General features: G+C 38.7%; 76 protein-coding genes, 1 tRNA gene and 1 pseudogene. 30 read left to right on the top strand and 48 right to left on the bottom strand.

The features are described 5' to 3' along the window. Window positions 1–71: 71 nt before the first annotated feature. On the bottom strand, window positions 72–848 hold the full coding sequence (locus H5088_RS00575) for an amino acid ABC transporter substrate-binding protein (protein ID WP_182751959.1): 777 nt from the start codon (window positions 846–848) through the stop codon (window positions 72–74). Window positions 849–980: 132 nt separating this feature from the next. Then, window positions 981–2,270 carry a peptide-methionine (S)-S-oxide reductase MsrA gene (gene msrA / locus H5088_RS00570; protein WP_182751958.1) on the bottom strand — a complete coding sequence of 430 codons (1,290 nt, stop codon included), beginning with the start codon at window positions 2,268–2,270 and terminating at the stop codon, window positions 981–983. A 248-nt stretch (window positions 2,271–2,518) separates the two neighbouring features. Here msrA and pxpB point away from each other — a divergent pair, with 248 nt between their 5' ends. The 6 genes and pseudogenes from pxpB (at window position 2,519) to H5088_RS00540 (ending at window position 7,793) form a co-directional block, all read left to right on the top strand. Next, window positions 2,519–3,184, top strand: a complete 666-nt coding sequence (gene pxpB, locus H5088_RS00565) for a 5-oxoprolinase subunit PxpB (RefSeq protein WP_182751957.1) — start codon at window positions 2,519–2,521, stop codon at window positions 3,182–3,184. After that, window positions 3,177–4,103, top strand: a complete 927-nt coding sequence (locus tag H5088_RS00560; RefSeq protein WP_182751956.1) for a biotin-dependent carboxyltransferase family protein — start codon at window positions 3,177–3,179, stop codon at window positions 4,101–4,103. Before pxpB ends, H5088_RS00560 begins: the two co-directional genes overlap by 8 nt. A 44-nt stretch (window positions 4,104–4,147) precedes the next feature. Beyond that, a pseudogene (locus tag H5088_RS00555) lies at window positions 4,148–4,428 on the top strand (5-oxoproline transporter, DUF979 family subunit); the annotation flags it as partial. Then, the gene (pcp, locus tag H5088_RS00550) at window positions 4,421–5,089 is read left to right on the top strand and encodes a pyroglutamyl-peptidase I (protein ID WP_182751955.1); all 669 of its coding nucleotides are present in this window, start codon (window positions 4,421–4,423) and stop codon (window positions 5,087–5,089) included. The pseudogene H5088_RS00555 and the gene pcp, both read left to right, overlap by 8 nt. 153 nt (window positions 5,090–5,242) lie before the next feature. Beyond that, entirely contained in the window at window positions 5,243–6,916 is a 1,674-nt protein-coding gene (gene asnB, locus H5088_RS00545; RefSeq protein WP_024598933.1) for an asparagine synthase B, read from the top strand. After that, window positions 6,900–7,793: a PhzF family phenazine biosynthesis protein gene (locus H5088_RS00540; protein WP_182751954.1), complete on the top strand. Its 894-nt coding sequence runs from the start codon at window positions 6,900–6,902 to the stop codon at window positions 7,791–7,793. Before asnB ends, H5088_RS00540 begins: the two co-directional genes overlap by 17 nt. Window positions 7,794–8,072: 279 nt before the next feature. Here H5088_RS00540 and egtD read toward each other — a convergent pair whose 3' ends face one another. Then, a complete protein-coding gene (gene egtD, locus H5088_RS00535) occupies window positions 8,073–9,047 on the bottom strand; it encodes an L-histidine N(alpha)-methyltransferase (protein ID WP_182751953.1) in 975 nt (324 codons plus the stop codon). Continuing rightward, window positions 9,044–10,315, bottom strand: coding sequence for an ergothioneine biosynthesis protein EgtB (gene egtB, locus H5088_RS00530; protein ID WP_182751952.1), 1,272 nt, complete (start codon window positions 10,313–10,315; stop codon window positions 9,044–9,046). The genes egtD and egtB overlap by 4 nt, the downstream gene beginning before the upstream one ends. 894 nt (window positions 10,316–11,209) lie before the next feature. Here egtB and H5088_RS00525 point away from each other — a divergent pair. Next, a complete protein-coding gene (locus tag H5088_RS00525) occupies window positions 11,210–12,790 on the top strand; it encodes a BCCT family transporter (protein WP_002961195.1) in 1,581 nt (526 codons plus the stop codon). Between the two features lie 80 nt (window positions 12,791–12,870). On the opposite strand, the gene H5088_RS00520 is transcribed toward H5088_RS00525, so the two are convergent. The 3 genes from H5088_RS00520 to H5088_RS00510 form a co-directional block, all read right to left on the bottom strand. Next, entirely contained in the window at window positions 12,871–13,581 is a 711-nt protein-coding gene (locus H5088_RS00520; protein WP_182751951.1) for a 3'-5' exonuclease, read from the bottom strand. A gap of 3 nt (window positions 13,582–13,584) precedes the next feature. Next, a complete protein-coding gene (locus tag H5088_RS00515; protein WP_182733168.1) occupies window positions 13,585–15,480 on the bottom strand; it encodes a DUF294 nucleotidyltransferase-like domain-containing protein in 1,896 nt (631 codons plus the stop codon). A gap of 148 nt (window positions 15,481–15,628) precedes the next feature. Next, complete coding sequence (locus tag H5088_RS00510) at window positions 15,629–16,636, bottom strand: rhodanese-related sulfurtransferase (protein WP_002961191.1); 1,008 nt, start codon at window positions 16,634–16,636, stop codon at window positions 15,629–15,631. 208 nt (window positions 16,637–16,844) lie between these two features. On the opposite strand from H5088_RS00510, the gene H5088_RS00505 reads away from it, so the two are divergent. Further along, window positions 16,845–18,173: a DEAD/DEAH box helicase gene (locus tag H5088_RS00505; protein ID WP_182715358.1), complete on the top strand. Its 1,329-nt coding sequence runs from the start codon at window positions 16,845–16,847 to the stop codon at window positions 18,171–18,173. Between the two features lie 2 nt (window positions 18,174–18,175). Then, entirely contained in the window at window positions 18,176–19,009 is an 834-nt protein-coding gene (locus H5088_RS00500) for a S1 RNA-binding domain-containing protein (protein ID WP_002961188.1), read from the top strand. Window positions 19,010–19,048: 39 nt separating this feature from the next. Here the strand turns inward: H5088_RS00500 and H5088_RS00495 are convergent, their stop codons facing one another. From H5088_RS00495 to gyrA, 10 genes are all read right to left on the bottom strand, one after another. Beyond that, window positions 19,049–19,423 (bottom strand): hypothetical protein, encoded by a 375-nt coding sequence (locus H5088_RS00495; protein WP_024595713.1) that lies wholly within the window; start codon window positions 19,421–19,423, stop codon window positions 19,049–19,051. Between the two features lie 93 nt (window positions 19,424–19,516). Further along, window positions 19,517–20,221, bottom strand: a complete 705-nt coding sequence (gene pyrF, locus H5088_RS00490; RefSeq protein ID WP_002961184.1) for an orotidine-5'-phosphate decarboxylase — start codon at window positions 20,219–20,221, stop codon at window positions 19,517–19,519. Window positions 20,222–20,265: 44 nt separating this feature from the next. Continuing rightward, window positions 20,266–21,402 carry a lipopolysaccharide assembly protein LapB gene (gene lapB, locus H5088_RS00485; protein ID WP_002961182.1) on the bottom strand — a complete coding sequence of 379 codons (1,137 nt, stop codon included), beginning with the start codon at window positions 21,400–21,402 and terminating at the stop codon, window positions 20,266–20,268. Window positions 21,403–21,404: 2 nt separating this feature from the next. After that, window positions 21,405–21,686 carry a lipopolysaccharide assembly protein LapA domain-containing protein gene (locus H5088_RS00480; RefSeq protein WP_039489780.1) on the bottom strand — a complete coding sequence of 94 codons (282 nt, stop codon included), beginning with the start codon at window positions 21,684–21,686 and terminating at the stop codon, window positions 21,405–21,407. A gap of 21 nt (window positions 21,687–21,707) precedes the next feature. Then, window positions 21,708–21,995 (bottom strand): integration host factor subunit beta, encoded by a 288-nt coding sequence (gene ihfB, locus H5088_RS00475; protein WP_002961178.1) that lies wholly within the window; start codon window positions 21,993–21,995, stop codon window positions 21,708–21,710. 67 nt (window positions 21,996–22,062) lie between these two features. After that, the gene (gene rpsA / locus H5088_RS00470; protein WP_002961176.1) at window positions 22,063–23,730 is read right to left on the bottom strand and encodes a 30S ribosomal protein S1; all 1,668 of its coding nucleotides are present in this window, start codon (window positions 23,728–23,730) and stop codon (window positions 22,063–22,065) included. Between the two features lie 95 nt (window positions 23,731–23,825). Continuing rightward, window positions 23,826–24,536: a (d)CMP kinase gene (cmk, locus tag H5088_RS00465; protein WP_182751950.1), complete on the bottom strand. Its 711-nt coding sequence runs from the start codon at window positions 24,534–24,536 to the stop codon at window positions 23,826–23,828. Between the two features lie 106 nt (window positions 24,537–24,642). Then, window positions 24,643–25,920, bottom strand: a complete 1,278-nt coding sequence (aroA, locus tag H5088_RS00460; RefSeq protein ID WP_182672604.1) for a 3-phosphoshikimate 1-carboxyvinyltransferase — start codon at window positions 25,918–25,920, stop codon at window positions 24,643–24,645. Further along, window positions 25,920–27,002, bottom strand: coding sequence for a 3-phosphoserine/phosphohydroxythreonine transaminase (gene serC, locus H5088_RS00455; RefSeq protein ID WP_024595544.1), 1,083 nt, complete (start codon window positions 27,000–27,002; stop codon window positions 25,920–25,922). The genes aroA and serC overlap by 1 nt, the downstream gene beginning before the upstream one ends. Window positions 27,003–27,160: 158 nt before the next feature. After that, window positions 27,161–29,860, bottom strand: a complete 2,700-nt coding sequence (gyrA, locus tag H5088_RS00450; protein ID WP_002961163.1) for a DNA topoisomerase (ATP-hydrolyzing) subunit A — start codon at window positions 29,858–29,860, stop codon at window positions 27,161–27,163. Window positions 29,861–30,036: 176 nt separating this feature from the next. Here gyrA and ubiG point away from each other — a divergent pair, with 176 nt between their 5' ends. The 5 genes from ubiG (at window position 30,037) to yfaE (ending at window position 35,586) form a co-directional block, all read left to right on the top strand. Next, window positions 30,037–30,747, top strand: coding sequence for a bifunctional 2-polyprenyl-6-hydroxyphenol methylase/3-demethylubiquinol 3-O-methyltransferase UbiG (gene ubiG, locus H5088_RS00445; RefSeq protein ID WP_024597262.1), 711 nt, complete (start codon window positions 30,037–30,039; stop codon window positions 30,745–30,747). After that, complete coding sequence (locus H5088_RS00440; protein WP_182751949.1) at window positions 30,747–31,427, top strand: HAD family hydrolase; 681 nt, start codon at window positions 30,747–30,749, stop codon at window positions 31,425–31,427. Before ubiG ends, H5088_RS00440 begins: the two co-directional genes overlap by 1 nt. Before the next feature lie 408 nt (window positions 31,428–31,835). Beyond that, window positions 31,836–34,118, top strand: coding sequence for a class 1a ribonucleoside-diphosphate reductase subunit alpha (nrdA, locus tag H5088_RS00435; protein ID WP_002961160.1), 2,283 nt, complete (start codon window positions 31,836–31,838; stop codon window positions 34,116–34,118). A 65-nt stretch (window positions 34,119–34,183) separates the two neighbouring features. After that, on the top strand, window positions 34,184–35,314 hold the full coding sequence (gene nrdB / locus H5088_RS00430; protein ID WP_182751948.1) for a class Ia ribonucleoside-diphosphate reductase subunit beta: 1,131 nt from the start codon (window positions 34,184–34,186) through the stop codon (window positions 35,312–35,314). Continuing rightward, window positions 35,314–35,586 (top strand): class I ribonucleotide reductase maintenance protein YfaE, encoded by a 273-nt coding sequence (gene yfaE, locus H5088_RS00425; RefSeq protein WP_182681337.1) that lies wholly within the window; start codon window positions 35,314–35,316, stop codon window positions 35,584–35,586. Before nrdB ends, yfaE begins: the two co-directional genes overlap by 1 nt. A 35-nt stretch (window positions 35,587–35,621) precedes the next feature. Here the strand turns inward: yfaE and H5088_RS00420 are convergent, their stop codons facing one another. Together H5088_RS00420 and H5088_RS00415 are read right to left on the bottom strand one after the other, a co-directional pair. After that, window positions 35,622–36,209 (bottom strand): DUF1287 domain-containing protein, encoded by a 588-nt coding sequence (locus H5088_RS00420; protein WP_182748935.1) that lies wholly within the window; start codon window positions 36,207–36,209, stop codon window positions 35,622–35,624. Between the two features lie 27 nt (window positions 36,210–36,236). Continuing rightward, on the bottom strand, window positions 36,237–36,710 hold the full coding sequence (locus H5088_RS00415; RefSeq protein ID WP_182751947.1) for a hypothetical protein: 474 nt from the start codon (window positions 36,708–36,710) through the stop codon (window positions 36,237–36,239). A gap of 293 nt (window positions 36,711–37,003) precedes the next feature. On the opposite strand from H5088_RS00415, the gene H5088_RS00410 reads away from it, so the two are divergent. The 4 genes from H5088_RS00410 (at window position 37,004) to H5088_RS20215 (ending at window position 38,963) form a co-directional block, all read left to right on the top strand. Beyond that, entirely contained in the window at window positions 37,004–37,414 is a 411-nt protein-coding gene (locus H5088_RS00410) for a hypothetical protein (protein ID WP_182715353.1), read from the top strand. Window positions 37,415–37,467: 53 nt separating this feature from the next. Next, window positions 37,468–37,815, top strand: coding sequence for a hypothetical protein (locus tag H5088_RS00405; protein ID WP_182751946.1), 348 nt, complete (start codon window positions 37,468–37,470; stop codon window positions 37,813–37,815). Between the two features lie 160 nt (window positions 37,816–37,975). Continuing rightward, window positions 37,976–38,335 carry an alpha/beta fold hydrolase gene (locus tag H5088_RS20220; RefSeq protein WP_259398071.1) on the top strand — a complete coding sequence of 120 codons (360 nt, stop codon included), beginning with the start codon at window positions 37,976–37,978 and terminating at the stop codon, window positions 38,333–38,335. Window positions 38,336–38,756: 421 nt separating this feature from the next. After that, complete coding sequence (locus tag H5088_RS20215) at window positions 38,757–38,963, top strand: alpha/beta fold hydrolase (RefSeq protein WP_259398070.1); 207 nt, start codon at window positions 38,757–38,759, stop codon at window positions 38,961–38,963. 137 nt (window positions 38,964–39,100) lie between these two features. Here the strand turns inward: H5088_RS20215 and H5088_RS00395 are convergent, their stop codons facing one another. Both H5088_RS00395 and H5088_RS00390 read right to left on the bottom strand, forming a co-directional pair. Then, complete coding sequence (locus H5088_RS00395) at window positions 39,101–39,529, bottom strand: hypothetical protein (protein WP_002961147.1); 429 nt, start codon at window positions 39,527–39,529, stop codon at window positions 39,101–39,103. A gap of 199 nt (window positions 39,530–39,728) precedes the next feature. Further along, entirely contained in the window at window positions 39,729–39,908 is a 180-nt protein-coding gene (locus H5088_RS00390) for a hypothetical protein (RefSeq protein WP_002961145.1), read from the bottom strand. A 280-nt stretch (window positions 39,909–40,188) separates the two neighbouring features. On the opposite strand from H5088_RS00390, the gene H5088_RS00385 reads away from it, so the two are divergent. Continuing rightward, window positions 40,189–40,578: a YkgJ family cysteine cluster protein gene (locus H5088_RS00385; RefSeq protein ID WP_024597255.1), complete on the top strand. Its 390-nt coding sequence runs from the start codon at window positions 40,189–40,191 to the stop codon at window positions 40,576–40,578. Between the two features lie 215 nt (window positions 40,579–40,793). Then, the gene (locus H5088_RS00380) at window positions 40,794–43,163 is read left to right on the top strand and encodes a TonB-dependent receptor (RefSeq protein ID WP_182751945.1); all 2,370 of its coding nucleotides are present in this window, start codon (window positions 40,794–40,796) and stop codon (window positions 43,161–43,163) included. A gap of 360 nt (window positions 43,164–43,523) precedes the next feature. On the opposite strand, the gene H5088_RS00375 is transcribed toward H5088_RS00380, so the two are convergent. From H5088_RS00375 to H5088_RS00345, 7 genes are all read right to left on the bottom strand, one after another. Further along, complete coding sequence (locus H5088_RS00375; protein ID WP_182751944.1) at window positions 43,524–44,144, bottom strand: FKBP-type peptidyl-prolyl cis-trans isomerase; 621 nt, start codon at window positions 44,142–44,144, stop codon at window positions 43,524–43,526. A gap of 69 nt (window positions 44,145–44,213) precedes the next feature. Next, entirely contained in the window at window positions 44,214–44,600 is a 387-nt protein-coding gene (locus tag H5088_RS00370) for a hypothetical protein (RefSeq protein ID WP_024597253.1), read from the bottom strand. A 53-nt stretch (window positions 44,601–44,653) separates the two neighbouring features. Then, window positions 44,654–44,744 (bottom strand) — tRNA-Ser (locus H5088_RS00365). Between the two features lie 144 nt (window positions 44,745–44,888). Beyond that, window positions 44,889–45,266, bottom strand: a complete 378-nt coding sequence (locus tag H5088_RS00360) for a hypothetical protein (RefSeq protein WP_024596649.1) — start codon at window positions 45,264–45,266, stop codon at window positions 44,889–44,891. 203 nt (window positions 45,267–45,469) lie between these two features. After that, window positions 45,470–46,018: an NAD(P)H nitroreductase gene (locus tag H5088_RS00355; protein WP_138489000.1), complete on the bottom strand. Its 549-nt coding sequence runs from the start codon at window positions 46,016–46,018 to the stop codon at window positions 45,470–45,472. 129 nt (window positions 46,019–46,147) lie between these two features. Then, window positions 46,148–46,831 (bottom strand): DoxX family protein, encoded by a 684-nt coding sequence (locus tag H5088_RS00350; protein ID WP_182693918.1) that lies wholly within the window; start codon window positions 46,829–46,831, stop codon window positions 46,148–46,150. Window positions 46,832–46,924: 93 nt separating this feature from the next. Next, window positions 46,925–48,886 carry an FAD-dependent oxidoreductase gene (locus H5088_RS00345; RefSeq protein WP_182751943.1) on the bottom strand — a complete coding sequence of 654 codons (1,962 nt, stop codon included), beginning with the start codon at window positions 48,884–48,886 and terminating at the stop codon, window positions 46,925–46,927. A gap of 219 nt (window positions 48,887–49,105) precedes the next feature. Here H5088_RS00345 and sppA point away from each other — a divergent pair, with 219 nt between their 5' ends. After that, window positions 49,106–50,971, top strand: a complete 1,866-nt coding sequence (gene sppA, locus H5088_RS00340; protein WP_182751942.1) for a signal peptide peptidase SppA — start codon at window positions 49,106–49,108, stop codon at window positions 50,969–50,971. 82 nt (window positions 50,972–51,053) lie between these two features. After that, window positions 51,054–52,064, top strand: a complete 1,011-nt coding sequence (gene ansA / locus H5088_RS00335; RefSeq protein WP_002962901.1) for an asparaginase — start codon at window positions 51,054–51,056, stop codon at window positions 52,062–52,064. Between the two features lie 68 nt (window positions 52,065–52,132). On the opposite strand, the gene gndA is transcribed toward ansA, so the two are convergent. Continuing rightward, window positions 52,133–53,506: an NADP-dependent phosphogluconate dehydrogenase gene (gene gndA / locus H5088_RS00330; protein ID WP_182751941.1), complete on the bottom strand. Its 1,374-nt coding sequence runs from the start codon at window positions 53,504–53,506 to the stop codon at window positions 52,133–52,135. Between the two features lie 377 nt (window positions 53,507–53,883). Here gndA and pyk point away from each other — a divergent pair, with 377 nt between their 5' ends. Further along, window positions 53,884–55,320 carry a pyruvate kinase gene (pyk, locus tag H5088_RS00325; protein ID WP_024596643.1) on the top strand — a complete coding sequence of 479 codons (1,437 nt, stop codon included), beginning with the start codon at window positions 53,884–53,886 and terminating at the stop codon, window positions 55,318–55,320. Window positions 55,321–55,596: 276 nt separating this feature from the next. Here pyk and H5088_RS00320 read toward each other — a convergent pair whose 3' ends face one another. The 10 genes from H5088_RS00320 to thrS form a co-directional block, all read right to left on the bottom strand. Next, window positions 55,597–56,421, bottom strand: a complete 825-nt coding sequence (locus H5088_RS00320) for a LytTR family DNA-binding domain-containing protein (RefSeq protein ID WP_024596642.1) — start codon at window positions 56,419–56,421, stop codon at window positions 55,597–55,599. Next, window positions 56,414–57,490, bottom strand: coding sequence for a sensor histidine kinase (locus tag H5088_RS00315; protein WP_024596641.1), 1,077 nt, complete (start codon window positions 57,488–57,490; stop codon window positions 56,414–56,416). Before H5088_RS00315 ends, H5088_RS00320 begins: the two co-directional genes overlap by 8 nt. Window positions 57,491–57,739: 249 nt before the next feature. Beyond that, window positions 57,740–59,296, bottom strand: a complete 1,557-nt coding sequence (locus H5088_RS00310; RefSeq protein ID WP_002960702.1) for a SulP family inorganic anion transporter — start codon at window positions 59,294–59,296, stop codon at window positions 57,740–57,742. A gap of 129 nt (window positions 59,297–59,425) precedes the next feature. Next, window positions 59,426–59,884 carry an Lrp/AsnC family transcriptional regulator gene (locus H5088_RS00305; protein WP_002960703.1) on the bottom strand — a complete coding sequence of 153 codons (459 nt, stop codon included), beginning with the start codon at window positions 59,882–59,884 and terminating at the stop codon, window positions 59,426–59,428. Between the two features lie 106 nt (window positions 59,885–59,990). After that, entirely contained in the window at window positions 59,991–60,632 is a 642-nt protein-coding gene (locus tag H5088_RS00300; protein ID WP_182751940.1) for an MBL fold metallo-hydrolase, read from the bottom strand. 1 nt (window position 60,633) lies between these two features. After that, entirely contained in the window at window positions 60,634–62,451 is a 1,818-nt protein-coding gene (locus H5088_RS00295; RefSeq protein ID WP_182751939.1) for a M14 family metallopeptidase, read from the bottom strand. Window positions 62,452–62,892: 441 nt separating this feature from the next. After that, complete coding sequence (rplT, locus tag H5088_RS00290; protein ID WP_002960711.1) at window positions 62,893–63,252, bottom strand: 50S ribosomal protein L20; 360 nt, start codon at window positions 63,250–63,252, stop codon at window positions 62,893–62,895. A 15-nt stretch (window positions 63,253–63,267) separates the two neighbouring features. Then, entirely contained in the window at window positions 63,268–63,468 is a 201-nt protein-coding gene (gene rpmI / locus H5088_RS00285; protein WP_002960713.1) for a 50S ribosomal protein L35, read from the bottom strand. Between the two features lie 211 nt (window positions 63,469–63,679). After that, the gene (gene infC / locus H5088_RS00280; RefSeq protein ID WP_002960714.1) at window positions 63,680–64,240 is read right to left on the bottom strand and encodes a translation initiation factor IF-3; all 561 of its coding nucleotides are present in this window, start codon (window positions 64,238–64,240) and stop codon (window positions 63,680–63,682) included. A gap of 59 nt (window positions 64,241–64,299) precedes the next feature. Continuing rightward, complete coding sequence (gene thrS, locus H5088_RS00275; RefSeq protein ID WP_024595638.1) at window positions 64,300–66,210, bottom strand: threonine--tRNA ligase; 1,911 nt, start codon at window positions 66,208–66,210, stop codon at window positions 64,300–64,302. A 354-nt stretch (window positions 66,211–66,564) separates the two neighbouring features. Between thrS and H5088_RS00270 the strand changes: the two genes are divergently transcribed. Together H5088_RS00270 and H5088_RS00265 are read left to right on the top strand one after the other, a co-directional pair. Then, the gene (locus tag H5088_RS00270) at window positions 66,565–67,011 is read left to right on the top strand and encodes a DUF3010 family protein (protein ID WP_002960715.1); all 447 of its coding nucleotides are present in this window, start codon (window positions 66,565–66,567) and stop codon (window positions 67,009–67,011) included. 185 nt (window positions 67,012–67,196) lie between these two features. Continuing rightward, window positions 67,197–68,930 (top strand): AMP-binding protein, encoded by a 1,734-nt coding sequence (locus tag H5088_RS00265; RefSeq protein WP_182751938.1) that lies wholly within the window; start codon window positions 67,197–67,199, stop codon window positions 68,928–68,930. 142 nt (window positions 68,931–69,072) lie between these two features. On the opposite strand, the gene hflX is transcribed toward H5088_RS00265, so the two are convergent. The 6 genes from hflX to H5088_RS00235 form a co-directional block, all read right to left on the bottom strand. Continuing rightward, a complete protein-coding gene (gene hflX / locus H5088_RS00260) occupies window positions 69,073–70,422 on the bottom strand; it encodes a GTPase HflX (RefSeq protein WP_024595635.1) in 1,350 nt (449 codons plus the stop codon). Window positions 70,423–70,749: 327 nt separating this feature from the next. Next, window positions 70,750–71,220, bottom strand: a complete 471-nt coding sequence (locus H5088_RS00255) for a DUF1456 family protein (protein ID WP_182694991.1) — start codon at window positions 71,218–71,220, stop codon at window positions 70,750–70,752. Window positions 71,221–71,337: 117 nt separating this feature from the next. Further along, window positions 71,338–72,582, bottom strand: a complete 1,245-nt coding sequence (locus tag H5088_RS00250) for a lipoprotein-releasing ABC transporter permease subunit (protein WP_182692978.1) — start codon at window positions 72,580–72,582, stop codon at window positions 71,338–71,340. After that, window positions 72,572–73,270, bottom strand: a complete 699-nt coding sequence (gene lolD / locus H5088_RS00245; protein WP_007375330.1) for a lipoprotein-releasing ABC transporter ATP-binding protein LolD — start codon at window positions 73,268–73,270, stop codon at window positions 72,572–72,574. The genes H5088_RS00250 and lolD overlap by 11 nt, the downstream gene beginning before the upstream one ends. Beyond that, window positions 73,263–74,480 (bottom strand): lipoprotein-releasing ABC transporter permease subunit, encoded by a 1,218-nt coding sequence (locus tag H5088_RS00240; protein ID WP_182751937.1) that lies wholly within the window; start codon window positions 74,478–74,480, stop codon window positions 73,263–73,265. The genes lolD and H5088_RS00240 overlap by 8 nt, the downstream gene beginning before the upstream one ends. 147 nt (window positions 74,481–74,627) lie before the next feature. Further along, the gene (locus tag H5088_RS00235; protein ID WP_182751936.1) at window positions 74,628–75,500 is read right to left on the bottom strand and encodes a LysR family transcriptional regulator; all 873 of its coding nucleotides are present in this window, start codon (window positions 75,498–75,500) and stop codon (window positions 74,628–74,630) included. A gap of 134 nt (window positions 75,501–75,634) precedes the next feature. Between H5088_RS00235 and H5088_RS00230 the strand changes: the two genes are divergently transcribed. Both H5088_RS00230 and fghA read left to right on the top strand, forming a co-directional pair. Then, a complete protein-coding gene (locus H5088_RS00230; RefSeq protein WP_002960732.1) occupies window positions 75,635–76,756 on the top strand; it encodes an S-(hydroxymethyl)glutathione dehydrogenase/class III alcohol dehydrogenase in 1,122 nt (373 codons plus the stop codon). A 72-nt stretch (window positions 76,757–76,828) separates the two neighbouring features. Continuing rightward, window positions 76,829–77,671 carry an S-formylglutathione hydrolase gene (gene fghA / locus H5088_RS00225; RefSeq protein ID WP_182751935.1) on the top strand — a complete coding sequence of 281 codons (843 nt, stop codon included), beginning with the start codon at window positions 76,829–76,831 and terminating at the stop codon, window positions 77,669–77,671. Here the strand turns inward: fghA and H5088_RS00220 are convergent. Then, entirely contained in the window at window positions 77,625–77,999 is a 375-nt protein-coding gene (locus H5088_RS00220) for a hypothetical protein (RefSeq protein WP_096792994.1), read from the bottom strand. The genes fghA and H5088_RS00220 overlap by 47 nt on opposite strands. 513 nt (window positions 78,000–78,512) lie before the next feature. Here H5088_RS00220 and H5088_RS00215 point away from each other — a divergent pair. After that, entirely contained in the window at window positions 78,513–78,929 is a 417-nt protein-coding gene (locus tag H5088_RS00215; protein WP_002960738.1) for an MgtC/SapB family protein, read from the top strand. Window positions 78,930–79,078: 149 nt separating this feature from the next. Continuing rightward, window positions 79,079–80,263, top strand: a complete 1,185-nt coding sequence (locus H5088_RS00210; RefSeq protein WP_182751934.1) for a DUF1624 domain-containing protein — start codon at window positions 79,079–79,081, stop codon at window positions 80,261–80,263. 62 nt (window positions 80,264–80,325) lie between these two features. Here the strand turns inward: H5088_RS00210 and H5088_RS00205 are convergent, their stop codons facing one another. Together H5088_RS00205 and H5088_RS00200 are read right to left on the bottom strand one after the other, a co-directional pair. Continuing rightward, window positions 80,326–81,351 carry an energy transducer TonB gene (locus H5088_RS00205; protein ID WP_182751933.1) on the bottom strand — a complete coding sequence of 342 codons (1,026 nt, stop codon included), beginning with the start codon at window positions 81,349–81,351 and terminating at the stop codon, window positions 80,326–80,328. Between the two features lie 181 nt (window positions 81,352–81,532). Continuing rightward, window positions 81,533–83,440, bottom strand: a complete 1,908-nt coding sequence (locus H5088_RS00200; protein ID WP_096792990.1) for a beta-ketoacyl synthase — start codon at window positions 83,438–83,440, stop codon at window positions 81,533–81,535. 126 nt (window positions 83,441–83,566) lie between these two features. Between H5088_RS00200 and H5088_RS00195 the strand changes: the two genes are divergently transcribed. Next, window positions 83,567–84,577: a GlxA family transcriptional regulator gene (locus tag H5088_RS00195; RefSeq protein ID WP_138488986.1), complete on the top strand. Its 1,011-nt coding sequence runs from the start codon at window positions 83,567–83,569 to the stop codon at window positions 84,575–84,577.

Here is an 84,577-nt window from a genome sequence, read left to right as displayed (position 1 = left end):
CCACATGATATGTAATATAAGTTTAATACTTTTAAAAGCCCCGTAAGTTATAACTTACGGGGCTTTTTTAGTTAATTTTTAATTTGATATTCTTTTTTTAATTTACTTATTTGCACTTTATGTGAAATCAAGAAGGTATTAAATTTCTTGATTATGTCAGGGTAGTCAATCGACGATAATAAAAAGGCTTGTAAATCTGTCGGCAATTCGTTTTGAAAATAAACAGCTCGGGTTAATTTAAAGTATTTTAGGAGGTTATAATTTAATACATCGTTAGATATGTAAATACACTCCACCCGCTCTTTTAAAAGCAACTCTATTAATTCAATGACGTTAGCTGTTTCTATTAACTCAACGTTTTCATTATTCATTAACGGTTTAAAGCTTTGAGGCGTAAACCCTCTTACCGTTGCAAAACTAATGCATTCATCAATAGTGATATTTATATTTAAACTCGCAATGCCCGTTTTAGTCACAACGGTTGGCTGCGAATAAATAATTTTATTTACATCAATAAATGAAGCTTTGTAGCTTGATTTCCAGCTAGGGTTATCTGGATACTTAAAGTCGACATGGCGATGTTCCACAAATTCTTTGTAAAGTCGATTAATAGGTAGTGTGTAAAACTCAAACTCAAAGTCATGCTGCTGGGCAAACAAGGTAAGTAACTTTTGACTGAAACCATAATAGTCGCGGTTGTCAGCCCCACTACCATCGTAGTATGGAAGGTATTCTATATTCTCTACGCCTACTACGTAATGAGTCGCTGATTTAGCGTTGTTTATTAAAAGCAGTAAAGCGAATGGCAAATATATTAACTGCGTTGCTATTTTTATAAATTGATTCATTAATAACCTAAGTAATATTATTGACAATTAGCTGCACGCTTTAATTTTAACAAATTTACAAAGATTGTGATAAGCATATTTTGTTTTATGCAAAAAAAGCCTGATTAGAATCAGGCTACGTAAAGAAAAGGTTTAGCTTTTATCTCTCGGTACAAAATCAAGGACTGTTGCATTAATACAGTAACGATCGCGACCTCTTGGACCTTCACCTGGAAATAAATGCCCTAAGTGTATGCCTGTACTTTTAGAGCGAAGCTCAATGCGTGTCATGCCCCAGCTGCTATCGTCGTGCTGTGTTACGTTGTTTTTTACAGGATGAGTAAAGGACAACCAACCAGTACCTGAGTTAAACCTATCGCTTGTATCAAATAGTGGCTCGCCACTTAATTTATCAACAAAAGTACCGTCAGGTGTGTTTTTAAACTCTTTGTACTCTTTACAGTAAGGTCTATCTGTTCGTGCATCAAATGCAACTTTATAAGCATCACTGTTACCTAATTTAAAAGCGCCTAATGCTTTATAAAACTCTTTAGGCGTTGCGTAACCTTGACGACCATATACCTCAACGCCATTTTCTAAAAACAAAATGGTTGGTGTTGCCCACGTGGCTGACTTAATAGTTAAATCATCAAGTTGGTCAGCATGGCGAAACGACATTGGTATTGTTCCTTTGTAATCATTTGCGACTGCTTTTTTAAACTTTTCACAATATGGGCAGTATTCACGTGAATCAAGTACCACTATTTGCTTTCCTGCTAGTAAAGCAGTGTTATCTACTTTTTCTACAGGTGTTTTATTAAAAACAACACCGGTAGAGTGATCTGGGCAATAGCCATTAGGGTTCTTTTCTAAATAATTTTGATGATACTCTTCTGCCGTTACAAAACCTTGAAGCGGTTTAATAACTGTTTCAATTTTGCCATAGCTCGCATCAGTTAAAAGCTGCTGATATTGCGATTTAACTTGCTCAGCTACTTTAGCTTGCGCATCAGTGGTCGTTAATACAATTGAGCGGTATTGCGTACCAATGTCGTTACCTTGGCGATTTTTTTGCGTAGGGTCGTGACTTTCAAAATAGTTTTTTAAGAGAACTTCTGCTGAAATTATATTGCTGTTATACATAACTTGTACAACTTCAGCATAATTGTTCTCGTCAAAACGACGAGACTGATCAGTAATGTTTCTGTAGGTAGCTTTAAAGCCATTGCCGTCAGCGTACCCCGATTCAGCATCAATAACGCCATTAAGCGCTTCGTAGCGTTTTTCGGCTCCCCAAAAACAACCCGATCCAAGTACAATGGTTTCTACATGCATGGTGGCTTCTACATTACTGTGCTCAACCTTTTCCATAGATAAAGCAAAGCTGCCTGCGCTAAATATAATAGCAGCGCCTGATAAATATAATAAATGCTGGTGTTTCATAAAGTACCTCTTAAACAAGTGCGTGCTAACTAAGACCTCCTTATCCTAATTTTCATTTCAACCTAATTACTTATTTAGTACGAAGCGTATTAAGTTTTGGTCTTCAATAAGTTAAATACGATTAATTGAATATAAAACTACTCTTAAAGTAAGTTGGGCAATAAACATAACCACTTAGTCGCAATGGTGTAAATAAATTAATAAAACTGTGTTACGTTTAAATTATGTTGTACAAATAGGTTTATTTAATGAAGCCAGCTCCTCATATTTATGCATTAACAAACAGTAGTTTACTGTTTGATGCATCGCATTTAGACGCTACAGATATACTCTCTATTCAAAAGAAAATTTGGGCTCTAGCTAGCCACTGTAAAAGCACTGATGAATTTAGCGATTTGGTGCCCGCCATGAACTCGCTCACTCTTTATTTAAAATCAGATAAACACTTAAATAAGTGGTTACGAGTGCTACCTTCGCTGTGGAATGATATTAAAACGAGTACTTTTAAGGGGCAGCATCACTTAATCAAAACCACATACAAGGGTGAGGACATTAATTACGTGGCTCGCTATCATAATTTAAGTGCCGATGAAGTTATTAATATTCATAGTAAAACCAAGTACCACGTTTTATTTTTAGGCTTTCAGCCCGGTTTTGCTTACCTACATGGCTTAAATGAGCAATTACATACACCAAGACGTGATGAGCCACGCATTAAAGTTCCTAAAGGCTCTGTTGCGATAGGTGCTGCACAAACCGGCATTTACCCCGCAGATACCCCAGGTGGTTGGCATATAATAGGTCATACAGATACTGCTTTGTTTGATTCGACCTCTGAGCAACCTTGTTTAATTCAACCAGGCGATACGCTTAAATTTGTTCCGCACGTTAATAAAGGAGCAAATCATGATTAAAGTACTTAAAAGTGGTGTATTACTTACAATTCAAGATTTTGGCCGTGAGGGCTACCGCCATTTAGGTGTAAGCAAAGCGGGTAGCTTAGACCCCATTGCACAAATCATTGCTAATAGATTACTTAACAATAACGACAATGATGCCGTTTTAGAAATAACTGTGGGTTTGTGCGAACTGGAATTTACCTGCGACACAGTAATTGCGCTTCATGGTGCAGATTTGCAAGCAACCCTTGATGGATATTCAATTTATCCTGGTTGGACATACGCAGTAAAAAACAAACAAGTCCTAAGTTTTGCTACTGGTAGAGCAGGCTTAAGAGCTTATTTAGCAGTGAAAGGCGGTATACAAAATGCTGGGGTTATGGGTTCTAAATCTACAGATTTAAACGCATGTTTTGGTGGTTTTGAAGGTAGATCTCTCACCTCTGGTGATAAAATACCTATTACTCCTTATTACGGAGAGTTTAAAAAGGTAGGCGCAATTGCTCCCGCCCAGCGCAAACTTATACGCCTGCATCCAAGTCCTCATGCCGACTTATTAGGCGAGACTTTACTTAGCAACTTTGTGTCTACCGCTTTTAAAGTCAGCAATAATAGTAACCGAATGGGTGTAAGGCTTGAGCATAAGAATAATTTGGGGCATTCGCACTCTTTGCCATCATTAGGGGTAAGCCCTGGGAGTATTCAACTCCCACCAAGTGGAGAGCCAATTGTGTTACTAAATGATGGCCAAACTACAGGGGGCTACCCTCTGCTAGGGACTGTTATTGAAGCCGACTTACGTCAATTTGCGCAGTTTAGACCTTTAGATACTGTTGAGTTTAAATATGTAACATTTGAAGAAGCAGCGAAGGCGAAGCAGAAACTTGACGGACACCTACATCAATTGAGCCTTGCACTTAAAAATAACCTATAAAAATATTCTAAAAATAAATAGGAAAACTATGTTCGACTTAAATTATTGGCCCTGATAATCGTTTAATACTGGTTGTTTTGTATTGTGTAGGTATATTTTTAATTGAAGGTCATTGCGCAAGCCCTGCTCCATTAGTTGCGCTCTGCATGTATAGCGGCAATTGCGGTACGTTAATGACGCCTATGACAGCAAATTAAATATTATTCCTGCAGCTCTTTTAGACTTAAAAAATAAGTACTATGTAATTAAGGTTCAAATTCAGACGGCAGTTACCTTACTCGCCGTTAATATTATTTTAATGTATAGCTTGGTGTGTAATGACTAAATCAACTTCTTCTATGGCGTGTGTATTAATTACCGGCTTTGCGCCTTTTGGTAGCGAAACTATCAATCCTTCTTGGCAAGCAGTGCAAAAACTTGATGAAACTATCATCATGAAACACAAAATATGTACACTAGAACTTGCCTGTGAGTTTAATACGTCTATTAGTCAGCTTATAAACGCCATTGAGTCACACAATCCGGCGGTTGTTTTATGTATAGGTCAAGCTGGTGGGCGCAGCGAAATATCAATTGAGCGTATTGCAATAAACGTTGACGATGCACGTATTAAAGACAATGCAGGTAAGCAACCTGTCGATTCACCAATAGAAAAAAATGGCCCTGATGCCTATTTCACTAATTTACCCATAAAGCGTATGTTACAAGCACTGCACAACAGCAATATTCCTGCTGCCATTTCCAATACGGCAGGTACGTATGTGTGTAATCACGTTATGTATGGCCTTATGCATTACATAAATGATCACTGCGCTGTAATGAAAGGTGGCTTTGTGCATATTCCTTATTTACCAAGCCAAGCTGTGCGCCACAATGGCGCACCAAGCATGTGTGAAGACACTGTTATTAACGCGCTAAAAGTGATGATTGCACAAGCTTTGAACAATAATAACGACGTAAAAATGGCAGCAGGTACTACGCATTAACCACTTTGGTGCGGTTACATATAACTTGGTGCATAAATTATTCTTAATTAATTGTAAAAGCTATGTGACTTGAGTAATTTTTTCTGATAAAACAAGGTTTCGCAGCACAGCAAATTGGCTTTGCTGCACACATAATAGGAATGAGGAGTTACTATGTGTTCAATTTTTGGGGTATTAGATATTAAATCTGATCCCACTCAATTGCGTACCCAAGCAATTGAAATGTCAAAGCTGCTTAGACACCGTGGCCCAGATTGGTCTGGTGTATATGCATCTGAAAAAGCTATTTTAGTGCATGAGCGTTTAGCTATTGTTGGTGTATCAAGCGGTGCACAGCCTTTATACAATCCTGAAAAAACAAATATTTTAGCGGTTAATGGCGAGATTTATAATCATAAAGAACTTGCAGCAGAGCTAGACGTTGATTTTACTTTTCAAACCCAATCAGACTGTGAAGTTATTTTAGCGCTTTATAAACAAAAAGGGCCTGACTTTTTAGATGACCTAAATGGCATTTTTGCATTTTGTTTATACGATGAAGAAAATGACGCTTACTTAATTGGCCGTGATCATATTGGTATTATCCCGCTTTACACTGGTCACGACGAGCACGGTAACTTTTACGTTGCTTCTGAGCTAAAAGCACTTTCTCCAATTTGTAAGCACATTGAAGAATTTCCTCCAGGGCATTATCTGTACAGCAAAGATGGTAAAATGACGCCTTATTACAAACGTGATTGGGAAACATTTGATGCAGTTAAAGATAATAGCGCAGAAGCCCAAGACGTTAAAGATGCATTAGAAGCGGCCGTTAAACGCCAGCTAATGTGTGACGTGCCTTACGGCGTATTACTTTCTGGTGGTTTAGACTCATCAGTTATCTCTGCTATTACCCAGCGCTTTGCTGCCAAACGTATTGAAGATAACGACGAAAGCGATGCATGGTGGCCTAAGCTGCATTCTTTTTCAGTTGGCCTTGAAGGCTCACCTGATTTAGCGGCTGCACAAAAAGTAGCTGACATGATTGGGACTATTCACCACCCTATTATTTTTACGATTCAAGAAGGTATTGATGCACTGCGTGAAGTGATTTACCACATTGAAACGTACGATGTAACAACGATTCGTGCCTCTACACCTATGTACTTAATGGCTCGCCAAATTAAAGCGATGGGCATTAAAATGGTGTTATCTGGCGAAGGTGCTGATGAGCTATTTGGTGGCTACTTATACTTCCATAAAGCCCCTAACGCACAAGAGTTTCATGAAGAGCTAAACCGTAAAGTATCAAAACTGCATATGTTTGACTGCTTACGTGCTAATAAATCAATGGCTGCATGGGGCGTAGAAGCACGTGTACCGTTCCTTGATAAAGAATTTGTTGATGTAGCTATGCGTATCAACCCTGAAGCTAAAATGTGTAAAGATGGAAAAATTGAGAAACATATTTTACGTGAAGGCTTTGAAGGTTACTTACCTGATGAAGTTTTATGGCGTCAAAAAGAGCAATTTTCAGACGGTGTTGGTTACAGCTGGATTGATACGTTAAAAGAGTTTGTAAATGAGCAAGTAAGCGATCAAGAGCTTGCAAATGCGAAATTTAAATACCCTATTAATACACCAGACTCAAAAGAAGCATATTACTATCGTGCAATTTTTGAAGAACATTTCCCTGGTGATGCATCCGCTAAATGTGTACCACATGGTAAGTCGGTAGCGTGTTCGACTCCTGAAGCACTGGCATGGGACGCATCGTTTCAAAACAATGCAGATCCATCAGGTCGTGCTGCGGGCGTTCATAACGACGCATATGCAAGCAAAGGTTAATACTCTTTGTTTAGCGAAGCGTAAGCCTAAATGGCTTACGCTTCGCTTGATAGAATTCACTTCCACCGAATCTGTTTTTTATAGCCCTGCAAATAACTTAAAAGGCTCAAGCGCTTTAATTGTTATTTATAAAAATGGGTTAACATCAAAAACAATGCAATATATTGCATCACAATCAAACCACCCTGCTACCGTATTTTTAAATCAAAATGAGATAACTAAACGCCATTGTAATATTCGCTGGTTCAACCAAACAAGTGAAATTAAACGCTGTGGGCATGGTACTTTAGCGGCCGCTAATTTTTTAATAAAGTATTTTGGTTATTGCCCTGAAGTATTTACATCAATGAGTAATGAGCGCTTTACTATAAGAGTAAAAAAACAACGCGCCCAGTTGTTACTAAAAAGTATAGAGCCTAAAAAAAGCGAATTAGCTAAAGGTGAGTTAAAAAGTGTGTTTTCATCCGCAATAAAAGCAGCCTACAGTACCGGTGATAAAAACGGTTATACGGTTGTATTATTTAATGAAGAATTTAATAAAGAGTTTAGTAAAGACGTTGAAAAAGACGATTTAAAAAGCTTACACGTTGATTTTAAAGCTTTGAGTAAACTCCACAAAAATGCAATAATTGCAATAATTGCAATAATTGCACTCAGTATAAAAAATAAAGACAAGAAAAATGCCATAGCGCATTTTAGATATTTTGCACCCCAGTTTGGAGTAAATGAGGACAGTGCAACGGGCTCTGCGGTATCTGTTATTGCCCCCCTGCTATTTAGACTACATGGTTTAAATAAAGCTAAGCTTATACAGCAATCAAATAATGGTGCATTGCTAAACTATGAGTTTAACAATGCCCAAGTTGTCATTTACTAGGGCGTGTTGATCTTTGCGAATTGAAATTTGTTCAATCTAGGGGCGATTAAATCGCGGCGCGAGGTTTGTAACCTAGTGGGCTAAGTAAAAATCGAGCAACAAAGAGTTTATCGCCCCTAGGCAGAACCCGAAGGGCAGCACATGTTTGGCATTTATGCTGCGTTATCGCCTATTTATGTGGAATAACCACACTTCATAGGCTCTGCCTTGCCTAAAAACCAAACATATTGCTGCAAATTCAACTATCAAAGATCAACACGCCCTAAACTTAAGTAACGTTTAAAGCGGTCTTAATAAGCACAAGGCAAAATAGTTACTATCGTCTTGCCATGTTTGCTCTAACTTTAAATTAGCTTGCGCTGCAAGCTGCTTAAACGATTCGAGCGTGTACTTATGAGAGTTTTCTGTATGGATACTTTCGCCTTCAATAAAGTCTATTTGCTGATCATTTATAACCACGCTTTGATTACAGTTACTTACTAAATGCATTTCAATACGGCTATGTTGCTCGTTAAAGCGTGACTCGTGGCTAAAGTTATCTAAATTAAATGTGCCGTTTAGCTCGTTATTAATACGTTGTAGTAAATTTTTATTAAATGCGGCGGTGATTCCCGCTTTATCGTTATATGCATCAAGTAACACTTGGCGCTCTTTTACTAAATCAACCCCAATTAATACATAACCGTTTACACCACATAAACGATGGAAATTATTCATAATTTCTATAGCTTTAACTGGGGCAAAATTACCAAGAGTAGAGCCTGGAAAATACACCAAATTGGTTTGACTATCTAAAGCGGTGTCTTTGGTTAGCTGTTTAACCATTTGGCTATGTGTAAAGTCTCCTAGTAATGGCGAAATGGCCAAATCTGGGAATAATGGCAACAAATGTGCAAGTGAATAACTGAGCATCTCCTCAGAAATTTCAAACGGTACGAAGGTTTTTACCTTTGCCATGTGCGCTAATAAATACGCGACCTTTTTACCCGAACCACACCCAGGCTCTATAATAGAGAGGTTTTCAGGTAGCATTTGAGCAATCGACTGCGAATGTTGCTCTAATATAGAAAGCTCAGTTCGTGTTACGTAATACTCTTGTAATGTTGTTATTTGCTCAAATAATGCAGCACCTTTATCATCATAAAAATATTTACACGGAAGCGTTTTTTGTTGTTGAGTTAATCCGCTTATCACGTCGTTTAGAAATTCAGTGTCGGTTATGTTACTTTGCTTAATCGCTGTTACTTGGCTCATACTATATCCTTAGCTAGTCTTATCCCGCTGCACATCCACGCTTGATGTGGGTAATAAAAATTCCGGTATGTTTGTCGTAAATGGTTTTGAGGGGTAAACACACACCCGCCCCGTAACACCATTTGGTTATTCATAAATTTACCATTGTATTCCCCTGCTACTCCTTCAATAGGCTTAAAACCGGGGTATGGCAAATATGCACTGTTTGTCCATTGCCAACATGAATCCGTTAACTGGTTTATTTCAGTATCATCTTTTGTTTGTTGTGGTGTTAGGTCGTTATTATTAATCTCTATTGAAGCTGTATTTTTAGCTGCATATTCCCACTCGAACTCTGTAGGCAAGCGAGCCTTTACAAAATTAGCGTAGGCGCTGGCCTCAAAATAACTAACATGGCTGATGGGAGCACTTAAATTTAAAGGCTGCAATCCATAGTGTGTAAACTCAAACCATTCGTTATTTATGCAATGCCAATATAGTGGATGCGTTAAACGAGTGTTTTGAATATGCGCCCAACCGTCGCTTAACCAATATTGTGGATTGCTATATCCACCGGCATTTATAAAGTTTAAATATTCACCATTAGTGACCAATCTATTAGCAAAACTGAATGGATGAATTAGTACTTGGTGTTTGGGGCACTCGTTATCATATGCAAATTCATCGTCGGCATTTGTGCCAATATTAATAATGGCTTGTTCAAAATTGATAAAGTTAAGGAGCTTAATATCTGCTGATTTGTTTTGGCTATTTAAAAATGATGTTTGATATTGTGGAAATAATGGGTTTACTGAAAAGTTATATTTGATGTCCATTAGCATTAGCTCTTGGTGCTGTTGCTCGTGGTTTAAACCAAGATCAATAATATCTTTAATTTGTGGATTAACTTCAGTCTTAAGTAATTCAATCACACAGCTATCAACATGTTCTCTGTAAGCTAGAACTTCATCTAAACTAGGCCTAGATAAACTACCTCGGTTGGCTCGTTTAAATTGCTCTCCAATCCCATTGTAGTAGGAATTAAAAAGCATTCTATAGTGAGAGTTAAACACAATGTACTGCTTACAATAAACACTAAGTAAAAATGTTTCAAAAAACCACGTGGTATGCGCTAAATGCCATTTGCTTGGACTGGCATCTGCCATAGCTTGTAATTGGCAATCCTCTACAGTGAGAGGCTCTATAATAGCTAGGCTTTCGCCTCTAACGCTGCAAAAGCGTTTAACAAGTTCGTTTTGATTGGTATTATTTGCAACGCATTCACGCATAATAGTATTAATCCTTTTCCTATCTATTTATAAAATATAGCTTAGGGCATGCTGAGCTTTTTGGATTGAAATTTGTTCAATCTAGGGGCGATTAAATCGCGGCACGAGGTTTGTAACCTAGTGGGCTAAGTAAAAACCGAGTAACAAAGAGTTAATCGTCCCTAGAAAGAAACCAAAGGGCAGTGTATGTTTGGTATTTATGCTGCGTTATCGCCTATTTAAGGGGAATGACCACACTACATAGGCTCTGCCTTGCCTAAAAACCAAACATACTACTGTAAATTCAATCGCCAAAATTCAACATGCCCTAATGTTGTGTTAAATCATATTCATATTACAACTTGATTAAAGATGCTTATCGGCTTATAAATTTATAATAGCCTTGAAGAGAAATTTGCTCTTTGCTAGCCGTTTTTTGATTATTCTTACGTGTATGCAAGCATGAAAAATAACGCATAAGCTGTTACCGAACCACTAAGCTATAAATCTAGGAGCGATTAAATCGCGCCTAAATTAAACAAATTTCAATCCTTAAAGACTAACAAGTCCCAATATTTAAGTATTAATTAAGCTACTTAAAAATGATCTTTTTTTACTTAATCAAGTAAATTAATACTTTTAATAGCAAACTAAATTTTAACGTTCACTGAATTTTTAAATTTAGGGCTTTTAAATGAAAGAATTATGAATTTGGCCATATAAACAGCGTTTTAAATACAAATTCATTTACATTTAATATTTAACTCATACACTACTAGCTGTATGATCACGCTTCAAATTAGTTAGTCTTCAAATAATTACGGTATTACTTTTTACCTAATATTTAAAGACTAATGTAATTCGATATGACGCCGAATTTATTTTGGCTTGTTAGGACAACTAAAGAGGTATTGCATGAAGGAAAATCATGACAAATATAGTATTGACAACACGGATTACACCGTAGGTCAGGACAACGTACAAAAGTGGGGGTTTGATATTCACAACCCTGTTTTTGGAACTAGTGCGGGCCTGATTGTCATCTTTTTAATCGCCATACTTGTTACCGACCCACAAACTGCAAAAACAGCGCTTGATAGTATCAAGACCGATATTATTAATAATTTTGATGCCCTATTTATGTGGGCTGCTAACTTCTTTGTACTCTTTTGTTTAGCACTTATTGTTTCTCCTTACGGTAATATTCGCCTTGGTGGTGATGACGCTAAACCTTCTCACTCTCGCGTTTCATGGCTTGCTATGTTATTTGCTGCGGGTATGGGTATCGGCCTTATGTTTTGGGGCGTTGCTGAACCAGTTGCTTACTTTACTGGTTGGTACGAAACACCGCTTAATGTAGCCGCTAATACACCAGAAGCTGCAAAATTAGCAATGGGCGCAACTATGTTTCATTGGGGTCTTCACCCTTGGGCTATTTACGCTGTTGTTGGTTTATCTCTTGCATTTTTTACCTATAACAAAGGTTTACCACTTTCAATTCGTTCTATTTTTTACCCTATATTAGGTGATAGAGCTTGGGGTTGGCCTGGTCATATCATTGATATCTTAGCTGTACTTGCTACGTTATTTGGCCTTGCAACATCTTTAGGTTTAGGTGCGCAGCAAGCTTCTGCAGGCATTAACCATGTATTTGGTACAGAAGGTGGCATTGGCTCTCAAATTCTAGTTATTGCGGGTGTAACACTTTTAGCCATTGTCTCTGTGGTTCGTGGTATTGACGGTGGTGTGAAACTACTAAGTAATGTAAATATGCTAATTGCGTTTTCATTATTATTGTTTGTATGTTTAGTAGGCTTTGCTGTAGCAATGGGTAATGTACCCACTACCGTGATGGGCTATGTAGAAAATATTATTCCATTGAGTAATCCTCACGGTCGTGAAGACGAAACATGGATGCATGGTTGGACTGTGTTTTACTGGGCTTGGTGGATTTCCTGGTCACCGTTTGTAGGTATGTTTATCGCGCGTGTATCACGTGGTCGTACAATTCGTGAATTCTTAATTGCGGTTTTACTTATTCCTACTCTAGTTACTGTTTTATGGATGTCTATTTACGGTGGTATTGCGATTGATCAAGTAGTTAATGGTGTTGGTGCGTTAGGCACTAATGGTTTAACTGATGTACCTTTAGCTATGTTCCAAATGCTTGATGAATTACCCTTATCTAATATTTTATCGTTTATTGCAATTTTATTAGTGTTGGTATTTTTCATTACGTCATCTGACTCTGGTTCATTAGTAATTGATTCAATTACAGCTGGCGGTAAAATTGATGCACCGGTACCACAACGTATATTTTGGGCATCGGTTGAGGGCGCAATTGCAGCTGCTTTACTTTGGATTGGTGGCACACAAGCAATTGAAGCACTACAAGCAGGCGCTGTCTCTACAGGCTTGCCATTTACTATTGTATTATTATTTATGTGTTTAAGTTTAGTTTTAGGTTTACGAACTGAGCCTCGCCCAGTTAAATAATACTTTTAGTAAGTAACACTTTTAATTAGTAACGAAAACGCCGCAATTTTTGCGGCGTTTTTTTGTTTGGTCATTAAAAGCTAGAACCACAGCTCTGAGATTGGAGTATCTACACGATAATGATAACTCAGTTGCGCTTGTAAAAGTTCTGCTGTAGCAAGTGCATCCGTTAACGCATTGTGATTTTGATATGCTGGTAGGGAATAACGCGCACGGCAATCTGTTAGCCTAAGAGAACCTAATTTTGTGTTAAACAATCGCCCTAATAAACCCTGCCTTGCTTTTAGTGCTCTTTTTTCTATTTCCATTGTATCAACAAGTGCAAACTCAATACCTTCTTTAAGCCTTAACAATAACGCATTATTTAAAAAGTGACGTTCTATTGCGGCATAATGCACCACGACAACTTTACCACTGAGCGCTTCAAGTAAAGGCTCTATAATTTGATTAAAGTCGGGGGCGTCGTCCACCTCAGAGTGCGTTATTCCATGTATTAAAATAGACTCTTCATGAAGGTTGCGCCTAGGCTGTACAACCCAATGCCGGCTGTGTTTACAATAGATACGCTTTAAACTAAACGGTACTAATCCGACACTCACTATATCGTCGTTTTGGCTATTTAAGCCTGTTGTTTCAAAATCCATTGCTACAAAAGGCACGTCTTTTATTGCAGCTTTGTCTTGATTATAAGCACCCGCATAAAAGTGTTTTAAGAGTTTATTTTTGGTGCTATTGGCAAGCTCGTTATACCTAGCTTGCCAATCAATTGCTTTATGATTACGCGGATTCATAGGCTACTTCACACCAGAGTTTGCTGTGTAGCTAAATTTTAAATAGCTTTGTGCTTTTTCTAAAATGGCAAATGCCTCTTTTAAGTTTCGTTGCTCGAACGGAGAAAGTAAATGTGGATCTAAGTCGTTATCGGGCTCTTCGCCCTTCTCTATTTGCCACGCTTGATGGCGAATTCGCATCATGGCAATATACTCAAGTGCGTCACGTAAATCTTGCGCTTTACCCTGTGGTAACAGCTTAGCTTCAATAATATCTTCTAGCCGCTCAAACGAATTTTGTTTACGTGAGCCAATAGCCAATGCGTGCACGCGAATAACATCAGAAAGAGGTGCAGTCCCTCTTCGCTTTAAGTTCATTGAACGTTTATGTTGGCCATTATGCTCCATAACAAAGCCTTTAAAGAAACCTAGTGGAGGTGTTCTATTTCTAGCATTTGCTGCCATATTAGCTAAAAATACGCGATTTACTTTACTTTGTTTTGCTATAAATATTTTAAGCTCGTCGGCCCACTTGGTTTTACCCCACACACCGTCTAAGTCAAAAAATATAGAACTATTAAGCAATGCTTGTGGTTTTGGCTGCGCGATCCAATCTGCAAATTGATCGAACCACTGTGAGCGAGTTTTACGCCATTTTTTAAACGACGCCATAATTTCTCCATCACAGTAGGTGTAACCACACTGCGCTAAACCATCACACACAAAATCGGCAATATTTTGAAAATACGCGTTATGTTTTTCGTCGTCATAACTGTCATCTAAAATAAGCGCGTTGTCTTGATCGGTTACAATAAGTTGCTCGTCTCGAGCCATTGAGCCCAGTGCAATAAAACAATAAGGAACGGGAGGTGGACCAAACTTTTCTTCAGCTAATACAAGCAATCTTTGTTTAAATGTACGCCCTATAACAGCCATGGCTGTACCAACCATGTGTGAGTTTGCATCTTCATTCACCATACGAACAAACACATTGGGCAATTGGCGTGCATAATGCGCCAAATCCTCTATTGTTTGTTGAGCCAGTATGCCACGTACAAGTAATAAACTGCTTTGCGATTCATAACGCAAAATATCAGAGAGGGAGATAACGCCTATTGGGCGTCTTTTCTGTACTACTGGCAAATGATGTAAGTTATCTCTAAGCATGGCCAATACAGCTTCGAAAATATAGTCATTAGCATCTAATAGTACTAAGTTAGTGGACATAATGTCTTTTGCTTGCGTGTTAAAGGCAAGCCCTTTAGCCACTACTTTAGTGCGTAAATCCCTATCGGTTATTATACCAACTACTTGTCCATCATCTTCTTCTGGGTCATCATTTATGGGTTTATTTACATCGGTTACCAACACTGACGATACCGCCTCTTCGGTCATTAATTTAGCGATATCTTGTATCGTAGAGGTTGCATCTACGGTGACTACATCTCTGTGAATTAATGATTTTACCTTCGCGGTTGTCAGGTCATTGCCATCGGCTTGCTCGACAATAGCTTGATGCAAACGCACGTTACCGTCTGTTTCGAAGTAATCAGCAAACGCATCAAACTGATCACAGTAACGATTAAATAGCTCGACATTTATGCAATATACTAACGTATCTTCAAGAGCAGTTGCAGGAAAACGTACCTTACGGTTCATCAATAAACCCATTTGACCAAATATACCTGCGGTAGCCAAACGATTATACAGCTCGCCATTTCGGCGGTACATTTCTACAGAGCCACTTCTAATTACATACAAATCAGAAATGTCTTGTCCAAAACTCAAGATATCTGTTTTTGCTCTAAAATAAGCCACTTCTACTTGTTGAGCTAGCTCATTAAGCGCTTTTTGAGGTAAGTCATCAAAAGGAGGATGTTGTGCTAAAAATTGTGCGATTTCAACTTGTTCGGCTTGCATAAATCCCTTCCTGTATGCGCATTAAAATGACTAAATCTGTTTTGCAGATTAACACTATCATCGGGGTGTGAAAACAATTACTGTACAAATTTAGGCACAAAAAAAGAGCCTAAATAGACTCTTTAAATGTAATACTTATTGTATAAATTTATTTACCGCGCTGAGCGTCTTTTTGGGCTTTTTTAGCTTCTTTACGTTGCTGTAAAACAGCTTGTGCTTCATTACCAATATGGCCCTCACCACGCGCTTGCGCTAATTCTATTTGCTTTTGGCGCTCTGCAAAACGTGCGCGTTGTTCGTCCGTTACTTCTTCAATACAATGATGACAAGAGACGCCCTCCATGTATTCAGGCTTTAACTTTTCGTCTTCTGTAATTGGCATACGACACGCGTGGCATTGATCATAAGAGCCTTTTTGTAGGTCATGATCAACCGCAACGCGATTATCAAATACAAAACACTCGCCTTCCCACATGGTTTCTTCTTTTGGCACTTCTTCTAGGTATTTTAAGATACCGCCTTCAAGGTGATAAACTTCATCAAAACCTTGCTCTTTCATGTAGGCTGTCGATTTTTCGCAGCGGATACCGCCGGTACAAAACATCGCCACTTTTTTGTGTTTCTCAGGGTCTAAGTTTTCTTTTGCCCACTGTGGAAATTCGCGGAACGTTTTGGTATTTGGATCGACCGCATTTTGAAATGTACCAATTTCAATTTCGTAATCATTACGTGTATCAATTAAAATTACTTCAGGGTCAGATATAAGTGCGTTCCACTCATTTGGCTTTACATAGCTACCCACAACTTTAAGCGGATCTACGCCTTCAACGCCCATCGTTACAATTTCTTTTTTTAGTTTTACTTTAGTGCGGTAAAACGGACATTCATCGTCGTAAGATTCTTTTGTAACGATGTTTTTTAAATTTGGTTGCTCATCTAGCCATGCTAATAAGTTGTCTATCCCTTCTCGTTTTGCAGAAACAGTGCCGTTTATACCTTCGGCAGCGAGCAATAAAGTACCGCGTACTTCATTTGCTTCCATCACTTCTAGTAATGGCTTACGGATAGCTTCAAATTCAGGTAAACCTACAAACTTATACAGCGCACATACTACAAAGTGATCGCCCGTTACATTATCTTTATGAACAACAGTCATTATATTTCCTATTTTGCCTTGTTAGCCAATATTGGCGTTTACCGAATCGTAAATCCGGCGCATACGGGGCGCGTATTTTACGCTTTTTTAGTTTAATTGCAAAAAATAGCGTTATAGATTGGTTTTTACTGTTAGCGACCTAGCTGTGTAAGCTATAATGCGCTGATAAATTTATAGAGTTAATTTGCTCATTTTGGAGAAACACACATTGCAGTTTACTGATCTTGGGATTGATACACGCCTTGAAACACAACTAGCACATCAAGGGATCACCCAGCCCACCGATATTCAAGCGCATGCAGTGCCTACCGCACTTGCAGGGCATGACATTTTCGCTCAGTCTAAAACTGGGTCGGGCAAAACCTTGGCGTTTTTATTACCTGCTGTACAAAGGGTTATGAAACAAAAAGCACTCAGTAAACGCGATCCTCGTGTACTTATTGTTGCTCCTACGCGTGAGCTTGCTACGCAAGTATTTACTCAGCTACGTTTATTAATTGCAGGTACAGCTATTAAGGCAGTTAAAATACTTGGCGGCGAAAACTTTAATGACCAAATAAAAGCACTTAGAAACGACCCACAATTCGTAGTTGCTACACCTGGGCGTTTAGCTGATCACATTACAAAACGCTCATTGCAATTGAGTGGACTAGAACTGCTTATTTTTGATGAAGCCGACCGTATTTTAGATTTAGGCTTTACCGAGCAGTTAAAAATGATTAACGAGCAAGCTAATCACCGTCTACGTCAAACGTTATTGTTTTCTGCAACACTTGACCATGCACAAGTAGATGCACTATCACGTAACCTATTAAAAAAACCAAAGCAAATTACGCTAAGTGCAGCAAATGAGCAACATAGTGATATTAAACAAACGTTATACCTTGCCGATCACCTTGATCATAAAGAAGCGTTATTAGAGCATTTTTTAAACCAAGATGATGTTGGTCAATGTATTATCTTCACAGCAACGCGTTCTGACACGAGCCGTTTGAGTGAAGCGCTTAATGCTAAAGGCTTCAAATCTGTAGCGCTTGCTGGTGATTTAACGCAAAACAAACGTTTAGATATCATGGATTCGTTTAGTCGCGAAAACTTTAAAATATTGATCACCACCGACGTTGCATCTCGTGGTTTAGATTTGTTGAGCGTAACGCACGTTATTAACTTTGATTTACCAAAACACGCTGAAGAATATGTACACCGCATAGGTCGTACAGGACGTGCTGGCTTTAAAGGAAATGCAATTTCATTAGTTGGCCCAAAAGATTGGGCAAGTTATTTAGCTATTAAAGCATTTTTAAATGACGAATTAAAATTTGCGAGCATAGAGAGCTTAAAAGCTAAGTTTAAAGGTTTAAAAGAGAAAAAACCTGAGGCAGCGTGGGACAAATCTAAAGAAAAAGCCGCCGCTGTTAAAAAGCCTGCATTTAAACGCAAAGCTAAACCTAAAAAGCCTACAGCACCAATTAAAGCACCGATGAACATTGATGGCGATACACCAATGCGCCGTAAAAAAAAGCCTGAGCAGGAATAATTATGAGTTACCTAGGAACCACACAAACATTATTTGTAAAAGAAGTGAGTAACGAAGGTGCTTACTTAGACGGCCATGATTTAGGTGAAGTATTTTTACCAAAACAAGAAATAAAACATGAGCTTGAAGCGGGCGATAGTATTAGTGTATTTATCTTTTTAGACAATGCTAATTTAGCCACAGCAACAATAAAGAAACCACATGCTCAAGTTGGCGAGTATGCCCTACTACGCGTTAAAGAAATAAATAGTATTGGGGCATTTTTAGATTGGGGGCTTGAGAAAGATGTGCTTGCACCTTTTAATGAACAAAAGCCACGCATGCAAGAAGGCCATTCTTATTTAGTACGCCTGTACCTTGATAATGCAAGCCAACGTATTTGTGCCTCAAACAATTTTAATCGTTTCTTATCAAAAGATGAGCCGCAATATACTCACTTACAAGAAGTGGATTTAATTGTTGCTGGCAAAACAGATATTGGCTACAAAGTATTAATTGAAGAGTCGCACTTCGGTGTTGTTTTTTACAATATGGTATTTAAAAGCTTATTTGTGGGTCAAAAGCTTAAAGGCTATATTCAAAAAGTACGTGACGACGGAAAAATTGATGTTGTACTAGAAAAGCCAGGTATGGGAAAAGTAAGTGACCTTGGTGAAACTATTATGCAAAAGCTTAAAAACGAAGGCGGTGTTATTCCACTTGGTGATAAGTCTGATCCTGAAGCAATAAAAAAGATGTTTTCTACAAGTAAGGCTAATTATAAAAAAGCAATTGGTGGCTTATTTAAACAAGAGTTAATAGATATTGAAGCGAAATCCATTCGCTTAAGATCTTAATTATAATTGGCTGTAATTACTAATAATACCTGTTTGTAATTAACCTAAAATATATTTATAAGGCAATGTACATTGCGTATATTGCCTTGAATAATCAAGCACTTCAACTTCCGACTCAAGATTGAGCGGCGCCAAACGAAAAACCTTTTTTTCACATTCTGTTTTTTTATCATCAAGCTTTGATATACATTCACTAACGCTTACATGCTGAGATATGAGTGTATCTTCATTTTTGTAACACAGATGATGAGCATAATCTTGCATTGTTTTTTTAAAATCAAACATATCGACTGGGTACGTTGGAATTATATCTGTAACGGTTGTTACACCATCGTATGCTTTATTAGAAAAAACGTACTTATTTACTGAAAAACCCGCAATAACAATTACTATAGAACCAAAAAATAACTTCAAAACAAACCCCTACTACATTTTGATTTTATTAATGTAACATAAAACTCACATAAGGTAAGGGGTTTTAGCACTATATTACTGCTTATTGTTAAATTAAGCTATAGAGTTATTAACATCACTAAGCACTTTTACAGGATTATCTGCTTGAGTAATCGGTCTGCCTATCACTAAATAGTCACTTCCTGAATCTATAGCTTGCTTAGGAGTCATTATACGCTTTTGATCACCCGCATCACTCCCTTCAGGGCGTATACCAGGCGTAACAAGCTTAAAGCTATCACCTAACTCTGTTTTTAAAGCTTTTGCTTCTTGTGCAGAACACACAACACCATCAAGCCCAGCTTCCTTTGCAAGCTTAGCTAAATAGATAACTTGCTCTTGAGCTGATTTATCAACACCTAAACGCTTAAGTTCTGTTTCATCCATACTTGTTAATACAGTCACAGCGATAAGTAATGGCGCTTTGTCACCAAATTGCTCTAGAGCCGATTTAGCTTTACTCATCATTTCAAAGCCACCAGAAGCATGAACGTTTACCATCCACACCCCCATTTTAGCAGCTGCAGTAACCGCTTTAGCTACTGTATTAGGAATATCATGAAATTTTAAATCTAAGAAAACATCAAAACCTAAATCAATTAACTCTTTAACAAATGCAGGTCCAAAATAGGTAAACATTTCTTTGCCGACCTTGAGACGGCAAGTATCAGGAGAAAGTTGTTTAACAAAGTTTAAAGCAACTTCTTGATCATCGTAATCTAATGCAATAAGAATTTTTTTTGAGTGTTCGAAAGACATAACTATCCTAGTGAATGGCAGTAAAGTTATAAATTATGGGGTTATTAAAATCCGTCTAAGCCTCGACTTGGAACAATGGTTTCCCAATGCTTACAAGAAGGGCAGTTCCAATATATGGTGTAGCTTGTAAAACCACAATGCTGGCATTGGAAATCTGGTTTTGTAGCAATATAAGAGGTTACAAGCTTATCAATTTCGTTAAGTACTTCTTTAGTATTTTTATTTTGGTCACCCATTAATTGCAGTAAAAAACTAAAACCACGAATAGTAGGTTGACGTTTTAAGCTATCAGTTAAAAATTCAAAGGCTTGCTTAGTGTGACCTTGCTCAAGTAATGCTTGGCAATGCTTTATTTTAATTAATACTCCGCCCTTCTCTAACAAGTCACTGACTAACTCGTGAAATTGATGCGTCAAATTCAATTGTTTATAACTGTGTGCCAGCTCATCAATAAACAACGGAGCAAACAAGGTAAATTGAGAGACAAGTTCACGCCAGTAATAAATAGCTTTAACGTAATCTTCTTTTGCGTAAGCAACTAACCCTAACTCGTAAAGCGGACGCACGGCTTTATAATTTAAGCTAATCGCTTTTCTCATTAGTTGGGGTGTATTGTCACTTAAAGCTGACTCACAATAAAAATTAGCAATTGCTTTAAATTGCTGTTCTTTTGAAAATAGTTCGCTATGGGCTTCAAACATGTTGATGCCTTTTTCCCACTCACGGGTTTGCGAATATAAAGTGATAATAGGGTCCAGCGCTTCTACATGCCCTGCTTTAACTAGCCAAACTAAGTGCTCTTCCGCACTATCTAGTAGTCCGGCCATTATATAATCTTCGGCTAATTCTAAACGGCTAGTTGCAGCTTGTTGTTCATTTAAGCTTGGGTGTTTTAATAGAAGTTCGTGAATTTTTATTGCGCGGTCTAATTCACCTCTACGGCGAAACATGGTGGCAAGTGTAGAATAGTGTTCAACCGAGTCGGCTGAAACTTCAAGTAAGTTGATTAAATGCTCTAAGCCTTGATCTTCTTCTCTATCGAGTAGAAATTTTAAGCCTTTGCTATATTCAGAAGTGATCTGACGATTAAGTTGATGAGCTTGGTTTTTAGCACTGTTTTTACCCATAATCCAACCGTAACCAGCGGCAACAGGTAATAGTAAAAACAAAAGCTCAATCATAGTTAGGTGTCTTTATTCGCGGCAAGCTTTTTTTTATCTTTTTCAGGCGCTAATTGCTTTTTTAAGCGGTAGTTTTGCCACTTTAATTGCGAAAACAATTTAAAGCTAATAAAACAACCAATCAAAACACCTAATAAAAAGCAGATACTTATTATTACAGCTAAAGGTAGCGTATTACTGGCTATAATGTAATTTACTTGTACTAACTGTGGGTTTTGTGACCCTAATACAAATGCACTGATAAGGCATAGTGCAACCAGAATAATTTTTAATACCTTGAACAAGTAACTACTCCACTAAGTTAACTAGGCAATGCTTTCATTCACGCGGTCGCGTAATTCTTTGCCTGGTTTAAAATGAGGTACATGCTTTCCTTCAAGCTCAACTGTATCGCCAGTCTTAGGATTACGACCTGTGCGAGGAGCGCGGAAATGCAAAGAGAAACTACCAAAACCTCTGATCTCAATACGATCTGAAGTAGATAATGAGCCGGCCATTTGTTCAAGAATTTCTTTTACAGCATTCTCAACATCTTTCACTGGAACGTGTGCGTGTTGTTCCGCAAGTATTTCTATCAATTCTGACTTAGTCATAGCGTTTCCTTAAAAAGAGATATAGGAAGGGCAAAAAATGCCCTTCCAACTAAAAACTAATTATATATTAGTCTTTTTGTGCATTTGCGAAAGCAGCTGCCATTGCGTTTTCAAACACTGGCTCTTCTTTCTTAAGCTTCTCTAGTACTTCTTTCTCTTCTGCTTCGAAAAGAGCTTTTACAGATAAGCTTAAAGTGCGGTTCTTACGATCAACACCAACGTATTTAACTTCAATCTCGTCGCCTACAGAAACAACAGTAGTTGCATCTTCAACGCGCTCTTGAGCGATATCAGCTACACGGATGTAACCTTCAACGCCTTCGATAAGTTCAACAGTTGCGCCTTTCGCATCAACTTCAGTCACTTTACCTTTAACAATAGCACCTTTTTTGTTTGCATCAAGGTAGTTATTGAATGGGTCAGCTTCGATTTGCTTAACACCTAGAGAGATACGTTCACGCTCTGGGTCAACTTGCAATACGATAGCAGTGATTTCGTCACCTTTCTTGAATTCACGTACAGCTTCTTCGCCAGGTGTATTCCAAGAAATGTCTGAAAGGTGTACAAGACCGTCAATACCACCGTCAAGACCGATAAAGATACCGAAGTCAGTGATTGATTTGATCTTACCAGTAACTTGATCGCCTTTGTTTTGTAGACGAGCAAATTCCTGCCAAGGATTAGCAATACATTGCTTAAGACCAAGAGAAATACGACGACGTTCTTCGTCAATTTCTAAAACCATAACTTCAACAGTGTCGCCAAGGCTTACAACTTTTGAAGGATGGATGTTCTTGTTAGTCCAATCCATTTCAGAAACGTGTACTAAACCTTCAACGCCTTCTTCGATTTCCACGAAACAGCCGTAATCTGTAAGGTTAGTAACACGACCAGAAAGTTTAGAACCTTCTGGGTAACGACCAGCGATAGCTGCCCATGGATCTTCACCAAGCTGTTTAAGGCCTAGAGAAACACGAGTTTTATCTTTGTCGAATTTTAGAACTTTAACTGCGATTTCGTCGCCAACATTAACGATTTCTGAAGGGTGCTTAACACGCTTCCAAGCCATATCAGTAATGTGTAGTAGACCATCAACACCACCAAGGTCAACGAATGCACCGTAGTCAGTAAGGTTCTTAACGATACCTTTAACTTCTTGGCCTTCAACAAGGTTAGCAAGAAGCTCTTCACGTTCTTGTGAGTTTTCAGATTCGATAACTGCACGACGTGAAACAACAACGTTGTTACGTTTTTGGTCAAGCTTGATTACTTTAAACTCAAGCTCTTTGCCTTCAAGGTGAGTTGTGTCACGTACTGGACGAACATCAACAAGTGAACCAGGTAGGAAAGCACGGATTGAATCAACTTCAACTGTGAAACCGCCTTTAACTTTACCGTTGATAACACCAGTAACAGTCTCTTGCTCTTCACATGCTTTCTCAAGACGGATCCATGCTTCGTGACGCTTAGCTTTCTCACGAGAAAGGATAGTTTCACCGAAACCGTCTTCAATTGCATCTAGTGCAACATCTACTTCGTCGCCTACAGCAACTTCTAGTTCACCAGCAGCATTTTTGAACTGCTCTGCAGGGATAGCACTTTCTGATTTAAGACCAGCATCTACAAGTACAATGTTATTCTCGATAGAGATTACTGTACCTTTAACGATAGAGCCTTGCTCTGCTTCAAAACCCTTTAAGCTTTCTTCAAATAACTGCGCAAAATTTTCTGACATACGAATATACGTCTCATATATTAATACCAATAAGCAACCATGCTGCATGGGGTTGTTAAAATAGCACTGGCATCCTGCTGGCGCATAAAATGTATTTAGCTTCGTTTAGGAAGCTTACCTTCAGAGATAGCAATATCCAATAAAGTTATTACCTTATCAAACACTTGCTGTGCATTAAGATCGCTAGTATCGATCTCAATAGCATCCTGTGCAGGTACAAGCGGAGCAACGGTGCGATTCATATCGCGCTCGTCACGAGCTTGAATGTCCTGTAATAGACCACTTAGTGTAACATCAAGGCCGCGCGTATTCAACTCAACAAAGCGTCTACGAGCACGCTCTTGTGCACTGGCTGTTAAATATATTTTTAACGGCGCATCTTGAAAAACCACAGTGCCCATATCACGGCCATCGGCAATTAAGCCATTTTCAGTGCGAAATGCACGCTGGCGACGTAATAACGCTTCACGAACGCGAGGTAATGCTGCAACTTTTGAAGCCGCAGCGCCTACTTCTTCATTACGAATAGTAGTGGTTACATCTTCGCCTTCTAAAATAACTTTTCCTGCATTAGTTTGGCTATCTACCAAAAACTGCACATCTAAATTTGCAGCAAGCGGGACAAGCCCTTCTTCATTGTCTAATGCAATTTGGTGATGAAGTGCAGCTAAAGATAAAACACGATAAATCGCACCGCTATCTAATACATCCCACCCTAACTTGTCGGCTAACAAGCGACAAACAGTTCCTTTACCTGAACCACTTGGGCCATCAACGGTGATCACGGGCATTAATAACGCCTGCATTTAAAACCTCCTGCAATGCACACCTAAATAAACCGCGACATTATACGTCAGTTATTAAAATATATCTGCTATTAGTGTGTAACTTTTGTAATTACTTCTAATTAGCTTATTCACTGACTGACGCTAAAACATTGAAAAATGTAGGAAATGTTTTATAGGTACACTTTGGATCATTAATTGTTATTGGCTTTCCACCAACGGCAACCATTGCAAAACACATGGCTATACGGTGATCGTCGTAAGTATCAACAGCAACATCATTAAATGTTTCAGGTGGGGTGATCTCTATAAAATCTTCACCTTCTACAACCTGTGCGCCTACTTTACGAAGCTCAGTTGCCATTGCATATAAACGGTCTGTCTCTTTTACTCGCCAGTTATAAATGTTACGAATGGCTGTTGGGCCTTTGGCAAAAAGAGCAACAGTTGCAAGAGTCATAGCTGCATCAGGAATTGCATTGGCGTCAATATCCACACCTTTTAGTTCGCCTTTGCGAACAACTAAACGCTCATCATACCAATCAATTTTTGCGCCTACTTGCTCCATTACTTTGGCAAAGCCTATATCACCTTGCACCGACTTGGCACCCACGCCCTTAATTTCAATCTCACCGCCTGCAATTGCAGCCGCAGCAACAAAGTAAGAGGCAGAAGATGCATCGCCTTCAACCATTATGCGATCTAATGATTGATACTGTTGACCACCTTTAACTTTAAAAGTTGCATAATCACTGTGCTCAACATTAACTCCAAAACGTGCCATTACATCAAGTGTAATATCAATATAAGGTTTAGAGACTAAAGTACCTTTAATAGTTATTGTTGTATCACCGTTAAATAATGGCGCTGCCATTAATAGAGCGGTTAAAAATTGACTTGAAATACTGCCGTCAATTTCAACCTCACCGCCTTTTATTTGGCCACCGACAATTTTAAGTGGTGGGTAGTCTTTGTGCTTTGTATAAGTAACATCACCACCCAATGCTTGCAGCGCGTCAACCAAGTGCCCTATCGGGCGCTCTTCCATACGTGGCTCGCCTATTAGCTCGTATTCACCAGCAACGCCAGCAAGTACTGCCGTTAAAGGTCTATAAGCAGTACCCGCATTACCTAAAAACAATGGCTCAGTCGGTGTATTAAACACACCACTAACACCCTCTACGGTGGCTACAGTGCGGTCATCATTTAAAGTTACATTTACACCTAATAACTTTAAGGCGCCCAGCATATGGCGTATATCGTCACTATCAAGTAAGTTTTCTACAACGGTAGTACCGCTTGCAAGTGCTGCTAATAATAAAATTCTGTTCGATAGACTCTTTGAACCTGGTAGGGTTACTGTGCCATTTACTCTAGAAATAGGTTCTAAACGAAGCTGCTCCATTAGCTGTGCTCCTTTGCAAAAGCAGCCATAAAGTCTACAAGTGCTTGAACACCTTCAATAGGCATTGCGTTATAAATACTTGCGCGCATACCGCCCACAATTCTGTGGCCTTCAAGAGCGAGTAACCCTGCATCTTTAGACTGAGCAACAAACTTATCATTTAAGCTTTCATCATTAAGCCAAAACGGAACATTCATACGTGAACGGCAATGTTTAGCTACTTTATTGGTATAAAAGCTCGATTCATCAATAAAGTCATAAAGTAGCTGCGCTTTAGCAATATTTTGAACTTCCATCGCTTTTACGCCACCATTACTTTCAAGCCATTGAAATACTTCAGCAGCTAAATACCAAGCAAATGTAGGAGGCGTGTTAAACATGCTGCCTTGTTTTGCTTCTAATGCGTAATCTAAAATGCCTGGCTTAGGTAAGCCTTCACGCTCAAGTAATGTTTTACGAACAATAACGATTGATATGCCCGACGGGCCGATATTTTTTTGCGCACCAGCGTAAATTAAATCAAATTTATTAACGTCTATTTCGCGTGATAAAATAGTTGACGACATATCAGCAACGATCGGTGCAGTTGGGTGGCTTGGTACATCAAAAATTTCTAAGCCGTCAACCGTTTCGTTAGGGCAATAGTGAATGTAAGATGCATCTTCTGGTAACACCCAATCAGCAACCTGTTTAATAGAAAACTCGCCATTGGCATCATTACGCACATCAATAGAGGTTGCTTGAGTAAACTTGTTGGCCTCGTCTGTTGCACTTTTTGACCACACGCCGTTTTCGCAATAAACCGCAGCTTTGCCTTCTTGGTGTAAATTTAATGGCACAGCACTAAACTGACCACGACCACCACCATGCATAAACAGCACTTCAAATTCATCACTGATATTCATTAGGCGACGAAGGCTGGCTTCACATTTAGCTGTAAGGGCTAAAAACTCTTTGCTACGATGGCTTATTTCCATCACAGACACACCTAAATCTTGCCAATCTAGAAACTCTTTTTGTGCTTTTTTCATAACCGCTTGCGGAAGCATAGCTGGCCCCGCACAAAAATTATATTTACTCATTACCTTTGCCTCATTCCAGTAATTTAACTACTTAGCATGAATGCTCAATACCCACCCACTAAACCTTTGAGTTTTAGTGAATGAATATAACTTCACACCCTATTAATTTTTTTCAACAACATTAAAAAAAGCGGCCAAGGCCGCTTTTTCAATATCAATTATTCTGAAGGAGGATTATCATCCGCTACTTCATCAATAACCGTATCTACAGTTTCAACGTCTTCAATATCAATCAAGTCACTTTCTGTAACTTCAATCTCTTCTATACGTTGTAAACCAACTACTTGCTCTTCGTCAATAGTTCTGATCAAAATAACACCTTGGGTGTTACGTCCAACCGTAGAAACTTCATTAACGCGAGTACGTACTAAGGTACCACGATTTGAAATAATCATGATTTCGTCGTTATCATCAACTTGTACAGCGCCAACAACAGCACCGTTACGCTCACTCACCTTGATAGATACAACACCCTGTGTTGCACGGCTCTTAGATGGGTAATCTTCTAGTTGTGTACGCTTACCGTAACCATTTTCAGTTACCGTTAAAATAGCACCGTCAGTTTTTGGTACAATTAACGATACTACGCGTTGATCATCGGCCATTTTAATACCACGAACACCTGTAGCAGTACGACCCATTGGGCGAACACCTTTGAAACGAATCTCAGGGTTACCTTCTTCGTCTAATACTGGGTTACCGTTTTCATCAACAACTGTTGTTTCTTCAGCTTCTTTAAAGCGTACAACTTTACCTGCATCAGTGAACAACATAATTTCGTTGCTACCATCGGTAATATCAACACCAATCAGGCTATCGCCATCATTTAAGTTAACAGCAATAATACCGCTTGCACGTTGACGACTGTAAGCCGTTAATGGTGTTTTCTTAACTGTACCAAATGCTGTTGCCATAAAGATGTATTTATCTTCTGCGTACTCGCGTACTGGCAATATAGCAGTAATACGTTCATCAGCTTCAAGTGGTAACAAGTTAACAATTGGCTTACCGCGCGCTGCACGACTCGCTAGTGGTAACTGATATACTTTAAGCCAATATAAACGACCGGCCGTAGAGAAACACAATATAGTATCGTGTGTATTTGCAACTAATAGACGTTCGATGAAATCTTCATCTTTCATCTTCGTTGCTGACTTACCTTTACCACCACGACGCTGTGCTTCGTAATCAGACAATGCTTGATACTTCACATAACCTTCGTGAGAAAGCGTTACTACTACGTTTTCTTCGGTAATTAAGTCTTCAAGGCTGATATCGTGAGCAGCTGCATTAATTTCAGTGCGACGCTCATCACCATATTGCTCTTTAATTTCAACTAGCTCGTCACGTATAACTTCCATTAAACGCTCAGGAGTTGCCAAAATATAAAGTAGTTCAGCAATTAGTTCTAATAACGCTTGGTATTCGGTCAAGATTTTTTCGTGTTCAAGACCTGTTAGCTTATGTAAACGCAAATCAAGAATTGCTTGAGCTTGTTGCTCAGAGATATAATATTGACCATCGCGAATACCAAGTTCGCTTGCTAACCAATCTGGACGAGCAACATTGTCTTCACCTGCTTTTTCAAGCATACCTTGTACATTACCTAATTCCCACGGACGCGCTGTTAAAGCAATTTTAGCTTCAGCAGGTGTAGGGGATTTACGAATAAGTTCGATAATTGGGTCAATGTTCGCAAGCGCAATCGCTAAGCCTTCAAGCGTGTGTGCACGGTCACGGGCTTTGCGTAAATCAAATACTGTACGACGAGTTACTACTTCACGACGGTGAATAATAAACTCTTCTAACATTTCTTTTAAATTGAAACATTTAGGTTGGTTATTAATTAGCGCAACCATATTCATACCAAACACAGTTTGTAACTGAGTTTGTGAATACAAGTTGTTTAAAATAACTTCGCCTACGTCACCACGTTTGATTTCAATAACGATACGCATACCGTCTTTATCTGATTCATCACGTAGCGCACTAATACCTTCAATTTTCTTATCTTTAACCAGCTCAGCAATTTTTTCAATTAAACGAGCTTTATTAACTTGATAAGGAATTTCGTGAACGATGATTGTTTCACGGCCTGTTTTTTCATCGGTTTCGATGTCGGCGCGTGCACGCATGTACACTTTACCACGGCCAGTTAAGTAGGCTTGTTCAATACCCTTCTTACCGTTGATAATTGCAGCCGTTGGGAAATCAGGACCAGGAATATAATCCATTAACTCTAAAATAGTTAAATCTGGATTTTGAATAAGTGCCAAACAACCATTTACAACTTCAGTTAAGTTATGTGGTGGTATATTTGTAGCCATACCTACTGCAATACCTGACGAACCATTCACTAATAAATTAGGAACTTTCGTTGGTAAAACATCAGGGATGAACTCAGTGCCATCGTAGTTAGGAACGAAATCAACCGTTTCTTTTTCAAGATCGGCTAATAACTCATGCGACATTTTAGCCATACGTACTTCTGTATAACGCATTGCCGCTGCTGAATCACCATCAACCGAACCGAAGTTACCTTGGCCATCTACTAGCATATAACGCAGTGAGAATGGCTGAGCCATACGAACTATCGTGTCATAAACTGCACTGTCGCCGTGAGGGTGGTATTTACCGATTACGTCACCGACCACACGGGCCGATTTTTTGTAAGGCTTGTTCCAGTCATTACTAAGCTCGTTCATTGCAAACAAAACGCGGCGATGAACAGGTTTTAAGCCGTCACGTACGTCTGGTAATGCACGTCCTACAATTACGCTCATTGCGTAATCTAAGTAGGAGTTTTTTAACTCGTCTTCAATATTGACTGGCAGAATTTCATTGGCGAGATCAGTCATTTGATATCACATTCCTTCAGTATCAGCTCTCAACAACCCGGTATTGGGTATTAAGAGTATTGTTATTATTTCTAACAGCCATGCTATCACAATTAATTTTAATTTACAGGCGCAAAACTTTGCGATTTATCAATTTAGCCCTATATAATGGCCTCAGATTGACGAGGAAGTATTTTATGACCGAACATCAAAATGTAGATCACGCAGAAATAGCAAAATTTGAAGCCATCGCCGAGCGTTGGTGGGACCTAGACGGAGAATTCAAACCTCTTCACGAAATTAACCCGTTACGTTTAGACTTTATAGCAAACAAAACGCAAGGCTTATTCGATAAAGAAACACTCGATGTTGGCTGTGGTGGCGGTATTTTAAGCCAAAGCATGGCGCGCATGGGCGCAAAAGTAACTGGCATCGATATGGGGCAAGAGCCTTTAACTGTTGCTAAGTTGCACAGTTTAGAAACTGGCGTAAATGTAGATTACATAAAAGTGCCAGCAGAAGAGTTTGCATCGCAACACCCAGAGCGCTTTGATGTAATAACCTGTATGGAAATGCTTGAGCACGTTCCCGACCCAGCATCTATCATTCATGCCGTAGCTGCACTTGCCAAACCAGGCGCAGACGTGTTTTTTTCAACCCTGAACAAAACACCTAAAGCATATTTATACGCTATTGTTGGTGCTGAAAAGCTTTTAAAAATGGTGCCTGAAGGTACACACGACCATAAAAAGTTTATAAAACCTGCACAGCTTATTACATGGGCAGAGCAAGCGGGTTTAAAAGTTCGTGCAAGTACAGGCCTTTCTTATAACCCACTATCAAAGCAATATACGCTCAATAGTGACGTTAGCGTAAATTACATACTGTACTTCGAGAAGTTAGCTTAATGGCTAACTCTCAAGCCCCCCTCCCCCTTATTGAGTACGATGCATTTTTATTTGATTTAGACGGCACTCTACTCGACACCGCTGATGATTTAGGTGCGGCTTTAAATGCAGTTCTCATTAATAATAAAATAGAGCCTGTTAGTAGTGATGTATACCGTCCTGCGGCATCTAACGGCGCAGGCGCATTATTAGAGGCTGGTTTTAAAGAGTTATGGGACACACAACCTCAAAGCGAGCTTATTAAGCAATTAGTTGACGAATACGCTGCAAACATAGCAAATCAAACACATTGCTTCAGCGGTGTTGAATCGTTGCTTATTGCCCTTGATCAGAAAAAGATCAAATGGGGGATCATGACTAACAAACCAGGGTTTTTAACTGATCCTTTAGTGGCAGCAATTCCCGCATTGAAAAATGCTAGTGTAGTAATAAGTGGCGACACCTTAGCTGAAGCTAAGCCATCCCCTTTACCGCTGCTACACTGTGCAAAGCTTATGGGAGTGCAACCAAAACGCTGTTTGTACATTGGTGATGCACAGCGAGACATACAAGCAGGCAAAGCCGCAGGTATGCGCACAGCAACGGCACTTTGGGGTTACATACCAAGTATTGATGAAGCCAACAGCTGGAATGCTGATTTTAACTGGCAAAGCCCAATTGATGGTTTTAACCATATATAGTGCCATGTTAATTAATAAACACTATATATTGTGATTGTGTTAGTTTTTACGCAAAGCTTGCTGATAAAAAAAGCAGTCAAAATTTATTTTTAAAATGCGTAAATTTAGCAGATCATTAGTTGATTTTTGCATATTTCAACTTAAATGATTGTTCGAAGGTGAGTGTCTACTAACACAAATACGTTATCCCGAAGTTATCCACAAATAGGGGCAATTATGTCCCTTGCAAAACAACTCAGACCACACTATCTTGTGATCTCTAAATTGAACAACACCAGATATTGTGGCCAAATGTTATTCAATTAAATTCGCAAATATGGCGAAACTTATAATAAATGAGTATATACCTTGCCCCGGCGAGGTATAAAGCATTGGTCAAAATACATAATTCCCAAGGAATACAGGCAAATGAACCAACAGTTATCTGTAAGCAAACGTGACGGGCGTAAAGAGCCTCTTGATCTGGATAAGATCCATCGCGTTATTGAGTGGGCCGCCGAAGGTTTAAATAACGTTTCGGTTTCGCAAGTTGAATTAAAGTCGCACATTCAGTTTTACGACGGTATTCGTACTAAAGACATTCACGAAACCATCATTAAAGCAGCAGCGGATCAGATTTCAAAAGAATCGCCTGATTACCAATACTTAGCTGCACGTTTAGCTGTATTCCATTTACGTAAAAAAGCGTACGGTCAATTTGAGCCACCACGTTTATTTGACCACGTAACAAAAATGGTTGGCGATAAACGCTATGATGCTCATTTACTAGTAGATTACACAGAGCAAGAGTTAGATGAGCTTGATGCATACCTTGATCATTCTCGCGATCTTAACTTTAGCTACGCTGCTGTAAAGCAACTTGAAGGTAAGTATCTCGTTCAAAACCGTGTATCGGGTGAAATATACGAAAGTGCACAGTTTTTATATATTTTAGTTGCAGCAAGCTTATTTTCAGATTACCCACGTGAAACACGTACTGATTACATTAAACGTTTTTACGATGCAGTATCTTTATTTAAAATATCTCTACCAACGCCAATTATGTCGGGTGTACGTACGCCTACTCGCCAGTTTAGCTCATGTGTATTGATTGAATGTGGCGACAGCCTTGATTCAATCAATGCAACGTCGTCAGCTATTGTTAAATACGTTTCACAACGTGCGGGAATTGGTATTAACGCAGGTAGAATACGTGCGCTAGGTAGCCATATTCGTAACGGCGAAGCGTATCACACAGGTTGTATCCCTTTTTATAAGCACTTTCAAACAGCGGTTAAAAGTTGTTCACAAGGTGGTGTACGTGGCGGCGCAGCAACATTATTCTACCCGCTTTGGCATTTAGAAGTAGAGAACCTACTTGTACTTAAAAATAACCGTGGTGTAGACGACAATCGCGTTCGCCACCTAGATTACGGCGTACAGTTTAATAAATTAATGTACTCTCGTTTAATTAAAGACGACTACATTACGTTATTTAGCCCATCAGATGTGCCTGGCCTTTATGATGCATTTTTTGAAGACCAAGCTGAGTTTGACGCACTTTACGTTAAATACGAACAAGACGAGTCTATTCGTAAAAAACGCATTAAAGCCATTGAGCTTTTCTCAATGTTTGCGCAAGAGCGTGCAAGTACTGGTCGTATTTATTTACAAAATGTGGATCACTGTAATACACACAGCCCATTTATTTCTAAAGTTGCGCCAATTCGCCAATCTAACTTATGTTTAGAAATTGCATTGCCAACTAAGCCACTTAATAACGTAAATGACGAAGAAGGCGAAATCGCCCTTTGTACACTTTCTGCGTTTAACCTAGGTGCAATAGAGTCACTTGATGAGCTTGAAGAGCTAGCTGAACTTGCAGTACGCGCACTTGATAACTTACTTGATTTCCAAGACTACCCTGTACCGGCTGCTAAAAATGCAACTATGGGTCGTCGTACACTAGGAATAGGCGTAATTAACTACGCATACTACCTAGCTAAAAACGGTAAGCGTTATTCTGATGGCAGCGCTAATGCATTAACGCATAAAACCTTTGAAGCCATTCAATATTACTTGATGAAAGCATCAAACGAGCTTGCTAAAGAACGTGGCGCATGTCCTAAGTTTAACGAGACAACGTATTCACAAGGTATTATGCCAACAGATACGTACAAACGTGATTTAGATAAAATTTGTGATGAGCCACTTCATCTTGATTGGGATACACTACGTGCAAGTATTAAAGAGCACGGTATGCGTAACTCAACACTAAGTGCATTAATGCCATCAGAAACATCGTCGCAAATCTCTAACGCAACTAACGGTATTGAGCCACCACGTGGACATATTAGCGTTAAAGCAAGTAAAGACGGTATTTTAAAACAAGTTGTTCCTGAGTATGAGCGTTTAAAAGATCAGTACGAGCTACTATGGGACATTCCATCAAACGATGGTTATCTACAACTTGTTGGCATAATGCAAAAATTTGTTGACCAAACAATTTCTGCAAATACAAATTATGATCCAAACAAGTTCGAAGGCGGTAAAGTACCTATGCAAGTCTTATTAAAAGACTTACTAAGCGCGTACAAACTAGGTGTTAAAACCTTGTATTACCACAATACTCGCGACGGCGCCTCAGATTCACAAGAAGATGCTCCAGAAGTGGAAGATGACGATTGTGAAGGCGGCGCGTGTAAAATATAACTGCTGATTTTTATTTTAAGCGGGCATTTAGCCCGCTTTTTCTGATAGTTTTTTGAGTGATAAACATGTCTTATACTACTTTTAGCCGAAACCATAATAACCAAATGCAAGAGCCAATGTTTTTTGGCCAAACTGTAAACGTATCTCGTTACGACCAACAAAAATACCCAATTTTTGAAAAGTTAATTGAAAAGCAACTGTCTTTCTTTTGGCGTCCTGAGGAAGTAGATGTAAGTAAAGACCGTTTAGACTTTCAAGCATTACCAGATCACGAAAAGCATATATTTTTAAGCAACTTAAAATACCAAACACTGCTTGATAGTGTACAAGGTCGTTCGCCAAACGTGGCTCTACTTCCAATTGTATCGCTACCAGAGCTTGAAACATGGATAGAAACGTGGGCGTTCAGTGAAACAATTCACAGCCGCTCATACACGCATATTATCCGTAACGTAACACAAGCACCTGAGCTTATTTTTAATGACATTGTTAGCAACGATAAAATTAGCGAACGTGCTGATGCCGTAACTAAATACTACGATGACTTAATTAACTCTGTATCGCTTTACAACTTATACGGTGAAGGCAAACACGAGATTAACGGTAAAACAGTTATCATTAATTTATTTGAGCTTAAAAAGAAACTTTACCTGGCTATGATGTCAGTAAATATTCTTGAAGCGATTCGCTTTTACGTAAGCTTTGCATGTTCGTTTGCATTTGCTGAGCGCGAGCTAATGGAAGGTAACGCTAAAATCATCAAGCTAATTGCACGCGATGAAGCACTTCACCTTTCTGGTACTCAGCATATTTTAAACATTATGCAAGACGGTAAGGACGATCCAGAAATGGCGATTGTTGCTGCCCAGTGCCGCGACGAAGCAATTAAAATGTTTGTTGATGCTGCAGAGCAAGAAAAAGAGTGGGCCGAATACTTATTTAAAGATGGTTCGATGATTGGCTTAAATAAACATATTTTATGTCAGTACGTTGAATACATTACCAATGCACGTATGACTGCGATTGGTTTGCCAGCACAGTTTGAAAATAACAGTAACCCTATCCCGTGGATAAACTCGTGGTTAGTGTCTGATAACGTGCAAGTAGCACCACAAGAAGCAGAAATAAGCTCATACCTTGTTGGTCAAATAGACTCTCAAGTTGATGCATCAGAATTTGGTGATTTTGATTTATAATGAGTAGCAAGTCTACTGCAAGCATAACGCTTGCAGAAAACAGCCAGTGTATAGAATTTACCGCTGGCTGCCCTTCTCTTTTACACTGCTTAGAATCCATGAAAATAGACGTCGCATTCCAATGCCGTGAAGGCTATTGCGGCGCTTGTAGAGCAACTTTAGTATCAGGCAGTGTTGAGTATAACGAAGAGCCACTTGCGTTTGTACGTGAAGGCGAAATACTGTTGTGCTGCTGTAAACCCAATGGCAATGTAAGTATTGATCTGAAATAAAAATCAATACTTACATCCATCGTTTATTAAACTTATCAATAGTGTGGAACGAACCGGTAATGTCCGGTAATTTTATAATCAAAAAGCATATCGCTTTTTTGCGGACCACGCCCTATATTATGCACAATAAGTGGGTTACCCGTATCTTGAGATAACTCATTAATCACCATACCTATATGAGGTAAATTACCTGGTAACATCCACGTTACTATATCGCCGGTTTTATAATCACTCACTTTGTTAGATTTACTTAATACGTTTGCATGGCGCTCAAAGTAAGCTTGTAAATTTGGAACACGTCGGTGATCTATATTTTTATCAGGCTTAGTTAAGCCCCAAATACGTTTAGATGGATACAGCGCAAAGTTTTTTTGCATGTCTTCATGCACGAGTTTCTGTAAATCAACACCTAACTTTCTGTAACTTCTAATTATTACATCGGTGCACACACCTATATTTTTAGGTACATCCCCACCAGGGTAGCCAATAGAGCGATAAGCGCCGTCGTAAGTCACATCATGAGTTGTACGCTCAAGCAGAGCTGAAACAATATCTTCTTCAAACGATGCTGCATTACTATTAATACACGCTAAAGTAAGTAAACACCCAATAATTCTGTACATATAAACTCCTTTCAACCTAAGGTTGAATTACAGCGTTTGAGATACGTACTTAGGCACATCTATTTTATCGCCTTTACTTACGAATTGCTCATCCAGCGCATATGCCATTTTTTCAAGCGGTGCGTCGTTGTATCCCACACGTTGAATTTCGCTAATGTAACGTAGGATAAACACGTCTGGACCAAGTTTAAGCCACTGCGCTACATGCACAAGCTCATGAAAATGAACCCCCAAATCTTTTGCAACCTCAGGAAGTAGGTAATAGGTATTTTTATACGTTATTCCTGCTACATCCATATCTACAAAATCGCCTAAACCCATTTCTCGCAGACCCGCAAAGTCTGGCTTTGGTATTTGGTCTACAACAACGTAATACGCGTTTTTTAAAAACTCGGCAGGATAAAACCCATAAAATTCATTACTGAATTTATCACAACTCACTTTTTGACTACTGTATTTTAAATTTGTAGCGTCAATCCAATTTTCTATTTGTTCTAGCACAGCTCCTCTCCTAAAGTACAAATGCAACACACCATGTGTAAACCTTAATCTAATATTGTAGTAAATTTTTTAACCAGCACTTTTAGTATTAACACCTCGCAACTAGCGAAGAAAATAGAACACATAGAATATCTAAACACAAAGCTCTAAATCAAAATTATCATATAAGCATAACTGGTCTATAAACAGTAAAAACCTTTTTTATACTTTTTAAAGTGTTATTATTTGTAACTAAAACAGTAACACTTAGAATCATGTATAATTTTACTAATACACTCTTTCGCATGAAAATAATGCGTTTCAGTCCCATTGTCTTACTGAGCATATTAAGTAATACAGTAAATGCTGAAAATATAAAACCGTTCACATCAGATGGCTGTAGTGCTTTTCCGGACGGCACCACAAAAGATAAAAAGTTGTGGCTTGCATGTTGTAAAGCGCACGACTACGCCTACTGGCAAGGTGGCACTTATTGGCAACGTTTAGAAGCAGATAAAGCCTTGCAACAGTGTGTTATTGAAGCCGGCGAAACGAGTATAGCGAACATTATGCTTGCTGGAGTTCGATTTGGTGGCAGCCCTTATATACCATCGACTTTCAGATGGGGCTATGGTTGGCCCTATCCTAGGTTATATCAAGCATTAACAGCTGATGAAATTAAGCAAATTGCTGCTTTAAAAACGGTATTAACTCAAACCAATTAACACATTGTGAAAAACTGGGTTATGCAAATAATATCAAAAGGAATTGAATCACTATGCTTATACTGTTAAGTGTCATTTTAACTTTGTTTCCAACGGTAATATCTTATTTTGTTTCACGTAATTACGCTAAAAAGGCTAAAGCGACTAATAAAGGTGCTTACATCAGAGCTGTGCTTTGGCCTAGTGTTTTCTCGTGGACACTATTTGCTGCTGTTGGGCACGGTGCAATCACCTTCCCCTTACCTTCAACGTTTGCGCTCGCGTTATATATGTTTCTATATGACGAACGTGGTATCTATTTCCATCCTCACATATTTTTAAGCCCAACGATTCCAATAGCCGTTTATTTAATAAGCTATTTCAAATACAAAAAAGCGGCCAATAAAGAGCTAACGCCCTAGCCCACTATTGGCTCATCAGTATCTTGTAAGGTCCGAAGCTGCACTTACTCCAGCTGTGCACTTCTTTGCTGTGAAACTACAGCGTTATTATCTGAATATAAATGTGTAAATAACAGGTCTGGTAAATAAAGCGACATTACCAAAAATAACGAGTTTACCTATGCCCCCAGATATACAAAAAAGCCTTAAAGTAAAACCTGCTCACATCGTCTCATTTATTGTGTTTTTATTAGTTTCAATATCTACGTTTACCGCTCAAGTATATGCCGCTGATGCTGTATGGCCTTCAAAAACCACTTACAAATATGCAAATGTAAATGGTAAAAAGATATTTTACCGAGAAGCTGGCGCGCAGCATAAGCAAACCATTGTACTTTTACATGGGTATCCGTCGTCTTCACACAGCTACCGAGAATTCATCCCACTCTTATCAGGTCGTTATCATGTGATTGCACCTGATTATTTAGGCTCTGGTTATAGCGCACGCCCAAACCCAAAAACTCAAAAATATACTTTTTAATTTCTAGCTCAATACGTTGAAGGATTACTAACAACACTTAAAGTAAAGCACTACAGCCTTTATATACAGGACTTTGGAGCTCCTGTGGGCTTTAGAATGTTGTTAAATAACCCAAATAAACTTGATGCACTTATTGTACAAAATGGTAATGCGTATTTAGAGGGGCTAACCCTACCGAGGCAAGCTTTTTTAAAGCCGCGAATGAGGACAAATCACAAGCGCAGAGTGATAAAATTTATTCGTTCACGTCTAATAAAGCCATTATTAATAAGCAATATTTACGAGACGTACAAAGTAACCCAGAAGTAATGAGCCCTAATAGCTGGACGCACGATCTTCACTTTTTACAAACTAAATCCGATAGAGTAATTCAAGTACAATTGCTACAAGATTACTACAATAACCTTCTCGACTACCCTAAATGGCAAGCTTATTTACGCAAGTACCAACCAGCAACATTAATTGTATGGGTAAAAACGACCCTGCGTTTATAGCCGCAGGCGCTAAAGCATATTTAAAAGATGTACCGAACGCTGAAATACATTTACTCGATTCAGGACACTTTAGTGTTGAAGAAAAACCAGTTGAGATTGCAAAGTACATTGTGAACTTTATGGATAAGCTATAAATAGCGGAAATAAAAAACGCTGAGGGTATAAACCATCAGCGTTTCATTAAATTGTACTAACTTAAGCTAAATCCAAAGAAATAGTATTTAATATGGGTAACTGTCAGATCAAGTCTGAGCTAGTAAATTTTAAGTATTTAACCTTCTTCTTCAATAAGTGACTCTAGTAGATCGTGTATTTCAGCTTTAAGCTCTTTGTCTTCAATTTTATTAGCACTAACCTTAGCATTTTGAAGATTTTTAATAGCCTCGTCTTTTTGACCAAGTTCTAGCTGCAATGTAGCCATTGAAAAAGAAACTGATGACATGTGATCTTTGTTATTAATCGCAACAGACTTTTCTAATGCTTTTTCATAAGTCGTGATTGCCTCTTCTAGCTCTTCGGTAAAATCAGCCAAAGTTTCCCATTGTACTGGGTGATCTTTTGAGGTATTTTCGTTTTCAATACAAATCGCTTTTAATTGAGCAAATAAAGATTCAAATTTTTCTCGGTTATTTTTGTTAGCCGCCGCCATTAAATCTTCTGCTAGGTCATGTACCGCTTTATATATTTTTGTATTCATCATCACTGGTTATCCTTTAGTGCAACTAAACTAATTTACTGACTCAATTTAGCTAAAATGTATCATTACAGTCATTATAAAATGTATTTAAACAACTGATTTATTTAATTTGGTGTATAGCGTAATAATACATTAATAATGAACATCGCGTAGGCGTTAAACACACTGTAATTAAACTTTATCGCAATTACTCTTAGTAACCTCACACACTGAATAAACTTGCAACCCAATCCAACGTAAAGATGGTCGTAAACACTTTAAGTGCAATGACAACTATAAATAATAAGATGATTGCCGCTTTGGCTTTACTACTTTTGAGGTTGTTCCAATATAATAACTTTGCATTAAATTCTGTTTTTAACTTAGTAACAGCTTCTTTCATAATTACATCCTACTTAGGGATCCCGCTCAGCAACATTTAATAACTACAAAGCTGCCCAAGCAGGTTTCATAATATTTTTCGCCACCTTAGAGTAAAGCATTAAATAAAGCCTGTACTATATAAAATGTAACAAGGGGTTTTAACTTAAGTTATTGTATCTAACTTTTTTACACACCCAAAAAGCAAACACTGGGGCAATTCAGTAGAGCGTTAATAATAAATTTGGTGCTACACTAATACCTAACTTAAATGTGTTAACAACCAACTAAATTAGCAAATTATGAAAGAGTGCAACCAGTGTGGTAAATGCTGTATTAAATATGGTGGCGGCGACTTAAGCGCAACGAAAGAAGAAATAGGTTTATGGGAGCTCTTTAACCCCGAAATTTATGAGTACGTTAAAAACAACGAAATTTGGTTTGACCCAAAAACAGGCTTAAGACTTCAAGTGTGCCCATTTTTAGAAATTGCGCCTAAAAAGGAGCCTCTCGCTAAAAATATGTATACCTGCAGTATTTACCTTGACCGTCCAGAAGACTGCCGTCACTACCCTAGCCTTATTTCAGAGATGATCCGCGACGAATGCGAAATGATTGAATCTATAGATATAACAAACCAGACAAGAGCGCAGCATAAACTAGATTTGATAATGATAGATAGCCGCTCTTAAATACCCAGATAAACCTGCAGCGCTATGAGTCTCGCACTTAAATAAATAAGTATTTCTATTAACATACCTATTATTATAATTTTTATAAAATTGGTTTAATCGTCATTTTTAGATCATTCATCGCAAAACACAAAGTTATACTATAACATTGTTGATTCACTGATTTTGCGGTGTTATATTATATCACAACATAATAACCGCGAACCAATATATCCATGACAAAGTTAACATTAATCTCCTCTGCTATTTTTTCTGTTTTATGTTCTCAATCAGCTTTGGCTGCCACTGTTACTGGTAAAGTAATGGATGATAAAAATCAACCAATCAAAAATGCCTCAATTCATGTGCATGGCAAAAACCAAAGCGTTAAAAGTAATGATTTAGGCGAATTTGCTATAGAAATCGATGCAAATAGCCAATTACATATTAGTAAAGACAACTACGTAGACTCTCGTATTGCTGTAAGCGAATCTTCAAATAATCTGTCTGTGTCACTTAAACCAACATCAGTTGAGACAGTGGTTGTTTATGCCTCTGCACTTCATAAAAATAGCCTCGAGATGATATCGCCAGTAAGCGTGCTCTCAGGTGATGAATTAAGAAATAAATCTAAACCAACTCTTGGTGAAACGCTAAAAGGTTTACCAGGCGTAAATGCAAGTTACTTTGGCCCTGTATCATCAAGCCCAATTATTCGTGGTTTAGATGGCCCTCGCGTTAAAATCACACAAAACGGATTAGATGCCAGCGATGCATCACGCATTGGCCCAGACCACGCGACATCAAGCGACAGCCTAGCAGCAGAACAAATTGAAGTATTACGTGGCCCAAGTACCCTACTTTATGGCTCTGGTGCAATTGGCGGTGTTGTTAACGTGGTTGATAACCGCATCCCTACAGACAATATCGACGAGCTTACGGGTGCTGCTGAATACAGCCACGATACAGTGTCAAACTCAAACACAGTAGCTGCAAAACTTGAAACAGGTAATGAAGGCTTTAACTTTCATTTTGATGGCACTAAGCGCAGTGGCGATGATTACCAAACACCTACCTTTACTATTGCCGACGATGATGGCGATGTAGAAACAGAGAGTTCTGTAGAAAACACATTTATTGATAGCGAAACACTTAACTTTGGTACCAGCTATATTGGCGATCATTTAACGATTGGTTTTTCGTACGGTAGTATTGATACCGATTACGGTATTCCTGGGCATGAGCATCATCACGATCACGAAGGTGAAACTGAAGAAGAGCATGCAGAACATGAAGACGAAGCAGCTGAAGAGCCGGTTTATGCACATTTAGAGCAAGATCGCTGGCAAGGGCTTGTAAGTTACGCCCTTCATAATAACTGGATTGAAACCATCAACCTACGTGTTGGCTACACAGATTACTCGCACAGCGAAATTGAAGATGGCGAAATTGGTACTACTTTTAAAAATAAAACGACTGAAGCACGTTTAAATGTAGAGCATAAGTTTGCTGATTGGCACGGAATGATGGGCTATCACTACAGCGATTCTGACTACGATGCAATTGGTGAAGAAGCCTTTACACCCGCAAGTGTAACTACAACTAACGCATTATATTTACTAGAAGAGCGTGAATTTGGCGACATTACAATTGAACTTGGCGCACGTGTTGAAGATTACAAAATTGAAAGCCAAATCACGGCACACGAGCATAGCCACGATGAAGTAGAAATAGATCACAGCGACGAAGAAACCATTGGGTATAATGAAAGTTTTACCAATTTAAGTGCCTCTGCTGGTGCTATTTGGCAATACAAGCCAGGTCATAGTATCGCTACAAGTATTTCTCATTCAGAACGAGCACCGCTTTCGGCAGAACTTTTATCTAACGGTTTACACATTGCAACTGGCACGTACGAGCTAGGCCTTGGTTACAATATTGAAGATAATGAAGCGCATTTTGAGCCAGAAAATATCAAGCAGGAAACTTCAACAAACTTAGATTTAAGCTTTAGACGCTTTAGCGGTGATTTTGGTTACACCGTTAACTTTTTCTATAACGATATCAAAAACTTTTATTTTCAAGAAAATACGGGTTTAGTTTACGATGAAGAAGATGGTTTAGAATCAGCTATTGGTGCACATGACGATGCTGTTGCGGTTTATCAGTTTACAAGTAAAGACGCAGAGCTTTATGGCATTGAGTTTGATGCGCATTACCAAGTAACACCAAGCGCTATGGTTAAAGTATTTGGTGACTCAACTCGTGCAAAACTAAAAGACGACGAAGGTAATTTACCACGTATCCCTGCCAATAAATTAGGCTCTGAGTTACAGTACGATTTAGGTGACTTACAACTAACATTAACGGGTACTCATTACTTTGATCAAAACGATGTAACTGCCTTTGAAACTCAAACTGATGGCTATACGTTATTTGATGCACAAGCTAATTACCAATTAGGTTTAGGCAGTGTCGATGCACAGCTGTATATAAACGTTGATAACATTACTGATGAGTTAGGTTTTGTACATAGCTCATTTATTAAAGATAAAGCCCCACTACCAGGCAGAAACTTCCGCTTTGGTGTTCGTGGCTATTTTTAATAATTAAAAGTAGTTTTAGTTTATAAACCGCATTTTATTAATGCGGTTTTTTATTTTTAGAATATATAATATCGATCGGCAATAATACTTGATCAATTCAAGGGATTAAACTTTGCGCTAACTGCGTAAAAAATTATGATATACGACTGCATGGATGCAAAAGGTAGAGCAATGCAGGAGCAATTAGTGATAACAATTAGTTAAAAAAGTTTTTGCCTTGTTATCAACCCTATTTTCTTAGCGCAAAATAGATCACTTAATTAATCGAATTGGTATAAAACACTTAGATTACAGACACAAAAAAGCCGTATTCAGATTGAATACGGCTTTTTAAACTCTTAATTTTAAAATTTATTTAAATTAAGAAATGATTTCGTGTAGTTCAACGTCAAATACAAGCGTTGAGAAAGGTGCGATTGCAGCACCTGCGCCACGTTCACCATAAGCAAGCTCATGAGGAACGTAGATACGCCATTTAGTACCTACAGGCATCATTTGTAATGCTTCAGTCCAGCCTTTGATCACGCCACCAACTGGAAATTCAGCTGGTTGACCGCGCTCGTATGAGCTATCAAACACAGTACCGTTAATTAGTGTACCGTGGTAATCAACACGTACTGTAGACTCAGCTGTTGGCTTTTCGCCTTCGCCAGTCGCTAGTACTTCGTATTGAAGACCAGACTCAGTTACTGTGATTTCAGGACGTTTTGCGTTTTCTTCTAAGAATGCAATACCTTCGGCAGAAAGTACTCTAGATTCTTCTTCACGACGAGCTTGGATCTCTTCGTTAATCTTTTCGAATGCAGCTTGAATCTCAGGGATCTCAACTTGAAATGCGCTACCAGCGTACGCATCTTTCATGCCTTCAAATACTGAATTTAGGTTTAAGCCTTCAAAAGGATTAGACTTAAGTTGCTCACCCATTTGTAAGCCAATACCGTAACTTGCTTTTTCAGCATCTGTAGTAAAATTATCTGACATAATGTGTTTTTCACGTTTTGTTAGTTAAAAGACACTTATATGCTATCACAAAATAAACCCCGTTTGGGGCTAGTTTTTGCTGAGTTTTAGCTTAATTAGGCCAACAATATAACTACAAAGCGGTAAAGTGAATAAAATTCCAACAAGTAAAGGAATAGCTAATAATCCAGATTCACCAGACAATAAAAATGGCACTGCAACTAAGCCTACTAAACCAATAAAAGCAGAGCCAATTACTGGCCAATGTTTATCATATTTAGTAATAAGATGGGCAGCCAAAATATTAAAACCAAGACCATAAGCAAAAGCGGTAATTAATGGATATTCTGGCTGTGCGTCGACCGCCATTTTTGCCAACAAGCTAATAGCACTTTGATAGCAGTAACCAAATACCACCCATAATAAAAGATGTTTTATTAATAGCTGTGAGGTTGATAGGTTCGTTGCTTTAGTCATTAATTAAACTCCACAAAGCAAAAAACCGCCTATAAGGCGGTTTTTTTAAATAATGGTGGAGAGATAGGGATTTGAACCCTAGATGGGCTATAAACCCATGCCGGTTTTCAAGACCGGTGCATTCGACCACTCTGCCATCTCTCCGTACGGCGCGAATAATATGGTTAAACGTGTTACTTGTAAAGAGCTAAATATAAATTAATCGTAAATAATAATTAAACGATTAAAAACAAGTCACATTGCTCTTTTGTTAAGCTAATTACTTCAACACGCTTATTAATTCAATACTCAATAATATTGTTTAGGCCTGCGAGCAATCCAAGAACAAATTAAACAAGCCAATAAACTCAATGCCGCGAATGTTACACTTTGAAAAATTAAGTCAAATCGATTTAAATCATCACTTGGCACTATTACAAACATAAAAGCGGGGAGTACACTTAGCGCTAAAACATAACAACACACTTTAAATGCCCGTCCAAAGTCAAAACGTTTAGACTGTTGCATCCACAAAGTTAACAGTATTAGCATACCTATTGCAGAGCCTGCTATAAAATGCGCTGCATTTGTACTCATTGCAACATACAAGGTTACAAAAGCACCAACAATTCCCCAAATTGACCACGCAAGCCAGTTTTCTTTTTCCTGTAAAAATAAATTTCCCATTGTTTTCGTCTTCTTTATCGTTATTTTTATTAAGACTTTCCATAATGTATCAAAAAACAACCGATTAAAAAACAAACTGAAGAAGAATTATTAACTTTTGTGCTTCCAAGCGCTTCTCACAGCCAAACCACTAACTCTTTTATATTACTCTTAGTAACCTTAATGAATTATGACTATGCAAATTGCATAAAGTTCATACTATTTCACAAATTACTAAAATAATGTTCTGGTTTATGGCGAGGTGACTTTTTACACTCAACTTGAGGAGTACCTATGTATAAGTACCCTACAATTTCATCTTGCTCATGTAAGTTAAGCGCTTTTTTGACTGCTCTACTTTGTGCAAAGTAACCTGTGCGCCAAACACCACCTAAACCTTGAGCAAATGCAGCTTGTTGCATTGCTAATACACTGCAGCCTGCACTTTGTACCTGCTCGATACGAGGAACTTTTGGGTGTTCTTGATATTTAGCAATTGCTATTACAATCATAGGCGCACGAAGGGGAAGCTCTTTAGCACGGTTAATTACTTTTTCTGTCTGTTGCTCTGCCACTGCACTTTGATGGTAAATTTCACCCAGTTTATTGCGTGCATCACCTTGAGCAATGATGAACTGCCACGGTGCTATACAGCCATGATCAGGAACACGTAATGCTGCTTGCTTAATTATGTCGAGCTGCTCAGGCGTAGGGCCCGGCTCTGTTAGTTTAGAGTCTGATTGGCGAGTAAGTAAAAGCTCGATAGCGTTCATAACGATTCCTCAAAATTCAAAACGATAGAGTAACATTTAAAACCTTAAATAATAAATACCGAGAAATTAAAATGCAAAACGGCCGCAAAGGGTCAACTATGCAGCCGTTAATAAAATACATTTAATGCGCTATTTTTTTATAACGTTTCGCTTTAACCAGTAATCAAAACTAACAAAACGCCCACCGCCCATAAAAAATAAACTTAAGAGCATAGCAAAATAAATTGCCGAAAATTCTATGCCATTATTTAAAATAGATGGTTTACCTTTTTCGTATAGGTAATCAGGAAAGCCGTGCTCTTCAACTAAGTCTCGAATTTTTCCTATCCTGTCTTGTACTTCTAATGAGTTTTCGAGGCTTTCTTTTGCACCTGGGATAGATAACCAATCAAGTACTTGCGCAGCACTTGTTTCTGGATTAGTCGGCGCTATTGCAAACCACCCGTTATGCCAATGTACTGAAGTAGCCGCTACAACCATTGTGAACATAAGCGGGATACTGACTAAGCGAGTTAAAAGGCCAAATAATAACAACCAACCACCTAAAAATTCACTCCATCCAGCTAAGAAGGCTAGTAAATCAGGAAACGGTAAGCCTAAACCCCATTCACTATTACCAAACCATTGAACGACATCAGGCGATGCTAAAAAGTTATTTAGAAAGCCTTCTGTTTCAGTACTTATAGCAAGTTTGTTATAACCTGCGATGATCATAACGGGAGCTAAAATTAAGCGAAATAGTAAAGCAGGTAAACCATCTAAAAACGATAGTTTACCCAATATTGTGTTATAAAAACTGATTAGTTTATTCATGCGTATCCTGTGTGTTCAATGTTTATTAAGTTATAGACTATAAACAAAAAAGACCGTATAGATTGATAAACTATTTCAATTTATTTACAAAGGTTAAATACTTCTCGCCACTTGTAGAGCTTCAAAAATAGCGCGTTTAGCATCAATTGCAGCAGCCAATTTAGCTCCGCCTATCACATGCACTTTTGCGTTATCTGTGTAACCTTCTAGCACTTCGCTATTAGAAACCTGACCAATACACGCAATAACAGTATCTACCGGCAGTACTTGAACTTCTCCAGCAACATTAATTGTTAACCCATTCTTATCAAAACTTTGATATTGGCAGTCAGCAATTTGTTTAACACCATGCTGTTTAGCAACTTGGCGATGTATCCAACCAGTGGTTTTACCAAGCTCACTACCAAAACGACCCGAACTGCGTTTTAACATATACAATTGGCGCTCGTCTTTATGAGGTTGTGCATCACACTCAATCCCCCATTGCGTTTTAAACTCGCTAATAGATTGTGATTTATGTTCACTTAAAAAAGCAACCATATCAAAACCAATACCGCCAGCACCTAAAATAGCGATTGATTTGCCCAATTCTACTTCGCCGCGTATGACTTCGTCATAAGCAAACACACGCTTATCATCACTACATTTAATAGAGGCTTCACGCGGCCTAACGCCTGTTGCAAAAACAATATCATCATAATCTTTAAGCATTGAATCGTCGTAAGCTTTACTAAGCTCCACAGTTACTTTTAATCGCTCGAGCTCATTAGTGAAGTAAGTAAGTGTATGGTTAAAGTCTTCTTTACCCGGTATTTGCATGGCTAAATTAAATTGACCGCCCATTTGCGATTTTTGATCAATTAACGTGACGTTATGCCCTTTTTGAGCCAAGTAACAACTTGCTGATAAACCAGCAGGACCTGCACCGACAACTAATACATTTTTAGCTTTAGCTGCTTGCTCTAGCGGGTAATCTAGCTCAAATGCAGCTTGTGGATTAACTAAACACGTAGCACGTTTATTTTTAAATACGTGATCTAGACAACCCTGGTTACATCCAATACAAATATTAATTTGTTTAGATTGATTGTTTACATACTTATTAAAAAACTCAGGATCAGCCAATAACGGACGTGCCATCGAAATTAAATCAGCCTCGCCTGCATTTAAAATATCGTTAGCAATTTCTGGAGTATTAATTCGGTTAACAGCAATCACAGGGACATTAACTACGTCTTTTAAACGCTTTGATGCTTCTTTAAATGCACCCGGTGGCACCATACTCGCAATAGTCGGTACACGCGCTTCGTGCCAACCAATACCAGTGTTAAATATATCAACACCCGCTTTTTCAAGTTCGGTAGCCTGAATAACAACTTCCTCTGGTGTTGAACCGTTTGGAATCAAATCAATGACCGACAATCTAAAAATAATTAAGAATTTTTCAGATACTTTTGCTCTTACAGCTTTAACTATTTCAAGTGCAAGTCGCATTCTATTTTCTAAGCTGCCACCAAACTCATCATCGCGTTTATTGGTATGAGGCGCCATAAACTCATTAATCAAATACCCTTCAGAACCCATGACTTCTACGCCATCGTAGCCGGCTTTTTCAGCCATATAGGCAGAATGCGCAAAGTCTTTAATTGTTTTTTTAATCGAGCCAAGCGACATCGCTTTAGGTTTATAAGGATTAATAGGTGCTTTTATTGCACTTGGTGCTTGATTGAAAGGATGGTATGCATAACGTCCAGCATGTAATAATTGCAAACAAATTTTTCCACCGTGTTTATGCACAGCATCTGTGTAAGCGCGATGCTTAAACACATCGTAATAACTATTAAATGAGGAAGAAATTGGTGTTAGCTTGCCACGTAAATTAGGGCTGTATCCGCCTGTAATTAACATCGCGGTGCCACCTTTTGCACGTGCTTCATAAAATGCACGTAAGCGTTTGCGGTTATGCCAGCCCTCTTCAAGGCCTGTATGCATTGAGCCCATAACCAAGCGGTTACGTAATTGTGTGTGTTTTAGTTGTAATTGTTGTTCTAACATCTTGTGCCCCGTTAACTGGTCTAACCTGTATACATTAGCTAATTCTGCTTTAATGGCAAGTAATAAGCAATATGTGCATGCATTTAATTAAAAATAGCAGTAAAAACTTACGTTTATATAGGTTCATAAACACTTCGTTACGATTTAGCAGTTAAATTTATTTTTATTCTAGGCTAAGATGGAACTAATGTATTAACTGTACCAAATTAAGGAGCTATTTTGATAGCAAAGGTATTTAAAGGTATTTGGGCTGGAATTAATTTTTCTCGTCGCTTAATACTAAACATTTTGTTTTTATTACTGGTAATTGTTTTCTTTGTGTCACTCTCAAGTGACGATGATCAAATAATAGTTGAAAATGGCTCTGTACTCAGGCTTAACTTAAATGGCCCTATTGTTGAAGAGAAAACATATATAGACCCAGTTGAAGCCGCAATTAGTGATGCAACTTCTGGTTCTGAAGCACCAAGCGAAATATTACTCGACGATATTGTTGAAGTAATAAACGAAGCGACTAAAGACGATCGTATCTCGGTGATATTGCTTGATTTACAAGAGATGCCTAAAGCACATTTAAATAAACTTAAGCAAATTACAAAGGCTATTGATGCCTTCAAGCAAGCTGGCAAAAAAGTAATTGCATCGGGTTATTACTATACTCAAGCACAATACTATATTGCATCGCATGCTGACGAAATAGCTATGCACCCATACGGCAGCGTAGGTATTGAAGGTTATGGCATGTACCCGCTTTACTTTAAAGATGCACTTGAAAAGCTTGAAGTAACGCAGCATATTTTCCGTGTTGGTACATTTAAGTCAGCAGTAGAACCTTTTATTCGTAACGACATGTCCGATGCAGCTAAAGAAGCTAACCGCGTTTGGTTAGGCGCTCTTTGGAGCGAATACAAACAAGATGTTGCCGCTGTTCGCCCGTTTGATGAGTCAAATTTTGACGAAACAATGGACGTATATCTAGAAAAAATGAAAGCTGCCGATGGCGATGCAGGTAAATATGCACTTGATCACCAGTGGGTTGACTCTTTAAAAACAAATCAGCAAGTTCGTAAACAATTAATTGATTTAGTAGGCACACAAGAAGATGGTAAGACATTTAAGCAAGTTTCATTTCGTGAATACTTAAGCTTAATTAAACCGCCTATTGAAATTGATAACCCTATTACCGAAAAAGTAGCGGTAGTTGTTGCTAAAGGTACGATTGTTGATGGTGAGCGTAAAGCAGGCGAAATTGGGGGTGACTCTACAGCTGCCCTACTTCGTAAAGCACGCCTAGATGATAAAGTTAAAGCGGTTGTACTACGTATAGACTCTGGTGGCGGTAGTATGTTTGCCTCTGAAGTTATTCGTGCTGAAGTATTAGCCCTTAAGGCTGCTGGTAAACCTGTTATTGCTTCAATGAGTTCTGTGGCTGCATCAGGTGGTTATTGGATTGCCTCTGCTGCAAACGAAATTTGGGCAGCACCAAGTACAATTACAGGCTCAATTGGTGTATTTGGTACGTTTATGACATTTGAGAAAACCTTATCGAAAATTGGTGTTTATTCAGATGGCGTTGCAACAACCGAAATGGCTGGCTTTTCTATCACTCGTCCACTAAATGAAAAGATGGGTCAAGTAATTCAAATGAACGTTGAGGAAGCATACGGTCGCTTTTTAAATGTTGTTGCTGATGCGCGTAATATGACGCCTGAGCAGGTTGACAAAATTGCCCAAGGCCGCGTATGGATTGCATCTCAAGCACTTGAACTAGGTTTGGTTGATAAGCTAGGCGACAAACAAGGTGCGATTGAAGCCGCAGCTGCACTTGCCAAGCTTAATCATTATGAAGTTAAAACTATTAAACAAGATTTAAGTTCGCAAGAAAAAATGATTCAAAACATTTTTGGTAATGCGTCTATTAAATCTATGCTTGGTTTGCAAACACAAAAAATATCTGTGTTAGCAACACAAGCTAATTTACGAAGTGTTATTAACCAATTAAGTACTGAAGTTGAAAACCTTAAAGATTACAACGATCCACAAGGTGTATACGCACGCTGTTTAGTGTGTAACGTTGCACAATAAAAGTGCATAGCTTCACCTAATCAGCTGTATTTAAAGCTGCTTAACGTTATACTAGGCCCAGTTTTTTTACTGGGCTTTTTTTATGAAACGTAAACGCATTTATATCGCTTATACTGGCGGTACTATAGGTATGAAAAAATCGAGTCGAGGCTATATTCCAGCTGAAGGTTTTTTAACAGAAACCGTAGTGAATAACGCAGAATTTAATCGTGATGAAATGCCTTTGTTTGATATTCACGAATACTGCCCTCTTATAGATTCTTCAGACATGTCTCCAGAGCATTGGCAACTCATTGCTAATGATATCAAAGATAAATACCAAGATTATGATGGTTTTGTGGTGCTCCATGGCACTGATACTATGGCGTATACAGCCTCAGCGCTGTCATTTATGTTCGAAAATTTGACTAAACCTGTGATTGTAACCGGCTCACAAATTCCGCTCTCACAATTACGTTCTGATGGCCAAGTAAACTTACTTAATGCCATGTATTTAGCTGCAAATTATCCTATTGCTGAAGTAAGTCTCTTTTTTAATAACCAACTGTTTAGAGGTAATAGAGCAACTAAAGCACACGCGGATGGGTTTAATGCTTTTGCCTCGCCGAATCTAGACCCTCTCGCGTTATCGGGTATTAATATTCAACTTATTAAGGGTCAGCTTAGCCCATATGTTGAAAATGAGCTGCAAGTTACACCTATTACACCTCAACCTATCGGGGTGCTTTATTTGTACCCAGGCATTAGCCAAGAGGTAGTTAAAAGCTTGGTCAATGGCAATATTAAATCACTGGTGCTACTGAGTTTTGGTGTAGGTAATGCACCACAAGATCCGAGCTTTTTGTCAATACTCGAAGAAGCAAGTAAACGTGGCGTCGTAATTGTTAACTTAACTCAGTGTTTAAAAGGTCATGTAAACATGGGTGGCTATGCAACAGGTAATGCGCTATTAAATATTGGTGTAATAAGTGGGTACGATATGACTCTTGAAGCATGTTTAACTAAGTTACATTATTTATTTAGCCAAAAGCTTGAAGTCGAAACGATTCGTCATTTAATGCAAGATAACTTACGTGGTGAGTTGAGCCGTTAATTTTTAGCCTGTAAAAATACAAAAGGCACGCTAAATAGCGTGCCTTTATCGTTTTAAACAACTGTTTTTTATCTAACTTTAGCGTCTATATCTACTAAATCAGTTAAATGACACATTTCACCACTGTGGGTTTTTATGCCGTGCTCACCAAAGTAATCACGCTGGGCTTGAACTAAATGCCCATTACTCGGTGTAGTTAATGTTGCTAAATACGTTTGTGTAGCTCCCAATACAGGGAATGCTAAACCAGTCATTATTGCTTGACCGGTAATTTTTCGCAAAGAGTTAGACTCTTTTTCAAGAGTGTCAATAAATTCAACACCTTGTGCAACGCTATCAAGGTAGTCAGCACGAATTATACAACCAGCGCGCCACGTTTGAAGCGTTTTAGATAAATCTACTTTCCACTGATGAGTACGTGATGCACCTTTAATTAGCGCTAGACCTTGACGATACGCAAGTAAGCTTGCAAGTAAGAACGCGTCTTTTAGCTCTTCTAAATCAATTTCAACATTGTTCGTTGATTTAGATGCATATGTCATCTCTTGTGCAGCCGTTGTGTTGCATGCATTAGTTAAATGACGAGCTTGAACAGCAGCAACAAGTGAAGGGACAGCAATACCAAGTTCGAGTGCATTTTGCGCAGTCCAAAGACCAGTGCCTTTAGCGCCAACTTTATTATCAATTAAGTCCGCAAGCGGTACATTATTATGATTTTCAAGTGACAATATATGGCTAGAAATAGACAGTAAGTAACTATTTAATTGACCTTCTGACCAGTCATTAAATATCTCAGCTACTTCTTTTGGAGAACGATTAGTACCTAAACGAAGTAATTGGTACACTTCTGCAATAAGTTGCATCAGTGCGTATTCAATACCGTTGTGAACCATTTTTACAAAATGACCACTTGCTGATTGGCCAACACGTGCAAAACATGAATCGCCATTATAGCTAGCAGCTACTTTTTCAAACCATGGCTCAATACGTTCCCAACCACCTTCAGAACCACTTGCCATCATTGCAGGACCATGGCGAGCGCCTTCTGCACCGCCAGAAATTCCCATAGTGGCAAATTCAAATTTATTTTGGTATTTGAGTTTACGCGTTATACCGTCTTTATAATTACTATTGCCGCAATCGACTATCATATCTTTACAATTAACGCCGGCCTCTACAAGTTCATTACAAACTGTATCAACTAACTCACCAGCTGGAACAAGTAATAAAATAGAACGAGGTGCCTCTAAACGCCTTACCATGTCACTTAAATCAGAGACAATGTGAAGCCTATCAGCCATGCCTTGTGATTTGGCACAACTTAGTAACTCTTCACCCGCATGTGGGTTTTTATCATAAGCGACTAGCGTTATCCCTTTTTCAATCAAGTTTAGGGCAAGATTTTTTCCCATAACGCCTAACCCTACTAATGCAACTTGCATCTAGTGTCCTCCTCGGTAACAACTATTTGGTTAGAAAATTCAGTGTATAAATTAAATAATACCGCGTGCATTATACTCATACAGTCATAAAATACTAACTATGAGCCCATACAACATGCTTTTTTATTACAGATAAATAAGCTACGTAATTATATCAAACATCAATGCTCTCGGGGTGACTAAAAGCAACGCTAATTGAAATTAAGATCATTGACGCATTCTGACACCGGTGTCATAATGATGACACAATAGTTTTGTATAAAATAGTGGCAAACCTTTGAAGTTTGCACATAATTAAAATATTTTAATCTAATATAGATATTTTAATTCAACAAAATAACGTCAACATGCTTTCACCAAGCAAACAGGAGAAATTGATGCTAAGACGCACGAAAATAGTCGCTACCCTTGGACCTGCTACCGATAGAGATAACAACTTAGAAAAAATTATTATCGCTGGGGCTAATGTAGTACGTTTAAACTTCTCACATGGTGTTGCCCAAGATCATAAAGACCGTGCGCAAGCTGTACGCGATATTGCAAAAAAATTAGGCAAGCATATTGCTATTCTTGCTGATCTTCAAGGCCCTAAAATCCGCGTTTCTACTTTTAAAGAAGGTAAAGTAACGCTTTCTGTGGGTGCAAAGTTCACTCTTGATGCAAAAATGGAAAAAGGCGAAGGCGATGTTAACTCTGTAGGTATTGATTATAAAGAATTACCTAACGACGTTAGCCCTAACGACTTACTACTCCTAAATGACGGCCTTATTCAACTAACTGTTGATGAAGTAGCTGGGCACTTAGTACATTGTACTGTAACTGTTGGCGGTGTTTTATCTAACAATAAAGGTATTAACCGTTTAGGTGGTGGCTTAACTGCTCCAGCATTTACTGAAAAAGATAAAGAAGATTTAATAACTGCCGCTGAAATTGACGTAGATTACATTGCCGTATCATTCCCACGTAGTGGCGACGATATGCGCTACGTACGCTCACTTGCTGAAGCTGCTGGTTCAAAAGCACAACTACTTGCAAAAATTGAACGTGCTGAAGCCGTTGAAACACAAGAAGCTGTTGATGACATCATTCTAGCGTCTGACGCTGTAATGGTTGCCCGTGGTGATTTAGGTGTTGAAATTGGTGATGCAGCTCTTATGGGCAAGCAAAAACTAATTATTCGTCGTGCTCGTTCATTAAACCGTACTGTAGTAACAGCAACGCAAATGATGGAATCGATGATCGATAACCCTATGCCTACACGTGCAGAAGTTATGGATGTTGCAAATGCTGTTCTTGATGGAACAGATGCTGTAATGCTTTCAGCTGAAACAGCTGCTGGTGATTACCCTGAAGAAACTGTTGCAACTATGGCACGTGTTTGTTTAGGTGCTGAATCTCAAAAAGAAACGCATGTTTCTAAGCATCGTTTAGATAGTCGTTTTTCTAACAATGCAGAATCTATCGCACTTTCTGCTATGTATGCAGCTAATCACTTAGATTCTGTTAAAGCTATCATCACGCTTACTGAATCTGGTAGCACGGCTAAATTAATGTCACGTATCAGCTCTGGCTTACCAATCTACTCGCTTTCACGTCATGCGAGTACATTAGGTCAAACAGCACTTTATCGTGGTGTTTACCCAGTATTTTTTGATTCTACAAAAACTGAAAAAGACGGTATGGTAAAAGCGGCACTTGATACTTTAGTTTCTCAAGGTTCTTTACAGTCTGGCGATACAGTAATTATTACTCACGGTGACTCAATGGAAACTGTGGGCGCAACTAACACAATGAAAATTGTAACTGTCGCATAATTAATACCAATTCGCTTAATTAAGTGATCTATTTTGAGGATAGAAAAACGTGTTGATAGCTATTCAAAAAATCGCTATTTAGTTGTTCTCGGCAATTGCTCCTGCATTGCTCTACCTTCTGCATCCATGCAGTCGTAAATGAGAATTTTTTAACACAGGTAGCGACACGTTAGCCCCGCAAAATAACTAAGTATTGTTGCGGATTGGTATAATTACTAAATATAAAAAATGCGAGCTTAGCTCGCATTTTTTGTACCTGTAATAAAAGCGTTGGCTTTAACTTGCTAATGCCGCTTTAACCTTATCTCGATAGCTACGGCTCACTTTTAATTCTTGTCCGTTTTCAAGTACTAATAAATACTCGCCACTTACTTGTGTAACCAGCTTACTAATTTGTTTTGTGTTTACTATCGCACTGCGGTGTACACGCACAAATAACTGAGGGTCTAGCTCTTGCTCAAGCTCTTTCATTGTTTTACGAAGTATATGCGTTTGTCCATCTTCACAATGTAAACACATATAGTCACCTGCAGCATCAACCCATTGGATAGTCGCTACAGGTACCCGTATAATTTCACCCTGCTCTTTTACTGCAAGCGATTCTGGGTAACGTCTATCTGTTAAGGTATCGCCAGTGGCTAATTTTTTTAATATTTCTTCGCAATTATTACCAGTAATACCGGCTACAAAACTCGCTAGTTTTTTCTTATGGGCGTTGTCTTGCTGCGTTTTTAAATAAGTATGCACTTTTTCTACCGCCTGTTTTAATCTGTTATCATCAACGGGTTTTAAAATGTAATCGAGAGCATGAATTTCAAATGCTTTTACAGCAAACTGATCAAAAGCAGTTACAAATACAATAGCAGGTAGTACTTTTGTACTTTCGCTAAGCGCTCTTGCCACCTCAAAGCCATTCATACCTGGCATCTGAATATCTAAAAAAACCAAATCGATTTTCTCGCTTTGGCACATTTCAATTGCATCAGCGCCTGAACTACACAATTTAATTACTTCAATATCAGAATATTCTTCAAGTCTTACCGCTAAACCTTTTCGCGCTAACGGTTCATCATCAACAATGAGTGTTTTTATTTTAGTCATTTTTCACAGCCTTCTCAAAAGGTACTCGCAGATTAACTTTTAATCCACTTGGCGTATTATGTGATAATACAAACGAATAATTATTTTCATACAACGTTTTTAATCTATCTTTGGTGTTAGCAACACCTACACCTTGAGCGTTAACTAATTGGCCATCAAGTATTTCAGTGCCTGGGCCGTTGTCACCCACTTCTAGTAATAATTCATTCGCAAATACTTGTGCTTTAATATCAATTACACCACCTTCTGTCAGATGGGCAATGGCATATTTAATCGCGTTTTCTATAATTGGTTGCAAAATTAAGCTCGGTACTAAAGCCTCTTTTGCTTGCTCGCTAATATCTACATTTACTTTCAATCGCTCATCAAAACGGACGCGCTCTATTTCTAAATAAAGCATGAGAGCATGTAGCTCTTGCTCAAGCGGTACTTTTTTAATTGGATCGGTATTAAGTGTGTAACGTAAAAAGTCACTTAACCTTGCTACCATTAAGTTAGCATCTTTGTTTTCTTTAACCAAAATTAAAGTAGAAATAGCGTTAAGTGTATTGAATAGAAAATGGGGGTTGAGCTGATACCTGAGCATTTTTAGTTGCGCTTCGTGTGCCATCGTTGTGGCCTTTAACGCTTTTTGTCGCTCACTTTGTAATAACTGATAATATTTAACGCCAAAGTACAAACCACTCCAACATAAAATAATATAAACCGAATCTAAACCTTGCTGCAGGTAATAAAACCACTCCTCTGGTCTATAACCATGGCGGTATATTTCCCATAGATTGAATTTTTGAACGACAGCCCATAGAGTGCCCGTTATATAAGAGGCACCAAATACTACAATCATTAATACCCAAGGCGAGGCATTCCAAATTTTACGGTAAATATACCTAAGCGGCACTGTCATTAAACAACCAGCGTAAGCATTCAATAAAATAACAAATACGTATATATCACGCATTTCAAATACTTTAGAGCCGATATAATTTACTAACGCGTAACCAATCCAGCCCGCGATTTGCAAAAGCCAAAAAAAACGTTGCCTGTTATCGACTAAAGATTGCCAGTTCAAAATAGATGTTTACTCCGTATGGTTAAAACTAATTCCATAAAATAGGCGTTTGTTATTTTTATTATTTTTACCTATGTAGGGCTAATTTTCACAAAATTAGATAGCCTTATTATATAGATTTATGAGTTTGCATAGCACTACAGCTTGCCTTGCTTTTTAAGAGTCTTACCGCAAACAAATAGTCGAGACACTAAAAAAGCGAAAGGTTATCCACCTTCCGCTTTTTAAATATCAATAGCTTTGTGTAAATTAAGCTAGTTTATCTGATGCTACCTTGTACGTTGGATCTTCAATCACATTCACTTCAACTAAATCACGTGCTTTATGAAGCAACTGCGTACAGTCTTTACTTAAGTGACGTAAATGAAGTTGTTTACCTGCTTTTGTGTATTTGTCAGCAAGTGTATCAATTGCTTCTATTGCACTGTGGTCAGATACGCGGCTGTGTTTAAATTCAACAATCACATTTTTAGGATCATTTTTCACATCGAATAACTCAGAAAAGTTTTTAACAGAGCCAAAGAATAACGGACCATGTAGTTCATACACCTTAGCGCCTTCCTGATCAATGTAGTTAGTTGTATATATCTGCTTCGCATGCTGCCAAGCAAATACTAAAGCCGATACAATAACACCCACACATACAGCAATCGCTAAATCAGTAATAACCGTCACGCCCGACACAAGAACAATTACAAATGCATCAGATAATGGTACGCGCTTCATCATTTTAAAGCTTGCCCATTCAAATGTACCAAGTACTACCATAAACATAACACCAACAAGTGCAGCTAATGGGATCATTTCAATTAAGCTAGAGGCAAAAATAATAAAACCAAGTAGCATAAGTGCAGCGCTTATACCTGATAAACGAGAGCGACCACCTGAATTTATATTGATCATTGATTGACCAATCATTGCACAACCACCCATTGCACCAAACATACCGCAGGTAATATTTGCAGCACCTTGACCAATACATTCTTTATTACTATGACCACGGGTTTCTGTAATCTCATCAATTAAGCTAAGCGTTAATAATGATTCAATTAAACCAATAGCCGCTAAAATAAGTGCATAAGGAAAAATAATTTGTAGCGTTTCGAAAGTAAACGGTACCATAGGAATATGAAATTCAGGTAAGCCGCCAGCGATTGTTGCTGTTTCGTCTCCAGTCATTCCTTTTAAGAAATCTAATACTGTATGCGCTTCTAAATCAAATCCAATCACTAATCCAGTTACAGTTACAATAGCAACTAGAGATGAAGGCACTGCTGTAGTCAATTTTGGCAAAAAGTGGATTATTGCCATGGTTAATGCAACTAAGCCAAGCATGATAAATAATGGATTACCTGTCATCCATTCTTGTCCGCCCATACCATCTGGCACTTTAAACTGCCCTAGCTGAGCTAAAAATATAACAATTGCTAACCCGTTTACAAAACCAAGCATTACCGGATGAGGAACCATACGGATAAACTTACCGAGCTTAAATACACCCGCGAGAATTTGCAGTATTCCCATCAGCAACACAGTTGCAAATAGATACTCAACACCGTGATCAAGCACTAAACTTACCATGACAACAGCTAGTGCACCGGTTGCACCTGAAATCATACCAGGGCGACCACCAAAAATAGCCGTAATTAAACCAACGATAAACGCGGCATATAGACCAACCAAAGGTTCTACATTTGCAACAAAGGCAAACGCAACTGCTTCTGGGACTAAGGCTAACGCCACAGTTAATCCAGATAGAATATCGTTTTTAGCAGAGCTAGGCGCCCTACTGAGTAAGTTAAACATTGAGGTCCTCAAATGATGTAATGGGTATCAAAAAAAGCGCTAAATTCTACCAAATTAGCGCTCAGTTAACAATTATCATTATGTGGTTAAGCTAAACTAAAAATGGTTTAGCTTTTAAAAGAAGTGCTTTTACAAAGGAAGGGAAGTACTGCGTTTTACACATGTCATTGTTACATTAGAATGTACTTCTTGGACGTATTCTAAGCTTAGTAAATTATCGCGCACAAAATGCTCATACCCTTCTATGCCTTGTGAAATTATGCGTAGCATAAAGTCCATGGTACCAGCCATAGTGTAACACTCTGTTACCTCGTCGTAGCTCATGATCAGCTTTTCAAACTCAGCAAGATTCTTTTTACCGTGATTTGATAAACGCACATGTGCATATACAAGCATATCAAAGCCAAGTTTTTTCTCATCTAAAAGAGCCACTTTGCTTTTTATATAACCATCTTGCTCTAGCTTAGCGATTCGACGCCAGCATGGAGATTGAGACAAGCCTACTTTATCTGCAATTTCTGCGGTTGATAAACTAGCATCTTGTTGTAAAAGTGCCAATATTTGGCGATCTACGTGATTTAGAGACATTTTATTTCTTATTTATCAAATAAACTGGTTAAATTATACAACCATTTTAAAACTCAGTCTGCTTATTTTTAATGTTTATGCAGTTTGTAAACTTAAAATAAGCAACTTAACCAAACTTACCACTTATAAAAGGATTTGTTTTCTTTTCAAACCCCACCGTAGTGTCGCTACCATGTCCTGCCAATATTTTAGTATTATCAGGTAAGGTTAAAATATGCGTCTTAATCGACTCTATAAGTTGTTCACTGTTCCCCTTAGGAAAGTCAGTGCGCCCTACTGAGCCTTTAAAAATAACGTCACCGACAATAACGCACTCATAGTCTGGTTGGTAAAACACTATATGACCGGGTGTATGCCCCGGGCAATGTTTCACTAAAAAGCTAAGTTTACCTACTCTCACGGTGTCATTATGGTTTAGCCAAATATCCGGATAAAACGGTTCAATGGGTTTAAATCCAAACATCTGTGCTTGCATAGGTAAGTTTTCAAACCAAAAGTACTCATCTTTTTGTGGACCAATAATTTGTACGTTAAATTGATTTCGTAAAATATCAGCCCCACCCACATGATCTAAATGCCCGTGCGTTAACCAAATAGCACTTAATGCTAGTTTATGCTCATTAAGGACCGTTATTATTTTATCAGTGTCGCCACCTGGGTCGATAACCACAGCGTGTTTAGTTTCGCTACACCAAATAATACGGCTGTTTTGTGCAAAGGCAGTGACAGGTATAGTTATGATTTCCATATTAAATTTCTTTACTTTTTTGATCTGGAATAACAACTTCTTCTTCGAATGACATAAGTATTGGATACTTTAAGTACGCTTGATCATAAAATGGACTTTGTTCATATAACCAGTTTAATCGAGCTTCTGCGTCACTCGCGAATGATTTATCTTTAAGTTTTTCATCAAACTTAAGCGCAAGCTTTGGGTTATCTTTTAGCATTTGGCGTGCATACGGAATTAGCGCATAGTTTTCCATGTACTCGGTACGCTGAAAAATAGTATTAAACTCACCCCACGCAAAAAATGAATCAGGAGCTTCTGGGTGCAATAAATGCACAGCAAGCTCACCTGCTTTTTGTTGAGTATTGACTTGATACCAACCATCTAAATCTACATTTATAGCAGGGACGTAATCAAAAGTTGCTGATACTCTAAAACGCCCTTCAAATGGTGCTTTATCAAACGTGTATTCAGCCACCTTTGCAACTTTCAAAGGCTGTGTGTTTGCCCCTTCAAGTTTATTAATAGAGACACCATGTAACTTTAGTTTCTCAATAATGTTGCTATATACAGGCGGAATAAAAAAAGCTTTAGGTACTTCAACTGTATGCTGTACATCTTTTTGCCAATAAATAGGTAAGTCAGTATATGTATGTGCTTTACCCAAATATTTCACTTCATTTTGACCCGAAAGTGAATTCATGCTTGATGAATATTCAATGCCTTTAAACTGCGCAATCGTATCAGCTTGCTTGGCATAGCCACGCTTTACTATTAGCTGTTTAGGAACAAATTCTTGTTCTTTTTTTACTGCATTAGCTAATTCATGACTGTGCTTTGATAGCGCAGTAATAGCACCATCTAAAAATACATAAGTTCCCAATACACGTTGCTTGTAAGGCTTCAATGAATGATTTTCGACTAAAATAGTCGGCAATGACTTTAAATCCCCCCAACCATTTGAAAAACGTGGCGTAGCAACCCAGCCCGCTAACCCTTTTTTAAAGTCGCGCTTGTCCATAACAAAAACAAGTGGTCCTGGGATGTGTCCTTGCTTCGCTAGCGTATCGTCAATGAGAGGTTTAAAAAACTGGTTTAATGTATCTGATACCGCAGGCGATTCGCTCGAAAATACCGGATTGTAACCATAAGTCACATCGTATTGGTAATCTGCGCCGTCGGTAACGTGTACATCAATGTATAAATTTGGGTTGTAGTCGTTAATAACCTTTAAAACACTTCTAACTTCTGGGGTATCTAATTTAGTAAAATCACGATTTAAATTAAGGTTATTAGCATTTGTTCTAAAGCCCATTTTTGCAGGGCCCCGTTGATTAATGCGATTGAACGCACTGCTACGTTCGTGGCCATCTACATTTAAAATAGGAATAAATAATATGTTTACCTTTTTTAAAATGTCACGGCGCTTACCCGTCGCTATATCTCTGAGTAACATGAACATGGCATCTTTACCGTCTATTTCCCCAGAATGTATTCCTGCCTGGATAAAAATAGTTGGCTTAGTGCTATTAGCCATTTGCCTTGCTTCAAAAAAACCTTGCTCACTGGCAATTAGCATTTTTATTGCACGCTTACTATTACTATAGCCAATGGTTTGAGATTGATACTGAGTAGGGTTTGCAGCAACTAACCTATCTACAAATGCCATTGTATTTGCATAATCGGGCGACGCTTCACCTGCAGATAACTCAAAGTCAGTAGTTAACGGCCCTTGTTTTTGTAAAAGCTCTACGCTTTTCCCCTGCCACTCAATGAGTGGAGGTAAGTGTGCGTCATACGCCACACTTGCAGATAAAATGAGTAAACTTGCAAACATAAAATTCTCTAACAAACGCCTTAATTATATAAATTATATCAACTAAATTTTTTATAATGAGGAAACTGCGGTGATTCAACAAAAAAATGCAGCCAAATACATTTCACTCATTCACACCTGTGTTTTTAGGCTTTATAACCTTATTAAGTATTATACCAATGTGCAATAATACTTAATCATTTTGCGGGGCTAAACATGTCGCTATCTGCGTTAAAAAACTCTCATTTACGACTGCATGGATGCAGAAGGTAGAGCAATGCAGGAGCAATTGCCGAGAACAACTAAATAGCGAATTTTTTACCTAGCTATCAACACGTTTTTCCGCCCTCAAAATAGATCATTTAATTAAGCGAATTAGTATTACTCATTGGGTTAAGTTACTAAATTACAGGCACAAAAAAAGGAGCCATAGGCTCCTTTTTAATACTTATATAAAAAAGCTTAAGCGGCTAGGCCTTCTTTTGCTTTTTCTACAAGCGCTGCGAATGCAACTTGGTCGTAAACAGCGATATCTGCAAGGATCTTGCGATCGATTTCTACAGAAGTCTTTTTAAGACCATTGATAAAACGGCTGTAAGACAGACCATTTTGACGTGAAGCAGCATTGATACGTGCAATCCATAATTGACGGAAAGTACGTTTCTTCGCACGACGGTCACGGTAAGCGTATTGACCCGCTTTAGTAACAGCCTGGAAAGCTACGCGGTAAACACGTGAACGTGCTCCGTAGTAACCTTTTGCTTGTTTTAAAACTTTTTTGTGACGTGCACGTGCGACAACGCCGCGTTTAACTCTTGCCATTTCTAAAAACCCCTATTAAGCGAACGGTAACATACGTGAAACTAGACCATGGTCATTTTTATGAACCATCATCTTAGGACGTAGGTGTAACTTACGCTTAGAAGTTTTCTTAGTCAGAATATGACGAAGATGCGCTTGTTTACGCTTGAAACCGCCAGAAGCAGTCTTTTTGAAACGCTTAGCAGCGCCACTGTGACTTTTTAGCTTATAAGCCATTGCAATAACTCCAATTGTATTGCTTTTAAATTAGTAAGCAGGCGTGAGATATATTTCTATAGCTCCACTTTTAGGCCTAACTTACTGCCATGTTCCGGTGAAGACCCAACATAAATGCCGCAATCTTGCTTTAAGACCGGTTAACTCAGGTGAATATTCGCATATTGCTTGCAGACCTGAGCTAATTTCGGTGCGTATTATCGCTTAAAAATTATTTTTTAGCAACAGGCGCCATCATCATAACCATTTGGCGGCCTTCAACACGATTTGGGAAAGACTCAACTACTGCAAGCTCTTCTAAATCGGCTTTGATACGGTTTAATAATTCTATACCAATTTCTTGGTGAGCCATTTCACGACCACGGAAGCGGATAGTAATCTTAGCTTTATCACCAGCTTCTAAGAACTTACGTAAGTTGCGAAGCTTAACCTGATAATCACCTTCATCCGTACCAGGACGGAATTTGATTTCTTTTATCTGGATTTGCTTTTGCTTCTTCTTCTGCTCTTTTAGTTCTTTGCTTTTTTCAAAGATGAACTTACCGTAGTCCATGATTCTACAAACAGGCGGCTCAGCGTTTGGACTGATCTCAACAAGATCAACACCCGCTGCATCGGCCATAGTTTGCGCGTCTTGTAATGACTGAATTCCAGCTTGTTCGCCTTCAATGTCAATTAAACGAACTTCTTGCGCTGTAATTTCTTCGTTAATACGATTTTTTTGAGCTGTTTGTTGCCCTTTCTTGCCGCCTCTAATAGTACGTTCCTCCAAGAATATCAATAATATAAGCGTGTAAATGGCTGTTTGTTAATGCCTTACACGCTCGATTTTTACTGTCGATTTTTAATTTCTTCACTAATTTTAGCTACAAAATCATCAACATTAAATTTGCCAAGGTCTTCACCTGTGCGAGTACGCACTGCTACTTCTTGCTGTTCAACTTCTTTATCGCCAACAACAAGTAAATATGGAATACGCTTCAGTGTATGCTCACGGATTTTAAAGCCAATCTTCTCATTTCTCAAGTCAGCAGCGGCTCTAATTCCAAGTTTATTTAATTTTTGTACAACTTCTTTAACATAAGGAGCCTGTTTATCGGTAATATTCATAATTACCACTTGCTTTGGTGCAAGCCACGTCGGGAATAAACCAGCGTACTCTTCAGTTAAAATGCCAATAAAGCGTTCAATAGAACCTAAAATAGCACGATGTATCATTACAGGTGTACGACGCTCGTTATTTTCTGCTACATAAGTAGCACCTAAACGACCCGGTAATGCAAAGTCTAATTGCACTGTACCACACTGCCACGCTCTGTCTAAACAATCGTACAAAGTAAATTCAATCTTAGGACCGTAAAACGCGCCTTCGCCCGGAAGATAATCAAATTCAATATCGTTTAGCTTAAGTGCATCAGCTAAAGCAAGCTCTGCTTTATCCCACATATGGTCTTCACCAATGCGTTGTTCTGGGCGAGTAGATAGCTTAACTACAATCTTCTCAAATCCGAATGTTTCATATGTATCATAAACCATCTTAATACACGCTGACACTTCGTCCATTATCTGCTCTTCAGTACAGAAAATGTGAGCGTCATCTTGTGTAAAGCCACGTACACGCATTAAACCGTGTAGTGCACCTGATGGTTCATTACGGTGACAACAACCAAATTCAGCCATACGAAGTGGTAAATCACGGTACGATTTTAAACCTTGGTTAAAGATTTGCACGTGACCAGGGCAGTTCATTGGTTTAATTGCGTATTCACGTTTTTCAGACTCAGTGGTAAACATTGCTTCTGAATATTTTTCCCAGTGACCTGATTTTTCCCAAAGTGAACGGTCCATCATCATTGGACCTTTTACTTCTTCGTACTCATATTCGCGTAATTTTTCACGTACGAATTCTTCAAGCTCACGGTAAATGCTCCAACCATCGTTGTGCCAAAATACCATGCCTGGCGCTTCTTCTTGCCAATGCCATAAATCAAGCGCTTTACCAATACGACGGTGATCGCGTTTTTCAGCTTCTTCAAGGCGCTTTAAATACGCTTTAAGTTGCTTTTTATCGCCCCACGCGGTGCCGTAAATGCGTTGTAGCATTTTGTTTTCTGAATCACCACGCCAATATGCACCCGCCACTTTCATTATTTTAAAGTTTTGGCAAAATTTCATGTTAGGAACGTGAGGTCCACGACACATGTCTACATATTCTTCGTGATGATATAACCCAGGACGGTCATCTTTAGCGATGTTTTCGTCCAAAATTTCTATTTTGTATGTTTCGCCACGCGCTTCAAATGTATCGCGTGCTTCTTGCCAGCTTACTGTTTTTTTCACTACGTCGTAGTTGGTTTTTGCAAGTTGCAGCATACGCTTTTCAATTGCTTCAAGATCATCTTGTGATAGTGAGTGTTCCATATCGATATCGTAGTAAAAACCGTTATCAATGGTAGGACCAATTGCCATTTTTGCGTCTGGGAAAAGTTGCTTAACTGCATGACCGATTAAGTGAGCACAAGAGTGACGAATGATTTCAAGGCCGTCATCGTCTTTAGCGGTAATGATCTCAAGACGAGAGTCATCACTAATTAAATCACATGCATCAACACGGTCGCCATTTACACGGCCCGCAATGGTCGCTTTAGCTAAACCAGGACCAATGTCGTTTGCAACATCAAGCGTGCTTACAGGGTTTTCAAAACTACGTTGACTTCCGTCTGGAAGAGTAATAACTGGCATTATAAATCCTTGCTACAGTGGTGACACCTACAATGTATCACGTGTATTTTTAATAAATTAAATGAGAATGACTCGACAACGCTTTTACGAATAAGCATTGACTAATATATGTAGATGAGGAGTCTATTCAACTACAAAGATATATTGTCGCGTGCCGCGCATTTAATTACAAGTTTAAAGGGGTGAAATCGACCCGTTTTATCCACAAAATGTAGCTTTTAAAGCAAAAAAATCATTTTATTAAGATATAAAAGCATCAATGCATTAATTACGCGCCTACAGCTATACCCACACTCGCATTTTAATGTGCGTTGCGTATAATACTGCGTAATTAAGTTATTTTAGAGAATAGACATGAGAACATGTGGTGTAGAAATTACCGGTAGTGATGTACTACTTTGTATTTTAAGTAAAGATAATGACGTATTTGATATTCGCGATGTGCGCCAAACACGCTTTACCTTAGGTAACGGTAACGACACTGAAGTAATGCGTAAATTTCAATTCGATTTTGCAAAACTAATGCAAGATTACCAAATTGATTCTGTTGCAATTCGTGAGCGTCAGCCTAAAGGTAAATTTGCTGGCAGTGCAAAAGGCTTTAAAATGGAAACTGCAATTCAATTAATTGACAACTTAGATGTACGTTTATTTACTACAACTGAAGTTAAAGAGCAGTTAAAACGCAACCCCATCCCTATTGATTTTGAAGAAACAGGCCTTAAAAAGTACCAAGAAAATGCTTTTGTAAACGCTTACGTTTATATCATGAAAAAAACATACCGCAGCGACGAAATGTAAACTCATTACTCGTTTAAAAACGCGTACTTACATTGTAAGACGCGTTTTTTTGTGTCTAAAAAGTAGTATTAGCTTTTATTAATCTAATAATACATTAGTCTAACTGCACTTCTCTTTGTCGACAATATGTGTTTATTTTAACTTTGTAGTTTACATAACTCACACACATTTTCATGGAGAGAGCAATGCACACACACACTACCCCGGTAAAAGAAGTAGAGCAAACAAATCACTTGCCGTTATCCCAAAGCTACTTTAAAGGTATACAAAGCACACCTTTAACAAATTCAACTATAGGCGAGTACTTTGACTTTATTGTCGACAAAAGGCCAGAGGCGTTAGCTGTTGTAGTTCATCACCAAGGTATTAGATTAACGTATAAAGAATTTCAAAAAGAAGTTAATCAGCTTGCGAAGGGGTTACTTGCCCTTGGCGTAAAACCAGGTGAGCGCGTTGGTATTTGGTCTCCTAATAATATTGAGTGGTGCTTAACCCAATTTGCAACGGCAAAAATTGGCGCAATAATGGTGTGCATCAACCCGGCATATCGTCCTAACGAATTACAATATGCTTTAAATAGTGTTGAATGCTCAACTCTAATCACAGCATCAAATTTTAAAGGCAGTGATTACTTAGAAATGCTTAATGGTTTAGCGCCAGAACTTGCAACTTGCGATAAGTACACACTTAATTTAAAAGCACTACCCACTCTTAAAAATATAATCCGCATTGGCGATGAAGCATCTCCTGGTATGCACTCTTTTAATGATGTTATTAACTTGCCAACAGCAGCTCATGAGCTTGAATTAAAAGCAATAGGTGAAAACTTAAATGCTGATCAAGATATCAATATACAATTTACATCAGGTACAACAGGCAACCCAAAAGGCGCAACGCTCACTCATAAAAATATTTTAAATAATGCGCTATTCGTCGCCGAATCTATGCACTTTACGAGCGATGACAAGTTATGTATCCCTATCCCGTTATATCATTGCTTTGCAATGGTATTGGGTAGCTTATTGTGTGTTAGTAAAGGTGCAGCAGCTATTTACCCTAGTGATTCGTTCGATGCAAAAACCACGCTTGATGTAGTTCAACAAGAAGGATGTACAGCGCTGCACGGTGTACCTACTATGTTTATTAGTGAGCTTGAGCTGAGTAACTTTAACGATTATGACCTAAGTACTTTACGCACGGGTGTAATGGCAGGCTCTACATGCCCAGAGCAAGTAATGCGCAAAGTACAAACACAAATGAACATGCATCAAATACTGATTGCTTACGGGCAAACGGAGTGCAGCCCCATAAACAACATTACCGAAACAGACTCTTCAATAGAGCGGCAAGTAACAACGGTTGGCCGCGCACTTGCCCATACCGAGGTTAAAATAATTGACGAGCTGGGTAACATTCAAAAAATTGGTCAACCTGGCGAAGTGTGTAGTAAAGGTGCAGGCATAATGCGCTGCTATTGGAATGACGAAGCTAAAACAAAAGCCACAATAGATGACGAAGGTTGGCTGCACTCTGGCGATTTAGGTGTCATGGATACAGAAGGGTTTGTTACGATTGTTGGGCGTATAAAAGATATGATTATTCGCGGCGGCGAAAACATTTACCCTCGAGAAATAGAAGAAGTACTTTACACCTACCCTGGCATTCAAGATGCTGCCATATTTGGTATAACCGATGAAAAGTATGGCGAAGAAGTGTGCGCTTGGATCCAACCAAAAGAAGATGCTGTACTTGATGAGCAAGCAATTCGTGAGTTTTTAAAAGACAAACTAGCCTACTTTAAAATGCCACGACATATCCGTTTCGTAGAAAACTACCCAATGACAGTAACAGGTAAACTGCAAAAATTTAAAATGCGCGAGCAAATGCAAGAAGAGCTAAGCGACAACGCTTTTTCCTAGTTTCGTCTTTAAGTAACTGAGGCTCTGGGTAGGGAATTTATCTCAGAGCTATGTTCAGAGCTAGCAGCGTTAAATTTACGTATGTTAGGACTAATACTAAAAAGCACAGCCAATTGGCTGTGCTTTTTATGTACTGAGTTTATTATAAATTCAACATTCTCTTTTTTAAACGTTCTAAATCAATCGCACTCGAACGCACTGTTAATTTAATATGGCTGTATTCATATTCTTCTTTAACAACACTCATACTCGATCGAATTTCGCCCACAATACCTTTAGCTGTGTACGGTATAACAATCTCTTCTTCAATCATGTCCTCTTGAGCAATGCCAATAATGTATTTGTGCAGTTTACTAATATCATCTGGATTACGTGTAGAAGTCATCATCGCATCAGGAAACTCATCCATTAGCGACTGCTGTTGATCAGTACTTAATTGGTCTGACTTATTCAGTACTAATAATTTTTTGCTACCTTCTACCCCAACTTCTGCCAGTACTTTATGTACTACTTCAAGTTGTGAGCGAAAAGAAGGATCTGAAGCATCTACAACATATAACAGTAACGACGCATCATGTGCCTCAGCGAGCGTTGAATGAAATGAAGCAACCAAATCATGAGGTAATTTTTTAATAAAACCAACCGTATCTGAAACCAATATACGAGGCTGGGTAATCGGATACAACGCGCGAACAGTGGTATCTAGCGTTGCAAAAAGTTTGTTTTCGCCTTCTACATCACTACCTGTAATTGCGCGCATCATTGATGACTTGCCCGCATTGGTATAACCAATTAAAGCCACTGAGAATAGCTCAGAGCGCTGCGTACGTCTGTCCATCATTACATCTTGAACACTAACAAGTTCGCGCTTTAATTCTGCTAACTGATCGCGCACCTTACGGCGATTTAGCTCAAGTGTGGTTTCACCCGCACCTTTACCCATTTGGCGTTCTTTATCACCTGTTGATGTTTCACGAAGCCGTGGCGCGACATAATTAAGGCGAGCAATTTCAACTTGTAATTTTGCTGTTTTAGTACGCGCATGACGGCTAAATATTTCAATGATAATACCAGTGCGATCAAATACTTCTACACCTAATTGGTTCTCAACATTACGCAGTTGAGAAGGCGTTAAATCGCAGTCAAATACCACTACATCGGCACATGCAAACTCTAAATCGTTTGATGGAATTTCTGAGGATATTTCGGTTAAAGGGTCTTCATCAAGTAAATCATCTTCTTGCTCGTTTTCAACCATCCCTTTATTGCCGGTAAGGTGTGCTATTTCAGCTAGTTTTCCTGAGCCCAGTACATTAACTTTTTGGGTAGAACTTTGCTTTTGCGATTGTGTACCTACTACTTTAAAGCCTAATGTAGTTACCAAACGAGCAAGCTCTGCAAGCGATTCTGTTGCTTCGTCGCCTTTAAATTGTGGTGTACTAATAGAAATAAGTAACGCATTAGGAAGTGATGGTTTTGCAGTTAGTTGCATAATTTTTTATATGTTAATGCACCTAAAGTGCAAACCTAATTTTCATTCGAAAGTAACTTGATCCTACGCTGTTATGACCGAGCTTTACAGCGTTATAGCTTACGAATGCAATTATTATCTTTATTTTGCCAAAATTAGCGTTAATCTGTGAACTATTTGTGCGGGGGCAATATAATTTTTACACGCAAGTAAACCAATAAGTAACTTGGTGTTGTTATAAATGTATTTAATTATTAAGTGTTGGGGTTTAACATTGATAATAGGCTTTATGTAGCATTGCACATACACAAGCCCATTAACTAAAAGCTAATTAGCTAAAACCAGTTACTAAGCAGACTCTTCTGGACGATGCTGCTTTTGTACGCCGGTTAAAAACAAACGTAATATTTGATCGTTACAAACACGGTAATGTTTGTTATCTACTTTACGAGAAAATGCGCTTAACTCATGCTTACTTAAATCAAAATCAACAAGTGCAAGTGTTGCTATAACATCTTCTGCTTTCATATTTAAAGCAATACGTAGCTTCATAAAGATAATATTGTTGTTTAGCTTTTTCTCTGGCTCTGGTTGCTCACCTTCGCGTTTGCCACGTTGGGTATTAATAAACCCATTTAAAAAGCTTGCAAACTCAGTATCACTTATTGGGGTAAAAGCCTCTTCACCTTCTTTAGTTAACCATGCAATTACTTGCTCTTTGGTGACCGTATGCTCTGCTGATGCAAAAACATTGACCATAGCAGTATCAGTTAAGTTAAAAGTGTAGCGAATGCGGCGTAAAATATCGTTATTAGTCAAAGTAAATCCCAAAGTGAGGTATAGCAACCAAGCAGTTATTGCTTAATTTTATATAAGCACCTAGTTTAACAGGTTTACTAATACCACCCTATAAATTTTTATCTGAGCTTCTTATACCTAGTTACCAAGCACCTTGGCAGGATCTACGCGCGTTGCTTGCCATGCAGGATAAATAGTGGCAAGTATCGCAAGCACAAACGTAACAATCACTGTAATACCAATGTCTTCAAGTACTAATTTACTTGGTAAAAACTCTATAAAATAAACGCCCTCAAGCGGATTGGCTCCAAATAATTGGCTTATCCACGTAAAAAGCTCACTTATATTAAGCGCTAATACCACGCCAATTAGTGTCCCTAGTGCCACGCCTACAAATGCTTGCATTAAGCCTTGCATTACAAAGGTGGCTAAAATAGTACTGTCTTTCGCGCCCATGGTTTTTAAAATTGCGATATTGCCTTGTTTTTCGCGTACTTCCATCACCAAGGACGATACAATATTAAAACTGGCTACCGCTATAATTAAAAACACCACAATATAAACAATGGTACGCACCATTTGAATATCTTGATAAAGGCTGCCTTGGGTTCTAAACCAACTAGAAATATACACGTAGTCGTCAATAGTTTGGCCCACTCTTAGCGCTATTTGATGCGCCGAAAACACATCATCAACACTTAAACGCAGCCCTGTTACTTGGGTTTCATCGTAACCCAATGTTTGCTGTGCTTTGTTAAGATGTATAAATGCAGCGGTACTATCAATCGGTCCGCCCATTTCTATAACACCTGCAAGGTTAAGTGTTACGCGTTTAGGCGCTAATAATGATTGACCTTTTTGACTAATTTGCGGAATAAGTAATGTAATGTTATCGCCTACTTTGGCGTCTAACTGTTTTACTATTTGTTTACCTAAAATTACATCGTCAAGGCCTAGCTGGCTGACTAATTTACCACTGGTAAACTGATTTACCGCCGATACATTACTCTCGAGCGATGGCTCAACACCTCGAATTTCTATCGCTTTTAGCTGGCTTTTATATTGCGCCATCCCATTCACTGCAATAAATGGCGCAGCCCCTGTTACATGCGGTTGTGTTTGTAAATCCTCAATTTTTTGCGACCAATTCGCGATGGGTCTACTTGGTGCTACATATTCAACCTGTGGCACAACACTTAGTAATCTATGTACTAGTTGCTGCTCAAAACCATTAATTACCGACAGCGCCACAATTAAAACCGCGACACCTAATAAAATACCAATAGTCGACGCTTTAGCGATAAAACTAACAAAGCCGTTTTTTTCATCTTTGTGGCCTGAATAGGCTCTAAAACGTTTACTTAAAAATGCACTAAGCAACATGCTGCGACTCTTTAATAGCTAGTTTTCCATCGTCTAAATAAGCTATTTTGCCCAGCTTATCGGCAAGTTCTAAATCGTGTGTAACTACCACAAAACTGGTGTTTAAGCTTTGGTTAAGCTCATTAATTAAATCGTAAATTTTAATCGCATTTTGTTTATCTAAATTACCGGTTGGTTCATCAGCAAGCACAAGCGCAGGTTTTGTAACCAGTGCACGGGCAATAGCCACGCGTTGGCGCTCTCCACCAGAAAGCGCAGACGGTTTATGCGAGCTGCGATGTGCAAGGCCTACTTTTTCGAGCATATCGAGCGCTTGAGCTTTGGCTTCTTTTGCACTCAAGCCTTTAATTAATAATGGCATAGCCACGTTTTCGACTGCGCTAAACTCCATTAATAAGTGATGAAATTGATAGATAAAGCCCAAGTTTTGGTTTCTAAATGCGGCTTGCTCTGTTCGCGAAAGTTTTGCAACTTCTTGGTTTTTAATTTTAGCGCTACCTGAGCTTGCGGTATCTAATGTGCCAAGTATGTGTAAAAGCGTACTTTTACCAGAGCCAGAACTCCCTACAATAGCGAGCATTTCACCTTGCTGCAGCGCTAAATCAACACCTTTTAATACTTCAACTTGGTTGCTGCCATCTTGATAAACTTTACTTAAATTTTCACAACTAATTACTAAATCATTCATAACGTAATACCTCTGCTGGTTTTACTTTTGCGGCTTTACGCGCAGGATATAAGGTAGCTAAAAAGCTCATAGCAATACTGGCAAACGCTATTATTACTAAACTCAAAATATCAAATTTTACCGGAAGCTCTATACCTGCCAATAAGTTTAAGCCCACTAATGCAAGTAGCTCATTTATATATAAACTAAATATTACACCTAAAAATGCGCCTATTGCTGTACCAATTACGCCGTTATATAAGCCTTGCACCATAAACACTTTTTGCACTTGCGAAGGCGTTAAACCTAACGTTTGTAGTATGGCCACTTCACCTTGTTTTTCGCTTACCATCATGGTTAATGCCGATACAATATTAAATACAGCCACCAATACAATGAGGGCAAGCAACATAGACATAATGCGCTTTTCCATAGCAACGGCTGCAAATAGAGTACCTTGGGTACTGCGCCAATCACTATAATTATTATCTTGTAAAATACGCTGGCTTGCTTCAATAAACTCATCTAGTTCGAAAGGTTCGTGCAATGAAACACTTAAATTTGGGGCCGTGTTTTTATCCAGCTTTAATACCCGTTGTAGTGAAGCGCCACTTGTAAACGCAAGTGCCATATCTATCTCAGATCCGGTTTCGTATATTGCGGCCACTTTAAATAAACGCTGGCTGGGTACTCGCCCAAGAGGTGTATATGTTGAAGCATTAGGCATAATAACGCGAAGCTTATCACCCACGCTAACGCCTAATTTACGACTCAAATAACGGCTTATAGCAATGTTGTAATTTTTGTTTAATACAGTTTTCCAATCGCCTTGCACTATTTTATCGGTAATTTTATACAAAGACCCGCTGTCGTTATAAAGGCCTTGTAGTAAAACGCCGTGCAAGTCTTTATTCGTTTGCAAAATAGCTTCGCCGTGGCGATATAAGCTTACATGATCAACATAAGGAGATTGTTCGAGGTCGGTTTTAAGGGTGCCCATTTGGGTGGCAGTGTGTTTACCTGCGCTAACTTCAACATGCGGAATAAGTCCAAGCATATTGGTTTTTAGGCTATTTTCAAACCCGTTCATTACACTGCTTACCGTAAATAATGCCATTAAACCAATAGCGATACCGGCAATAGAAAAAAACGAAATAAACGATATAAACGCATTTCCTTTAGAGGAGCGACTATATCTAAGCCCTATAAATAAGCTAACCGGTTGAAACATATTATTTTTAACACTTATCGTAAAAGTATTGAGCAATAGTAGCACGAAAAAAGTGCCTTTGGGTATGGCGTAAAATGTAAGAAATAATTTAAAAATCTGATACTTGGCTATATTTACAGCAATACATGCTTAACCATTAATTCGCGATTAAGCTTTCAGCCCTTTAACTAAATAATCGAGCAATACCCGTACATTAGTCGCCACAAACTGCCTTGGTGGATATACGCCCCATACCCCTTCTTGCTGTGGTTGATAGGGTGTTAAAATAGGCACCAATTGCCCTGAGTTAATTTCGTTTTCAATGTAGTAGTCTGGGAGTTGTACAATACCGAGCCCCTTTTTTGCGCCATCCACCAGCGCCCAACCACTATTACACTGTAGCCGCCCTGCTATTTTAATGTGTTTATCGCGCCCATTTTCGTTTACGCGCCAGTAGCTACTATTCCCAATTAAACATTCATGGCTGTTTAGCTCGCCTAAAGTATGCGGCTCACCAAATCGCGTTAAATACTGCGGTGCAGCGCACATAATAAAACGCCGCGCACTTAACCTACGCGCTTTTAAGCTCGAATCTTTTAAATGCCCTAACCTTATGGCTAAATCAAATCCGCCCTCTAATAAGTTTTCTTGCTCGTTACTTAGTGTGGCAACAACTTCTACCTCGGGATGCTCCTTCATAAAATTATGCACTATGGGCATAATAAAGCTCTCTCCGTACATAACTGGTGCTGTGAGCTTTATTTTACCTTTAGGCGTACTTTGTTGCAGAGCAAGGCCTTGAGTTGCCTCGTCCATAGCGTGTTGTAAGTGCTTTATTTGATGTAAGTACACTTCACCTTCTTTAGTTAAAACCACTTTACGAGTAGTACGAGTTAAAAGCTGGGTATTTAAACGTTGCTCAAGCGCCGTAACATGGCGGCTAATATGCGCAACCGAAAGCCCAAGCATTTTTGCAGCCGCAGTAAAGCTGCCCTCTTCACCAACCGCTATAAACTCATCAATTCCATCCCAACGTGCCATTATTACCATACTGTAAAAGTGTTTTAATAAAATTGAGATTATCATTATTTGAGAAACAAATACAATAAGCCCATCACCCAAGCAAATTGGGTCTACAATTATTTTTTAATAGCCAGTTAAAGGAAATAAAACACATGTCTGAATTTATTAAATCAAAAGCTGCCATTGCTTGGGGTCCTAATCAACCACTTAGTGTTGAAGAAGTTGATGTGATGATGCCTAAAAAAGGCGAAGTTATGGTAAAAATTACCGCTACAGGTGTGTGTCATACTGATGCATTTACATTATCAGGACAAGATCCTGAAGGCATATTTCCTGCTATTTTAGGTCACGAAGGCGCTGGTGTTGTCTATGCAGTTGGCGAAGGCGTAACGAGTGTTGAAGTGGGGGATCATGTTATTCCTTTATACACTGCAGAATGTGGCGTATGTAAAATGTGTACTTCAGGTAAAACTAACCTGTGTTCAGCCGTGCGCGAAACACAAGGTAAAGGCCTAATGCCAGACGGCACTACACGCTTTTTTAAAGATGGCCAACCAATTTATCACTACATGGGTACATCAACGTTCTCTGAGTACACTGTATTGCCAGAAATCTCACTTGCTAAAGTAAATAAAGAAGCATCACTAGAAGAGATTTGCTTACTAGGCTGTGGTGTAACAACGGGCATGGGCGCAGTTACCAACACAGCTAAAGTAAAGCCTGGCGATACTGTTGCTATATTTGGCTTAGGCGGTATTGGTTTGTCTGCGATTATTGGCGCAAAAATGGCTGGTGCAGGTCGTATTATCGGTGTTGATATAAACACCACTAAATTCGATTTAGCTACAAAACTAGGTGCTACTGATTTAATTAACCCAAAAGATTTCGACAAGCCAATTCAAGAAGTTATTGTTGAAATGACAGATGGCGGCGTTGACTACTCGTTTGAATGTATCGGTAATGTTGACGTAATGCGCTCAGCGCTTGAGTGTTGCCACAAAGGTTGGGGTGAGTCGGTCATTATTGGTGTGGCAGGTGCAGGCCAAGAAATATCAACCCGTCCGTTTCAGCTGGTAACTGGGCGTGTATGGCGTGGTAGTGCATTTGGTGGCGTTAAAGGCCGTTCACAACTCCCTGAAATTGTTGAGCGTTACATGGCAGGTGAATTTGCTCTTAGCGACTTTATTACTCACACAATGAGCCTTGAAGATATTAACGAAGCGTTTGATTTAATGCACGAAGGCAAAAGTATTCGTACAGTCATTCATTACTAATAAACTGCATTCGTAAAATAGCTTATTAATAAGCCGTAATACTTTTAAGTTTACGGCTTTTAAGGATTAAGTATGTTAGAAAATATCTCAAGTGTAAAAGTGTCTGGCGGTTGGCATAAGCAATATACTCACAGCTCGCAAAGTACACATTGCACTATGCGCTTTGCCGTATTTTTACCACCTGGCGCAAGTGAAGCAAATAAAGTACCGGTACTTTATTGGTTATCGGGATTAACCTGTACCGACGAAAATTTTATGCAAAAAGCCGGTGCATTTAAAAAAGCAGCAGAGCTGGGTATTGCTATTGTAGCGCCTGACACTAGCCCGCGTGGCGAAAACGTACCCAATGAAGACAGCTACGACTTTGCACAAGGCGCAGGCTTTTACGTAAATGCCACGCAAGCTCCTTACAACACCCATTTTAATATGTACGATTATGTTGTTAGTGAATTACCAGCATTGATAGAGCAACATTTTCCGGTAACATGTATAAAAGCAATTAGTGGTCACTCTATGGGCGGGCACGGTGCATTAATGGTCGCACTTAAAAACCCGACTGCTTTTGTAAGTGCCTCGGCTTTTAGCCCTATTGTAAATCCGATTGAATGCCCTTGGGGTGTAAAAGCATTTACTGGTTATTTAGGAAATGATAAAGCGCTTTGGAAGCAATACGACAGCTGCGAGCTGATGAAAAACGCAGAGCAAGCTCATTACTTACCCATGTTAGTGAGTCAAGGTGATGCCGATGGTTTTTTACAAGAGCAACTTAAGCCAGAAAACTTAGTCGCTATTGCTGATAAAAAAAGCTACCCGCTTACACTTGAAATGCAAGCAGGCTACGATCATAGCTACTTTTTTATAAGCAGCTTTATTGACCAACACTTATTATTTCATCATCAGTTTTTAACTGCTTAGCCTCATTAGTGTGTAGAGATGACTTTTCTACCTCTACACACTCTTTTAGACTTTTAGTGACCTGCCTACATACTTGCGTAGTAGTGCTTTCCCCTTTAACTAGGCTAACAAGAGCCGAATCTATCTTTAATCCCATATCAGTAAAGTTAAATCCGTTTTTATCTGTAGGTACTGGCTCTAGTGGGTTTTTATAAGGTGTTGACTGCGCCGGGCTAATACTATTTTTATCATTACGCGCCTGAGATTGTGCTTGCCCATCAATAATAGCGCCCGCAACTGTACAGCCAGAAAGGCAATAAAAAAACAAAAGTACAATAATTGTTTTCATCATTCATCCTTAACTAAATATTACCTAAATTGTATACGTTTTTTATTGTAACTCTGTAAAAAAATGTAAGTATTACTACCTAAAATCATTTATAAACTTTCTTGTAACACCCACCAGCTGCAATATAAAAAATGGCGACCCTAAATAACCTAAAATTTTATTAATGGTAGTTTGTAAGTGTTCTGTGAGAAGTTCAGGAAATAAAAAAGCAAAAACAGATAACCCAGCGCAAAATAGTAACGCTGTTTTTTCAAGTTTAGTGGGTGTGATTAATGTTTTATTTAAAGGCAAAAGGTTCATATAGGTGTCTTTTAGGTATGATAAAAGAATACGGGGCTTTAAAACTCAGTTCAAATTAACTATCGCGTAAAATAGTAATAAAAACATGTAAAAGTTTCCTCAATAATTTTTATTAAACTCAGCTTCCTACAATAAACCATTGATTATTAGTTATTTATGCAATGGCCCACTGTTTGCTTATTATTAACAAAATTAACCCGCATAGGCTCAATAATGGAAATTGATTTACAGTGGAATGAAATCATCGATAACTTAATACATTTAGGTATTGCCTACCTACTTGCGCTACCTATGGCTTACGACAGAGAGCGTAGCCATGATGGTGCAGGCCTTCGTACCTTTCCTCTTGTTGCTGTTGCATCGTGTGGGTATGCATTAATAGCGATGTCGGTTTTAGATGGCGCAGAAGCTCAATCTAAAATGTTGCAAGGCATCATTACTGGCATTGGTTTTATTGGCGGTGGCGCAATTTTGAAAAATAACAAATCAACCTCCGGTACAGCAACCGCAGCCAGTATTTGGAATATGGGCTTAATTGGTATAGCTGTGGCCTATAGCCGTTACGAAATAGCCATTTTGCTTGCCATTATTAATTTTATAACGCTAAGGTATGTAAAAAAGTTTAAGTGATAATTGGCTGTATTATTACAAGTAATGCGAGCAAATATTGGTCGTATTACGTGTGTATAATCACTGGTAAAATATAAATACACGATTTCAATTTGATACAATATAACATATAATAAATACAGTTTTAAATCACTCTATATAGCTCTCTTATGCCGCTACCTTCAACCGATAACCGCTTACATCATATTGATATATTACGGGGCATTATAATTATATTTATGGTTATTGACCATGGTATGTATTATTGCCTTAATTACTCAGTTACCGATCCGATGACTATTCCAGGGTCTGATCCCGTTACCTTTTTTACGCGTTTTGTTTCTCACTTTTGCGCACCACTCTTCGTATTCTTAGCAGGTCTATCTGCGGCAATAACAGAGCATAAATATGTATCCACTAAAGCATTTTCACAGAGCTTGATTATTCGTGGTTTAGTGCTAATTTTGTTTGAATTTACTATTGTTTCGTGGTCTTGGAGCTTTAACCCATTATACCCAATGCTATACGCACAAGTTATTTGGGCTATCGGCTGGGGCTTTGTTATTTTAGGACTGCTGCGTTTCCTGGGCATTTATGCCATTTTTGTAGCAGGCTTATTACTCGTGTTTGGGCATAATTTATTTGATGGAACAAGCTTTGAGCCTAATACATTTGCACATACTGCTTGGTCTATTGCACATCAAAAAAATGTACTTGATCTCCCTTTTGATTTTCAAATTAGAACAACCTACCCAGTTGCCCCTATTGTTGGCTTAATGGCATTGGCATATTGCGCTGGTGTTTATTACAAAGCGCAACAATACAGTAAAAAAGTGATGAATCACGCATTGTTATTAGGGGTTACTTGCCTTGCGCTTTATGGCATTTTACGTGGGTTTAACTTATACGGTGACATGTCACAGTTTGCTATACATACAAGCTCATTACTCACTGTTATGTCGTTTCTAAACCCAACAAAGTATCCGCTTTCGCTTCAGTTCATGTTACTTACAGTTGGCCTTGGGCTTATTTCTTTAAAGGCATTAAGTGGTTTAAAAACCGATTTTTCGCATAACTTTTTACAAGTACTGGGTAAAACAAGTATGTTTTCATACCTTGTGCATTTGTATTTATTACATGCTATTGCTTGGTTACTTATACCTATTCTTGGCTTCAATTTTAGCGATATGACCTACGCAGATACGCTCGTTGGTTTGCCTGAAGGTTATGGCATGAGTTACACAGCAACACTTTTATTTATAGCCGTTGTAATAGGGCTAACAACCCTACTCGCTAAGCGATACATTGTTTGGAAGCGAAGCCACAAACATAGCTTAATTGCTAAATATATATAAGTAAAAACACAAACCCCGCATAATATTTGCGGGGTTTTATGTCATTAACCAATACGTAAAACTTATAAAAAGCTATCACCACTTTGCTTTAGCGTAACAGTTTGTGCTTGAGCGCTTTTAATTAATAACCCACAACGCACATCGTTTTGTGAAATTACAATTTTATCAATTGTGCTTGTATCGTAATTTACTACTTTGTTCTCGCAGCGTAACTGAACTTTAGTTAGCGGCATTTGCGCTTCAAGCGCTACTTCACTTTTTGACAATAAAGGTAATACCGCCTGCTTAGGCAATAGCTCTATTTGTTGTTTTATATCGCCAGAACTTTTATAAATATCATTAACTTGAGCTAATAACTGTTCCTTATTTTGCTGTGTAAAAGTGATGGATTCAATATTGCCTAACGCATCTATTGCGTCATAGGCACGTACATAATCTTGTTTTGATATAAACCATTGTAATGCATTTTTTATCACACGCTTTTGAATTTGATCTGGTAGGTTACCTCGAAATAAAAATGCTTCGTTGATGTGCTGATCAAAGCTCTTCCAGTCTTGTACAAAATAACTGTGCTGGCTTTTAAGCCATGCAAGCAAAACAATCTCAACCGTATTTTTCGTATGTTCGTTTTCTAACTCATCAATACGGCTTTTCGCTTCATCGTATTTCTTTTCATCGATTAACTTACTAGCTTGTTCATAATCATTAAAAAAGCCGCGAGACGCTTTATCATTTGAAAAACCAGCATGTAAATTTTGCGAACTTACAGTAATAGTTTTTGCTACAGGTATAGTCTCGCCATTTAATTTTGCACTTTTGTAGTTAAGCTTAGACACGTAGTCCATTACTTCTCTTTGATACTTTTTTTGACCAGCTGTAGCTACAATTTCGATATCGCTCACTTGGCCGTTTTCATCAACAAGATAACTACTTAAATTAATTCCTTCTAATCGAGACGCACGCGGTGAGGTATTAGTAAGTTGATCGTAATTTTTATTAATCACCTCTGCAGGGACAAAGTCGTCAGCAAACACAGGGAGTTGAGTAAAAGCAGAAGTTAAAGAAAGCGCTAATATGAGTTTTTTCATCGATTTTATCCATCCTAGATAGTGTTTATATAATAGAAACAAACGATCGATATAAAAGCAAGTGTAAATACAAAAAATTAGTTCATTTAATGAGCTTAACTTAGAAAAAACTTAATAGATAAATATATTTGAGGCATTAAAAAAGGCGCTTAAAAAGCGCCTTGCTAACAAGTATGTGTGCTTAAAACATATCTTGATAGGAGTTTGTTGTGCTAAACGTAATTGCTTTTTCAAAGCCTGGTAACTGAATACTTTGCTCGTCTATTACAATGTCGTTGTCGTCAATAAGTCCGTCGCCAAAGCGATAAATAAGCTCGTACTGGCCTAAATCTGCTTGCGTTTGATACGTTTTCTGCGAAGCGCTAACCACACTATTTTTCTGTGTGTAACTAGTCATAACATCATCGCCATGGCGCTTAGCAAGCATTTGCATTGTTACTTTTGGTGAAAGTACAGTCGCTGTTGCATTGTTTCCGCCAAAGCCTTTTGAATTTATAAAAGCAATATCCATATCAGCGCACTCGTAATGGCTATTACGAATATCAAGATGGTCGCTATAAACATCATCAGCCACTTTATCAATTGTGGTAATACCCGGCATAATATTATGACTAAATATGCCTAACGCAATCGCTAACTGGTCACCGCTTGCAGGTGCAATAGTATGGCCAACATACGCTTTTGGCGCTGTTACTTTCCAGTTATCAATAGCAAACGTTTGCGCTACTTTATGATAAATCAAAGACTCTGTTACACGGTTTTGCGGTGTACTAGAACCATGGGCTAAAATAAAGCTACGTTCTTGCAGGGCTTCTTTACCTAATAAGCTGCTAGCAAGTGCGGCTGATTTTGCCATTGTAATATAGTTACCAGGTCCAGGTGACGTAATTGATTTTTTAACGCCATCTGCATTTACAAACACATCCGGCACACTGCCCATAATATCAGCGCCCAACTCAAGGGCTAAAGCATCATCCATTAAAATAGCAACTTGCGCGCCTTCACCTAATGTAAAGCCACAGTTATCGCCAAATGGGCGGCTGCTATTACGGTAGTCTGGTTCTTCATCATTTGATAAGTTATCTAAACGACGCAGCCCTTCAACGTTTGCAAGTGCGCTCATGTTACCAAAGCCTTCTACAACTTCTGGTGTAATAGCGCACTCAACACTTGCGACAACCGCAACGCGTGTACGCCCTGCTTGTATGTCATTAACCGCTGCACGTAAATTATATAAAAACGTTGCACATGCGCCCGAGGTCGAAAATGTAGTCCCTACATTGCCCGTAACATAGGCGTTTATAAAATCGGTCGACATTGTATTTAAGCCCAGTGCTAACTGCTTAGTGCTAACACGGTCGCCTTGTTGGCGCGCCTTTACTAAACCGCCTAGGCCTTTGTCGTCCATTTGGCCAATTACCGATGCTGAATAGGTACCAATTTTATCTGGCTCTACGCTATTCATAATATGCTGCCAATCAAGCCCAGTTGATTTAATCGCATCTGTAGCTGCAAAAATAGTGGCTTGCAAACCACGAGGCTGATAGCGGCTGTTATACATAACTGATGGATCAAACCCAGTCGGAAATTGCCCAGCAGATTTAATTGGGTTATCGCGTGTTGAGTCGTGCTTTACGTCTAAGTCGGCTGCAATAGTTACTTTAACTTTTTTGCCTTCAAGCTCTTCAACTTGCCAGCTAGCAGGAACTGGTGCAGGTAAGTCGCGAGCGCGCGTTTCAAACACAATTGCGTTATCGCTTGATGCGGTTAGTGTCATTTTTTGCTGCCACGGTGTGGCATCGGCATCAAAGTGTTCTTTTTCAATTTTACGAATAAGTGTACCAGCAATAATTTGCTCACCAAAGCGTGCTTCTATGTCGCTTTGCTCAACATTATTACCTTGTGTATCTTGTAATTGGCCGTTTACAACGCTTACTAGATTCATCAGTGTGGCGAGGCCTAAAAATGTTTCACTGCGATCTTGAGCATTTAAACTATCTAACACGATACGGCGATAACCTTGATGAAAAGAAGTACGGCCAGCGGCGTTAATGCCACCCATGCCTACTATAACGGGTAATGCTGTCATAATTTACCTTTTAGAAACGTGTTATAAGGAGAAGAGGCAGTTTAAATGGATTATGCACCACACATTGTGCTTTAATAGCCAAATATTCAGCACAAAAGGCCAAAATGTACTGGTCGGAGCATTTATATGACTGATAAACACACTAATCCACCTCTAAACATTGCTATAGCGGTATATCCGCATTTATTAGTGACTAGTTTAACGCTGCCTATAGAAATGCTAAGAGCCGGCGAGGCCTTTGCTAAAGGGCATCTTGATAAGCAAAGCTTTAGGCCACTTGCTATAAATTTAGTGGCTAAAAGTGCTGAATCTATACCCACCCGTGCAGGCCTTGCTATAAATCCTGATTGCATAACAACTAACGCGCCCTACAGCGATTTGATTATAGTGCCGGGTATTTGGCGGAACCCACGCCCAGTGGTGCGAACAAATCAAGAAATAGTTGATTGGCTAAGTGAAAGCTTTAGCGCAGGCAGCCATATAATTGGTGTCGGTACTGGCAACTGTTTATTAGCTGAGGCTGGCTTACTTGATGGCCACCCTGCTACCACCCATTGGCATTACGCCAAACAATTTAGCCATGATTACCCACAGGTACGTTTAAAGCCCGACTTTTTTATAACCCAATCAGAGCGCATGTATACCGTAGCAAGCCTTAATGCCCTTGCAGATGTTATCGTACATATTATCAGCCAGTACTACACAAAAGCCGCCGCGCAGCATGTAGAGCGTAATTTTTCGCACGAAATACGCAAACCCTACGAAGATCAACGCTATTTAGAAGGTGCAGTAGACCGCCACCCCGATGAGCTAATTGCGCAAATTCAATTTTGGCTAAAAACGAATTTAGCCACCGAGCTAAACTTGCAAGAAGTAGCTGCCCAATTTAGCTTAAGCTATCGTACTTTTACCCGCCGCTTTAGAGCCGCAACGAACCAAAGCCCTATTGAGTATTGGCAACAATTACGCGTAGAAGGTGCGAAAGAGTTATTAGCATCATCAAATTTATCAATTCAAGAAGTGGCGTTAGAAGTTGGATATAACGACCAAGGGCATTTAACCCGCGTGTTTAAAAAAGTATTAAGCCAAACACCCAGTGGCTACAGAAAAGTAGTTAGGAGAAAGTTGTTTGGCTAA

Origin of the sequence: Pseudoalteromonas sp. SR43-3, from assembly GCF_014163875.1 — a bacterium.
Lineage (GTDB): Bacteria > Pseudomonadota > Gammaproteobacteria > Enterobacterales > Alteromonadaceae > Pseudoalteromonas > Pseudoalteromonas distincta.
This window is presented reverse-complemented; position numbering and strand designations above follow the sequence as displayed.

Excerpts from the sequence above, each read along its gene's own strand:
- H5088_RS00500 (WP_002961188.1), top strand. The coding sequence starts at position 18,176 with ATGAGTTACCTAGGAACCACACAAACATTATTTGTAAAAGAAGTGAGT.
- egtD (WP_182751953.1), bottom strand. The coding sequence starts at position 9,047 with ATGAGCCAAGTAACAGCGATTAAGCAAAGTAACATAACCGACACTGAA.
- H5088_RS00310 (WP_002960702.1), bottom strand. The coding sequence starts at position 59,296 with ATGTTTAACTTACTCAGTAGGGCGCCTAGCTCTGCTAAAAACGATATT.
- H5088_RS00380 (WP_182751945.1), top strand. The coding sequence starts at position 40,794 with ATGACAAAGTTAACATTAATCTCCTCTGCTATTTTTTCTGTTTTATGT.
- pyk (WP_024596643.1), top strand. The coding sequence starts at position 53,884 with ATGCTAAGACGCACGAAAATAGTCGCTACCCTTGGACCTGCTACCGAT.
- rpmI (WP_002960713.1), bottom strand. The coding sequence starts at position 63,468 with ATGGCTTATAAGCTAAAAAGTCACAGTGGCGCTGCTAAGCGTTTCAAA.
- H5088_RS00370 (WP_024597253.1), bottom strand. The coding sequence starts at position 44,600 with ATGACTAAAGCAACGAACCTATCAACCTCACAGCTATTAATAAAACAT.
- H5088_RS00235 (WP_182751936.1), bottom strand. The coding sequence starts at position 75,500 with ATGGCACGTTGGGATGGAATTGATGAGTTTATAGCGGTTGGTGAAGAG.
- H5088_RS00205 (WP_182751933.1), bottom strand. The coding sequence starts at position 81,351 with ATGAAAAAACTCATATTAGCGCTTTCTTTAACTTCTGCTTTTACTCAA.
- gyrA (WP_002961163.1), bottom strand. The coding sequence starts at position 29,860 with ATGACTGATCTCGCCAATGAAATTCTGCCAGTCAATATTGAAGACGAG.
- asnB (WP_024598933.1), top strand. The coding sequence starts at position 5,243 with ATGTGTTCAATTTTTGGGGTATTAGATATTAAATCTGATCCCACTCAA.
- H5088_RS00395 (WP_002961147.1), bottom strand. The coding sequence starts at position 39,529 with ATGATGAATACAAAAATATATAAAGCGGTACATGACCTAGCAGAAGAT.
- H5088_RS00295 (WP_182751939.1), bottom strand. The coding sequence starts at position 62,451 with ATGTTTGCAAGTTTACTCATTTTATCTGCAAGTGTGGCGTATGACGCA.
- H5088_RS00215 (WP_002960738.1), top strand. The coding sequence starts at position 78,513 with ATGGAAATTGATTTACAGTGGAATGAAATCATCGATAACTTAATACAT.
- H5088_RS20220 (WP_259398071.1), top strand. The coding sequence starts at position 37,976 with ATGCCCCCAGATATACAAAAAAGCCTTAAAGTAAAACCTGCTCACATC.
- fghA (WP_182751935.1), top strand. The coding sequence starts at position 76,829 with ATGTTAGAAAATATCTCAAGTGTAAAAGTGTCTGGCGGTTGGCATAAG.
- H5088_RS00270 (WP_002960715.1), top strand. The coding sequence starts at position 66,565 with ATGAGAACATGTGGTGTAGAAATTACCGGTAGTGATGTACTACTTTGT.
- H5088_RS00250 (WP_182692978.1), bottom strand. The coding sequence starts at position 72,582 with ATGTTGCTTAGTGCATTTTTAAGTAAACGTTTTAGAGCCTATTCAGGC.
- yfaE (WP_182681337.1), top strand. The coding sequence starts at position 35,314 with ATGAGTAGCAAGTCTACTGCAAGCATAACGCTTGCAGAAAACAGCCAG.
- pyrF (WP_002961184.1), bottom strand. The coding sequence starts at position 20,221 with ATGTCTTTCGAACACTCAAAAAAAATTCTTATTGCATTAGATTACGAT.
- H5088_RS00300 (WP_182751940.1), bottom strand. The coding sequence starts at position 60,632 with ATGGAAATCATAACTATACCTGTCACTGCCTTTGCACAAAACAGCCGT.
- lolD (WP_007375330.1), bottom strand. The coding sequence starts at position 73,270 with ATGAATGATTTAGTAATTAGTTGTGAAAATTTAAGTAAAGTTTATCAA.
- H5088_RS00540 (WP_182751954.1), top strand. The coding sequence starts at position 6,900 with ATGCAAGCAAAGGTTAATACTCTTTGTTTAGCGAAGCGTAAGCCTAAA.
- rplT (WP_002960711.1), bottom strand. The coding sequence starts at position 63,252 with ATGGCAAGAGTTAAACGCGGCGTTGTCGCACGTGCACGTCACAAAAAA.
- H5088_RS00195 (WP_138488986.1), top strand. The coding sequence starts at position 83,567 with ATGACTGATAAACACACTAATCCACCTCTAAACATTGCTATAGCGGTA.
- H5088_RS00510 (WP_002961191.1), bottom strand. The coding sequence starts at position 16,636 with ATGACTGTTGTTCATAAAGATAATGTAACGGGCGATCACTTTGTAGTA.
- H5088_RS00385 (WP_024597255.1), top strand. The coding sequence starts at position 40,189 with ATGAAAGAGTGCAACCAGTGTGGTAAATGCTGTATTAAATATGGTGGC.
- H5088_RS00375 (WP_182751944.1), bottom strand. The coding sequence starts at position 44,144 with ATGTCAGATAATTTTACTACAGATGCTGAAAAAGCAAGTTACGGTATT.
- msrA (WP_182751958.1), bottom strand. The coding sequence starts at position 2,270 with ATGAAACACCAGCATTTATTATATTTATCAGGCGCTGCTATTATATTT.
- ihfB (WP_002961178.1), bottom strand. The coding sequence starts at position 21,995 with ATGACTAAGTCAGAATTGATAGAAATACTTGCGGAACAACACGCACAC.
- H5088_RS00560 (WP_182751956.1), top strand. The coding sequence starts at position 3,177 with ATGATTAAAGTACTTAAAAGTGGTGTATTACTTACAATTCAAGATTTT.
- H5088_RS00240 (WP_182751937.1), bottom strand. The coding sequence starts at position 74,480 with ATGTTTCAACCGGTTAGCTTATTTATAGGGCTTAGATATAGTCGCTCC.
- H5088_RS00355 (WP_138489000.1), bottom strand. The coding sequence starts at position 46,018 with ATGAACGCTATCGAGCTTTTACTTACTCGCCAATCAGACTCTAAACTA.
- H5088_RS00390 (WP_002961145.1), bottom strand. The coding sequence starts at position 39,908 with ATGAAAGAAGCTGTTACTAAGTTAAAAACAGAATTTAATGCAAAGTTA.
- H5088_RS20215 (WP_259398070.1), top strand. The coding sequence starts at position 38,757 with ATGGCAAGCTTATTTACGCAAGTACCAACCAGCAACATTAATTGTATG.
- pcp (WP_182751955.1), top strand. The coding sequence starts at position 4,421 with ATGACTAAATCAACTTCTTCTATGGCGTGTGTATTAATTACCGGCTTT.
- cmk (WP_182751950.1), bottom strand. The coding sequence starts at position 24,536 with ATGCAGGCGTTATTAATGCCCGTGATCACCGTTGATGGCCCAAGTGGT.
- nrdA (WP_002961160.1), top strand. The coding sequence starts at position 31,836 with ATGAACCAACAGTTATCTGTAAGCAAACGTGACGGGCGTAAAGAGCCT.
- H5088_RS00350 (WP_182693918.1), bottom strand. The coding sequence starts at position 46,831 with ATGAATAAACTAATCAGTTTTTATAACACAATATTGGGTAAACTATCG.
- H5088_RS00320 (WP_024596642.1), bottom strand. The coding sequence starts at position 56,421 with ATGACTAAAATAAAAACACTCATTGTTGATGATGAACCGTTAGCGCGA.
- hflX (WP_024595635.1), bottom strand. The coding sequence starts at position 70,422 with ATGCAACTAACTGCAAAACCATCACTTCCTAATGCGTTACTTATTTCT.
- H5088_RS00305 (WP_002960703.1), bottom strand. The coding sequence starts at position 59,884 with ATGTCTCTAAATCACGTAGATCGCCAAATATTGGCACTTTTACAACAA.
- serC (WP_024595544.1), bottom strand. The coding sequence starts at position 27,002 with ATGAGTAAATATAATTTTTGTGCGGGGCCAGCTATGCTTCCGCAAGCG.
- H5088_RS00200 (WP_096792990.1), bottom strand. The coding sequence starts at position 83,440 with ATGACAGCATTACCCGTTATAGTAGGCATGGGTGGCATTAACGCCGCT.
- pxpB (WP_182751957.1), top strand. The coding sequence starts at position 2,519 with ATGAAGCCAGCTCCTCATATTTATGCATTAACAAACAGTAGTTTACTG.
- gndA (WP_182751941.1), bottom strand. The coding sequence starts at position 53,506 with ATGCAAGTTGCATTAGTAGGGTTAGGCGTTATGGGAAAAAATCTTGCC.
- H5088_RS00525 (WP_002961195.1), top strand. The coding sequence starts at position 11,210 with ATGAAGGAAAATCATGACAAATATAGTATTGACAACACGGATTACACC.
- H5088_RS00420 (WP_182748935.1), bottom strand. The coding sequence starts at position 36,209 with ATGTACAGAATTATTGGGTGTTTACTTACTTTAGCGTGTATTAATAGT.
- H5088_RS00220 (WP_096792994.1), bottom strand. The coding sequence starts at position 77,999 with ATGAAAACAATTATTGTACTTTTGTTTTTTTATTGCCTTTCTGGCTGT.
- H5088_RS00410 (WP_182715353.1), top strand. The coding sequence starts at position 37,004 with ATGCGTTTCAGTCCCATTGTCTTACTGAGCATATTAAGTAATACAGTA.
- H5088_RS00575 (WP_182751959.1), bottom strand. The coding sequence starts at position 848 with ATGAATCAATTTATAAAAATAGCAACGCAGTTAATATATTTGCCATTC.
- ansA (WP_002962901.1), top strand. The coding sequence starts at position 51,054 with ATGAAACGTAAACGCATTTATATCGCTTATACTGGCGGTACTATAGGT.
- H5088_RS00210 (WP_182751934.1), top strand. The coding sequence starts at position 79,079 with ATGCCGCTACCTTCAACCGATAACCGCTTACATCATATTGATATATTA.
- H5088_RS00345 (WP_182751943.1), bottom strand. The coding sequence starts at position 48,886 with ATGTTAGAACAACAATTACAACTAAAACACACACAATTACGTAACCGC.
- H5088_RS00520 (WP_182751951.1), bottom strand. The coding sequence starts at position 13,581 with ATGAATCCGCGTAATCATAAAGCAATTGATTGGCAAGCTAGGTATAAC.
- H5088_RS00360 (WP_024596649.1), bottom strand. The coding sequence starts at position 45,266 with ATGGGAAATTTATTTTTACAGGAAAAAGAAAACTGGCTTGCGTGGTCA.
- egtB (WP_182751952.1), bottom strand. The coding sequence starts at position 10,315 with ATGCGTGAATGCGTTGCAAATAATACCAATCAAAACGAACTTGTTAAA.
- ubiG (WP_024597262.1), top strand. The coding sequence starts at position 30,037 with ATGACCGAACATCAAAATGTAGATCACGCAGAAATAGCAAAATTTGAA.
- H5088_RS00230 (WP_002960732.1), top strand. The coding sequence starts at position 75,635 with ATGTCTGAATTTATTAAATCAAAAGCTGCCATTGCTTGGGGTCCTAAT.
- aroA (WP_182672604.1), bottom strand. The coding sequence starts at position 25,920 with ATGGAGCAGCTTCGTTTAGAACCTATTTCTAGAGTAAATGGCACAGTA.
- nrdB (WP_182751948.1), top strand. The coding sequence starts at position 34,184 with ATGTCTTATACTACTTTTAGCCGAAACCATAATAACCAAATGCAAGAG.
- H5088_RS00440 (WP_182751949.1), top strand. The coding sequence starts at position 30,747 with ATGGCTAACTCTCAAGCCCCCCTCCCCCTTATTGAGTACGATGCATTT.
- H5088_RS00515 (WP_182733168.1), bottom strand. The coding sequence starts at position 15,480 with ATGCAAGCCGAACAAGTTGAAATCGCACAATTTTTAGCACAACATCCT.
- rpsA (WP_002961176.1), bottom strand. The coding sequence starts at position 23,730 with ATGTCAGAAAATTTTGCGCAGTTATTTGAAGAAAGCTTAAAGGGTTTT.
- thrS (WP_024595638.1), bottom strand. The coding sequence starts at position 66,210 with ATGCCAGTTATTACTCTTCCAGACGGAAGTCAACGTAGTTTTGAAAAC.
- H5088_RS00405 (WP_182751946.1), top strand. The coding sequence starts at position 37,468 with ATGCTTATACTGTTAAGTGTCATTTTAACTTTGTTTCCAACGGTAATA.
- lapB (WP_002961182.1), bottom strand. The coding sequence starts at position 21,402 with ATGATTGAGCTTTTGTTTTTACTATTACCTGTTGCCGCTGGTTACGGT.
- H5088_RS00265 (WP_182751938.1), top strand. The coding sequence starts at position 67,197 with ATGCACACACACACTACCCCGGTAAAAGAAGTAGAGCAAACAAATCAC.